The organism is Photobacterium sp. 2_MG-2023, assembly GCF_030547675.1.
In the GTDB taxonomy this organism is placed as follows: Bacteria; Pseudomonadota; Gammaproteobacteria; order Enterobacterales; family Vibrionaceae; genus Photobacterium; species Photobacterium arenosum.
Window position 1 is genome coordinate 56,657 of sequence record NZ_JAUOQQ010000012.1, and the last position, 91,978, is coordinate 148,634.

The following is a 91,978-nucleotide window of genomic DNA, read 5'->3' on the forward strand; positions in this document are numbered from 1 at the left end:
CGCACAGGATTCTCAACAACAACAAGAAATAACAGTGTTGGCAAAAGGGGCACGCAGCGCCCGTATGGAAGAAATTATTGCCGCACTGCAGGACTTATAACAATGATTTTTTGGTTAGCAGACTTATTAGAGTCGACTTTTCCTTTTTTCCGTCTGTTTGAATACTTGACGTTTCGCGCCATTATCAGCGTGTTGACAGCTTTGTTTATTTCATTATGGATGGGGCCTCGCCTGATTGCCCGTTTGCAGATGATGCAGATTGGCCAAGTGGTGCGCCATGACGGACCCGAGTCTCATTTCAGTAAGCGTGGCACGCCGACCATGGGCGGTGTCATGATTCTGGCGGCGATCACCATCACAGTACTGCTGTGGTCTGATATCAGCAACCCTTATGTCTGGGCTGTGCTGACCGTTATGCTCGGCTACGGTATCGTCGGCTTTATTGATGATTACCGCAAAGTGGTTCGTAAGAATACCGATGGTTTGATCGCCCGCTGGAAATATTTCTGGCAGTCGGTGATTGCCCTGGTTGTTGCCTTTGCCCTGTATGCCTATGGGAAAGACACGGCAGCGACCCAGCTGGTGGTGCCTTTCTTTAAAGATGTCATGCCCCAGCTTGGCGCGCTGTACATAGTGCTCACTTATTTTGTCATTGTCGGCACCAGTAACGCGGTGAACCTGACTGACGGCCTTGACGGTCTGGCCATTATGCCAACTGTGATGGTGGCGGCCGGTATGGCCTTTATTGCCTGGGCGACCGGTAATGTGAACTTTGCCAGCTACCTCAATATTCCGTATATCAGTAACGCCAGTGAACTGGTGGTGGTGTGTGCGGCCATAGTTGGTGCCGGTCTGGGCTTTTTGTGGTTTAACACCTATCCGGCACAGGTCTTCATGGGCGATGTCGGCTCGCTGGCGCTGGGTGGCGCTCTGGGGACGATTGCGGTATTGGTTCGTCAGGAGCTGTTGCTGGTGATCATGGGCGGTGTTTTTGTCATGGAAACTGTGTCTGTGATCCTGCAGGTGGGCTCTTACAAGCTGCGAGGCCAGCGAATCTTCCGTATGGCGCCGATTCATCATCACTATGAGCTGAAAGGTTGGCCCGAGCCACGTGTGATAGTGCGCTTTTGGATCATCACCCTGATGCTGGTGCTGTTTGCGCTGGCAACACTGAAGGTGCGCTAAATGAATCACTTGGCACAGGCAGGTAACGTTGTGGTCGTGGGTCTGGGTGTAACCGGACTGTCGGTGGTGAACTACCTGACAAGGCAGCCGTCACCGCCGGCAATTCAGGTGATTGATACCCGGGCCCATCCCCCGGGAGAGGATCAATTGCCAGACGGTGTCAGCCTGAGTGCCGGTCAGTGGCAGATGGACTGGCTGCTGGCGGCGGATCTGATCGTCGCTAATCCGGGGGTCGCCCTGAATACGCCTGAGTTGCAAACCGCCATCGCGGCCGGCATTCCTGTGATTGGTGATATTGAATTGTTTGCCCTGGCAGCCGATAAGCCGGTGCTGGCGATTACCGGTTCAAACGGTAAAAGCACAGTCACCAGCCTGGTCGGTACCATGGCCGCTGAAGCGGGTATCAAAGCGGGAGTAGGCGGCAACATCGGCCTGGCTGCCCTGGATATGTTAGAACAAGGTAATGAACTGTATGTGCTGGAGCTGTCGAGTTTTCAGCTCGAGACCACAGCTTCGCTCGAACTGGCTGCAGCGGCCTACCTGAACCTGTCTGAAGATCATATGGACAGGTACGACAGCCTTGCCGACTATGGTCAGGCCAAGCAACGTATTTACCGTCATGCCCGTCTGGCCATTAGCAATCGTGACGATGCGGCGACACTGCCGGATGGCTCATGGCAAGGTATGCGAACCAGTTTTGGCTTTGATGGTCAGGACTACGGACTGATTCAGCACCAGGGTGAAGAGTACCTGGCGGTGCATGGCATGCCTGTGATGCCAAGCCGGGACATTGCCCTGGTCGGCCGCCATAATGTGGCTAACAGCCTGGCAGCGCTGGCGCTGGCAGACGCGGCGGGTATTGACCGTGACGCTGCCTGCCGGACACTGCGCCGTTATACTGGTTTGCCGCACCGTTGTCAGCGTGTGGTACAGGCGCACGGTGTTGACTGGGTCAATGACTCGAAAGCCACCAATCTCGCCAGTACGCTGGCTGCGCTGAATGGTCTGTCCATTCCGGGCAAACTGCATTTACTGGTGGGCGGTGACAGCAAGGGGGCGGACTTTACGCCGCTCAAACCTGTGCTGGAGACCCTCAACGTTCAGCTGTACTGTTTTGGCCGTGACGGTCACCGGTTCCTGACCTTGTCAAATGCCCCGGTCGTGGTGGAAACCTTAGATCAGGCGATGGCACTGGCAGCGTCGGAAGCGAGATCCGGAGACATGATATTACTGTCTCCGGCCTGTGCCAGCCTGGACCAGTATTCTAATTTTATGGCACGTGGCGACGCTTTTGCTGAGCTGGCTCACAGCCTGAAAGATCAGGTGCAGGGAGTGCAGGCATGCTGAAAGGGGTAAAAGATACCCTGTTTGAAATCAGCCAGTGGTTTAGCCGGCCGGCCCCGCCTTGTCAGTATGACAGACAACTGGTGTGGATCAGTCTGTCCCTGATGGTGACCGGTCTGGTTGTGGTCAGCTCCGCCTCTGTGCCTGTGGCCACACGCCTGACAGACATGCCGTTTTATTTTGCGCTGCGCCATGCCTTTTTTCTGTTCTGTGCCCTGATTATTGCCGCTTTCATGGTCCAGGTGCCGCTGGAGCGCTGGCGTCAGCTGAGTGTGCCTATGTTGCTGGTATCGCTGGCCTTGCTGGTGATTGTGCTGGTCGTTGGCCGTTCGGTTAACGGTGCGGTTCGTTGGATTCCGCTGGGGATCTTTAACCTGCAGCCAGCGGAAGTGGCTAAACTCTCGCTCTTTGTGTTTCTGTCCGGGTATCTGGTGCGCCAGTATCATCAGGTCAGACAAAGTTTTTACGGCTTTATCAAACCGCTGGCCGTGCTGGCGCTCATGGCTATTTTACTGCTGCAACAGCCGGATCTGGGTTCCTTTGTCGTGATGTTTGTCACTACAGTCGGCATGCTGTTTATTGCCGGGGCTAAGTTGTGGCAGTTCCTGGCCATGCTCTCGATGGCGTTACTGGGCATAGTAATGCTGATTGTGTTCGAGCCTTACCGCATGCGCCGGATCACCGCTTTTTTGGATCCCTGGGAAGATCCCTTTGGCAGTGGTTACCAGCTGACACAATCTTTGATGGCATTCGGTCGGGGTGATTGGATGGGACAAGGCCTGGGCAATTCCATTCAGAAACTGGAATATTTACCCGAAGCTCATACTGATTTCGTGTTCGCTGTACTGGCCGAAGAGCTGGGGCTGCTGGGGGTGACTCTGGTGCTTTTGCTTATCTTTACCTTGGTGTTCAAGGCACTGTTCATCGGAAAGAAAAGTCTGGAGTCTGGCCAGTTGTTCGGCGGTTTTCTGGCATTCGGCATCGGGTTCTGGTTTGCTTTCCAGACCTTGGTCAATGTCGGGGCGGCGGCCGGTATAGTACCGACCAAAGGGTTAACTCTGCCTTTGATCAGTTACGGCGGATCGAGCTTGTTCATTATGTCGACGGCCGTGGCCATTTTGCTGCGCATTGATCATGAACAACGGCATCAGGCTCGTTTCGGATCAGCGCAATCAAGTGATGAAAATGACAATGAAGAAAAATAAGCGTTTGCTGGTGATGGCTGGCGGCACGGGCGGCCATGTATTTCCTGCGTTAGCCGTGGCCCGTAAGCTGCAGCAGCAAGGCTGGGAAATTCGCTGGCTGGGTACGGCAGATCGCATGGAAGCCGACCTGGTGCCTAAACACGGGATTGAAATAGACTTTATTAAAGTGAAAGGATTACGCGGCCAGGGGATCAAAAAACTGCTGGCGGCGCCTTTTCAGATTGTGGGCGCGATATTGCAGGCCCGCCGCTATATCCAAGCCTGGCAACCGGATGCGGTGCTTGGCATGGGCGGTTATGTCAGCGGTCCGGGTGGCGTAGCAGCCTGGTTCAGCGGTATTCCGGTAATTCTTCACGAGCAAAACGCGGTTGCGGGCCTGACAAACCGCTGGTTATCGCGCATTGCGGCCAGCGTGTTACAGGCTTTCCCCGGCGCGTTTCCAGGCAAACCTGTGGTTGGCAATCCGGTTCGCCGCGATGTGACTGAGCTGGCAGCGCCAGCGCAGCGACTGGCTGAGCGAGAAGGTCCGGTACGGATCCTGGTAATGGGTGGCAGCCAGGGCGCACGAATACTGAACCAGACTGTACCGGCCGCCGCTGCGCAGCTGGGCGGAGATGTCGACATCTGGCATCAGGCAGGTAAAGGAAATCAGGCCAGCACTGAGCAGCTATACAACAAGTGTGGTGTGCAGGGATATAACGTCACTGAATTTATTGATGATGTTGCGGCGGCTTATGACTGGGCCGACCTGGTGGTTTGCCGATCTGGGGCGCTGACCGTCTCTGAGTTGTCGGCGGCTGGCGTCGGAGCGATATTCGTGCCTTTCATGCATAAAGACCGCCAGCAGGCCCTGAATGCGGATCATCTGGTGGAGTGCGGCGCCGCACACATGATAGAGCAGCCGGATCTGACAGCCGATCGTCTGGCACAGCTAATTACAACCTTAGATCGCCCGGCTTTGCTGAGCATGGCCGAGGCGGCGAGACAGGCTGCGATCCTTGATGCGGATGTCCGAGTGGCTGATGTGATTAAGGCGCAGGCTAAGTAAAGAAGAGAACAGAGTGATGAGTAAACTGGATAACCAGCAAATAGCCAAAATCAGAACCATGGTGCCAGAGATGCGCCGCGTTGAGCGTATTCACTTTGTTGGTATCGGCGGGGCCGGAATGAGTGGCATCGCCGAAGTATTATTGAATGAAGGCTACCGTATCAGTGGTTCGGACATTACCCCAAACTCAGTCACTGAGCGTCTTGGCGAGCGTGGTGCAGAGCTGTTTTTTGGTCACGCGAGTACGAATGTTGAGGGGGCCAGCGTGGTGGTGGCCTCGACCGCAATATCGGCGGAAAACCCCGAGCTGAAAGCGGCTCGTGAGTTACGTATTCCCGTGGTCCGCCGTGCGGAAATGCTGGCCGAGCTGATGCGCTATCGCCATGGCATTGCGATTGCCGGTACGCACGGTAAGACAACCACAACAGCACTAACTACACAGATTTATTCCGAAGCCGGACTGGATCCGACCTTTGTTAATGGCGGCCTGGTGAAGAGTGCCGGTACCAATGCACGCCTGGGTTGCAGCCGCTATCTGATCGCTGAAGCCGATGAGAGTGATGCCTCTTTTATCCACCTGCAGCCCATGGTGTGTGTGGTTACTAACATTGAAGCTGACCATATGGAAACTTATGGCGGTAACTTTGAAAACCTGAAGCAAACCTTTATTGATTTCCTTCATAACCTGCCGTTTTACGGGCTGGCCGTGATGTGTATTGATGATCCTGTGGTACGGGAATTGCTGCCACGTGTGGGGCGTCAGGTCATTACCTACGGTTTTGCCGAGGATGCCGATGTCCGGTTGGTGAATTATCGTCAGCAGGGCCAGCAAGGACATTTCTCGATTCTGCGAAAAGGGAAACCGGAGCTGTCAGTCACACTCAATATTCCGGGACAGCACAATGCCCTCAATGCCGCCGCGGCCGTTGCTGTGGCGACGGAAGAAGGCGTAGAGGATGACGCTATCCAGCGCGCGCTGGTTGAATTTGAAGGAACCGGCCGCCGTTTTGATCATCTGGGTGAATTTGACAGCGGCAACGGCAACGTGATGCTGGTGGATGACTATGGTCATCACCCGAGTGAAGTGGATGTCACCATTAAAGCCGCTCGTGCTGGCTGGCCGGGTAAACGTCTGGTGATGGTATTCCAGCCTCACCGTTATACCCGCACCCGCGACCTGTATGATGATTTTGCCAATGTGCTGGAGCAAGTGGATGTACTGCTGATGCTGGATGTGTACAGCGCAGGTGAAGTCGCGATCCCCGGTGCTGACGGACGTTCACTGTGCCGTACCATTCGCGGACGGGGTAAGCTCGATCCGATTTTTGTGCCCAGCACAGCGGCATTACCGGGAGCTTTGGCCAATGTTATTCAAGAGAATGACCTTGTTCTGACGCAAGGTGCTGGTGACGTTGGTAAAATTGCCCGACAGCTGGCCGCGATGGCGCTCAGCGTGCATGAAATGAAGAAATAATATGCCGGTGTGGCATTTAAACGCTAAAATCTGGATTATTTTGTGTCACTTTCTTGCACTTCTTCGCTAAGCTTGAAGAGAAAGCCAGAATAATCCTGCTTTTGCATGCACTTTGATGTCTAAGCACAGGAAATTGCGAACAATGGTTGGAGAGCATCGAGTTGGTCGGTATAATCGGCCAGCTTTGTTGTTATATCCTGATTCTGGTGAAATTTTGTGGCTGATAAGTCATCACTTGTCTTGTCTGGTCCATAAAATAACGGCAGACTGACATGATTCAGGAAATAAAGTGTTAAACCATGACAGAAACAGCCTTGAAACAGAGTAACTTGATTGGCAGTACTTTGTCCCAGTGGCGGGGTTTAAGCTTTCTGGTGCTGGTCATAACCGCTATGGCTTGGTTGTTTGTCGCGGTAGTGCACTGGATGACAGATGCAAACCGATTGCCGTTATCCCAATTGATTATTCAGGGTGAGCTGCATCATCTGACCACAGATCAGGTCAGACAGGGCATTCTTGAAATGGGCTCACTGGGCAGTTTTATGCTTCAGGATGTGGACGAGCTTCAGCATGCCCTGGAGTCTTTACCCTGGGTTGCTCAGGCATCGGTACGAAAGCAATGGCCGGATACCGTAAAAGTGTATCTGGTTGAGCATCAACCAGCTGCTGTCTGGAATGACAAGTATCTGGTTAACCTGCAAGGGCAGGTGTTTCATGCCCCGTCTTCCGATGTGTCGGGCGAGCCTATGGTAACGCTGGAAGGACCGGATGGCAGCAGTGAGGAAATGCTCAAAACCTGGCGTGAAATGCAACCCGAGTTGCAGCGCGGCGGTTTAGAAATTGTCAGGCTGTCGTTAAATGAGCGGCGGTCATGGCGAATCTGGCTAAGCAATGGAATCCGGCTGGAGTTGGGTCGGGAAGCCAGAATTGAGCGTATCAAACGGTTTTTATGGTTATACCCGGATCTGGAACAGCAGGGTAAAGCCGTTGATTATGTTGACCTCCGCTACGACACAGGTGTTGCTGTTGGATGGCAACAGAATAATGAATAAGTGGTTCAGGAAAAGAGCGTGCGCTAATGACGAAGGCTACAGATAAAAAACTCATTGTTGGCCTTGATATCGGTACTTCCAAAGTATGCGCTTTGGTCGGCGAAGCATTACCTGACGGCCAGGTGAATGTCATTGGTGTGGGCAGCAGTCCGTCTAAAGGCATGGACAAAGGCGGCGTCAATGATCTGGAATCTGTCGTCAAATCTGTGCAAAGGGCGGTTGACCAGGCAGAATTAATGGCCGACTGCCAAATTGCCTCTGTTTATTTGTCGCTGTCTGGTAAACATATTCGTTGCCAGACCGAAAAAGGCATGGTGCCGATTTCTGATAAAGAAGTGACTCAGGATGACGTGGATAACGTCATTCATACTGCCAAATCGGTGAAAATCAGCGATGAGCATCGCACTCTGCATGTGATTCCGCAAGAGTTCGCCATTGACTACCAGGAAGGTATCAAGAACCCTGTGGGTTTGTCCGGCGTCCGGATGGAGGCCAGCGTTCATATGATCACTTGCCATAATGATATGGCACGTAACATAGTGAAAGCCGTAGAGCGTTGCGGCCTGAAAGTGGATCAACTGATCTTCTCCGGGCTGGCTGCCAGTTATGCTGTACTGACGGCAGATGAGCGTGAACTGGGTGTGTGCGTGATAGATATTGGTGGTGGCACCATGGACATGGCTGTCTGGACAGGTGGTGCATTGCGGCATGCGGAAGTGATTCCTTACGCAGGCAATGTGGTCACCAGCGATATCGCTTATGCCTTTGGCACACCGCCAGGTGATGCTGAGGAAATCAAAGTGAAGTACGGTTGTGCACTGAGCGAGCTGGTCAGTAAAGATGCCAAAGTCGACGTACCGAGTGTGGGAGGTCGGCCATCGCGCAGCCTGCAAAGCCAGACATTGGCCGAAGTCATTGAACCGAGATACAGCGAGTTGCTGGGTCTGGTTAATCAAAAGTTGGTGGAAATACAAGAACAATTGCGTAATACGGGTGTTAAACACCAGCTGGCCGCTGGGATAGTGTTAACCGGTGGAGCCTCACAGATGGAAGGGCTGGTCGAATGTGCTGAGCGGGTATTCCGTAATCAGGTACGTTTAGGCCGACCGCTGGCATTGAGTGGTTTAACGGACTATGTCCAGGCCCCGCATTACGCGACAGCAGTAGGCTTACTGCATTACGGAAAGGACAGTCAGACATTTGAAGATGGTGAACTTGAACCAAAACGGTCAGTTGCAGGTCTGTTCACTAAAATTAGTGGTTGGCTAAGAAAAGAATTTTAAACCTGATGCGAACAGGAAGAACGGAGAGAACACATGTTTGAACCGATGATGGAATTGTCTGATGAAGCGGTAATTAAGGTCATTGGCGTTGGCGGTGGTGGTGGTAACGCTGTCGATCACATGGTTCGTGAATCGATCGAAGGCGTACACTTTATCAGTGTTAACACTGATGCGCAGGCTTTGCGTAAGAGTAACGTCGGCACAGTGATCCAGATTGGTGGTGATATCACCAAAGGTTTGGGCGCAGGCGCTAACCCTCAGGTTGGTCGTGATTCAGCCCTGGAAGATCGTGAAGCGATCAGGGAAGCATTAGAAGGTTCTGATATGGTCTTCATCGCTGCAGGCATGGGGGGCGGCACAGGTACAGGTGCGGCGCCTATCATTGCTGAAGTAGCGAAAGAGCTGGGAATTCTAACGGTTGCTGTTGTCACTAAGCCATTCAGCTTTGAGGGCAAAAAACGTTTGGCGTTTGCGGAACAGGGCATTGAAGAGCTGTCCAAACACGTTGATTCGTTGATTACGATTCCAAACGAGAAGCTGCTGAAAGTGCTGGGGCGTGGTATCACGCTGTTAGACGCTTTTGCAAAAGCAAACGACGTACTGAAAAACGCCGTTCAGGGTATTGCTGAGCTGATTACCCGCCCGGGTATGATCAACGTCGACTTTGCAGACGTACGTACTGTGATGTCCGAAATGGGTCATGCCATGATGGGTAGTGGTGTTGCGACAGGTGAAGACCGAGCGGAAGAAGCAGCAGAAATGGCGATTTCCAGCCCGCTGCTGGAAGACATCGATCTGGCTGGTGCCCGTGGTGTTCTGGTGAACATTACTGCCGGTCTGGATATGCGTCTGGACGAGTTTGAAACTGTCGGCAATACAGTGAAAGCTTTTGCTTCTGATAACGCAACTGTGGTGATCGGTACGTCTCTGGATCCGGATATGACCGATGAGCTGCGTGTGACAGTTGTGGCAACCGGTATTGGTAAAGAGTCTCGTCCGGATATTACTCTGGTCACCAGCTCAGCCAAACCTGCAGCACAGGAAAAGCCTGTGATCCAGGAGAAGGAAGAGCCGATCGCAGCTAAAACGCCGGCACAACCTGCTGTTGCTGAGAAAAGTGTTCAGTCAGGGTCAGCCGCTACGGCCGCTAAGCCTAAGCAGCAAGCCGATCATGACTATCTGGATATCCCAGCATTTTTGCGCAAGCAGGCAGACTAAGTTTAAAAAATTTGGGTTAGGTCACGTTTGGTGGTAATATGAGCGCCTGGCCGCCCTCAAGTTTGCAGATTGGTGGCCGATAAATAGTCATCAGTCAGTTGAGACGAGTAAGCAGATGATCAGACAACGTACACTAAAAAGCATCGTTAAAACGATTGGAGTGGGTTTGCATTCCGGGCGTAAAGTGACGCTTATTCTGCGGCCTGCTGCCGCAAATACTGGTGTAATCTATCGTCGTACGGATCTAAATCCGCCGGTGGATTTCCCGGCTAATGCAGATTCTGTGCGAGATACTATGTTGTGCACCGCGCTGGTGAATGATCAGGGCGTACGCATCTCAACTGTCGAGCACCTGAATGCTGCCCTTGCTGGTATGGGTATTGATAACGTTATTGTGGAAGTGGACGCACCGGAAATTCCTATTATGGACGGTAGCGCCAGCCCCTTTATTTATCTGTTGCAATCTGCCGGCATTGAAACGCTGAATGCGCCTAAGCGTTTTCTGCGTTTGAAAAAAACTGTTCGCGTTGAAGATGGCGATAAATGGGCGGAGCTGCGACCGTATAACGGTTTCCGTCTGGATTTCGCGATTGAATTTAATCATCCGGCGATTGATTCCGAGCAGCAGCGTCTGGTACTGGATTTTTCCAGCCAGTCGTTTGTGAAAGATATCAGTCGTGCCCGTACTTTCGGTTTTATGCGTGATATTGAGTATCTGCAGTCTCAGAACCTGTGTCTGGGTGGCAGCTTCGATAATGCTATCGTGCTTGATGATTATCGCATTCTGAACGATGAAGGTCTGCGTTTCGACAATGAGTTGGTGACGCACAAAGTACTCGACGCTATCGGCGACCTGTATATGTGTGGTCACAACATTATTGGTGAAATGGTGGCTTATAAATCCGGTCATGCCCTGAACAACATGCTACTGCGCGCTGTACTTGCTGATCAGGAAGCCTTTGAATGGTCGACATTCCAGGACGAAGCCGAAGTACCGGTAACCTTTGCCCAGCCTGGCATGGTACTGGCGTAAAGCTAAGCAATTAAAGAAAAAACGTCAGACTCTGTCTGGCGTTTTTTTTCACCTGTAGTGTCGGTTACTGGTTGTTTTGTTTGGCGAGAGCAGCCAGTCGCTCCAGACGGGCTTTGACTTTGGCTGGGGCATCCTGAGCGGTTTCCATCAGAGACTGCGCAGCTTTTTGTGAAATGGGCTTACGTTTCAGCACAGAGGTGCTGTTGGTTTTCACTGTCGTTGCCGCCAGAGCCGGATTGACACTGACCCTGATATCCTGAAGCTGAGGCAGCATATGCTCACGGAGCCGTTGTATCAACTGGTTCCGTTCATAATTCAGCCGCATTGACCAGGCCGCCGATGCGACTTCAATCACTAATATTCCTTGCCGGTAGTTGCTGACACGGCAGAGTTGCGCGCAATTGAGATGCTGCTGTACCTGCACATTGAGCTTATGCAATGCCATGGCTCTTTGCTGGATATTGCCCAATGCCGTTTCATCATCCAGCAGGCTGGCTGTTGTTTGTGGGCGGTGATCTCTCATTTTGACGCCGTAAAAATGAATTTAATGAATGTAAAGAACGCACCGAACGGAGTGAGATCTAAATTTTACTATCTGATCACTAAGTTATCGCCTTAATGATAGGCGGACCAGAGAATATTTTTTATCATAACAAATTAAGGGAGCGGCCTGCGCTTTTTCTGGCGTTGAGGTGCATGGTTCCAATTCGTAAAGCATGATATTGTGCCTTGATTGCCCTTGAAATTTAGCAAGGGAAACACAATATCTCCATCACAGACATTTGTTTTCAACCCAGCTTGAAGTTAACGAATAGTATTGGGAAGGGCGGAGCATGGAAGGGCTTCGTTTTGATTGCAATTTATTGAGTACTCAGCCTGCGCTTGTGCTGGGATCTGACATCACAAAGAGTAAAACGGCATAGCCATGTTATCAAAACTACTGACTAAAGTTATCGGCAGCCGCAACGACCGTACCATTCGACGTTTGCGTAAAATTGTTGATGAGATCAACAAGCTAGAACCACAATTTGAAAGCCTGCAGGATGAAGAGCTGAAGGCTAAGACGGCAGAGTTCCGTCAGCGTCTGGAACAGGGAGAATCGCTGGATCAGCTGCTGCCTGAAGCCTTCGCAACCGTACGCGAAGCCTCTAAGCGTGTGTTCGGTATGCGTCATTTTGATGTGCAGCTTATCGGCGGCATGGTGCTCAATGACTGCCAAATTGCAGAAATGCGCACTGGTGAAGGTAAAACACTGACAGCCACCCTGCCGGCTTATCTCAACGCACTGACGGGCAAAGGCGTTCACATTGTGACAGTGAATGATTACCTGGCCAGCCGTGACGCAGAAACCAATCGGGCACTGTTTGAATTCCTGGGAATGACAGTGGGCGTGAACCTGTCTCAGATGCCGCCACCGGTGAAAAAAGAAGCCTATGCGTGCGATATATTGTACGGCACCAACAACGAGTTTGGCTTCGATTACTTGCGTGACAACATGGCTTTCCGACCGGAAGACCGAGTGCAGCGTGAACGTTTTTTTGCGGTTGTGGATGAAGTGGACTCCATCCTCATCGATGAAGCCCGTACCCCTCTGATTATTTCCGGCCCTGCTGAAGACAGCTCTGAGCTCTATACCCAGATCAACACACTGATCCCTGAGCTTGTCAAAGAGGACAAGGAAGACAGCGAAGAATATCGTGGTGAAGGCCACTACACGGTTGATGAGAAATCAAAGCAGGTTCACCTGACAGAAAATGGTCAGGAGTTTGTCGAAGAATTGCTGAAGCAACGCGAGTTGATGCAAGAAGACGACACCTTATACTCACCTGCCAATATTTCTCTGCTGCACCATGTGAATGCTGCACTGCGTGCGCATGTGTTGTTTGAGCGTGATGTTGACTATATCGTCAAAGATAACGAAGTCATCATTGTTGACGAACACACGGGTCGTACCATGCCGGGCCGTCGCTGGTCTGAAGGTCTGCATCAGGCGGTTGAAGCCAAAGAAGGCGTTAAAATCCAGAATGAAAACCAGACGCTGGCCTCTATCACTTTCCAGAACTATTTCCGCCTGTATGAAAAACTGTCTGGTATGACGGGGACAGCGGATACCGAAGCCTTCGAATTCCAAAGCATTTATGGCCTGGAAACTGTGGTTGTGCCAACTAATAAGCCTATGATCCGTGATGATATGGGTGATTTGGTTTACATGACCGAAAGAGAAAAATTCGTCGCTATCACCGAAGATATTCATGCCCGTGTTGCCAATGGTCAGCCAGTGCTGGTGGGTACGGTCTCGATTGAAAAGTCTGAGCTGCTTTCCAGCCAGCTGAAAAAAGCCGGTATAGCGCATCAGGTTCTGAATGCCAAATTCCACGAAAAAGAAGCGGATATCGTTGCTCAGGCAGGTAAACCTGGCTCGGTGACTATCGCGACCAATATGGCTGGTCGAGGTACCGATATCGTATTGGGTGGCAGTTGGCAGAGTGAAGTCGAAGCCCTGAAAGAGCCGACTGAGGAGCAAATTGCTGCTGTTAAGACGGCATGGAAAGAGCGTCATGCTGCGGTGCTTAACTCGGGTGGCCTGCATATCATAGGCACTGAACGCCATGAATCGCGCCGGATCGACAACCAGCTGCGTGGCCGTGCCGGTCGTCAGGGGGATGCCGGTTCTTCACGTTTCTACCTGTCGATGGAAGATGGCCTGATGCGTATTTTCGCCTCAGACCGGGTGTCCGCGATGATGAAAAAGCTGGGCATGGAAGAAGGTGAAGCTATCGAACACCCATGGGTGACGAAAGCCATCGAGAATGCGCAGCGCAAAGTTGAAGGCCGTAACTTCGATATCCGCAAACAGTTGCTGGAATTTGATGATGTGGCGAACGACCAGCGTAAAGTGGTGTACGAACTGCGTGATGAACTGATGCACGCCGATGATATCAGTGAAATGATTTCGCATAATCGCGAAGATGTGCTGAACAGCGTGATAGATACCTATATTCCACCGCAGTCACTGGATGAAATGTGGGATATCCCTGGCCTGCAAGAGCGCCTGAAAGCAGACTTTGACCTGGATTTACCGGTTCAGCAGTGGCTGGACAGCGATGATAAGTTGTATGAGGAAGCATTACGCGAGCGCATTGTTGCTGAAGCTGTCAGTGTGTACAGCAGCAAAGAAGAAGCTGTTGGCGCCCCAGTGCTGCGTAACTTTGAGAAAACCGTGATGCTGCAGAATCTGGATACACTCTGGAAAGAGCATCTGGCGGCTATGGATCATCTGCGTCAGGGGATTCATCTGCGCGGTTACGCTCAGAAGAACCCGAAACAGGAATATAAGCGTGAGTCTTTCGAACTGTTCCAGGGCATGCTTGAAAACCTGAAAACCGACGTCGTGGCTATCCTGAGCAAGGTACGGGTGCAGCAGCAGGATGAAGTGGAACGTGTCGAAGCGGAACGCCAGCGCATGGCCGAAGAAATGGCCCGTCGCCAGCAATTCAACCATCAGGAAGCAGCCAGTGCCGTGGCCGAAACCAGTCAGGGCGGGGAAGATTCCCCGGCCGGTGAGCGTAAGGTTGGCCGCAACGAGCCGTGTCCTTGCGGTTCTGGCAAGAAATACAAACAATGCCATGGCCGAATTAGCTGATTTGGCAAGGTAATTATTCAAAGGCCGCGAATGCGGCCTTTGTTTTTTTCTGTCAAAGGTTAAAATCAGTCAAGTGCTCTGCTGACAGAGCGAAATAGTATTTGAACAGGTAAGCAGCGTGAATAAAAAACGAGTCTGGATATCGGCGGGCATTATCCTGAACCGCCAGCAGGATAAAGTATTCATCACCCGTCGTGCCGAAACGGCCCATAAAGGCGGCTTCTGGGAATTTGCCGGCGGTAAGGTAGAGCTGGGAGAAACGGCAGAGCAAGCGGTTATTCGTGAACTGAACGAAGAAGTGGGGATTACAGCCACCGAGCTGGAGCACTTTATTGAGTTAGAGCATGACTATCCGGAAAAAGCCTTAAAGTTCGATTTTTTCCTGATCAAGGCCTTTGATGGCGAAGCGTACGGCCGTGAGGGACAACCCGGCCAATGGGTGACATTGGATGCGCTTCGGGAATTCACTTTCCCCGAAGCCAACTATCCGGTTATTGATAAGCTGCTGGCTCGATAAAACCAGCAGATTTGGTAGCGGGCTGTTGACCCGCTATGTTACGCGTTATCTTCTGACCAGCCGTCTGAGTCTGACATGTCAGGGGCACCGGGTATGGCTTTTTCTTCTGCTGCCCATTCCCCTAAATCGATGAGCTGGCAACGTTTGGAGCAAAAAGGCCGGTACGGACTGACTTCTCCCCATACAACGTCGGCCTGGCAGGTAGGGCATTGGACTATCGTGGGTGTTCTTTGTTGCGACACGGGAACCTCAGCAAATCGCTAGTGTGAATTCAATTCTTTCGCTAACCGGATTATTCGTCGTGCTCTGCCCCTCATCAAAGGGCATGAATCGGATGGCAAACCGGCTACGGTGACCGGATATCATAGGGTAAACCCCATAGCTGGGGCAAATTTGCAATCGTAACAGGCTGGCATTTTCCGCATCATGCTGGAAAAAACCGTTGCGGGCTATCTGGGGTTTAAAGTGGCCGGATTCCCTGGTGACTCTCAGCCATAGCTGAATCGCCTGCGCCATTGGCTTGAGTTGATCTAACCAGTACGCCATATCTGCCTGTTTGCCGTCCTGCGACAGGTGTAACCAGTGATGCAGGCTGGGCAAATCGAAACAGCAGCTGCCGCCGGGCAGTGAGAAGCGCTGTTTGATCCCGGCCAGGAAGCGATCTTCACGTAAGATCTGGCCCAGACGCGGCGCTGCGATCAGGTTGTGGTGGATGGACGCCATTTGATCCAACAGCGACAGCACGGCGCTTTGATCCACACCGTCGACATCCAGCCAGAGCTTGAGCTGAGACTGCTGCTTATCCAGATCTTTGGCCAGCTCACTTTTCACCTGGATCTGATCAAGAATATCCAGCACATCAAACAAAGCACGGAAAAAAAGCTGATATTGCCAGGGATCTTCCGATTCACTGGTGTGATTCATTTGGAGCAATAAATACTCCAGTCGCAGGTAAATACGGACTTTTTCGTTTAACGGGTGTTCAAAACGGGTTGTCTGCCGGTTAGTCTGCATAGTGCGGGCCTGTTATTCATCTCTTGATCAGCGCTGTATCAATTGCGATCAGCCTGCTCACTCAGGAGCAGATATTGCTGATGCAGCCGGGCAACTTCACCGCGTAACTGGTGGCTGTCACCATTGTTATCAATCACATCGTCAGCCGCCGCAAGCCGTTGCTCCCGGGTGGCCTGGGCCGCCAGAATTTTACGGACCTGATCGTCGTTGACCTTATCTCGAACCGTGGTACGGGCTATCTGTATGTCTTCCCGAACATCAATCACCAGCAGTCTGTCGGTCATGGCTTGCAGCTGATTCTCCACCATTAAGGGTACAACTAACAGGCAATAAGGCGAGGTGGCGTTATTGATATCCTGTTTCATTTGCTGGCGAATCATGGGATGCAGCAGGCTATCCAGCCAGGCTTTTAACGCTGGCTCATTAAAGATAGCCTCTCTGAGTTTACTGCGATTGAGCTGGCCATCTGTCAGCAGGATGTCATTCCCGAGGCGTTCAGCAATGGCTTTCAGGCCTACTGAGCCTGGTGCCACGACGTCTCTTGCAATCAGATCGGCATCAATAATATCAATGCCATAGTTGGCAAACAGGTTAGCCACTGTGGTTTTACCGCTGCCAATGCCGCCCGTCAGGCCGACTACCAAAGTCATAATGGATATCCTAAATATGTTCCTACATACCAGCTAAGAACGGGGGTTCCCCAAAGCAGGGCGATCCACCCGGCCAGAGCAAGATAAGGACCGAATGAAAACGGTGTCTGCATACCCGCTTGACTGTCACTGTGTTGCATACGCAGTAAAATGATGCCACAGATAGCGCCGAGCAAGGAAGAGAGCAGGACAATAAAAGGCAGCAACTGCCATCCGGCCCAGGCTCCCAGTGCGGCCAGGAGTTTGAAATCGCCGTAACCCATGCCTTCCTTGCCGGTGAGCAGCTTGAATATCCAGTACAGGCTCCAGAGCGACAGGTAACCGACCATGGCTCCAATCACGGCAGATTCCAGACTGACCGGGCTGACATCCAGCAGGGCCAGCAGCAAGCCTGCCCACATCAGGGGCAGAGTGAGCTGATCCGGCAGCAGCATTTTATCGATATCAATGAAAGTCAGAGCTATCAGGGCACAACCGGCGCCAATCACTGCCAGGCTCCAGGCCGAGAATGGCAACACCAGTGCGGCGGCCAGCGCCGTGAGTGCCGTCAGAAGCTCGATGGCCGGATACCGGGCACTGATTTTTGTTTTGCAGTGGCTGCACCGGCCACGGAGCAAGACCCAGCTAACGACAGGAATATTTTCCCAGGCGCGGATCTTATGCTGGCAGTGCGGACAGCTGGAAGCCGGTACACTGAGATTAAAAACGGGCTGAGGGCCAATTTCTGCATGTTCCGAAAAACACTCGGCGCAATCTGCGCGCCACTGTCTTTCCATCATGACAGGCAGGCGCAGGATGACCACATTCAGAAAGCTGCCGGCAATCAGGCCGAAAATAGCGGCTGCCAGAGGGTAAAGCCAGGGATAGTAGGTCAGTAACGCCATGAGATTACTCATTTTCCATCAAGATATCCGAAGAACCGTTATTTTAGCCTGATTTTGCCGTCAGTAGCGAGCCGCAGGCAAATAACTCAGCCAACGGCTTTCATCAGATCAAACACGGGCAAGTACATGGCCAGCAGCAAGGTACCGATAATTATCCCTATGACAAGTATCAGCACAGGCTCGAGCAGGGTTGTCAGCGTTTTCAACTGCTGTGACAGTGCATTGTCATAGTAAGCCGCCAGCTCGAACAGCAGAGTATCTATTTTCCCGGTTTCTTCACCGACCATGATGAGCTGTATCAGACGTTCAGGAACAAGGGCGCGCCGTTTGCCCATCCCTTGCCGGATTGCGGAGTGGAGCGGTTGCCCGCCGGCGACCAGCCGGGCAGCCTGACGGTAGGTGTGCTCCAGCACTCTGTTACCACAGGTGCTCGCGGCAAGATTCAGCCCGTCCAGCAAAGGGACTCCGGCCTGAAAAGTGGTGCCCAATGTGCGGGTGAATCGCGCTTGCGCTGCCAGATGCAGGCAGGTGCCTGCTAGTGGAAACAGCAGTGCTACGTGGTGAAAACGGTATTGCCAGCGCAGGCTGCGGCGATACTGCCAGCGGCAGAGTCCGGTTATCAGGGCCACGCTGGCCATAAGTTGCAGGCTGTACCGGCCGGCGTAGTCCGACAGCGTCAGCACTGCACGGGTCAACCAGGGGAGCTGGTGGCCCATGGTGGCAAACAATCCGGCAAATTGCGGAATGATCCACACCAACATCAGGGCAGTTACTGCCATGGCCACCACACAAACTGCAGCAGGGTAGAGCAGGGTATGGAACAGGGTACGCTGCAGCTGATGATACTGTTCGCGGTACGAGGCAATCTGTTCGAGAATTTGCGGCAGTTGCCCTGCGAACTCACCGGCTTTGAGCAGGCTGGTGACTATGGCATCGCAACAGGGTGTGTGGCGGGCAACGGCTTCAGAGAGCGGGGTGCCGGATGTGACCTGCTGCTGGATACGGTTCAGTATGGCGGCGGCTTCCATCCGGCTCTGCTCTTTGGTCAGAATGGCCAGCGCTGCGCTCAGCGGCAGAGAAGCACTCAGTAAGCTGGCTAGCTGCCGGAACATGTTGGTCAGATCCTGCTGCCGGAAACGATGACGGCGATAGATTAGCCAGCCGGGTCTGATGCGGCGGATGGACTGAGGTGTAATCGATTGAATGCGAAGGGAGTCTTCGATCTCTCCGGGCTGGAAAGCGACACGCACGCCGCTGACGCTGCGACCATTGCTCTGGCGTCCTCGCCACCGAAAGTAACCTAATCGTTCTGCCGGTACCATCAGGCGCTCCCGGCATCCGGCTGCAGACTGTCACATGCCAGCACCCGCTGCAGCTCGCTCAGGCTGGTGAGGCCCTGACAGAGCAAACGGATCCCGGCCTGCTCCAGTGACAAGCCGTCAGCCTGCTCAGTCATAAAATCGTAAAGCGCGGCTTCACTTAACGGGTTTGTCTGGCTGGCTTTGCAAGATACCAGTTCAAACAACCCGGTTCTGCCTAAGTAGCCCTGATTACAGTGCTCACACCCCTGAGGGTTGGCGGCGAACACTGGCGTTGATGCGTCTATGGCCAGTCTTTGGCGTTGGCTGATCGCTAGGTCAGTCTGTTGCTTACAGTGCGGGCACAGGCAGCGGACCAGCCGCTGGGCGATGATCAGACTGAGTGAGGCGCTGAGTTCATAAGGCGCGATCCCCAGATGCTGTAATCGGTTCAGGGTATCGGCCGCGGAGTTGGTGTGCAGGGTGGACAGAACCAGATGGCCGGTCTGCGCGGCGCGTACCGCCATGGTCGCGGTTTCCTGATCCCGGATCTCACCTATCATGATTACATCGGGATCCTGGCGCAGAAAGGTGCGCAGTGCTGTGGCAAAATCCAGCCCGATGGCGGGGTGAATGTGAAGCTGGTTGATGCCGGGTAATTGAATCTCAACCGGATCTTCCGCGGTACAAATGTTGCGGTGTTCCTTGTTCAGTAAGTTCAGGGCGGCATACAGCGACAGTGTTTTTCCGCTGCCGGTCGGGCCGGTCACCAGGATCAGGCCCTGTGGCTTAGTCAGTGCCTGCTCAAAGACATTACGCTGGCCGTCGGTATACCCCAGCCTGTGCAGCGCCAGCGGAATATGGTTGCTGTCGAGTAAGCGCAAGACGACTTTTTCTCCCCACTGCGCAGGCAGCGTCGAGACCCGCATATCTACGGTCAGATCTTGATTGAGCGGCAGCCTGAAGCGGCCGTCCTGAGGCAGGCGCCGCTCTGCTATGTTGAGTCTGGCCAGTATTTTGAGTCTGGCGGCCAGCCGGGCAGCCAAATCTGAAGGGGGAGTGGCATGAATCAGAAGCAGGCCATCGCAGCGAAACCGGATCCGGCACTGTTTTTCTAACGGCTCGATGTGAATATCAGAGGCCTGCCGCCGTACCGCATCCAGCAGCAGGTGGTTGAGATAACGGCTGACAGGGGCGTCGTCGTTGTCGGCTGCTTGTTCGCTCGGCGGAGCCTGGGCGGCTGAGAGCTGCGCTATCTCATTGTCGTTGAGGCTGGCAGTATGCAGCGTGCTGGTAATCGGGTCACCGTAAATCCGCCTGATGGCGTTTTCCAGCTGCCTGAGCGGTAAAATCACCGGTGAAATCTGATAGCCGGAGGCAAAGCGGCATTCGTCCTGACTGCGGGTATCAAAGGGGTTGGCGATTCCTAAGGTGAGCACATCCTTATCCAGTGCGAGGGGAAGCACGTTGTGTCTTTCTATCAGAGGTCTGAGGCTCAGCTTTTTACAGACCGACTGATAATCGTAATGGTGGACATCGTCCATAGGCAGTCCAGCAAGATGGGCCAGTTGTTTGGCCAGATCCCAGTCGCTGAACACCCCAGAGCTGACGATGGCCGCGATATCGTTCAGGTGATGATGGCGCATTTCGGCCAGGATTCGATCGGCTTCAGCCGGATTGATTAGGCTGGATTGCAGCAAAGTGTTGACCAGAGCGCTGCTCATATTATTGCCCCGGACAAAATTGCGACTGGTTATCACCGCTGCAAAGTGTGCGCCAGACAATGCCGTGGGCGTCGCTCTGTGGCTGTAACCGGATTTCCGCATTTGCCGGCAGGCTGCCTTTGCGCTGTCCTTCCGGAATACGCGCTACTATGGCTGCGCCGTCAGTGATGGTTGGTGTGGTCCCTGACAGGCTTGCCGTCACTGTTGAGAAAATTTCAAAACTGTCACCGTTGCTTTTGCTGAAAAGTTGTCTGGCAGGTACACCGTTACTGCCGCTTTGACAGTCGACCAGCTGGGCGGTACCTGATGTTTGCCCTGTCATCAGACATAAACTGACCGCGGTTTTCATCGCCGAGGAAGCATGCAGCATTTCAGTTGCATGGGCACGCTGGGTGTATCCCTGATAAGCCGGCATGGCAAAAGCCGCCAGTATGCTGATGATAGCCACCACTATCATCAATTCAATCAATGTAAATCCACTGTGTCTGGTCATCATGCTATCCGCCTGAAGAAACTGTGCGAATGAAAATAAGTCATGTTATTCATATGGATAGCAGTGAATCTTGGTTTCTCGGTGCTATTCAACCCCTTAGCTGTAACTGCCAGGGCTTACAACCGATCGCTGGAGGCTGCTCGAAGAAAACGGTGTCGGGCAGGCGGTATCAAGGGCCGGATTGACATTAGTCAGACTGACTTGCTCGAATGTGCTCATGGTGCGAAATGAGCATAAACACAGTGCAATTGCAGTAAATCACTTAAAAACCACTATTTTTGTTGGGTGTCTATCAAGACAATACTCAGATCACAGATAATAAATGAGCACAAACGAAAAGATTTACTTTCATCGGTTTGATGAATACGCTCACTCGCTCATTAAAAAACCATCGCAATAATCATAACAACGAGGTTCCCTCTGAATGTTTGGAATTTTCACTCCCAAAGCGCATCAGCCTCTGCTACCGGCAGACAAGGTTGACAGCACCTACAAACGGCTGCGGTGGCAGCTTTTTATTGGAATTTTTTTCGGGTATGCAGGTTATTACCTGGTACGTAAGAATTTCAGTTTGGCGATGCCATACCTGATTGAGCAGGGCTTTAGCCGTGGTGATCTGGGTGTCGCGCTGGCCGCTGTCTCTATTTCCTATGGCCTGTCGAAGTTTCTGATGGGCAGCGTGTCTGACCGCTCCGATCCGCGCTATTTCTTAAGTGCCGGCCTGCTGATGTCGTCGCTGGTGATGTTTTGCTTCGGTTTCATGCCCTGGGCAACGAGCAGCATTACCGCCATGTTTATCCTGCTGTTCCTGAACGGCTGGTTCCAGGGTATGGGCTGGCCAGCGTGCGGCCGGACTATGGTGCACTGGTGGTCCCGTAAAGAGCGGGGCGAAATTGTCTCGGTTTGGAATGTCGCTCATAACGTGGGCGGCGGCCTGATTGGCCCGCTGTTTTTGCTGGGGTTATGGGCTTTCCAGGATGACTGGCGCGCGGCCTTTTATGTACCTGCCTTTTTTGCTGCCCTGGTGGCTGTTTTCATCTGGCTGACGGTGCGTGATACGCCTCAGTCTTGCGGCCTGCCGGCGATTGAAGAATACAAAAACGATTACCCGGACGATTACGACAAGTCTCATGAAAATGAGATGTCGGCCAAAGAAATTTTCTTTAAGTACGTATTTTCTAACAAGCTGCTGTGGTCTATCGCGATTGCCAATGCCTTTGTGTACCTGATCCGTTACGGCGTACTCGACTGGGCACCTGTGTACCTGAAAGAAGCCAAGGAATTCACTGTGGATAAATCATCCTGGGCGTATTTCCTGTATGAGTGGGCCGGTATTCCGGGCACGCTGCTGTGCGGCTGGATTTCTGACAAACTGTTCAAAGGGCGCCGTGCGCCTGCCGGTATTCTGTTCATGGTGCTGGTTACTGTGGCAGTACTGGTTTACTGGTTTAACCCGGCAGGCAATCCAACTGTTGATATGCTGGCACTGATTGCGATCGGTTTCCTGATTTATGGTCCTGTGATGCTGATTGGTCTGTATGCGCTTGAACTGGCGCCGAAAAAAGCGGCGGGCACAGCGGCGGGTCTGACCGGCCTGTTTGGTTACCTGGGTGGCGCTGTCGCGGCGAATGCGGTACTGGGTTACACAGTGGATCACTTTGGCTGGGATGGCGGTTTCATCGTGCTGGTGGGCTCTTGTATCGCATCCATCATCTTCCTGATGTATGCCTTTGTCGGTGAGCGGGCGCACCATAAACAAAAAGCACGCGAACAAGCACTTGCTTAAATTCATGCTTTAATCTTTATATTATTCGGGCCGTTTCATAACTGTGACGGCCTGACTCTTTTCGGGTGTCTATGTACCAACATATGGATAATAAAATGAAACTGAACGTTATTGGCTTAACCCTGGCTGCACTGACTTACTCTTCCTTCTCTCTGGCGGATCCGCTGGTGATTGCACACCGTGGCGCGTCGGGCTACCTGCCTGAGCACACGCTGGAAGCCAAAGCAATGGCCTATGCCATGAAGCCGGACTATATCGAGCAAGACGTGGTGATGACCAAAGACGACCAACTGGTTGTTTTGCATGATCATTATCTTGATCGTGTGACAGACGTGGCGGAGCGTTATCCTGATCGTGCCCGTGCCGACGGCCGTTACTACGCGATCGATTTTACCCTGGCTGAAATTCAAGGTCTGCGTCTGACCGAAGGCTTTAATATAGATAAAGACGGCAACAAGGTGGCGGGTTTTCCTGACCGTTTCCCGTTGTGGAAGTCGTCCTTTACTGTGCCGACACTGGCGGAAGAAATTGAGCTGATCCAAGGCCTGAACAGCACGTTGGGTTACAACATAGGGATCTACCCTGAGATCAAAGCCCCCTGGTTCCACCGCCACGAAGGCAAGGATATCTCCAAGGCCTTACTGAAAGTGCTGAAAGCCTACGGCTACGACAGCAAAGACGACAAAGCTTTTGTGCAGTGTTTTGATCCGATTGAACTCAAACGCATCAATGATGAACTGATGCCGGCCATGAAGATGGATCTCAACCTGGTACAGCTGATGGCCTACACCGACTGGAACGAGACCATGGTGTATCAAGGCAAGGATGCAACGCCGTACAACTATGACTGGATGTTTGAAAAAGGCGGCATGGCAAAAGTGGCTCAGTATGCCGATGGTATCGGGCCATGGAAACCTATGCTGGTGGATGATAAATCAACCCTGGATAAGCTGATCATCCTGCCGCTGATGAAAGAAGCTAAGTCTGCCGGTCTGGTGGTTCACCCCTACACCTTCCGTGCCGATGAAGGCCGTATTGCCCCTTATGCGGATAACTTTGATGACATGCTGGACGTGTTTTATAACAAAGTGAAAGTGGATGGCGTATTCACTGACTTCCCGGACAAAGCAGTGTCTTTCCTGAACCGCGGCTAACAGGGACTCATCCTTAATAAGAAAAGGGAGCGCTCTGGCGCTCCCTTTCTGTTTCTGAATCATCTGAGCTTATTTAAAGCGCATTGACAAGTCCATGGCACGCACATGCTTGGTCAGCGCGCCGACCGAGATATAATCGACACCGGTTTCAGCAAAGTCGCGCAGTGTTTCATCGGTGACATTGCCCGACACTTCCAGAGCGACCTGTCCCTGATTTAACGCAACCGCTGCGCGCATCATATCCGTGGTGAAGTTGTCCAGCATCACGATGTCAGCACCGGCATCAATGGCCTGTTTCAGTTCATCCAGACTCTCGGTTTCCACTTCCACCGGCTTGCCCGGATTGAGCTGCCTGGCCGCCTCAACGGCTTGTCTGATCCCGCCACAGGCAATGATGTGGTTTTCTTTGATCAGATAGGCATCGAATACTCCGATACGGTGGTTGAAGCCGCCGCCACACGCAACAGCGTACTTCAGTGCGTTACGCAGGCCGGGTATGGTCTTACGGGTATCGAGCAGACGGGTTGGAGTGCCTTCCAGCAGATCGGCGTAATGTGCCACCTTAGTGGCGCAGCCGGATAAGGTCTGGATGAAGTTCATTGCATTGCGCTCGCCAGTCAGCAGAATACGCGACGGGCCCTGCAGCACGCACAGCACCTGATTGGGCTCAACCGGATCGCCGTCGCTGACCTGCCAGTCTATGGTTACTTGCTCACCCAGTTGACGGAACACTTCGTCGGCCCAGAGCTGGCCGCAGAACACCCCGGATTCACGGGTAATAATGGTGGCCGTTCCCTGGCTGTCCGCCGGGATCAGGCTGGCAGTAATGTCGCGGGCCGCATCAATCTCGCCGCCCAAATCTTCGCGCAGCGCATCGGCCACATTGCGGCGGATATCTTCGGGAAGCTGCTGGCGCAGGTAGGCCAGGCGAGACTGCGTATCATGTTTTTGTTCCGTAGGGCTCATAACTTATATACCGTGTTGGCTGAGGCTGTCGAAATGAAGCCGATCATACTGTGAGATGCTGGCAAGGGGAAGGCATTCTCGGGTTGAGTGAGAGCGTCTACAGGTTTTATCCTTAGTGTCAGGTAAATCAAGCAAACAGGCAGCAGGCATGAATTTCAGAATTAACGACCAACACTGGCTGGACAAAGTGAAACGGGTGCCTTCTCCGTTCTGTGACCGCCGGCAGGATGAAACCGATATCTCTTTGCTGGTGATACACAATATCAGCCTGCCGCCAGGGCAGTTTGGCGGTCCTTATATAGAGCAGCTTTTTACCGGACAACTGGATCCGGACGGGCACCCGTATTTTCGGGAAATTCATCAGTTACGGGTATCCGCCCATTGCCTGATCCGCCGCGATGGCGAAGTGATTCAGTTTGTGCCTTTCAATGCCAGAGCCTGGCATGCCGGTGTGTCTGAATTTGCCGGCAGAGAGAAATGCAATGATTTTTCTATCGGCATTGAACTGGAAGGCACAGATACCCTGCCATATACCCCGGAGCAGTATGACGCTCTGCGCCGACTCACCCGCATTTTGTTAGCCCGTTATCCGCAACTGTCCCGCGCCCGCATCACCGGGCATGAATTTATTGCTCCCGGCCGCAAGACCGACCCTGGACTGGCCTTTGACTGGCGGTGTTATAAAAGCGGGTTAAGTGATTAAAAAAAATTTGAGCTGTTTTACAAAAAGTGACATTTTTGTATGTGATGAAAATGTTAACAAATTGGTCTGACCATTAACTTTCTGTAGGAATCTTGTTCGCAACATGCGGGATTATGGTCTAAAGTTGCGATAATTTTTGGCTTTCATGGTCCGAATTGCGGGGATTTATTGCTCGAAGTACCATGACATGAATCAAGTTGTCGGTAGACATCCTCAATTATTTCTGTAAAATTTCTGTATATAGTTAAATTGGTATGACCAATTAACCGGTCGTAGGGTCGAACTGTAAGATAAAAAAATACAAGAAGCAGATACTAATAAATGACTTATAAGCGTATTCGCCAAGCCAAGCTCTCAGACGTCATAGAGCAAGAACTTGAGCGACTGATCCTGGAGGGGATATGGTCCCCCGGAGACCAACTGCCGCCTGAACGAGAGTTAGCGCGGCAGTTTGACGTTTCGCGTCCTTCGGTACGCGAAGCGATTCAACGCTTAGAAGCCAAACATCTGCTGACCCGTCGTCAGGGCGGGGGCACCTTTGTGTCGGATCAGTTATGGCAAAGCTTTTCTGATCCCCTGCTGGACTTACTGGCAGCCCATCCTGAAACACAGCTCGATTTACTCGAATCCCGCCATGCCCTTGAAGGGCTGGCTGCTTACTATGCCGCTCTTCGCGGCAATGAAGACGATTTCGACCGTATCCGCGCCTGTCACAGCCGGATACAGGAAGCCCAGCAACAGGGTGATCTCAAGTCTGAAGCTGCCGCTGTGATGCAGTATCTGATTGCGGTGACCGAATCCGCTCATAATCTGGTACTGCTGCATATCATCCGCAGTCTCGCCCCCTTGCTGGAACAAAACGTATTACAAAACTTTGAACTCCTGAACCGTCGCCCAGAGGTGGTGGAGAAGGTGAGCAAACACCGAGCCGATATTGTGCATGCGATCGTTTCCGGGCAGCCGGAAATGGCGCGTGAAGCATCGCATGCACATTTGGCTTATATCGAGGAAACATTGTTGGATTTAACGCTTGAAGATAGCAGACGTGAACGCTCTCTTCGCAGGATTCAACAACGCAAGGACGGGCTGGATTAATACTTCCCTCATATAAGCCGAGGTCGGTATCAAACAGTCGCGACATTGTTAGGGGCGATAAAACCCTGGTTTTGTAGAATATCAACGAAAGGATAGATCGCATGTCTGAAGTCATGAAGCATGACGTGGACGCACTGGAGACTCAAGAATGGCTAGCAGCCCTGGAGTCCGTCGTTCGTGAAGAAGGTGTAGAGCGCGCACAGTACCTGCTGGAGCAAGTGCTGGAAAAAGCGCGTCTGGGTGGAGTAGACATGCCAACGGGCATTACCACTAACTACATCAATACCATTCCTGCAGCACAAGAGCCTGCGTATCCTGGTGATACCACTCTGGAACGTCGTATCCGTGCAATTATCCGCTGGAACGCCGTAATGATCGTACTGCGTGCCTCTAAGAAAGATCTGGAACTGGGTGGCCACATGGCTTCGTTCCAATCTTCTGCGGCTTTCTACGAAGTGTGCTTTAACCACTTCTTCCGTGCAGCTAACGAAACAGACGGCGGCGACCTGGTGTACTATCAGGGCCACATCTCTCCGGGTATCTACTCTCGTGCCTTCGTTGAAGGTCGTCTGACTGAAGAGCAACTGGATAACTTCCGTCAGGAAGTCGACGGTAAAGGTATTTCTTCTTATCCGCACCCTAAACTGATGCCTGAATTCTGGCAATTCCCAACCGTGTCTATGGGTCTGGGTCCAATCGCCTCTATCTATCAGGCGCGTTTCCTGAAGTACCTGAATGGCCGCGGTATGAAAGATACCTCTGCTCAGCGTGTGTATGCATTCCTGGGTGATGGCGAGATGGATGAGCCAGAATCACGCGGTGCGATTTCTTTTGCAGCCCGTGAGAAACTGGACAACCTGTGCTTCCTGGTTAACTGTAACCTGCAGCGTCTTGACGGCCCGGTTATGGGTAACGGCAGCATCATCCAGGAACTGGAAGGTCTGTTCAAAGGTGCAGGCTGGAACGTAGTTAAAGTAATCTGGGGTAACAACTGGGATTCTCTGCTGGCAAAAGATACCACAGGTAAACTGCTGCAGCTGATGAACGAAACCATTGACGGTGACTACCAGACGTTCAAATCCAAAGACGGCGCTTACGTGCGTGAGCACTTCTTCGGTAAATACCCTGAAACAGCAGCCCTGGTTGCTGACATGACTGACGACGAAATCTTTGCGCTGAAGCGTGGCGGTCACGAGTCATCAAAACTGTACGCGGCATTCAAAAACGCGCAAGACACCAAAGGCAAGCCAACTGTTATCCTGGCTAAAACCGTTAAAGGTTACGGCATGGGTGAAGCGGCCGAAGGTAAGAACATTGCGCACCAGGTGAAGAAAATGGACATGACCCATGTTCTGCACCTGCGCGATCGCCTGGGTCTGCAAGATCTGGTGTCTGAAGATGACGTGAAGAACCTGCCTTACCTGAAACTGGAAGAAGGTTCGAAAGAGCACGAATACCTGCACGCTCGTCGTAAAGCACTGCACGGTTACACACCTAAGCGTCTGCCGAACTTCACCCAAGAGTTCATTGTGCCTGAGCTGGCAGAGTTCAAACCGCTGCTGGAAGAGCAGAAGCGTGATATCTCAACCACTATGGGCTTTGTGCGTGCACTGAACGTGCTGCTGAAGAACAAGAACATCGGTAAGAACATCGTTCCTATTATTGCTGACGAAGCGCGTACTTTCGGTATGGAAGGCCTGTTCCGTCAAATCGGTATCTACAACCCAAGCGGTCAGACTTATACCCCTGAAGACCGTGGCGTTGTGTCTTACTACAAAGAAGACACCGCAGGTCAGGTACTGCAGGAAGGTATTAACGAGCTGGGCGCTATGTCTTCGTGGGTAGCTGCGGCGACCTCGTACAGCACCAACGACCTGCCAATGGTTCCTTTCTACATCTACTACTCTATGTTCGGCTTCCAGCGTGTTGGCGACATGGCGTGGATGGCGGGTGACCAGCAAGCACGTGGCTTCCTGCTGGGTGCAACAGCCGGTCGTACAACCCTGAACGGTGAAGGTCTGCAGCACGAAGATGGTCACAGCCACATTCTGGCCAACACTATCCCGAACTGTATCTCTTACGACCCGACGTTCGCGTACGAAGTGGCCGTTATCATGCAAGACGGTATCCGTCGCATGTATGGCGATCAGGAAAATGTGTTCTACTACCTGACGCTGATGAACGAAAACTACGCAATGCCAGCTATGCCGGAAGGCGCTGAAGAAGGTATCCGTAAGGGTATCTACAAGCTGGAAACTTACGCGGGCGATAAAGCGAAAGTTCAGCTGATGAGCTCAGGCACCATCATGACTGAAGTACGTAAAGCCGCTCAAATCCTGAGCGACGATTACGGCATCGCGTCTGACGTCTTCTCTGTAACCTCATTCAACGAACTGGCCCGTGACGGTCAGGACGCAGAGCGTTACAACATGCTGCACCCGGAAGCTGAGCAGAAAGTCACTTACATCGCGGAAGTGATGGGTACTGAACCTGCCATTGCAGCAACTGACTACATGAAGAACTATGCGGATCAGGTGCGTGCCTTCATCCCGGCTGAATCTTATAAAGTGCTGGGTACTGATGGCTTTGGCCGTTCTGACAGCCGTGAGAACCTGCGTCGTCACTTCGAAGTGAACGCTGGCTACGTGGTTGTTGCAGCTCTGAACGAGCTGGCCAAGCGTGGTGATGTTGAGAAATCTGCTGTTGCGGAAGCAATCAAGAAATTCAACATCGATGCCGACAAGATCAACCCGCTATTCGCGTAAGAGGCAATAAATAATGGCAATCGAAATTAATGTACCTGACATCGGTGCTGATGAGGTTGAGGTTACTGAAATCCTGGTCAGCGTTGGCGACAAGGTGGAAGAAGAGCAATCTCTGATCACTGTTGAAGGCGACAAGGCTTCCATGGAAGTACCGGCTTCTCAGGCGGGTATCGTAAAAGAAATCAAAGTAGCGGAAGGCGACAAAGTGTCTACCGGTTCTTTGATCATGATCTTCGAAGCGGAGGGTGCGGCGCAAGCGGCACCTGCTCCAGCTGCAGAAGCCGCGCCTGCTGCAGCCCCTGCCGCTCCAGCCGCCGCTGAACTGAAAGAAGTTCACGTGCCGGATATCGGTGGCGACGAAGTTGAAGTCACTGAAATCATGGTGGCGGTTGGCGACAGTGTTGAAGAAGAGCAGTCTCTGATCACGGTTGAAGGCGACAAGGCTTCGATGGAAGTACCGGCGCCATTCGCGGGCACGGTAAAAGAAATCAAGATCGTATCCGGTGACAAAGTGTCGACGGGTTCTCTGATCATGGTCTTTGAAGTGGCAGGTTCTGGTGCAGCAGCACCGGCTCCAGCGGCTGAAGCAGCTCCTGCTCCGGCAGCAGCACCAGCCGCGGCGGCTGACAAAGAAGTGAACGTACCGGATATCGGTGGTGACGAAGTTGAAGTGACTGAAATCATGGTTGCCGTTGGCGACATGGTGGAAGAAGAGCAATCTCTGATCACAGTGGAAGGCGACAAAGCTTCAATGGAAGTGCCTGCACCATTCGCGGGTAAAGTGAAAGAAATCAAGATCGCGAGCGGCGACAAAGTCTCGACCGGCTCTCTGATCATGGTATTCGAAGTGGCTGGTGCCGCTCCGGCTGCAGCACCTGCTCCGGCAGCAGCAGCACCAGCTCCGGCGGCAGCGCCTGCAGCAGCCCCGGCTGCGAAAGCAGAAGCACCAGCAGCGACTGGCGATTTCGTTGAAAACAACGAGTACGCACACGCGTCTCCGGTTGTGCGTCGTCTGGCACGTGAATTTGGCGTGAACCTGGCGAAAGTCAAAGGGACTGGCCGTAAGAACCGCGTTCTGAAAGAAGACGTTCAGAGCTATGTGAAAGACGCGCTGAAACGCCTTGAGTCTGGTACAGCAGCTTCTGCATCCGGTAAAGGTGACGGTGCGGCACTGGGTCTGCTGCCTTGGCCGAAAGTAGATTTCAGCAAGTTCGGCGAAACGGAAGTGAAGCCGCTGTCTCGCATCAAGAAGATCTCTGGCGCCAACCTGCACCGTAACTGGGTGATGATCCCGCATGTTACTCAGTGGGATGACGCAGACATCACAGCGCTGGAAGCTTTCCGTAAAGAGCAGAATGCGATTGAAGCGAAGAAAGACACAGGCATGAAGATCACCCCGCTGGTGTTCATCATGAAAGCTGTTGCCAAGTCTCTGGAAGCCTTCCCGGCGTTCAACTCTTCTCTGTCTGACGACGGTGAGAGCCTGATCCTGAAGAAATACGTTAACATCGGTATCGCGGTAGATACACCAAACGGTCTGGTTGTGCCTGTGTTCAAAGACGTGAACAAGAAAGGCATCTACGAGCTGTCTGAAGAGCTGATGGTGGTCTCTAAGAAAGCCCGTGCCGGTAAACTGACGGCTGCTGACATGCAGGGCGGCTGCTTCACTATCTCAAGCCTGGGTGGCCTGGGTGGTACGGCATTCACTCCAATCGTGAATGCCCCTGAAGTGGGCATCCTGGGTGTGTCTAAGTCTGAGATGAAACCAGTATGGAACGGCAAGGACTTCGAACCTCGCCTGATGCTGCCGCTGTCACTGTCTTACGATCACCGTGTGATCGACGGTGCTGAAGGTGCACGCTTCATTACTTACCTGAACGGCATGCTGTCCGACATTCGTCGTCTGGTGCTGTAAAAGGTGTGACCCGAGATTCCTTGCCCGTATGAACGGGCAAGGAATTGTTGCCTGGCTCACAGGGAATGCCATTTTCCTTTTCAGGGTGATAACAGGTCTGTAAACTGTTGCGCGGTCTGAAAATAAAAAAATAACGCATTCTGCCTTACAGCCAGTTAGGGATAGATGACTTACAACGAGGTCAATAATGAGTAAAGAAATTAAAGCCCAGGTCGTAGTTCTAGGCTCAGGTCCTGCCGGTTACTCTGCCGCTTTCCGTTGCGCAGACTTAGGTCTGGAAACGGTTCTGATTGAAAAATACAGCACTCTTGGTGGCGTGTGTCTGAACGTGGGTTGTATCCCATCGAAAGCACTGCTGCACGTGGCGAAAGTCATCGAAGAAGCTAAAGCCATGGCCGATCACGGCGTGGTATTTGGTGAGCCACAAACCGATATCAACAAGATCCGCATCTGGAAAGATAAAGTCATCAACCAACTGACCGGTGGTCTGGGTGGTATGGCGAAAATGCGTAAAGTGACTGTCGTGAACGGCTACGGTAAATTTACCGATCCGAACACTATCGTTGTAGAAGGCGAAGAAGCCACTACGGTGAAATTTGACAACGCTATCATCGCAGCCGGTTCCCGTCCGATTGAACTGCCTTTCATCCCACATGAAGATCCGCGTATCTGGGACTCAACAGACGCGCTGGAACTGAAAGAAGTACCAGAAAAACTGCTGGTCATGGGCGGCGGTATCATTGGTCTGGAAATGGGTACTGTGTATGACGCACTGGGCTCTCAGATCGACGTCGTTGAAATGTTTGATCAGGTGATCCCTGCGGCAGACAAAGACATCATCAAAGTCTTCACCAAGCGTATCAGCAAGAAGTTCAACCTGATGCTGGAGACCAAAGTGACTGCGGTTGAAGCGAAGGAAGACGGCATTTACGTGTCAATGGAAGGCAAGAAAGCACCGGCTGAGCCTGTTCGTTACGACGCGGTTCTGGTGGCGATCGGCCGTACACCAAACGGTAAGCTGATCGACGCTGAGAAAGCGGGCGTGGCGGTTGATGAGCGTGGTTTCATCAACACCGACAAGCAAATGCGTACCAACGTGCCACACATCTTCGCGATTGGCGATGTGGTGGGTCAGCCAATGCTGGCACACAAAGGTGTGCACGAAGGTCACGTAGCGGCAGAAGTGATTGCCGGTAAGAAGCATTACTTCGACCCGAAAGTGATTCCTTCAATTGCTTATACTGAGCCTGAAGTTGCCTGGGTGGGTAAGACAGAGAAAGAAGCGAAAGCAGAAGGCATCAACTACGAAGTTGCTACTTTCCCATGGGCCGCTTCTGGCCGTGCGATCGCGTCTGACTGTGCTGACGGCATGACCAAGATGATCTTCGACAAAGACACTAACCGTGTTATCGGTGGTGCTATCGTAGGTACTAACGGCGGTGAACTGCTGGGCGAAATCGGTCTGGCAATCGAGATGGGCTGTGATGCCGAAGACATCGCACTGACTATCCATGCTCACCCGACTCTGCACGAGTCTGTGGGTCTGGCTGCGGAAGTGTTCGAAGGTTCGATCACTGACCTGCCAAACGCCAAAGCGAAGAAGAAAAAGTAATTTTTTACCTTTTCTGACTGCATGAAAAAAGCGCCCTTGAGGCGCTTTTTTACGTTTCGAACCAGAGTAATGGCATTCGGTTCCTCCCTCCTCGTAGAGGGAAACGCCAGGAAAAGGAATTCAGGCTCGCTGTTTTTGTTTCTCCCCCTCGTAGAGGGGGAGGTGAGAAGGGAGTGTTCTGGACACGGCGCTTGAAGGCATGCAGATCTGATTACTGTTTAAAGCTGCTGACCATACGCTCCAGACGGAGCGACAAAGCGTGCAGATTCTGACTGGACGTGACCATCTCATTCGCCGTGTCTGAGGTACGCTGGGTATTCTCGTTGATATCTTCGATATTGATGTTGATATCAGACACAACGGTGGACTGCTCCTCGGTTGCGGTGGCGACCTGGGTGTTTAGATCGGAAATCTGCAGGATCTGATCGTTGATGAGCAGCAGTGCTTTGGTGGCATCATCAGCGGCCTGGGTGCCGGCTTCGGTTAATTGCTGGCTGTTCTGCATCGCCTGGACGGCGTGTTGCGCTTCCTGCTGCAGGCGGTTAATCATGGTCTGGATTTCATCGGTTGAGGCCGCAGTGCGGCTGGCCAGGTTACGTACCTCGTCGGCGACCACGGCAAAGCCCCGTCCTTGTTCGCCGGCCCGCGCAGCTTCAATCGCGGCATTGAGTGCCAGCAGGTTGGTCTGCTCGGAGACGCCGCGAATCACTTCCAGAATACCGCCAATGGCGACGGTATTATCTGCCAGTGTCGTGACCACTTTTGCCATGTTGTGCATATCGCCGGCCAACTGTTCAATGCTGTCCTGGGCGCTCTGGACCACTTGCTGACCATTGCTGGTGGCCGAGGTGGCCTGCGAAGCGGATTCCGCCGCATAAGCCGCATTACCGGCAATTTCATTGACGGTGGCGCCCATCTGATTAATGGCTGTGACCACCTGCAGGGTACGATCACGCTGATTCTGGCTGTGATCCAGTGTGGCTTGTGCCTGAGCAGAGACTTGCTCGGCGGCCTCACGGAGCTCTGTGCCCGTGGCAGCGACGTCGACAACCAGTGCATGGATCTTGCTGGCAAAGGCATTGAAACCATTGGCCAGTTCAGCAATTTCGTCTTTACCTGACACAGGAATGCGTCGGCTCAGATCGCCATCACCTTCGCCCAGTTCGCGGAAGGTATCAGCGGCCTGGCGGATCGGCCGGGTGATGGTCTGGCTCAGGTATACCGCCAGGCCAATAAATGCCAGGGTGGTCAGGACAGCCAGAAGCATCACATAATTGCGGGTCTCATTTAACTGGGCAAACACTTCTTGTTCAGGCACCTGAGCAATCACAAACCAGTCCATCGCCGGAATATAGCTGGAAGCCAGCAGCAGCTTCTGACCCTGGTAATGGGCGGTAAACAGATTGAAAGGGCTCTTTTCCAGTAACACCCGGCTGTCGGAACCAAAGCGATCGGTAAAAGGCGTTTTTTCCGGGTTGCGGTTGTTCGGATCAAGCTGCACCACGCCGCGTGCATCCGTCAGTACCACAAAGCCGGTTTGCTCCAGTTTGAACTGCGAGAGCAGATTAGCCATATCATTGAATGAGCGGGAAAAGCCGGACATTCCTGTGCCGTTCAGCTGCTGGTAATTGACAAAAAGTTTCAGCTCACCGTTCGCTTCCCTGAACACCTGGGTCATTCTTGACTTGTTGCTATCACGGAAGTTGTAGAACCAGCTATCCTGAGTACGATTCAGGCGGCGCAGGAATCCGTTCTGGTTCCAGTAATCCCCGGTTTCCCGGTTGGCAATAGAGGCATCGTTCAGACCATACTGGCGCTTGAGGCTGTTGAGCTGGTCAATAAGCTGCTGTTCGTCGGCGGCGCTGACAGGCTGCGCCAGCAGGTTTAGCATGGCCGTATTGTTTGCCAGCTGTTCAGTGGCGTTTTGCAGCAGCCTGACTTCTGATTCCACTTGTCCGCTGAACTGGGCCAGCCGGGTAGGCAGTTCATTGCTGAGCAGTCGCGACTGAATAATGTCCTGCGAGGTGCTGAGACTGAGGTAACTGACTAATGCGCTTGAGGCAATGACGGCTATGCTCATTGCCAGTGTAAGTTTTTGCCTGATGGAAAGCTGCTTGAGGTTCATGCATCAATTCTCTGTTGCTACCGGGATTTCTGCGGTATAAGTGTGCGAATTAATTGTTTTTTTTAGCCGGTGTCACCCACATCGGCTCAGTGATCAACATGGTGTTTTTAAAGGGATGTTTCGTTTTTTTGCATTATTTATTGTGATATCGGCCGTATTTACTTCAGCTTTAGTGAAAGCGGAGCAAAAAAATGCTGATCGCCTGAAGGTCGGACTTGTCCTCGGCGGTGGCGGTGCCAAAGGGGCGGCCCATGTCGGGGTGCTGAAGGCGCTGGAAGAGCTGCAGATCCCGGTGGATTACATTGTGGGGACCAGCATGGGCGCTTATGTCGGGGGCTTGTATGCATCGGGAATGAGCGCCGATGAGGTTGAAGCCATCCTCAATACCGTGGACTGGGAGTCGGGTTATGAAGACAGGGTGCAGCGCAGTGAGCGGCGGGTTCGTGAAAAGCAGCAAGAGGACAGGTTCCAGATAGTCATGGATCTGGGGTTTAAATTCTGGGAGATCAAAGTGCCGAAAGGGTTTGTACAGGGACAAACCATGGGCGAGATACTGCGTACCACATCCGGCAATTTGCCCTGGATGGCCAGCTTTGATGCCTTGCCTGTACCATACCGTGCGGTTGCCACTGATATTGAAAATCTTAAACCCGTTGTGTTGTCCGGTGGCGATCTGGCTGAGGCGATGCAGGCGAGTATGTCTGTTCCCGGTTTGCTGCCGCCTGTGATGCTGGAAGGTAAATTGCTGGTGGATGGCGGCATCACTAATAATCTGCCCATCTCTGTGGTGAAGGAGATGGGCGCCGATCTGGTGATCGCGGTTGATATCAGTAACGATTTCAAAACTGCCGATGAGCTGAGCGACTACCTGGTGGTCATGGATCAGCTGACCGATTTTATGGTGCGGGATAATTCTGCCCGGCAGGAAGCACAGTTGTCCGATACCGACCTGTTGCTGCGTCCTGATGTCAGGGGCATCAGCACCACAGACTTTCACCGCATGCCGGAAGCCTTTGACAGCGGTTATCACAGTGTTCAGGCTGTGCGCTTCCAGCTGTCAGAACTCGGCAACGCCAGTATTTATCAGACATATATTGATTACAAACAGACTGCCCGGCGCGAGCTGGAATTTTTGGAAGAAGGCCGGATCGACGAAATTGAATTGCTCAACAACAGTCCTTATGCCGATGAAGTCTTGTTAGAGCGGCTGCAACTGAAACCCGGCATGAAGGTAAATACCGAGCAGCTGGAGCAAAGTGTGCGCGATCTGTATGCGCTGGACAGGTTTGAACGGGTAGATTACAGGTTTGAGCGTTTAGGCAATCGCCATATATTGATCTTTGAAGTGAAGGCCAAGAGCTGGGGGCCCAACTTTATCGACATGCGCTTCGCCTTAGAAGATGATTTTGCCAATAATACCGACTTCTCCATTGGGTTGGGGTTAACGGCGACCGGTCTGTCAGAGAAAGGGGCTGAATGGCGCAACGAGCTCGAATATGGCTCTGATAAGCGTATCGCCAGTGAACTGTATGTGCCTTTTACCAGCGATCAGGAATGGTTCGCCGTGATGGGTATCGACTACGATGTAACCAATACCCATGTCGCTGTTTCGGGGGAAGAACCGAGCCTGAAGAACATTGATGATTTTCTCGCTGCGCGCTTCATTGATGTGAGTATCGACAGCTCACTGGGGTGGCAGCCTGCCCTTTGGCAAGAGTTCAGGCTGGGTTATCTGTTTGGCAACGGAGAGACACAATTTCCCGGTATTCTGAATTTGGGCGATCAGGATCGCAGCAGCCGGCGTCTTTATCTGAGGTACAACCTTGATACCCTGGACGATTTCACCCTGCCGAACAACGGCCACTTTTTTCTCGCCGAGATTGCCTCTTCGGATGACAGTGTGCGTTTTCAGGGTGAGCACAGTGCAGACACATCTTTGCATTTCGATTTGGGCTGGAAGGGAGCGTACACTTTTGGCCGCCATACCTTGATGGGCAAGGCGGAATACGGCAACGTGCATTCCGATGAGGATTTACGGCTAGATCCCAAAGAGCTGGGTGGTTTCCTGAATCTATCCGGCATACCGAAAAACAGTTTGTCGGGTAACAATAAAGTATTTTCTGCCCTGGTGTACCGATACCATCTGCTGGATAACGACTTTGGCCTGTTTAACTCAGCGGTGTATCTGGGGGGCTCTGTCGAATGGGGCGGCGTGTTCAATAATCCCAATCTTTCTGTCTCAGAAATACCGGGATACTATGCAGGTAGCATATTCACTGGTATTACTACGCCATTTGGGCCATTCATTCTGGCTTATGGCAGGACGGAAGAAGATTTAAGTTCTTTCTATCTGTTTTTTGGAGGAGCCCTGTAATACTGGGATTTTTCCTGTTTTGTGAATGTTGTAAAAGTCCGCCTGATTTTAATGTTTAGTTAAAAATGGTATGCTCCGTAACCGGTTTTGGTCTCTCCTGCACGTCAAAAAGGTCTGAATCAAGTCAAGCATAATGCGTGCGTGATAACCGGAGAGGGCAATCACTTCCAAGGATGTTTAGCCGGTTGGCTAAACCGAAAAATGAGGAATATGTCGTGCTTGAAGCCTACCGTAAACACGTCGAAGAGCGTGCTGCTGAAGGGATTGTCCCTAAGCCTCTGGATGCCGAGCAAACTGCTGCTCTGGTTGAACTTCTGAAAAATCCACCTGCAGGCGAAGAAGCCTTCCTGGTCGACCTGCTGGAAAACCGCATCCCGCCAGGTGTTGATGAAGCTGCATACGTGAAAGCGGGCTTTCTGGCCGCGATTACCACAGGTGAAGCGACTTCTCCCATTGTCAGCAAAGAAAAAGCGGCTGAACTGCTGGGCACCATGCAAGGTGGTTATAACATTGAGCCCCTGATCAGCCTGTTAGACAATGCCGAACTGGCACAGATTGCGGTGAAAGCCCTGTCTCATACGCTGCTGATGTTCGATGCTTTCTATGATGTCGAAGAAAAAGCAAAAGCCGGCAATGAATTCGCCAAGCAAGTGCTGCAATCCTGGGCGGATGCCGAGTGGTTCCTGTCTAAGCCTGAACTGGCTGAAAAAATTACCCTGACTGTTTTTAAAGTCACCGGTGAAACCAATACCGATGACCTGTCGCCGGCGCCTGATGCCTGGTCTCGTCCGGATATTCCTCTGCACGCGCTGGCGATGCTGAAAAATGAACGTGACGGCATTGAACCGGATCAAGCCGGTTCAGTTGGCCCGGTGAAACAAATTGAAGCCCTGAAAGAGAAAGGGCATCAGCTGGTTTACGTCGGTGATGTGGTCGGTACGGGTTCATCCCGTAAATCGGCGACTAACTCCGTACTCTGGTTCATGGGCGATGATATTCCGAATGTCCCCAATAAGCGCGCTGGCGGTTATGTGCTGGGCGGTAAGATTGCGCCTATCTTCTTTAATACTATGGAAGATGCCGGTGCACTGCCGATTGAAGTGGATGTGACGGCGCTGAACATGGGTGATGTGATCGACGTTTACCCATTCAAAGGTGAAGTGCGTCGTCACGGCAGTGATGAAGTGGTCTCTACCTTCTCGCTGAAAACCGACGTGCTGATTGATGAAGTGCGTGCCGGCGGCCGTATTCCGCTGATCATCGGCCGTGGTCTGACTGACCGTGCCCGTGAGTGTCTGGGCCTGGAAGCGTCGACGGTATTCCGTCGCCCGCAGCCAGTGGCAGATTCTGGTAAAGGGTTTACCCTGGCTCAGAAAATGGTTGGTAAAGCCTGTGGCGTTGAAGGTATCCGTCCGGGCACCTACTGTGAGCCTAAGATGACCACAGTGGGCTCTCAGGACACCACAGGTCCTATGACCCGTGATGAGCTGAAAGACTTGGCCTGCCTGGGCTTCTCTGCTGAGCTGACCATGCAGTCATTCTGTCACACCTCGGCTTATCCTAAGCCAGTTGATGTCAACACCCACCATACGCTGCCTGACTTCATCATGAACCGTGGCGGTGTCTCGCTGCGTCCTGGCGACGGTGTGATCCACTCCTGGCTGAACCGCATGCTGCTGCCTGATACTGTCGGTACCGGCGGTGACTCGCACACCCGTTTCCCTCTGGGAATTTCGTTCCCGGCCGGTTCTGGTCTGGTGGCGTTCGCTGCGGCAACCGGTGTGATGCCGCTGGATATGCCAGAGTCTATCCTGGTGCGCTTTAAGGGCGAAATGCAAGAAGGTATCACGCTGCGTGATCTGGTGCATGCCATCCCTTACTACGGTATCAAACATGGTCTGCTGACCGTAGAGAAAGCCGGTAAGATCAACGAATTCTCCGGCCGCGTGCTGGAAATTGAAGGTGTTGAGCACCTGACGGTTGAGCAGGCTTTTGAGCTGTCTGATGCCTCGGCGGAGCGCAGTGCGGCGGGTTGTACAGTAAAACTGTCGCAGGAGTCTGTGGCTGAGTATCTGGAATCCAACATTGTGATGCTGAAGTGGATGATCGCCGAAGGTTATGGTGATCGTCGTACTATTGAACGCCGTATTACTGCGATGCAGGAATGGCTGGATAATCCGTCTCTGATGGAAGCAGACAAAGACGCCGAATATGCTCACGTGATCGAAATCGATCTGGCTGAGATCAAAGAGCCAATTCTGTGTGCGCCTAACGATCCGGACGATGCACGCCTGCTGTCTGATGTGCAGGGTACGGAAATCGACGAGGTCTTCATCGGTTCCTGTATGACTAACATCGGCCATTTCCGTGCCGCCGGTAAGCTGCTGGATAAATTTGGTGGCCAGCTGAACACGCGTTTGTGGGTGGCACCACCCACTAAGATGGACCGTGATCAACTGACTGAGGAAGGTTATTACGGTATCTTCGGTCGTGCCGGTGTTCGTATTGAAACGCCGGGATGTTCGCTGTGTATGGGTAACCAGGCGCGTGTGGCTGATAAAGCAACTGTGATGTCGACCTCTACCCGTAACTTCCCGAACCGTCTGGGGACAGGTGCCAATGTGTACCTTTCTTCAGCTGAGCTGGCAGCGGTGGGTGCTATCCTGGGTCGTATCCCGACTGTGGAAGAGTACATGGAGTACGCCAAGCAGATTAATGCAACGGCAGCAGATACTTACCGTTATCTGAACTTCCACCGTATGGGTCAGTACACTAAGCGTGCGGATGAAGTGATTATCCAGGCTGCGGTGTAATCATACCCGACCAGAATAGATACTCGTGAATAAGACAGGGAGCCAGTGGCTCCCTGTCTTTTTTTTATCTTTTTATCCTTATGTCTTTTGTGTTGCGCTACGTTTCGCCGTGTGCCTTCTAAGCCTGTGGCTCGGCAAGGTTGTGAGACTTCCCACACACGCCTTATAGGCAGTTCATAGCGGCTTCAGGTTGCATTTTTACCGGGTTCCTGACAAGGTGCGCGGCGGAATTATTCCGTCTTCCTTCACTGAATGCAGTATGCGGACAATAGTTAAGTAAGATGGCGCCTGACGGCAGACACCAATCACTAATCACAATAATAAAGGGCAGGTATGGACTACGAATTTAAGAAAAACATGCTGGATGGCAGCTATCATGTGGTTTTTTCTATGGGACATGAAGCGCTTGGCCGCTGGCTGGTGGAAGAAGTGCAGGCTGATGAGGCAAAGATAGCCTTGATCCTGAATCAACTTGGTGCATTAAAGGGTACGACGAGCGAGTGGCGGTTAAGCGGGGAAGAAATGACACTGATCCTGGAGGATAACGAAGCCATTGTTCAGGCTAATTATTTGTTTTTTCAAGATGAAGAGCAGCTTGATGAAGACATGAGCCATTATGACGATGAAGCGGTTTCCTTGTGTGGATTTGAGGATCTTGAGCAAGTCTTGCATGCTTGGCGTGCATTCACTCGCGGACGATAGGCGTCAGATTCAGTGTAAATTCCTGCTTTGCTTCTTTTCGGGGAATTAACCGCACCACTATGGTGCGGTTTTTTTGTGCAATTTTTATGTTTATTAATTAAGTTAATGTTTATTAAGGCTTTTTAAAGTTGGCACGAAGCTTGTTTATTAATCTGTGTATGTTAGGGATGCACAGGTTTAAGGAGCAAGGTTAATGAAACTCATCAATGCAATAATCAAACCTTTTAAGTTGGATGATGTGCGTGAAGCGCTGGCGGACGTTGGGGTTGAGGGGATGACCGTTTCTGAGGTCAAGGGATTTGGCCGTCAGAAAGGGCACACTGAACTGTACCGCGGTGCGGAATACCAGGTTGATTTTCTGCCTAAGGTCAAGCTGGAAATTGCCACTCAGGCGGAGAACCTGGAAATCATTCTTGAGGCGATTACCAAGGCAGCACACACCGGCAAAATCGGTGACGGTAAGATTTTTGTTTACGATCTGGACCATGCGGTACGTATCCGTACCGGTGAGACAGACGCAGAAGCATTATAACAACGAGATGTGATAAGAGGACGACAACCATGGAATTATCAACAACGGTGACAGAGCTGCGTTACGCGCTCGACACATTCTTTTTCCTGATCTCAGGCGCCCTGGTCATGTGGATGGCAGCGGGTTTTGCCATGCTGGAAGCCGGTCTGGTGCGCTCAAAAAACACCACAGAAATTTTAACTAAAAACTTTTGTCTGTACGCCATTGCCTGCACCATGTACCTGATTGTGGGTTATAACATCATGTATGTGGATAACGGCGAAGGTGGCTGGCTACCTTCATTTGGTACCTTATTCGGTACTCAGGCGGAAGGGGCTGACCACTCGCTGGAATCTGACTTCTTCTTCCAGGTGGTCTTTGTCGCGACAGCCATGTCTGTGGTCTCAGGGGCTGTGGCCGAACGCATGAAGTTGTGGGCATTCCTGGTATTCTCAGTCGTTCTGACAGCTGTTATCTACCCGGTTGAAGGCTACTGGACTTGGGGCGGCGGCTTCCTGTCAGCTGCTGGCTTTAGTGACTTTGCCGGCTCAGGAATTGTGCATATGGCGGGTGCGTCTGCGGCACTGGCTGGTGTGTTGCTGCTGGGAGCCCGTAAAGGCAAATACGGCAAAAATGGAGAAATCCTGCCAATTCCCGGTTCAAACATGCCGCTGGCGACCCTGGGTACTTTTATCCTGTGGTTTGGCTGGTTCGGTTTCAACGGCGGTTCGCAACTGATGATTTCCGACTTCGAGAATGCGACGGCTGTGGGTAAAATCTTCCTCAACACCAATGCAGCAGCGGCTGCAGGTGCTATCGCCGCACTGGCAGTGTGTAAAACCACCTGGGGTAAAGCTGATTTGACCATGATTCTCAATGGTGCACTGGCGGGCCTGGTGGCGATCACCGCTGATCCGCTGTCTCCATCACCTATGTCAGCGGTTATTATCGGTGTGATTGCCGGTGCACTGGTTGTCTTTAGTATCATCGGTCTGGACAAGCTGAAAATCGATGATCCTGTCGGTGCGATTTCAGTGCACGGCGTGTGCGGTTTCTTCGGCCTGATGGTGGTACCGTTCAGCAACACAGGTGCCAGCTTTGGTGCTCAGTTACTGGGTGCGGTTGTTATCTTCGCCTGGGTATTTGGTGCGAGTCTGGCCGTATGGGCCATCCTGAAAGCTACCATGGGGATCCGTGTCAGCGAAGAGGAAGAAATGGCCGGTATGGATTTACACGACTGTGGCATAGATGCTTACCCTGAGTTTGTCAGCGTGAAGTAATTGCTTTAAAGTTGAGCTAATTCACATAATTATCAAAAACGCTGCCAGCAGGCAGCGTTTTTTTGTGTTCATTTGTTTCAACACATTGTTGACTGAAGCAGCTACAGTATAATTGAGCGATACTGATAAACGTTATCATTCATTTTTGTATTAAGGGAATGCTCAATGAAAAAACTGTTAGCTTCTGCTGTATTACTGGGGTTGTCGGCACCTCAAATGGTTCTGGCTGCCGAAGAAGTCAACGTCTACTCTCTGCGCCAGTCGTTTTTAATTGAGCCGATGCTGAAAGAATTCACAGATGAAACTGGCATTAAGGTCAACGTAAAATTTGCCAAAGATGGCATTGCTGAAAAACTGGCTCAGGAAGGCGAATACAGCCCGGCCGATGTGATTCTGACCGTTGACATCAGCCGTCTGGCAGAATTGAGTGATAAAGGCCTGGTTCAGGCCGTTGACAGTGAAGTGATCGACAAGAATGTCCCGGCTCAGTACCGCGACTCTGACGATGAGTGGTTTGGCTTGACGTTACGTACCCGCAGTGTGTACTCGTCCAGGGAGCGTGTCGGCCGTCTGCCAGCGAGTTTTGATTATCTGGATCTGGCGAAACCTGAGTGGAAAGGCAAAATCTGCACCCGTTCAGGTAAGCACCCTTACAATATTTCTCTGGTTTCTTCGATGATTGCGCATTACGGGGAAGCAGAAACCAAAACCTGGCTTGAAGGGGTAAAAGCGAACCTGGCTCGCAAACCTCAGGGTAACGACCGAGGCCAGGTGAAAGCGGTTAAAGAAGGCCTGTGTGATCTGGCAATCGGCAATAGTTACTATCTGGGTAAAATGTTAAGCGATGAAAACCAGAAAGCGTGGGCAGAAGCGGTTTACATCAATTTCCCGGGTCAGCAGGCTAACGGTACCCATGTCAATATCAGTGGTATGGCGATGGCTAAGCATGCGCCTAATAAAGCCAATGCTCAGAAACTGATGGAATTCCTGACATCAGACAAAGCTCAGCACATGTACGCTGATGTGAACTTTGAATACCCGGTTAAAGCGGGTGTCGAGCGCTCTGAGCTGGTGGCGTCCTGGGGAGATTTCAGTGCTGATACTCTGCCTCTGGAAAAGATCGCCGATTATCACAATGCAGCAACCAAATTGCTCGATGAAGTACAGTTTGATCTGTAAGTAGAAGAAAAACAGGGGTCGGTAGGCCCCTTTTTATCGATTGTCTGGTATCTTTGGGGGCGTTTTTTTTCGCGAACCGCTTGGACGCATGTGTTGCCCCTTCGTTGGGCAAGGCTTCTCTCGTGTCAGCTCAAGGATACTAAGTTGTCGGCAATGAAAGACAGATACCCTATTTGGAAAACCAGCGGCTGGACGTTTGGTGTTTTACTGGTTTTACCCATTTTAGCCATTTTCTATACGGCACTGGGGGAATCGGATCAGGTGTTTGCGCACCTGATGAGCACAGTGATGGGGACCTATACCCTCAATACACTGGTGCTGGTCACCGGCACCGCGTTACTGGCGGCTTTGTTTGGCTTGCCCGCCGCCTGGTTTATGGCCATGTGCCGGCTGCCCGGTGAAAAGTGGCTGCAATGGGCCTTAGTACTGCCACTGGCGATGCCGGGTTACATCATAGGCTACATCTACACTGACTGGTTCGACTATGCCGGACCGGTACAAATTCTGCTGCGCGATTGGTTTGGCTGGCAGAGTTATCAGGATTACTGGTTTCCGGATATCCGAACCTTAGGCGGTGCGTGTCTGGTACTGGCTTTGGTGCTATATCCTTATATCTACCTGCTGGCCCGCACGGCTTTTATGGAGCAGAGTGCCAGTTTACTGCAATCTGCGCGTTTGCTGCGCTGTTCGCCGCTGGAAAGCTTCCGGCGCATTTCTTTGCCTCTGGCTCGGCCTTCCATTGCCGTCGGCCTGTCTTTGATTGCTATGGAAACCCTGGGCGATTTCGGCACTGTCAGTTACTTTGCCGTCCATTCGCTGACAACAGCGGTATACGACACCTGGCTGGGCTATTCCAATCTTAACGCGGCGGCAAAAATTTCAGCCATGATGCTGCTGGCTATTTTTTTGCTGATCAGCGCAGAGCGATTCAGTCGTCGCCGGCAAAAACTGTTTCAGCAGCACAGTGAGCCGAATGAAGATGTCCGTTACCGTTTGTCCGGCTGGAAGAAGGTGCTGGCACTGAGCTGGTGTTGGGGGCTGATTGGACTGGCTTTCATCCTGCCGCTGCTGCAGCTGCTCTATTATGCCTGGCAGTATTTTGCCCAGAGCTGGAACTCTGAGTTCAGACAGTTCAGCATGAACAGCCTGATGGTTGCTGTGAGTGCTGCTTTACTGGCTGTTGCTGTCGCACTGCTGGTTAATTTTTATCATCGTCTGGATGGCCGCCGTACCAGTATCGCGCCGATGCGTTTAAGTGTGATGGGCTATGCCGTGCCGGGTACTGTGCTGGCAATCGGCGTGATGATCCCACTGACCACAGCCGATCACTGGCTTAATGACTTCACTCAGTTCATGGGATGGGGACGGCCCGGACTCTTTTTCTCCGGCTCTGTGTTTGCGATGATTTTTGCCTTTGTGGTGCGTTTTGGTGCAGTAGCCGTTGGCAGTATTGAAAGCAGCCTGGCCAAAATACCTCCGTCACTGGACATGGCTGCCAAGACCATGGGGTGCGCGCCCATGTCTATGCTGAGGCGTGTACATTTGCCGCTCATCCGGCGGGGCTGCCTGATAGCGGGTCTGCTGGTCTTCATCGAGTCAATGAAGGAGCTGAACGCCGCGCTGTTACTGCGGCCATTTAACTTTGAAACTCTGGCAACCTATGTCTTCAACTATGCCTCTGATGAGCAGCTGGAGCTGGCCGCAATGCCAGCCATTCTGCTGGTGCTTGTCGGCTTGGTGCCTTTGGTTGTTGTAAACCGTTCATTGGAGCAATCACACTGATGAGTCATGCGTTATCTGTCCATAATCTGACCTGTCGTTATAACGGTCATGCTGTACTGGAAAATCTGTCTCTGGTGGTGGAAGACAATGAAATCATCTGTTTGTTAGGAGCTAGCGGCTGCGGGAAAACAACCCTGCTTAAAGCCATTGCCGGCTTATTACCGCAAGAGCAGGGTGAGTTGCGGATTAATGGCCGTACTGTGGTGGATAAAGTGAGCTGGGTGCCGCCGGAGAATCGCAATATAGGGATGATCTTCCAGGATTATGCGCTGTTCCCCCATCTGACTGTGGCGGAAAATATAGCCTTTGGCCTGCGAGACTGGGAAAAAAACAATGCGCAGACCAAAGTGGAAGAAATGCTGTCGCTGGTCAGGCTGGAAAACCTTGGCCAGCGTTATCCGCACCAGCTATCTGGCGGTCAGCAACAGCGTGTTGCGATTGCGCGGGCTCTGGCTTGCGAGCCTGATCTGATATTGCTGGATGAACCGTTTTCGAATATCGACACTCAGGTTCGCCATGGGCTGATTCGGGAAATACGACGAATCTTCAAGGCGCAGGGGGTAACGGCTATCTTTGTGACTCATAGCCGGGAGGAAGCCTTTGCTTTCGCGGACAAGCTGGCAGTGATGCACAATGGCGTGATAGAACAGTTTGGTACCGCAGCGGAGCTTTACTATCAACCTTGTAGCCGTTTTGTCGCTGATTTTCTGGGGGCGGGGTCTTATTTGCCGGCCACTATCGGGCAGGATGGCTTACTGACACCCTTTGGCTGTGTTGATCTGGCAAAAGCCGTCACATTTGGCGAAGGCAGGCATGTTGAGTGGCTTGTCAGGCCACAGAACCTAAAGCTGGCACCGACCGAAGACGGTGATGGGATTATTCTGGAACAGCAGTTCATGGGCGACAGCTGCCGCTATACGGTAGACTACGAGGGGCACCACTTGATAGTGAATACCCCCATGATCCTGCAAACTGGTCAACGCGTATCCGTAGAGTTGGACTTGTACCAGCCCAGAGTACTTGCTGCTGCCAGTTAACGGCAGCAGTTATACCTGCGGGAACATTAGGCTGATGTAAGCGTCGGCCTGTGTTTGCATGCTGTTTTTATCTGGCTCAATGTTGGCGCGTAAATACAGCACGTAACATAAACCATGAAGCAGCCAGGTCAGATCATAAGAGGTGATCTCCGTACTTAGCTGACCATCCTGTTTACCCTGCTCAAAGATATTGGTCAGTTGTTTCAGGTTCGGACGGTTTGCATCAAGAAACTGCGGCCAGGTTTCAGTCCTGACAGAAGTACTCCATTCAAACCATACCTTTAACCAGTCCTGCTGTTCGATAACCGCATCAATCATATAGCCTGTGATGCAGCTCAGGTGACTATGAAGGGTATCGTGCTCTTCTCCCAGGCACAGATTCAGCAGTTCATTAAAATTTCTTTCCACCTGTGACAGAACTTGCTCAACAAGTGCCTCACGGGTAGGAAAATAATTGAAAACCGTTGCCACTGAGACATTAGCCATATCAGCAATGTCGGCATGTCCTGCTCGTCCGATACCTCGGCGGGCAAACACTTCCAGCGCACACTTGAGAAGTTGTTGTTTTCGTTTCTCAGGTGAGAGACGCGTCCTCGTTTTTTTAACTATGGTGTCCATGCTACAAATTCCCTAGCCAATCGATTTATATGCACTTTGCTTAATAACTCTACCTCAGCAATGGATTTGGTTCAATCTGATTTATACCCGTTGTGTCATATGGCTCGAATAATTGAAGCAATAACTTTTCTTGTTCAAGGATGGTAGAATAGCTTTTTAGTAATCACTGAGACCCATGTGCATGCCAAATGCGCATATGGAGAGATAAATGAAGCATACCATTGAAGTCATGATTTCTGAGCAGGATGTTCAGGCAAGGATTAAAGAGCTCGGAGAGCAGATCACCGCCTATTATCAAGGCTCAGAAAACCTTGTCATGGTGGGATTGCTGCGAGGTTCCTTTGTCTTTATGGCTGACCTGGCCCGTGCGGTTGATCTGCCGCACGAAGTGGATTTTATGACGGCTTCCAGTTACGGAAACGCGATGGAAAGCAGCCGTGATGTCCGTATTCTGAAAGATCTGGATGATGAAATCGAAGGCAAAGACGTGCTGCTGGTTGAAGATATTATTGATACCGGCAACACGCTGAATAAAGTCCGGGAAATACTGGCCCTGCGTAATCCGAATTCCATCCGTATCTGTACTTTGCTGGACAAGCCTGAGCGCCGTGAAGTCGCCGTGGATGCCGAGTGGATTGGTTTTGAAATTCCCGATGAGTTTGTGGTCGGTGTCGGCATAGATTATGCGCAGAAATACCGCCATCTTCGATTCATCGGAAAAGTGATTCCGCTGGAAGACTGATAACTCTCGGTTTTTAGCTGCGTGATGCAAGTAAAAGCGACCAGATGGTCGCTTTTACTTTATGGGTTATTCTTTGGGCAAAATCGTTGCCATTGCACTTTGGTAGGAAACTTCCAGAGACTCCCGGCTGGTGGCGGTAACGCCCAAATCCGTCAGTTTGCCGTCACCAATACCGTACACCCAGCCATGAATTTTAACTTTCTGGCCGCGTTCCCAGGCTTGTTGCATGATGGTTGAGTTGCCCAGGTTGTATACTTGCGAAGCCACGTTGATTTCACATAGCTTATCGGCCCAGGCCTCACGGGGCAGAGTCCCCAGATCGCTGCGGTGCTTAAGGTACAGATCGCGAATATGAAGCAGCCAGTTATTGATGAGCCCTAAGGGCGGATTATCAATGGAGGCTGCCACACCGCCGCAACCATAGTGGCCGCAGATAATGATGTGTTTGACCTTGAGCACATCGACAGCATACTGCACCACTGACAGGCAGTTCAGATCAGTATGGATGACCTGGTTAGCCACGTTTCGGTGCACGAAAAGCTCGCCAGAGTCCAGGCCAGTCAGGCGTTCTGCCGGAACCCGGCTGTCGGAGCAGCCGATCCAGAGATATTCTGGGTGCTGTGCTTTCGCTAGATGTGAAAAGAATTCCGGGTTTTCTGCTTTAATCTTTTCCGACCAGGAAAAGTTATTTGCAAATAGCTGTTTAATTTCTGCCATGACAACACCTTAGTTTGCTACATTGGGTTGTTTATCTTTGGTCAGGCTATGGCTGCTATGATGCGCTTGCAAAGCCAAAGATAAACAGGTCATTACTATACACTTGCGAGGCGGCTTGCAAATCCGATTTGTTGATTTTTTTACTCTTTATACCAAATAAAAAAGCGTATTGTATGAATGCATTAGAAATTACTGATTTAAACAAGGCTTATCCAGGGGTGCAGGCCCTTAAGGATATGAGCCTGACAGTCGAAGAAGGGGACTTTTTCGCTCTGCTGGGGCCTAATGGGGCCGGTAAATCGACCACGATTGGTGTGATCAGCTCCCTGGTCAATAAAACCTCCGGTCAGGTGAAAGTGTTTGGCTATGACATCGACAAGCAGTTGGTTGAAGCGAAAAATCAGCTCGGTCTGGTGCCGCAGGAGTTTAACTTCAATCAGTTCGAGACTGTCGAGCAGATAGTGATTAATCAGGCCGGTTTTTATGGCGTCCCCAAGGCGCTGGCCAAAGAGCGGGCAAAGAAGTACCTGACACAACTGGATTTGTGGAACAAGCGCAATGAGCGTGCCCGTAGTTTATCTGGCGGTATGAAGCGGCGCCTGATGATTGCCCGTGCCCTGATGCACGAACCCAGGCTGTTAATTCTCGATGAACCGACTGCAGGGGTGGATATCGAGCTGCGCCGTTCGATGTGGGCTTTTTTACGAGAAATTAACCGCCAGGGCGTCACTATCATTCTGACTACGCATTACCTGGAAGAAGCCGAAATGCTGTGCCGTAATATCGGCATCATTAATCATGGTGAGCTGATTGAACACACCAGCATGAAATCTCTGCTGGCCAAGCTGGAGGTGGAAACCTTCATTCTTGATGTTGTCCTCAATGGCAGTAAACCTGAACTTGATGGTGTGGCATGGAAAATGCCGGATAACCACACGCTGGAAATCGACATTCACAAGGGAACAGGTCTGAACTCTGTATTCAGCCAGCTGAGTGCTCAGGGGATAGAGGTACTGTCTATGCGTAATAAAGCCAACCGTCTTGAGGAGTTGTTCGTGACGCTTGTAGCTCAGAGCCAAGGAGAGCAGTCTGCATGAGATACCAGTATTGGATTGCTTTTCAAAGTTTAATCAGTAAAGAAGTGAACCGTTTTGCCCGTATCTGGGTACAGACACTGGTGCCGCCAGCCATCACCATGACGTTATACTTCATCATTTTCGGTAGCCTGATCGGCAGTCGGATCGGTGAGATGGGCGGTTTTACCTATATGGAATACATAGTGCCCGGTTTGATCATGATGTCAGTGATCACTAACTCATATTCAAATGTGGCGTCTTCTTTCTTTAGTGCCAAGTTTCAGCACAATATTGAAGAATTGCTGGTTGCGCCTGTGCCCAACTTTGTCATTATCGCCGGCTATATTGGCGGTGGTGTACTGCGCGGACTGGGTGTCGGGGTGATAGTGACGGCTGTGTCACTGCTGTTTGTCGATTTGCAGATAGCGCACCTGGGGGTGATTATTGCCACTGTCATCATGACCTCCATCGTTTTCTCTCTGGGGGGGCTGATCAACGCGGTGTTTGCCAAAACCTTTGATGATATCAGCATTATTCCCACTTTCGTACTGACGCCTTTGACCTACTTAGGCGGGGTATTTTATTCCCTCAATCTGTTGCCTGAATTCTGGCAGTGGGTGTCCAAACTCAACCCTATCGTCTACATGGTCAATGCTTTTCGTTATGGCTTCCTCGGGGTATCCGATGTCGGTATAGGCACAGCGTTTAGCGTGCTTCTGGCCTTTGTGCTTGCTTTGTACGGCCTGGCCCACTATCTGATATCAAAAGGGATAGGCTTACGCTCCTGAGTCGATACAGCGGGTTTAATGCCCAATAAAAACGCCCGGTTACCGGTAAGTAACTGGGCGTTTTAGTCAGATGCTTATCGCAGATGTCTGTCTGGTTTTGTTAGTGAGTGGTGTCTGCTGAGACAGAGGCCAGCTCAATGACCTGATTATCAATCAGACGCGCTTTCCCCAGGAAAGCAGACATCAGGATCACCGCCTGTGTGGTCTCTTCGCCGACAACCTGCAGCGTACGGGCATCACGGATGTAAATTTCATCCGGTTCCAGACCGGCAGCACGCAATTGATCATTGGCATCCAGCACCACTTCATCAAAGTCACGGCGTCCGCCGCGGATCTGGCTGCTGATCCAGCGCATGGTTTTGGCCAGTACCGGTGCGCGCTGACGCTCATCTACGGTGAGGTATCCATTACGAGAGCTCATAGCCAGGCCATCCATTTCACGCACTGTCGGTACACCAATGATCTCAATCGGCATCGCGAGATCGTTGACCATTTGACGGATCAACGCCAGTTGCTGATAGTCTTTTTCACCAAAGCAGGCCACATCTGGCTGCACAATATTAAACAGCTTGGCCACTATGGTGGCGACGCCACGAAAATGACTTGGGCGCAACGCCCCTTCCAGCATGTGAGACAGGCCCGGCACTTCGACAAAGGTTTGTCGGTCCATGCCATTGGGGTAAATGGTATCCGGGGTCGGTGTGAAAACCAGTTCGACGCCTTCACCATTTAATTTGGCCAGATCCTCTTCCAGAGTACGAGGATAGCTATTCAGATCGTCAGCTTTATCGAACTGCATTGGGTTAACGAAAATACTGACAATAATGATATCGGCTTGTTCGCGTGCTTTGCGAACCAGAGTCAGGTGCCCCTGATGCAGATTTCCCATGGTCGGAACAAAGGCGATACGGCGGCCTTCACGGCGCCAGGCCCGAACCTGTTCACGAACAGGGGAAATGTCAGCAAAAGTCTGCATGGTGGGTTTTCCTTACTCAAAGGTATGCTCTGGACCCGGGAATGTTCCCGTTTCCACTTCTTTCAGATACTGTGAAACCGCTTTGCGGATATCGCCAGTCTGAGCAAGATAGTTTTTAGAAAAACGCGGCATATAGTTGGCAGAAATGCCTAACATGTCGTGCATGACTAAAATCTGGCCGTCAGTCACGTTACCGGCTCCGATGCCGATAACAGGAATATCTAAGGCTTCGGTGATGCGTTTGGCCAGTGAGGCAGGGACACACTCCAGCACGACAATTTGTGCGCCTGCCTTTTGCAGCGCAATGGCGTCGGCCAGCATCTGGTCAGCGCGTTCTTTATCGCGTCCCTGAACTTTGTAGCCACCAAAGATATTGACCGATTGAGGTGTCAGGCCCAGATGGGCGCACACAGGTATGGCACGTTCGGTCAATGTTCTGACTGTGTCGGCCAGCCAGCTGCCCCCTTCCAGTTTTACCATGTTAGCACCGGCGCGCATCAGCTTGGCGGCATTGTCACAGGCCTGCTCAGGGGTGCCGTAGGTCATGAAAGGCAAGTCCGCCAGAAGCAGGGCATTGGGGCTGCCGGCACGCACACAGCGGGTGTGGTAAGCCATTTCATCAATAGTCACAGGCAGGGTATCTGTCTGGCCTTGCAGTACCATACCCAGGGAGTCACCGACCAGAAGGACAGGCACTTCCTGTTGCTCAAACAACTGGGCAAAACTCGCATCATAAGAGGTGAGTGAGGCAAACTTACGACCTTCCTGCTTCCACTTCATCAGGTCGTTAATAGTGATTTTCTTCATTGTTATCTCCCTTCTCCCGGATGTGTCAGGATGACCACACACGCAGGCCGTTTCGGTCCACCTCGGGTAGCAGGTCAGTCAGCGCTGTACCGTCAGGCAGGACGAGTTCAGGGGCAATTTCAGCCAGTGGATAAAGCACAAACTCACGGGCTTTCATGCCATAGTGCGGAATAGTTAAACGTTCACAGTGATGCTGCAAATTGCCATAAAGCAGGATATCCAAATCCAGAGTGCGCGGCCCCCAGCGTTCTGCTTTGCGGACTCTTCCATGCAACTGTTCAATCTTCTGCGTCAGATCGAGCAGCGCCAGTGGTGTCAGTTCAGTATCAACGGCAACCACAGCATTGATGTAATCGGGCTGATCCTGCGGCCCCATAGGGGTACTGCAGTACAGCGAGGACTCAGCGACCACGCTTAGGTCACAGGCCTGACGTAACGCCGTCAGTGCCTGGTAAGCCTGGTTCACCGGATCATTCAAATTGCTGCCGATGGCAATATAGGCACGAATCATGAGGCCGATTTTGCCTGTGGTTTCTTTCGTCGTTGCGGACGACGGCGACGACGCTGATTACCGCCACCCAGTTCCTGAACCATTTTATTGCGTTCATCACGTTCAGCAAACTGGAACTTGTGCCACCAGGTTGCCAGTTCAGCCACATCTTTCCCTTCAAACTGGCCACGCATTTCGAGAAAATCGTAGGCTGCCCGGAATTTAGGGTGTTCCAGCATGGCAAAGGCGCGTTTACCGAAACGGCGGCTGAAGCGGTGCTGTTGCTGCCAGATATCACGCACAGTCGTGGTCAGGCGGCGAGGGATGGCAATGTTTTTCACCTGCTCATCCAAAATGTCATTGGCCGCTATCATGAAGGCATCGTAGTCGCTCAGACCACTGGTGCTGGCAATTTCTTCTGCCCGGACATTCATCGGATACCAGAGCATGGCCGCAAACATAAAGGCCGGATTGACGCGCTTACCTTCTGCGATTCTGACGTCAGTGGCAGCCAGGATGTGCTCAAGCATCTTCTCGGTCAGGCTGCTGTGATCTTCGGTAAAATGCTCGGCCAGAATCGGGAACAGCTGCTGGAACAGATTGTATTCGCGCAGCATTTTGTAAGTCTCAAGCCCTTCACCGGCCTGCAGCAGTTTGAGGCTCTCTTCAAACAGACGTGCGGCAGGAATGTCTTTCAGCAGGGTCGACAGTTCCAGAATCGGGGCTGCAGTGCGGGCTTCAATCTGCATATCCAGCTTGACGGCAAAGCGTACGGCACGCAGCATCCGCACCGGATCTTCACGATAGCGGGTTTCTGGATCGCCGATCAGGCGGACCAGGCGGTTTTGCAGATCAACCACACCGTTCGCGTAATCACTGACTGTGAAATCTTTGATGCTGTAATACAGGGCGTTAATCGAGAAGTCACGGCGTTCTGCGTCTTCATCAATGGTGCCATAGACATTGTCACGCAGCAGCATGCCTTCATGGTTGCGTGAGGCAATGGCCTGCTTGCCGGCTGGCAGCTTAACGGCGCCTGCATCATGGTGGCCGCGGAAAGTGGCCACTTCAATCACGTCACGGCCAAAAAGTATATGGGCGAGACGGAAGCGGCGGCCGATCAGGCGGCAATTGCGGAACAGCGCCTTAATTTCTTCCGGCGTTGCATTGGTCGCAATATCAAAATCTTTGGGTTCTTTGTCCAGCAGCAAATCCCGAACACCACCGCCGACCAAATAGGCGTCAAAACCGGCTTTATTGAGGCGGTAGAGTACCTTCAGCGCATTTTCGCTGATGTCTTTGCGGGAGATACTGTGCTCCTGGCGTTGATAAACTTGCAAGCTTGGCTCCTTGTTACCCAGAGCTTTTTGCTCTCGGGTCAATACTTTACGGCAAAAGCTGGCGACTCGACTAAAGATAACACACCTCGTAATTGTGATAAGGCCGGACTGAACAGCCGCATATCATATACCCAAGTCACCTCTAGATGCTAGGTTCAGCGTGATCGCTGTTGTTGGCGGCAGGTTCGCGACATCCCAATGCGCGATCCCCCAACGGAGAATGTCGTCGCGATCAGCGCACTGCAATTCTGCCGGCGGGCACATCCCCAGAAACCTCATAGCGTGCCACAGCTGCGGGCCTGGCCGACGCGTGTCGATAGCCGGCGCGTGATTTTGTTTGGACAGTTTATTGCCGTTTTCCGTTACGGCAAGCGGCAGATGTAAATAGCTTACCTCGGGTTGTCCTAATCGGTGATACAGGCCTATCTGGCGTCCTGTCGGTTCAATCAGATCGGCTCCTCTGACGACCTCTGTGACGCCTTGCGCTATATCATCCAGCACGACCGCCAGGTTGTAGGCATACAGGCCGTCACGGCGGCGGATGATGAAATCTTCGCTGGCCAGCGCTTCGGGTATTGCGATCCAGCCGTGCAGCTGGTCATGAAAACCTGTGATGGCCTGGTCGACTTTCAACCTTACCGCACTGTGAGCGGCATCCAGGCCGGCATTGCGGCAAGTGCCGGGATAAAAGCCACCGGCTTCTTTGATCGCTTTGCGGCTGCAACGACAATAATAGGCGTCGCCCTGAGCCAGCCAGTGTTCTATCTGAGCCTGGTATAGGGCGTGGCGCTGACTCTGGTAAATGACACTGCCATCCCAGGTCATGCCAAAGGCGTCCAAGGTGCGCAGTATGTCGTCTGCGGCACCGGGCATTTCACGCGGGGGATCCAGGTCTTCGATTCTGACCAGCCATTGACCTTGCCGGGAGCGCGCCTGCAAATAGCTGCCCAATGCCGCCACCAGTGAGCCGAAGTGCAGCGGACCGGAAGGTGAGGGGGCGAATCGTCCAGTATACGGAGATAATCTTGTCATGGTGTTGGATAGCAGACAGTCAATAACAATAAAAAAGGGAGCCTTGGCTCCCTTTTGTCAGATTATGGTTACAAAGGGCAGTTTAGCCAGCCATTTGCTTTTCTTTGATCTCTGCCAGTGTCTTACAGTCGATGCACAGGTCGGCTGTCGGACGGGCTTCCAGGCGGCGAATACCAATTTCCACGCCACATGAATCACAGAAACCAAAATCGTCATCTTCGATACGTTGCAGCGTTTTTTCGATTTTCTTGATCAGTTTACGCTCACGATCTCGGTTACGCAGTTCCAGGCTGAATTCTTCTTCCTGTGCTGCACGGTCAACCGGATCCGGAAAGTTAGCCGCTTCATCCTGCATATGGTTAACGGTACGGTCAACTTCTTCACGCAATTGGTTGCGCCAGGCTCCGAGAATTTTGCGGAAGTGCTCTAACTGCGCTTCACCCATATATTCTTCGCCGGCTTTTTCCTGATACGGGTCAACCCCAGCAATAGCCAGGATGCCTAACGATTTTTTAACCTTGCTCTCTGGCATATAGCATCTCCTAACATATACCGAATAACCGTCACTGGTTAATTTTGGCGGGTATCTATAGCAGAAAGGATATAACGTGGCAATTACTGCATATCTTCAATTTTATACCATTGTGAAGAAAGCATCATTTTTCCGCGTTACTGAGCAAATTCTATCCGCTGGCTCAAAGTCAGAGCCGTCGGGCTGATTTCTGCACGGTAACAGAGGACTTCCACCCCTGCTTTTTCTGCCTGTTCCAGTAACTCATCATAGACCGGGTCTATATGGCGTGCCGCGGCGACATTTTCAATCCCAGAGTGCAGGACTGCGAAAAATAACACAGCGCGCTGACCCGTGGCGGCGACCTCTGCCAGCTCCCTTAAATGTTTTTGTCCCCGGGTGGTAACAGCATCCGGGAAATACCCGCGGCCATCATCTTCCAGCAAAGTGACACTTTTTACTTCAATGAAACAAGATGGCAGCGAGGGATCATCCAGAACAATATCTACCCGGCTGTTTTCAGTACCATACTTCACTTCTGTGCGCAATGAAGCATAGCCGGATAATTCCGGAATGTGGTTATTTTTGAGTGCTTCGACCACAATTTGATTCGCTCTGGCAGTATTGATGCAAATCCAGTGTCCGTCCTGCGTTTGTGTTAATTCCCAGCTGTGGGCGTATTTCCGCTTAGGGTTGTCCGAGGTGGAATACCAGATGGTGGAGCCGGGATCGGCGCACCCTGTCATGGCACCCGTGTTGGCACAGTGAATGGTCGTGGTGGTGCCATCGGGCAACGCGATATCGGCCAGAAAGCGTTTATAGCGTTTAATGAGTGTGGCTGACTGCAGGGAAGGTGTGTAATTCATTCGCTGTCCTGTACGGCGATCTCCGGTTGAATAAGTGGCCACTGGTTCGCGAGCCGGTAACGGACGCCTGGCCCGTCGGGCTCAGAAATATACAGACCAAAGCGCTGAAAGTGAAAAAGAAAATCCGGTTGTTCGTCAGGAATAACAGGGCGCTGACGCAGGTTTTTCCTGAGCGTGATGTGCGGGGTATAGCGTCTGGCATCCTGTATCAGCCCAAGATCAAGGGCCAGCTGGTTCAGTTGCTCGGCGAGCCGGCCTAAAGGCTCGGGGCAGATATCGCCGCCCAGCCAGAGTACGCGACTGCGTTTCCAGTAACGCAGCAGGTTGAAATGCATCGAGAAAGCCGGGATGGTGAGCTGGTTGACAGCAGCGACGAGCTGGCGGGTTTGCTCATCGGTGATCTGCCCGAGGAAGGCCAGCGTCAGATGCAGGTTGGCATCCGGTATGGTACGCCCTTTGCCGGGTAAGGCGTCTTTCAGCTGACACAAGCCTTGGTACGGCGCCAGATTCGCCGCGGGGGGGTCCGTCAGCGGCAGCGCAAAAAACATCCGTTGGCTGCCTGGCTGCGGTGGAACATCAGGCTGCCTGAAGTAATGTGACCCAGAGTCATGCGACATAGTGACCTCCTGCCGGTTGGATAGCACCGTTATCCCTGTTTGAGTACAATAAGTCCGATTGTTTCTGAGCGTTCTGTATTATCTGCAACACAGGCGCCTTCATAGAAGATGACACAAGGTAAAGATATTGTCACAACTCCCCATTGATGCGGTGCTGCCTGATTTGCACCAGGCGCTTGAGCGCAGTGAACAGATCATCCTCAAGGCACCGCCAGGTGCGGGTAAATCTACCCGGTTGCCGCTGTCACTGCTGGCTGCGGGCGCAGTGGCCGGTAAAATTGTCCTGCTGGAGCCGCGCCGGTTGGCTGCCCGTAATATTGCCTCCTACCTGGCGGCTCAGCTGGGCGAGGAAGTCGGACAGACCATAGGGCTCAGGGTGCGGGGCGAAACTCGGGTCAGTGGCAGGACCCGGCTGGAGATAGTGACTGAAGGGGTAATGACCCGGATGTTGCAGCAAGATCCTGAGTTATCCGGCATAGAACTGCTGATTTTCGACGAGTTTCATGAACGAAGTCTGCATGCCGATACAGCGTTAGCACTGGCGCTGGAAGTGCAGGAAGCCTTACGTGACGATCTGAAATTACTGGTGATGTCGGCCACCCTGGATCATCAGGCTTTGCAATCTTTACTGCCTGATGCCGAATACCTGGTATCAGCCGGTCGCAGCTATCCGGTGGACTACAGATACCAGACTCAGGCTACCAGCGTCCAGCAGGGTAATGGTGTTTCGATTGAATGGACCGGGCGCGAGATCCTCCGGCTGATGACGGCTGAGCCAGGCTCTGTGCTGGTCTTTCTGCCCGGTGCCGGAGAAATTCGCCGGCTTGCCGAGTGGTTGCAAGCGGCTGTCAGCCCGGATGTTATTATTGCGCCACTGTATGGCCAAATGGACAGTAAAGCCCAGCAGCAGGCCATACAGCCTGCCATCAAGGGCAAACGGAAAATTGTACTGGCAACCAATATCGCAGAAACCAGCCTGACCATTGAAGGTATTCGTTTGGTGGTGGATTGCGGTTTAGAGCGGATTGCCCGCTGGGACGCCAGAACCGGTATCAGCCGTCTGGAGTTAGTGCGTATTGCCCGTTCCTCGGCGGAACAGCGAGCCGGACGTGCCGGGCGGCTTGAGCCAGGTATTTGCCTGCGGCTGTACAGCGAAGAATTACTGGCCCGTCAGCCCGCCGTGCCCGAGCCGGAAATCCTGCGTACCGATCTGAGCCATCTGGCGATGGAGCTGGCCCAGTGGGGATGTGCTTCCGCCGGTGAACTGCGTTGGCTGGATGTGCCGCCTGAGGGCGCGCTGCAGCAGGCTCAGGCATTACTGATCGCGCTGGGGGCGATGGACACACGCCATCAGCTCACCGGCAAAGGACAGGCCATCCAGCAACTGGGTACTGAGCCCAGGCTGGCGGCGATTCTGGCGCATGCCAGCTCGCTTGAGGTGAGTGCGCGCGTGACCGCCGCTATGCTGGTGGCGCTGTTAGAAGAGCCGGTCAGAGGGATGAACAATCCAGATCTGGCATTTCAGCTGCACCTGCTGGAGTCGGATCAGCTTCCCCGCAGTGCGTACTACAGGCAGCGAGCCAGACAGCATTTTTCAAAACTCGGGACGACGGATCAGGATAAGACGCTCGGATGGCGAACTGACAGTCGCTGGCTGCCTGTGCTGATGGCGGCGGGCTTTCCCGATCGTGTTGCCGTGTCCCGGGGGCAGGATGGCCGCTTTCAGCTGGCTAACGGTCAGGGCGTGGTTATCGATGATGACCATCCGCTGGCAGGGGAGTCTGCGCTGGTGGTGGCTGATGTGGTGAAAACCAGGCAGGGTGACAGCCGGGTATTTTCCGCTGTGGCGGCCGATATCGGGCAATTGCAGCAGGCGATGCCGCAATTGTTCCATGAGAAGGAATGGCTCGACTGGGATGACAAAAAAGGCCGTCTGGTCGCTGAGAAGCAATATTGCTGTGGCAAGCTGATTATCAAACGTACCGCGCTGGCAGAGCCGGATCCGGCCCGTGCCGGGGAAGCCTTGCTGAATGCCATTCGCCGTCAGGGGCTGAAGGTACTGCCCTGGAACGCGCGCAGCGAAGGCCTGCTGACTCGCGCCCGTTGCGCGGCCAGCTGGCTGCCGGAGATGGCACTGCCGGCCATGGATGAAGAAAGTTTGCTGCTGGCTCTGGAAGACTGGCTGCTGCCTTTCATGACAGGGATCCATAGCATGAAGGCGCTGGTGAAACTGGATCTGACCGCCGCTCTGGAAGCGTATCTGGGCTGGGAGCAGGCCAAAGCTCTGGATGCGGCACTGCCAACCCATTATCAGGTGCCGACCGGGTCACGTTACCCGATACGGTATCAGCCTGGGCAGGCCCCTGTACTGGCGGTACGTATGCAGGAAATGTTCGGTGAGCAGGTCTCACCCAGAATAGCCCAGGGAAAGGTTGCGCTGGTACTTGAGCTGCTTTCCCCGGCCCAGCGTCCGTTACAGGTCACTTCGGATCTGGCCGCATTCTGGCAAGGTGCCTACAAAGAAGTACAAAAAGAAATGAAGGGCCGTTACCCTAAGCATGTTTGGCCTGATGATCCCGCCAGTCATGCCCCGACACGAAAAACCAAGAAATATATGTAGTCGGCCAGCATGTGCTGCGCTGAAACTGACAGCCTGATAGCGAAGACATCACTAAGACATCATGATGATCAAAGAGTCCAAGCACCGCCTGGCCGCGCCCAAAAAGCCAACGGAAAAACAGCCAAGAGCCACCAGGAAAGCCGCTCCGGCCAGCAAAAAAGCCAAAACTCAGCCGCGCAAAAAAGCGGCTAAGACACCGCCTAAACGCACCCCACCGAAAAGCCGCCTCGCCCGCTTAGGGCGCTGGGTTCTGTTCTCCGGCCTTAAGCTGGGGCTGGCGGTTCTGGCCGTGGTGGTGGTAGTGGGTATCTATCTGGACACCCTGGTGCGGGACAAATTTGAAGGCCAGCTCTGGGACTTACCCGCCGTTGTGTACGGCCGGGTGCTGGATTTGCAACCCGGTCAGGCCATCACCCTGAGCGAAGTGAAACGTGAGCTGGACGCCTTGCAGTATCACAAAGTCCGTACCCCGCAGCGTGCCGGGGAGTATTCTGCCTCGTCGACCCGCATCGAGATGGTGCGCCGTCCGTTTGAATTCGATGACGGTTATGAAAGTCAGCGCCACGTAATGCTGACATTCGGTGACAGCGGGCTGAGCAAGATTGACGATCTCGGGCGGGAAAAGACGCTGGGGTATCTTCGTGTCGAACCCAAAATGCTGGGGATGCTGGGCACTAAAGAAGGGGAGCAGCGGATCTTCACGCCACGGGAAGAGTTTCCTGAAGTGCTGATTGATGCCCTGCTGGCGACTGAAGATCGGGATTTCTATCACCACGGCGGGGTGTCACCACTGGCTATCCTGCGTGCGGCGCTGGTGAACCTTAAAGCCGGACGTACCGTGCAGGGCGGCAGTACCTTAACTCAGCAGCTGGCAAAAAATATCTTCCTGACCCGCGAACGCTCGCTGTGGCGCAAGATCCAGGAAGCCTATATTGCGATCATTATCGATTATCGCTACAGCAAAGATCGTATCCTGGAAGCGTATCTGAATGAGGTGTATCTCGGCCAGAGCGGCAGCCGGGAAATTCATGGTTTTGGCCTGGGCGCACGCTTGTACTTTGGCCGGCCTTTGCAGGAACTGCGCATTGATCAGCTGGCGATGCTGGTGGGCATGGTCAAAGGCCCGTCGTACTACAACCCGTGGCGACATAACGATCGCGCCAGGGACAGGCGGGATCTGGTGCTCAGACTGATGCTGGATCAAAATATCCTGACCGGCGCTGAGTATGAGCAGGCCGCGTCAAGAAAGCTGGATGTGCAAAAGCAGCCGGTGATCGCCAGCCGCCAGCCTGCGTACTTCCAGCTTCTGCAACGGGAACTGAAAGAGAAAGTCGGTAACCGTTTCACTCCCGGGGTCGGTTTGCGGATCTTCAGCACTCTGGATCCTGTGTCGCAGCAAGAAGCAGAAAATGCGGTTGCTCAGTGGATCCCGTTACTGGAGAAAAAAGCCGGAAGTCCGATTGAAACGGCTATGGTGGCGGTGGACCGTCACAGTGGTGAGATCCGGGCCATGATAGGCGGCAGCCGTCCGGGTTATGCCGGATTCAACCGGGCACTCGACAGTCGCCGGCAGATTGGTTCGCTGGTGAAACCTGCCGTTTATCTGAGCGCCCTGCGCCAGCCTGATAAGTTCAGTCTGGCAACGACACTGGACGACAAGCCGATTTTGCTCAAAGGTAATCAGGGCAGTGAGTGGCGCCCGCAAAACTATGATCGTAAATATCGCGGCCAGGTGCCTTTGTATGACGCCTTATCGCGTTCGCTGAATGTCCCTACGGTGAATCTGGGCCTGCAGGTCGGGCTGGACAATGTGATAGCCACTCTGGCTGAACTTGGCGTCGCCAAAGAAGCCGTGCCACGCCTGCCTTCAATTTTGCTGGGCGCCTTTACCCTGTCGCCGTTTGACGTCAGTCAGATGTACCAGAGCCTGACCAGCGGGGGACGCCGCGCCGACCAGACGGCTTTGCGCGCTGTGGTCGAGCGTCAGGGCAAGGTGCTTTACCGTCATCTTCCTTCCGGCCGTCAGGTGGTGCCTGAGCAGGCGGCCTGGCTGACGACTTATGCGATGAAGCGGGTTGTCAGTCAGGGGACAGGGCGTTATCTGCAACCCAGATTTGGCTGGGCAGCACTGGCTGGCAAAACCGGTACCACAGATGATACCCGCGACAGCTGGTTTGTCGGGGCCGACGGCAGGGAAGTGGTCACTGTGTGGATTGGCAGGGATGACAATAAACCGGTGAAGCTGACCGGATCCAGCGGCGCATTACGCCTCTACAGTGGCTATCTGGAGCGGCGCCAGCCTGAGCGGCTGCAGCTTAGCTGGCCGCAGAAACTCAGTACGCTTAAGTATCACAGATTGCAGAACGGCACTCTGGGCCTGGATTGCCAGGGCGAGCAGTCACTGCCTGCCTGGGATCCGACCGGTTCGTTGTCTGCACATTGCCGGAAGGGTAAACCTGAAGGCTGGATCAAAGACATGTTCAGCTGGTAAAGCGCATCGGCGGAAGGGCTGTATTGTCAGCCCTTATCCGTTTTCCGGTTCGAAGTAGTAAGAAATACGGGCTCTGGGATTGAGGTACTGGCGTATAGGTTCGGGCAGTTTCTGCGGATGCAGCGCCCGTTCTATCGTCAGTTCACTTTGTTCCAGATCAAGCACTGGTGCTTCATTGGATGGCACGCTCGGATCGTAAATCAAAATGTTGGGGTAAAGCAGGCGTTTGGCATTCACGGAAATGACCATGCCGACCTGCTGATTGGAAAGCTGCACGACACTGCCCGGCGGATAGACGCCCATCATACGCACCATTAACGCGATGAATTCCTCACTGTATTGCCCCTTCTTGTGTTTAAACAGATAGGAAAGCGCACTGTAGGGGATTTTGGCTTTGCCGGGATCCATAGGATGGCACAAGTTGTCGTAGGCGTTAACGACAGCAACCAATTGTGCAAAGCGATTTATTTGATGGCCCTGTAAGCCCAGCGGATAGCCACTGCCGTCCATCAGCTCATGGTGCTGACTGAGAATAGGTTTGGCAGCATCCGGGAAGTTTTCACCCAGCTCTGCCAGTTCAAGGCTGTACTTCGGGTGCAGTTTGAGGAAATTCGTTTCTGGCTCTGTCAGAGCAGTTATTTTGCGCAGAATGTGCGTCGGTATTTTTTGTTTACCTATGTCGTGAAACAGGGCGCCAAGGGCAATGGTTTTGATATCGCTGGCTGGCATACCGTTTGACTTGGCCAGCAACATGGAAAGTACGGCCACATTCAGCGAATGGTAGTAAATATCTTCCGATTCTTTCGCATCGCTCATCAGGTGCAGTACCAGATTGTCGTTGTCCAGTAAGGCTTCTACCATATCGTTGACAAGTTCTTTTGCATCGGCAAACGCCGTCACAGGACGGTTTTTTATTTTTTGCGAAATAGCGCGTAACTTGGACAAAGAACGCTGAAAGCTTTTCTCGCAACGGTTGAGGTTGCGTTTGTAATTCTTCAGATACTCAATTCGCCGTTGCTTTTCTTTCCACAACTTATCGGCTTGTTTATGGATAAAGCGGGCTTCTTGCTCTGAGATGTCATCCTGTTCGGTATTGAGCGTATTTTTCGGAAGAGGGTGGGTATCACTTTTATCCGGATAGAGAATGACAAATTTAAGCCCGAGGTTTTTTATCAGACGGATCTGCTGGTTATCTTTAATCTTGAAGTGATTAAGCATGAACGGATGCTCCGTCCACTGTAACGGCAGTTTGATATACAGACCTGGAGTTAAACACTCGGTAGGAAGTTCTATGCTTGTCATTACCTTTTTCTATGCATTTACTATTTCAGGCAGGCAATGCACGGTGTGTCCTGTGCCTGTCATGTTTTGACAGTCGGGTAAGGGAGAGGTTATTCCGTGCTGTGTGAAATGTGTATCACAATAGCGTTCTGAAATCGATTATTAAGAATACCGTTAATAAAAAATGGGCTTAATGTCGTGAAAAATGTGCAAGAGGAATAGATAAAAAAAACCTCGCAATTGCGAGGTTTAAAAGATGGTGCCGACTACCGGAATCGAACTGGTGACCTACTGATTACAAGTCAGTTGCTCTACCTACTGAGCTAAGTCGGCTTTATTATTGTTAAGTTATTTTCAAATAACAAAACTGGCTCCCCCTGCTGGACTTAATGTGGCCGACTAGGTGCGGCCGGCCAGGCCAGCGACATTTAAGCACACAGTGCTTACCAGTTTGGAGGAGATACACTGCAATTAAACAATGTATTTAATTGGCTCCCCCTGCTGGACTTGAACCAGCGACATACGGATTAACAGTCCGCCGTTCTACCAACTGAACTAAGGGGGAATTGTTTCTTATCAAGATGTTGCCAAATGAACACCATAATATTTAATAATGGTGCCTCGAGGCGGAATCGAACCACCGACACGAGGATTTTCAATCCTCTGCTCTACCGACTGAGCTATCGAGGCAACGGGGCGCATTAAAAAGGTTTTGCGTTTTTCCGTCAATGGTTTTTTGAAAAAAAACGAACAAGATCCCTTTTTTTGTACGGATTGCGTGGATTTTAATCTTCCCTGCCCGCTGAATAATGAAAATCACCAGATTTATACATCGTCATGCTGGGACTCACCCGGCGATTACTATGGTTCAATTTTTATTATCCCGCGCTTTCTTCTGTTTGTTCTTCTTTATTCGGTATGTTTTTTGGTCAGCATCTTGTTGCCTAGATGATTTAGTGTGATCTGAATCACTCCCTGTCTGTTTTTATAAATACAAATGAAATTGATAATTGATCTCATTACTGTTTGTGTGCATGATGTGCGCCCTGTTTAATGGGCGGAAAATGACTTTCCCAGATGAAGTTGTAAGTAGGTTGTGGTGTCGAGATGAAAAGTTGCTTGGTGGGTATCACTTTGTGCGGTATAGCGAGCCTGCTTTCGGCTTGGCCGGTATTCGCTGTTGATGTGAAGGCGAGCTCCGAACCGGCCCCGTCTTACGGCTGGCTGCGGGATGATTCCCGTCAATCGGCACAGGTACTGGCTTTTCTGCGGGACCAAAATCAGCAGACAGAGCGGGCATTACAGCAACAGGCCTCGGTGGAACAGTCATTGCTGGATGAGTGGCAGGCCCGTCAGGCCAGCGTGGCCGATCGGCCATGGCAGCTTGCCGGGTCATACAATTATCGTCTCAGCACAGCGGATCAGTCCCGGTTGTTGCTGCGTCAGGATGCCCGGACAGGTGAAGTGAGCACAGCTGTTGATCTGACACCGCGCAGCCAACAGGCGGACTACTATCAGCTCGGCGGCTGGCAGGTGAGTCCGGATCACCGTTATGTGGCCGTCACTGAAGATCGCCGGGGCGATCGTAATTACCGGCTGAGCGTTATTGAGCAGTCCAGCGGGCAGACTGTTGCAACGCTTTCAGAGTACGCCGCGACGGATCTTGTGTGGAGTGCTGACAGCCAGAGCCTGTATTTCGTCGAAAATGAAGGTGGGACTTACCGTCCGTATCAAGTGGTGCGCTGGTCGCTGCCGCAGGCACACAAAGAGATGCTGTTTCGCGAGCACAATCCGGCGTGGCTGGTATCTGTCTATGCAGCGACAGATGATCAGTATGTGATCATTCAGTCGAATAACCATGACAGCAGTGAACAGATGCTGGTGGACAGTAACAGCGGCAAGCGTCTGGCTACACTGCGGCCTCGCGAATCTGGTATCGAATATTATGCCGATGTGCGCCACGCCTCCCTGTTTCTGGCCAGCAACCGTGACGGTGACCTTCGTCTTTTTCGCGCAGCATTGAACGAGGGTGATGCCACGAACTGGCAGCCATTCTGGCAGCCGGCAGCCAACCAGCACATCAAGAACTGGTTGCTGTTTCCCGAACACATAGTGCTGGAAGTAACCGAGAAGAGTACCAGTCGGGTGATCGTCCTTGATTATCAGGGCCAGAGCCTGTTTGACACCATCATCACTCCGGCTGGCGGTGTGGCCTGGCTGTCTGGTAACAGCAACCGCTATGGCCGCTCTGTGATGATCCGCAGCATGTCGCTGACCCAGCCACCGCGGTGGCTGGCGCTGGATCTTACCCGAATGCGCATTGCGACTCTGACGGAAGATCGTTATCGCGGTATAGATGCGGCCGCGTATCAGACTGAACAGATTCAGGTGCGTCACGGCGGCGTTTCCGTTCCTGTGACACTGGCTTACCGTACTGACCGGATCAATGAAAAATCCCCGGTTTTTCTTTATGGCTACGGTGCTTATGGCACTCCGGTGCGTCCTTATTTCATGCCACAAATCATCAGCCTGCTGGATCGCGGAGTGATATATGCGATCGCCCATGTCAGAGGCGGTGGGTATCTTGGCCCGCAATGGTATGCGCAGGGCAAAGGGCACAGTAAACCCCACAGCTTCGACGATTATCTGGCCGTGGCGCAAGTGATCAAAGCCTACCGCCAGGGTCGCGACAGGCCCATTCTGGCTTTGGGCGGCAGTGCAGGCGGTACCCTGATCGCCGGTGCGCTGAACCGGCAGCCGGAATTGTTTGCCGGTGCCGTACTGCAGGTTCCTTTTGTTGATGTGATAGCCACCATGTCGGATCCAAGCCTGCCGCTGACCCGGCAGGAGTATGCCGAATGGGGCGACCCCCGTGATCCGGCGCAGCTGGCGGTGATGAAAACATACAGCCCGAATGACAACATTTCGCCGCAGGCTTACCCGCCCATGCTGGTGACCGCCGGACTGTACGACACTCAGGTGCCTTACTGGGAACCTGCCCGCTGGGTGATGGCAATCCGCGACAACAGCCTCAGCCAGGGCCCTTATCTGCTGCAGACCGACCTGTCAGGCGGTCATCGCCAGGATGCCCGGCAGGCGATGCGGCAGCAGGCCAGAGAGTATGCCTTCCTGCTGCATCTGGCACCCACAGCAACACAGTCACCTTAAACCGTTTTGCTATTACAGCCTGTCTGGCTTCGCTGGAAGCCGGACAGGCTGCTATTACCTGATAAAAACTTAACCGTTCATTTTAATAACAAATTTTCATAACAATTTTTTATAACAACCGGAGTGTGCAACATGCAGTTGAAGCCTGTCCCCCTGGCTTTGTGTGCCCTGTCCAGTAGCGCAGGCCTGATGAGTTTTCACAGCCTGGCTGTCCAGCAGGCGGAAGCCGAAAAAATGACGACTGTGGTAGTCACGGCGACCCGCATCGAGCAGCCGCTGTCTGAAACCAATGGCTCAGTGGCGGTGATCACCAGCGAGGATATTGCACGTGAGGGATCGACCGAGCTGTATGACGTACTGTCTCATGAACCCGGTGTCAGTGTCAGCGGTGGTGCCGGACGTCCGCAAACCATCACGATCCGTGGTATGAGCGGCAACCGGATTGCGGTGATCAAAGACGGCGTCAAAGTTGCGGACGGCTATGGGGCCAGCGATCTGAACGATGTGGCCGGCCATAATAGTTTTGATCTGGGCGATGTTAAGCAGATTGAAGTGGTCAAAGGGGCGGACTCGTCGCTGTACGGCTCCGGTGCCATTGGCGGCGTGGTGGTGCTGACCTCGAAAACAGCGAGTGATTATCTGGGCAGCGAAGATCACTATGCCGGTCTGGAAGGCGGTTATTCGGGGATCAGTGATAAGTACACTTCGACACTGGCCACGGCGGCACGGCTGGGCGACACGGCGCATCTGGTGCGGGTCAGTTACTGGCAGGGCAGTGAGAGCAAAAACCATGATCAGTCGCTCTATCTCAGGAATATTGACGGCTTCAATGCGGCTCTGACCAGTGAATGGTTTTTGAATGACAGCTGGACGCTCAAGGGCAAGGCAGATTATTACCAGCAGCAGGTGAGGCGGGAGCAGGGAATACCCCCGACTCAGCCGGACGGCGGCGGCTGGCAAGCCAGCTCGTTTCTGGAAGAAGGGGAGACGAGCACCTTGTCTGTCCGCGCAGGGGCTGAATGGGAAGGGGAAGCCCTGCTGGCCGAGCAGGCCGATATCAATCTGTACTACCGCCAGACAGACACCTTGAGCGATAAAGATATTGCGATGCAGCGGACACAGGAAGGGCTGGTGTTCAAACGGCGTCAGTCTGAAAGCCGTGCATTTAATGATCATCTGATCGGCTTGTCAGCCGATTTGCAGCAGCGGGCTGTTCATGGCGAGGTTGAACACGCCATCGCCTGGGGGATGGAGCTGGAATCTATGTTGCATGAGCGTCCGGTCAGCAAGCGTATTGCCGACTGGAGCGGGGACACGCAGCAAGACTCTGCGCCTTTTGCCTCGGCCCGAACCCACAATCTGGGGGTGTATCTGCATGATGATATTCGCTGGGGTAAATGGAACCTGGCGCCGGGCCTGCGTTTTGATTATCAGCAAATGTCGTCTGAGGTGGAGGAAACCATTGGCGGTTATCCACTGCATGATCTGAGCAGCGGTGAGCTGTCACCCAGTCTGTCGCTGGCCTACCAATGGACGCCAGCCCTGAATTCCTACCTGAGTTACAGCCATGGTTTTCTCGCGCCCTCCTATGCCAAGGCCTACGGTTTTGTCCCGCACTTGTCGAGCGATCTGGGCAATTTTGTGATCCGGCCGAATGCCGATCTGGAGGCGGAAACCAGTGACAACCTGGAACTGGGAGCCAAATACGATGACGGCCAGCTCGCTGTGTACGGCGCGGTGTTCTATTCGGTGTTCGACAATTTTATCAGCGAAAAAACCATTGGCTGGAACGAAGCCGCTAAGTACGCCGAAGTGCAGTATCAGAATCTGGATGGCGTGAAAACCTACGGTGCCGAGATGAGCGTCAGCTACTGGTTCAGCGAGCGCCTGAACCTTGTCAGCAAGCTGGGCATCGTTGACGGCGAGGATGAGCACGGCGAGCCGATCCGCACCCTGACGCCGCTGGAAGGCAACAGCATGCTGCTGTATCTGCAGGACAACTGGCAGAGCTTCGTACGGGTCAATTATGCCGGTGCGATGGACAAAGTACCTAGCTGTCAGGATGAGCTGGGGATCAGCCAGCGCTGTGCCACCACGTCAGGCTGGATGACGCTTGATGCCGGCGCGGGATTTAATCTGACCCAGGATTTCCGGCTCAATGCCTCGGTGCATAACCTGTTCGATCATCAGTACACCCGGTATCAGGACGTGGCGGGTGTGAGCGAAGCCCAAACCACCTTTTCAACTGAGCCGGGCCGCTATTTCAGCGTCAACGCCAAGTACAGCTTTTAAGGAAAGCCGCAATGAGACGATATTTTCTGACGACGGCCGCGCTGCTCTGCAGCCAGGCTCAGGCTCAGCATCTGCTCTATCCGATTGATACTGTTGCGATTCATGACAGTGATGCGGCGCTGGCGTATGTGCAGTCTCGCTATCTGCACACAGAGTCGCTGGCGCTGCGTTACACCCGCCAGAGCCTGCTGGGCAGCCATTACAATTTTGTTCAGCAAGACGCTCTGGGCCGGCCCTGTGAAGGTGCGATTGTGGTGACTACAGATCAGCACGGCCAGTTGTACCGTGTTTTCAACACCCTGCTGGATGAAACGGCAAACTGCGCTCTGAATCAGCCGCTGCCACCCCGGCCGCACACCTTGCTGACGCCGCCGGAGGGCGAGAGGGTTCAGACGGCCATGACAGTGTTTGATCCGGATCCGCGCACCGCAACGGGGCGGGCGCTTGAAGCCGGCCATGCCAATGTCGATGAGGTTGTGATTCCGGCAGAAGCCTATCAAAGCGTCACAGGTGTCGAGGTGACCCGCAAGGATGGTCAGCTGTATCTGGCCAACGACAGGGTGATGGCGGTCGATATTACCGACATCACAGATCTGGCGCTCGGGCCGCAGCAGGGGCTGGTGTCGGTGGCTGATAGCGAAGGTTTTGCTTTTACTCGCCAGGACGCGGCGTTTCGGGATGTTAATGCGTTTTACCACCTGGATCATTCGCTGCAGTACCTCGAAAGCCTGGGTTTTCGCGGTGAGTTGGCCGTGTTTCACGCCCCGCTGAAAATCGATGCGCAGGGCCAGAGTACCAATAACTCCACTTACCTGACAGATGCCGGGATCCTGGCGATGGGAGTTGGTGGTGTCCCGGACAGTGAGGATGCTGACGTGGTGCTGCATGAATTCGGGCATGCCATTAACTATCAACTGGTTCCGGACTGGAAAGGCGGAGACAGCGAAGCCATAGGTGAAGGTTTTGGCGATTACTGGGCCGGAGCTTACAGCTTCTGGGGGCAGCGGGATCGCAGCGAACGCTTTGAGCTGGATGTGTTTGCCAACTGGGACGGCGCGGTCGGTGCGCTGAAATCGCGGCGCTCGCTCAATGATCAGGAAGCGCGCTATTACCCTGAAATGGAATACCGGGCGCATGTTTCTGTGTTCGGCACCCTGGGCGATCAGCTGTGGTCGACGCCTTTGTTTCAGACTCTGAAACAGGCCGAAGCCGTCTATGGCGAAGCGGCGTTTGATGAATTCAACCGCGTGGTGCTCGAAGGGATGGCCGGGATGGGCTTTGGCATGAAGATGAACGATCTGGCCCGTTCCACTGTTGACGCAGCGCAGCGCCTCTATCCGCAGAAAAACTATGCCAGCTGGCTGGCAGGCAGATTCAGGCATCATGGCATTTTGCGCGATGCCGTGGTGCTGGATCAGGCCGCTTCGGCGCTGGCGGTGACAGACAATAATCAGACTCAGCTGTCTGTTGCTCTGGTTAACGCCAGCGAGCAGACACTGGCGGCGTTTCGTGCCGAACTGGCGATACCTGCACTGAACTGGCATCAGGTAGTTGCTGCTGATCACCTGGCTGCCGGTGCGATCAGCCGGGTCAATGAGCCGATCCGTATCCCGCAGGCGCTGCAGTGCGGGGAAAGCATTGCGCTGACGGCGGACATCAGTGTCACCGCCGATCCGGCACAACAAACGCAAAGCAGCCAGCAGCAGCTGAGTTTCAGCTATGGCGTGCCTGTCTTGTCGCAACCCCTGCAGCAACTGAATCAGGCGCTGCCGGATGCCCGTCAGATCAACGGAGGCGGTAAGATCCTGCTGGGAGAAGCGCTGTTCGCGCTCAGCGTGCCTGAAGACGCCGCCAGTGTCTCTCATGATTTCGGTATTCAGCTGTCTGTTTCTCATACCCGTTTTTCCGATCTGAAGGTGGTGATCCGTACGCCTTCAGGCCGGAGTTTTTCTCTGCTGGACTACCAGGCTTATCCGCTGACGGACAAAAGCTACACCTTCACTCTCAGTAATACGCCGGCACTGGCGCAGTTGCAGGGCGAACCTATGGCGGGTAACTGGGTGCTGGAAGTGACTGACAGAGTCACGGGACAGAGCGGCCAGCTCAGATCCTGGGGAATCGGGGCAGTAACTGGGTTTGACTGCGGTGAAACCGACAGCGCAGCGAAACCGGAGGATAAACCAACCGCAGACAACACAACGCAGCCTGACAAGCCAAGTGCGTCCGGTGGTGGCTCGCTTGGGCTGTTTAGTCTGTTGTTTGGTGCTGTGATGGCGTTGCTGAGACGCCGTCAATCGAATGTCGAAAATAAGTGAGAGTCAGATGAAATCTTTACAACTAGCAGCATTGCCGGTTGCGCTGACCATGGCCCTGAGCGGATGTAATGGCTCAGGTTCTGGCAGCAGCAAGGCCGATGATCAGGGTTTGCCGCTTTATGACGTCAGCGGGCGCGCATCGTCGTCAAATCTTGGCCTGCCGATGACGGTGTGTGCCGATATCAACCGCGACTGGGCGTGCGGATCCGATGAACCTTCGGTCAGCTCCAATCAGTATAACTTCACCCTGACCAGCGCTGATATCCGGGTGAAAACTTCCCCTTTGCTGGTTCAGACCGGTCCGGCGGTCTCGGCCCGCTCCTCGGTATCGTCACCTCTGAGTCTGGCGGCACCGGCAGCCCGTGAGAATGCTTTCACCCTGATCAATGGAGTGACTACGCTGGTCATGGGTGAAATGCTGGCTGGCGCCAGTCTGGATGCCGCCGTTGCAGCGGTCAGCAATAAGCTCAAAGCTCTGGGGATAACCCCGCCGACGGATCTGCTGGCCAGCAGTGATGTTGTGGCTCTGGCTGAGCTGGACACTCAGCTGGTGGCGCTGTTCGGGCAACTGGGTGCCGGCAGTGACGACTATGCTGCCGCGGTTGCCGGGGCAGCCAAAGGCCTGGTGACTTACGGCCCGGATCTGCTGGCCGGCACGCTGAGTGCCAGCCAGATCCAGGAAATAGTGGCGCTGGGCCGGATGTCCGGCAAAGCGCTCAATGATACCGGCATGGTGCAGCACCTCAATCTGTCGAGCGGGCAAATGTCCGATCAGCCTGACAGCGGTACACCGGGTCAGGATGCCAGCTTCGGCCTGGATGTGACTGACGGCGGTTTTAAATTCACCAAGCTGGACGAGAAGGGGCAGCCGCTGCCGCCAGACAGTGCCCGCTGGCACTGTGTCAAAGATGAGCGAACCGGGCTGATCTGGGAAGTCAAAGCCGATGACAAAACCTCGTTCCGTGACAAGCATCGTGTGTTTGCACTGGAAACCGAGACGATTACTCCCCATGCCAATGAAATTGCACTGGCTTCGTGCAGCGCAGATCATCTGGCAGCCTGTACCACGCAGGCGTACAGCGAGAAACTGAATACCTCCGGCTACTGCGGCCAAACCAGCTGGCGGTTGCCGACCATGAATGAGCAGTATGATCTGCTGGATTTCGGTGAAACGGCGACGGATGCGGCAGGCAACACCTATGGTCTGAAGGTGCGGTTCTTCAACGATCAGACTATCGGCAGCGACGATCTGCCCTATGGTTTCTACTGGTCTTCGACTCTGCTGCGGACTGATCCGGGTTACACCGCCGGCAAAGCGATTACTTACCTGACTCAGATGAGCGGTGCTGACGGTGGAACAGGACTGGGTGAGTTAACGGCATATCAGGCACTCTGTGTGCCGGGTGAAGAGTGTCTGTCACCGAATGTGATGGCCGTTCGTATGGTCGCAGAATAAGGAATCAAACCATGTTGAAAAAAATTGTTGGTGCGCTGTTGTGTACTCTGTGCTCCGCCAATGCGATGGCAGCATTTCAGTCCTGCTATCAGGATATCCCGGGCAGTGCGCCGGATATCCGCTTTAAAGAGAATGGCACTGGCACAGTGACGGATTTGCAGACCAATCTGGTTTGGCGCCGCTGCCTGCTGGGGACCCGCTGGGATCAGCAAACGCAAACCTGTGAGGGCACACCGGAAGCCTACAGCTGGAAGAAAGCTTTGTTCCAGATTGATCTTAATGAGAAAGGCGCTGTGATTGATGGCGTGTCAGGCTGGCGGATGCCCAACATCAAAGAGCTGGCCAGTCTGCGCGAAGTGGCCTGTCTGGCTCCTGCGGTGAATCTGAAGGCGTTTCCGGGACTGATCCGTACTGAAGATGAGCTGTGGGCCATGACTGCGACTGTCTGGTCGTCGACACCCCATGCGCAAAGCCAGACCATACTGACCTTTGGTATCAGCGATGGCACTGTGGTGCATTACGGCTATCAGGATTTTGAGTTCGGGGTCTTGCTGGTGAGTGATAACGCGCAGTAATTCACTCTGTGATGTCGCAAAACATCCAAACCCCACTGTAGGTGGGGTTCGGTGTGTTCAGGGCTGGCGGGTCAGGATTTTAAACTAAACTTCTGTGTCCACTGCTCCAGTTCCTGATACAGACTGGTGAGCGAGCGGGTACTGCTATGGCTTTGATTAACCACGTCAGACAGCTGGTTGCCGTTTTCTTCAATCATATTGATGCGCGCTGAGATATCGTCACTAACCTGCGTCTGCTCGGCGGCTGCGGCGGCAATCTGGTGACTCATTTCGGTAATGCTTTCCAGGGCTGCGACTATCTGGTTCAGTGCATCTGAGGCTTCCTGGGATTGCAGCACCGTGGACTGGCTGGTCTCGGCACAGGTTTCCATGGTTTGAATGGCATTGCGCGAGCCGCTTTGCAGGCGGCTGATCATTTGCTGAATTTCCTTGGTGCTGTTTTGCGTGCGACCGGCCAGATTTCGAACTTCATCGGCCACGACCGCAAAACCGCGTCCCTGCTCTCCGGCTCTGGCCGCTTCGATGGCGGCATTCAAGGCCAGCAGGTTTGTCTGCTCAGCGATATCACCGATGACCTCCAGCACTCTGGCGATACTGTTCACTTCGGTATCCAGATGAGAAACGGCCTGGCTGGCGATGCCTAATTGATCGGCCAGTCCCTGAATATTATCGACAGTAGAGAGGATCAGGTTCTGAGTGACCTGGCTTTGCTGATCGGCACGCTCGGTATTGCTGGCTGTTTCGCTGGCCGACTCGGCGACATTATTCGCTGAAGAGGCCATTTCCGTCATCGCGGTGGCTATCATGACGGTAGACTGCTGCTGGCTGTCTGTCAGGCCGGTAATAATACCGGAACGCGACGAAACCTGATCTATTTCGCTGTGCAGTGCCGACATGGATTGCTTCAGATTATTGATTAATTCCGCCAGAGACAGGCTCATGGTCTGGACGGCATAGTAGATGCTGCCCGGCTCTGCCCGGTGTGCAAAATGCGTGGTGATCTTGCCATCGGCTACGGCCTGGACTGCGGCTTGCACATCGTCGGGTTCGCCGCCCAGCAGGTTAATAATGCGTTTACTGGCAAAAATCAAGACGCTGAGAATGGTTATCGTGATGAACAGACATAAGATGAGCTTCCAGCTAGCGGCTGACCAGAAACGCTGATTGACTTCGTTGAAGCCGATGCCGGTACCTACATACCAGCCCCAGTATGGCGTCTGGCGGGCGATAGATAATTTTTCTTCAATGCTGCCGTCGGGTTGTTTCTGGGTCCAGGTATAATGAGCGAGCTTGCCCCCGCTTGTTGCCACAGCCTGCTTGAGAATGTTACCGACACTGTTACCTTTGCCGTCTTTGAAGTCATGGAAGCTGGTGCCGTGCAGCTGAGGATCCAGCGGCGCAGCAATAAACATCAGCTTGCTGTCAGCCACGTAGACATATTCATTGTCTTTATAGATATTTTTTTGCAACAGGCGGGTCGCCAGTGCTTTGGCCTGAGGCTCATCGAGAATGCCTTCCTTAGACATCTTCTCAATTTCAGTCAGGATATTGTAAGTGCTGTTAAATAACTGCGTGACTCTGGATTCATTATCCTGATTGCTGGCCATTCGCAGCGTCCACAGGCCAGTTATCATAATAAATAACAATGCGAACAGTATGATGCCGGATAGCCAATATGTTTGTGTCCTGAGTTTCATTCCCTGGTCTCTTGGTAATGCATAAGAGGCCTCCTGACATGTGGTGAGGAGGAGTTATTTTTCATCGTGAAAAAATAGTAATTCAGGTTGCCAGGCGTTCAGAGAAGGAAAGTGGCAAAACATGATCTGGCTTAAGAGGAAAAGTTTTCGCTATTTACCTTTTGAATGAATTATGGTTACTGATTGATATAACAATAGCGGGAGAGCCTGTGCCGGCGGGTATCGCAGAGCAGGAAATGGGTGGTATTGTATAGTGCATACCACCCATACTCCGGTTAGTTTAGCTGCCAGACATCGGACTGACCGGGCTGGTCTCCTTTTGTCCACCATTTAGCCGTGTAGAGCAGGCCCTGATAGATGACTTTGTCGCCAGCTACATAGGCTTTGGTTGCGATCCAGTCAGGGGCGGCCGGTATCACTTTTATATCAAGCTGGTAGGTGTGTTCCTGATTGTTCAGGAAAACCTGGTTACCAAAGAGATCCTGAGTATCAAAAGTAATGGCACCGTTAGTGTCTTGTTTGCCAACCTGCACCGTTTGCGGATAAGCCTGATTGATTGTGGTAGCCAGAGTTTCTGCCCACACAGCCTGAGACTGGTTGGCGGTAGTAATGGCTAACTGCTCTGATACGGTTTCCTGGCCATTGTGGTCAAAAATACGGAACCAGGCTGACTCTCCGGGCTGTGCAGTGTCTGTTGCTTTGACATAAGCGCCCGCGCTTGTCCAGTTACCCGGTTGTCCGGTGCCTGTACCTGCAAAGCGGATATCACTACAGTTATAGAAACCTTCACCTGCCGGGTCTGCGCGCTGCCAGCGTGTGAACAGTACCGCATCTCCGGTACGATCAGTCGGCAGGGTGATCGTCATCTGGTAATACTTCAGGCCATTAATTGTAGTGGTCGGTATATTACCCACTTCTGCCACCAGATCCAGATCCGCCCAGGCGAGAGATTGCGCCGCGCTGTCAAAACCAGGCTTGCTCAGATAGAACTTCCAGAAGCTGGGGCTGTGCGGTGTTTCAGCACGGTAAAGCAGTGTCAGCTGGCCATTGTCAGTGAGATCCACCAGGGTTTTCTGCCAGTAAGGGGAAGGGAGATCGATGCCGGACTTTTTGTTATCGGCACCTGAACACAGTGAGCCATCTGGAATGGCTTGTTCGACAGCAGCCTGATTATTGTAATCTGACACCAGCCGGGCAAACTCAGGCTTTTGGATAAAAGGATACCAGCCTGATTGTAAAAAGGCGGCGCGGCAGGCGGCGTTTGGAATTGTTGAACCGTCTGTTGTATCCCAGTAGCCACCGTCACGATCGCAGATTTCCTGCCTGGCCGGTGGATAGTCCATGTATCCATGCGCGTGAGCTGTGGCTGACAGTGAGCTGATCACCGAAGTGATACCAAGGCACAGCAGCCCTTTCCTCCATGAAGCGTATTGAACTAACATTTTCTCTCCTTAAAACAAGTCGAAAAGTGCGTAATTGCATCTAAGGGTTTGGACGAAGAGTACTCAACAGGCAATTCATGGAATGTAAATAAGGGAAGTGACTCAAAAGCTTGTATAATAATTTGCATCGCGTATTAAATACTTGGGACTAAAAGCTGGTTTCTTACACGCTGCGGCTGCTTTGACTCATTGATAGAGACCATAACAGTCATTCAGTTGGGTAAATGAAAAGCGGGCAGGGAGGTTATACAGCGCGTCCGGGCGGCTTAGTGATAGATGTATCTGCTGGTGTTAACGTGGCCGACCAGATGCGCATGGACAGGCCAGCGACAATGAATGCGCAGCATTCAGTATGTCAGTTCACAGAAGGCTAAAGGAGGAATGATTTTGTCTGTAGTGTTCACAGTGACAGATAAAGAAAAACCCCGGTCTTTCGACCAGGGCTTCTAAAGTGACTCCCCTGCTGGACTTAACGTGGCCGGCCAGGCCAGCGACATTGAGCACAAAGTGCTTACCAGTTTGGAGGACATACACTGCCGTTAGCAATGTATTTAATTGGCTCCCCCTGCTGGACTTGAACCAGCGACATACGGATTAACAGTCCGCCGTTCTACCGACTGAACTAAGGGGGAATTGTATGGTGCCTCGAGGCGGAATCTACCGCGCCCGGCCAGGGACCGACACATTTTCGCAAAGCGAAAACATAATCTTACAGGCATTACCCAAGCACTTTTTAATATGGTGCCTCGAGGCGGAATCGAACCACCGACACGAGGATTTTCAATCCTCTGCTCTACCGACTGAGCTATCGAGGCAGAACAAAGATGATTAATCTTCGCTTTGCTGTTTGGCTCCCCCTGCTGGACTTAACGTGGCCGGCCAGGCCAGCGACATTGAGCACAAAGTGCTTACCAGTTTGGAGGACATACACTGCCGTTAGCAATGTATTTAATTGGCTCCCCCTGCTGGACTTGAACCAGCGACATACGGATTAACAGTCCGCCGTTCTACCGACTGAACTAAGGGGGAATTGTCTTGTTTTATAGTGTCAACAAAACACCATAATAAAATATGGTGCCTCGAGGCGGAATCTACCGCGCCCGGCCAGGGACCGACACGTTGCCGCATCGCGACAAACAGATATCGTTACTGCTTAGTAGCACCATAATTTTTAAAAATGGTGCCTCGAGGCGGAATCGAACCACCGACACGAGGATTTTCAATCCTCTGCTCTACCGACTGAGCTATCGAGGCAGGGTAAAGCATTACTGCTTTACTCTAAATAAATGGTGCCGACTACCGGAATCGAACTGGTGACCTACTGATTACAAGTCAGTTGCTCTACCTACTGAGCTAAGTCGGCACACGAATTTGGCTCCCCCTGCTGGACTTGAACCAGCGACATACGGATTAACAGTCCGCCGTTCTACCGACTGAACTAAGGGGGAATTGTCCTGCATTATGACGTTACCAGAACACCATAAAGAATAATGGTGCCTCGAGGCGGAATCTACCGCGCCCGGCCAGGGACCGACACGTTGTCGCATCGCGACAAACAGATATCGTTGCTGCTTAGTAGCACCATAATTTTTAATAATGGTGCCTCGAGGCGGAATCGAACCACCGACACGAGGATTTTCAATCCTCTGCTCTACCGACTGAGCTATCGAGGCAACGGAGCGCTATTAAACGGGTTTTGGCCCTCATCGTCAATACCTTTTTCCATAAAAAAGTGCGAATGTCGATTGCTTGCTCGCTTTTTGTTCGCTGAGGTTCAGGAGTCGGCGTTATTCCGGTCATTGAGCGGAAAGTTATTACTCTGTATCAGATTTTTCCGTTATGAAACTCTTTCTGGTAGCGAGTCACTTTCTCTAAATAACGACGAGCTTCTGCTTTGGGATGCTTGTTTGTTAATGCCCAATAAACCTGGTTCGGCTGCAGTTGGTTTAAATCCTGCATCGCCCGTTTACGGTTACGGTTGAACGCGCTCAACACGCCACCGGTTCCGCCATTATAGGCTGAGATCATGCTGTAGTGCAGCGACAGCGGGTTGCGGACCTCTTTCAGATAGCGGTTTTGCAACAGGTAAAAATAGGCGGTGCCGGTATCGATATTTTTCGCCGGATCAAACAGATATTGCGGGGAAGGCTGTCCGGCTTGCTTTTTTACCAGCTTAAAGACATCTGCCCCGGCGGTTTTTGGCACAACCTGCATCAGACCATAGGCATTAGCCGGGCTGACGGCATAAGGATTGAAGCTGCTTTCTGTTTTAATGATGGCGTAAATGAGATCTTCTTTAATGCCATAACGGCGAGAGGCATCGCGCACTATGTTGGCGTACTTGTAGCTTCGCTTACTGACGTGGTCAGCCACCATGGGAATATCGACGTAGTACGCCTGCTGAAAGCGAACCTGCTTCTTCTTGAGCTTGTTGTTGACTAAATATTCGGCATAACGTTTAGCCCGCCAGGACCATTCAATGGACTTTCCATCCTGATCCAGAACCTGACCGAGTAAGAACGGGCTGCCGCTCAGGGCGAAATCCTGAGCAGAATACAGATCAACCTCAGCGGGATCAGAGGGGGTGAGCAGTGTGGTTGCGATCGCATTGATCAGATGCTGCTTGGGATTGGTGGTCGCTACCGTTTCAATGGTCACTACCCCTTTATCGAAGTCGACATGGGCCCGGCTCTGGTAGCCATCGGTATATTTGACGTAGTGGCGCTTACTGGCAATCAGGACGTTGTCATCCCCCCAGCGCTGCTTCACCTGGCCGCTGAAACTGTGGATCAGACGGTCAAGGGCCGCGGTATCTTTGGTAAATTGTCCGGGTAATGGCGCCAGATTTTTCGCAAACCGGTTGGTCGGTGCGTAATTAACACCGTAGATATTTTCAACCACTTCACGGCTGCAACCACTCAGGCTTAGTGCCACTGTGGCAATAAGGAGTGTTTTTATCATGTTATTCATATAAAAAATGACATCATTTGCTTTTGGCAAATGATGTCATTTTATTGTTGTTCACGGTACGTTTTTCAGGCATTGGCGCCTGAGAACGTGACATTCGTGCACATGAAACTTGCGTTCAGTGTTACTCGCTCGGTGGCGTATAGCCGTCGATGACAACATCCTGACCTTCGAACAGGAATTTCACCATTTCTGCTTCCAGAAGCTTGCGGTGCTCCGGATCCATCATGTTGAGTTTCTTTTCGTTGATCAGCATGGTCTGTTTGCTTTGCCATTCAGCCCAGGCTTCTTTAGAGATGTTATCGAAAATACGTTTACCCAGTTCACCTGGATACAGTTGGAAATCCAGACCTTCAGCGTCTTTCTTCAGTCGGGCACAAAATACAGTACGGCTCATGGGATCCTCAGTTATCTTATTTGCCAGCTATCAAAACTGGTCACTGGTTTCTTACCACTAGTTTCTCGGTTATACCGTCACGATTCAAGCTCGTAACGCAGGCTTTCCAGAATTTGTACCACGGGGGCGGCTAATCCTACCTGTGGTGGATTGAGCAGGTTATACCATTGCCCGTGGTGACTTTCGTTGATCATGGATGGTAATTGAGTGAGCTGGTATCGCAGCGGCACTATGTCGAGGTGATAGTGACTGAAGGTATGGCGGAAAGCGTTGAGGTGCTCAGCCTTCAGTTCGTCAGATGCCGATGCGCCAAGGCGCTGGGTGAGCAGTGGCTGGATATTTTCGCTGTCGTGTTGCGGGAAGCACCATAATCCGCCCCAGATGCCGACAGGAGGCCGCTGTTCCAGCCAGACTTCACTGCCATGCTGAAAAATGGCAAACCAAGTCTGCTTTTCCGGCAGGGTTTTTCTGGGCTTCTTACCCGGAAAATCGGCTTGACGGCTTTGTGCTTTCGCCTGGCATATCTCGGTCACCGGGCAGAGTTCGCACTTGGGTTTGCTGCGGGTACATATCATGGCCCCCATATCCATCATGGCTTGGTTGTAGCGCTCTACGCCCTCAGCCGGGGTGTTCTTCTCGGCGATTGCCCATAAGGCGTTTTCCACCGGCTTTTTCCCCGGCCAGCCTTCTATGGCATAACAACGGGCCAGCGTCCGCTTAACGTTGCCGTCTAAAATCGGGTGATGCTGTTTGAGTGACAAAGAAAGCACGGCCCCTGCTGTGGAACGGCCCACGCCTGGCAAGGCCATTACCTGTTCAATATTTTCCGGGAATTTACCATTGTGTTCAGACACAATCTGCTTTGCGGCTTTGTGCAGGTTTCGGGCGCGGGCGTAATAACCCAGACCCGTCCACAGGTGCAGAACTTCGTCCTGATCAGCTTCAGCGAGATCATTGACGGTAGGGAAGCGCGCCATGAAACGTTCAAAGTAGGGAATGACAGTGGCGACTTGGGTCTGTTGCAGCATGATTTCAGACAACCAGACTTTATAGGGCGTTTTATCGTGCTGCCAGGGCAGGGTTTTGCGGCCATATTTGTCGTACCAGACCAGAATGGCGTCAGAAAAACTAGTGCTCACAGGGGATTGCTCACTTTATTATAGAGTTGGTGCAGGCAAGTTTGCGTCTGCGGTGCTGATTGCAACACAAAGCGCTGTCGGCTTCAATCTGTCAGGGCACTTGCACTCAGCCGTGAACTTTGGATAATGCCGGATCCATTAGTGCCAAACACTCCAAATTTTAGGTAAGGACCCATGAGCCAAGAATCCAGAACAAACGCTGACGTCACCCTGACTGAATACACAGAAGACGGTAAGCTGGTACGCAAGATCCGCAGCTTTGTGCGTCGTGAAGGTCGTTTAACCAAGGGCCAGCAACTGGCGCTGGAAAATAACTGGGCGAACATGGGGATCGATTTCGACAAGCAACCACTGAACTGGACTGAGGTTTATGGCCGAGAAGGCCATGTGGTGCTGGAAATTGGCTTTGGTATGGGGGCCTCTCTGGTTGAGATGGCAAAAAATGCGCCGGAGAAAAACTTCATCGGTATTGAAGTGCACAGCCCTGGCGTCGGCGCCTGTCTGATGGCCGCGGAAGCGGAAAGCCTGACGAATCTGCGTGTGATGTGTCATGACGCCGTTGAAGTGTTTGAGCATATGATCCCGGATGGCAGCCTGGATACAGTACAGTTGTTCTTCCCTGATCCGTGGCACAAAGCCCGTCACCATAAGCGCCGTATTGTGCAGCCTGCTTTTGTGGAAATGGTGCGTAAAAAGCTGAAAATCGGTGGTATTTTCCATATGGCAACAGACTGGGAAAATTACGCCGAACATATGGTGGATGTAATGAAAGCGGCGCCTGGCTATGAGAATACCGCGCAGGATGGCGATTATATCCCCCGACCTGAGGAGCGTCCGCTGACTAAGTTTGAGGCCCGCGGGCATCGACTGGGTCACGGTGTGTGGGATATGAAGTTCGCGCGAACAGAATAATGTGCTATGGTTCAAAGCCATTCAGGGGCAACATAGAGTAAGATGTTGACCTGAAAACATTATTAGCCTGAAAAGCCAGCCTCTGAGTTGGCTTTTTTGTCCTCTGGAGACAGTGAATGAAGCCAAATAAGCAGTTGCTGAATGACATTCTGGATGAAGTCAGACCCTTAATCGGCCAGGGCAAAGTCGCCGACTATATCCCTGCGCTGGCACAGGTTCCTGCCAACAGGCTTGGCATCGCAGTTTGCTATAACGACGGTGAAATTATTCAGGCCGGCGACAGCGAAGAAGGCTTCTCAATCCAGTCGATCTCCAAAGTGCTGAGCCTGACTCTGGCCATGACACTGTATGAGGCGGATGAAATCTGGTCCCGGGTCGGGAAAGAGCCGTCGGGACATGCGTTTAATTCGATGATCCAGCTGGAACTGGAGCAGGGGATTCCGCGTAATCCTTTCATTAATGCCGGTGCGCTGGTGGTGTCGGATCTGCTGCACAGCCGTCTGTCGGCGCCGCAGTACCGGATGCTGGAGCTGGTGCGCAGTCTGGCGTGTAACCCGGATGTTGCCTACGACAAAGACGTGGCCGCATCGGAAATGCAGCACAGTGATCGCAATGCGGCAATTGCCTATCTGATGCGGGCATTCGGTAATTTCAACAACGACGTTGTGCCTGTACTGGGCAATTATTTCGGCTACTGTGCGCTCAAAATGAGCTGTGTTGATCTGGCCCGGACCTTCAGCTATCTGGCTAACAAAGGCATGCCTCTGGGCACAGACACCCCGCTGATTTCGCCCACGCAAAGCAAACAAATCAATGCGCTGCTGGCAACCTGCGGTCTGTATGATGGTGCCGGTGAGTTTGCCTATCGTGTCGGCATGCCGGGTAAATCTGGAGTCGGAGGCGGTATTGTCGCTATTGTACCGGGGGAAATGTCAATTGCGGTCTGGTCGCCCGAGTTGGATGTATCGGGCAATTCAGTGGCTGGCACCGCCGCACTGGAGCTGCTGGCAGAGCGGATTGGCCGCTCTATTTTCTGACCTTACCCTATCTTCTGTGTCTGCAAGTGACAATCGCTGGCAGCAGGCTGCCAGCGAACAATAAGCCTGTTACTTGTCTTCCTCGACAAAAGCGGCCAGTAAATCATTCAAAAAGAGTTTTCCCTGTTCGGTGATTTGCCAGCTGTCGCCTTGATCCAGCAGGTATTGCTTGTCCAGCGCCCAGCTGATCGGCTGGCGAATACTGTCCAGCGACAGGCCGGTCCGCTCAACATAGTCCTGCTTCGGACAGGCTTCCAGCAACCGGAAGCGGTTCATGAAAAACTCAAACGGACGCTCTTCATCACTCACCTGGGTTTCCTGATCCAAATAGGCTTTCTGACGATTAAGGTAACCGCGCGGGTGTTTGACTTTCACGGTACGGGTGATGCGGCCGTCAGCAAAGCTCACCTTGCCGTGGGCACCGCAGCCAATGCCAAGGTAATCACCAAAACGCCAGTAATTGAGGTTGTGCTGGCACTGCATGCCGGGCTTGCTGTAACCGGAAATCTCATACTGCTGATAACCGGCCTCGGCCAGCAGTACATGGCCCTGTTCGAAAATATCCCACAGATCATCGTCATCCGGCAGGGTTGGTGGCTTGGAATAAAACAGTGTATTGGGCTCAATAGTCAGCTGATACCAGGACAGATGCGGCGGGTTCAAGGCGATTGCTTGCCTGAGGTCCGACATGGCATCTTCAACGGATTGATCCGGCAGGCCATGCATCAGATCCAGATTGAAGCTGTTCAGCCCGGCTTCTTCGGCCAGTGCGGCAGCGCGCACAGCTTCACCTTTGCCGTGAATCCGGCCTAAGCGTTTGAGTTTGTCATCCTGAAAACTCTGCACACCGATGGAAATCCGGTTGACGCCCACCTCGCGGTAGGCCTGAAACCGGCCGGCTTCCACTGTGCCGGGATTGGCTTCCATGGTGATTTCAATCTTGTCACTGAACGGGATTTTGGCTTCAATGCCTGCCAGTAGCCGTCCGATCTCCGGCGCGGAAATCAGGCTCGGGGTGCCGCCACCGATAAAAATGGAGTGCAGAGCCCGGCTGCCATCGGCCAGCTGATAGCGATCAAGATCGATAGCCAGATCCTCAAGCAGAGCGTCGATGTAATCCAGCTCGGGGATATCGTGCTTCAGTGCATGGGAGTTGAAATCGCAGTAGGGACATTTCTGGACACACCAGGGAATGTGTACATACAGGCTCAGTGGTGGCGGTACTAACATCAGGCGTCCTTCAGGGCAGCAAAGAGGTGTTGCAAGGCTTTGCCGCGGTGTGACAATTGCTTTTTACGTTCAGGGGACAGCTCGGCTGAGGCGCAGTCGGCTTCCGGTACCCAGAAAACAGGATCATAGCCAAAGCCATTATCGCCTCTGGCCTGGCGGAGAATACGTCCTTCCCATTTTCCGTGGCAAACCAGAGGTGTCGGGTCATCGGCATGGCGCATCATGACAAGTACACAGTGGAAGCGGGCTGTGCGCTCTGCCTCCGGCACTTCTTGCATGGCATCCAGCAACTTTTCCAGATTCGCCTGATCGCTGGCGCCTGCTCCGGCATAACGGGCAGAGTAAATACCGGGTGCGCCTTTGAGGGCATCCACTTCCAGACCGGAATCATCAGCAATCGCGGGCAGGCCGGTTTCTCTGGCGGCGTGACGCGCTTTGATAATGGCATTTTCTATAAATGTCGTGCCGGTTTCGGCGACATCAGAGACGTCAAGATCCGTCTGGGCGATGACCTCGAAACCGAAATCGGCAAGCAGGTTGGCCATTTCACCGACTTTACCCTGGTTGCCGGTCGCAAGTACTAATTTGCTCATGAAGACTCCTGGTCTGTAAGGCTGGGGGCGCTATGATACCCACAGCCAGAGCAAATGCCAAAGACAGAAAAGAAGAGTGTTGCCCTCTTTTTCTCTGGAGTGGCTTATTCCGCGAAATAGGTCTGTTCGAACTGAATATTACCGCTGGTGGACTGGCGGGAGACATCAATATTAAAACGGAAGCGTTCTTCATTGGCATGGCTCAGCTCGGCAATGTAGTAAATAGCATCGCCTTCGCGCACTTCACGGAAAGTGAGGTTTTTCTCATTGCCGACCAGATTGCGCGCCGTCCCTTTCACCTGTGCTGCCACCGCGGGTTTACCTTCGGTGCTGGTATCCAGCACTGTGACATTGATCAGGGCCGAATAACGACTGCGCTGAATGCGGTAGTTTTTAGCGATATCCGCCGTCAGGAAGGTAGACGGAAACGTTGAATAGTGAACTTCCAGCTCGCCGATGTTTTTAAGTTGTTCTGCCTGTGCTGGCAGGGCAAAACCTATGGTTGCAATAATAGCAATCAGTAACTGTTTCATGGTGTCGTCCTTCTGTCCTGTCGAAGTATGTCACACGGAGTAAGACCTTACATTCAAAAGGGATATACAGTAATTGTTTAAAGTATAGAGTGGTCCGCGGACGGCGTCTTTGCGGGTATCAGAATTACAGCAAGGCGCTGACGAGCGGGGGTATGACTTGTGGCGCTTGTATCCGGACGAGTTTATGCCGGCCCGTTTCTCCTTTTTCTATGATGATTTGTCCTTTGGCTACTCTGAATTGCTTGGCCAGAAACTTGACCAGGTGGCCGTTCGCTTTGCCGTCAACCGGCGGAGCCGTGATGGCGATTTTGATCTCGTTACCATGAAGGCCGACAAACTGATCCCGGCTGGCCTTGGGTTGTACATAAAAGCGGATCATCAGATCCGCTTTATCGATACAGACAGGTGTCAGGCTCACAGCTGGAACCAGATAGGGCCAATCAGATCGCCCATCAGGATATTGGCGAAGTGCAGGCCAACAAAAAGCACCAGCACGCTCAGATCCAGGCCGCCAATGGCCGGAATGATGCGGCGGATTGGCGCTGTCATCGGCTCGGTCAGCTGATGCATCACGTATTCGATCGGGCTGCGTCCCTGGCTGACCCAGCTCAGGATGGCGCGGATCAGCAGCACCCAGAACAGCAGGCCACCGGCCGCTTTAAGCAAGGATAATCCGGCTATCCAGAACAGATCCGGGCTGAATGCCATTCCGCCATTGGTCAGCACTAATTGCAGCGCGATAAACTTTCCTACCGTGAGCAGGTAGGCAAACAGCACTGTGGCCAGATCAAGCGAGCCGATTGAAGGGATAACACGACGCAGCGGGCCGAGGACAGGCTGGGTGACTTTCACCACAAACTGGGAGAAGGGATTATAGAAATCCGCTTTGGCCCATTGCAGCCACAGTCGCAGCAGCACCACCATGATATAGAGGTCAAAGAGGGTGCTGACTAAAAAAGCAATAGCATTCATATTGTTACCTTAAAATAATTTTTCCATTTCCTGTGCGCGGCTGACAGCGGCCTGCATGGCTTTGGCTACGATATCACTAAGTTGCGCTTCATTAAATGTGCGGATTGCCTCTGCTGTGGTTCCGCCTTTTGAAGTGACCTGTTCACGCAGGGTTGACAGCTCTGTGTCCGGGCTGGCGATCACCATGCCGGCTGCGCCCAGTGCGGCCTGCTGAACCAGTTCACGCGCGGTCTCTTTGTCAAAGCCCTGACGAATCGCTTCGTTCTGCATGGCTTCCATGAACAGAAAGAAATAAGCAGGGGCACTGCCGGCAGCGGCAATCACACCATTGATCCCTGACTCTTCTGATACCCAGCAGGTTTTGCCTACCGCCGCCATCAGGCTGTCAGAGAAATTACGATCCTGGTTGCTGACACTGGCATTGGCGTACATACCGCTCATCCCTTTACCAATCAGCGAAGGGGTATTGGGCATTACCCGCACCAGGCTGACTTTGGCTGCCAGCATGGCCTGCAGGCGCGCTACTGAGATCCCTGCCGCGATGGAGATCACCAGTTTGCCGTCAAAATCGATGGCTTGCAGCGGCTCACACACACTGGCCATTAACTGAGGTTTGACCGCCAGTACGATGACCTCGGCTTGCTGGGCGGCGCGCAGGTTATCGCTGTCGGTATGAATACCGTACTCACGAGCCAATGGTTCACGGCGTTCGGCACTGGGCGCAGTGGCGGTGATTTTATCTGCCGGATAACCGCTGGCAACCAGGCCGGCGATGATGGAGCGGGCCATGTTGCCAGCGCCGATAAAAGCGATTGAACGTTGTTCCATGAGAAATCCTTCTAAACGTAATGAGCGCCTGATGCTTCAAGCGAATTTAACTGTAATCCCTGGCGCCAAAGATAGCGGTCCCGATGCGCACCATAGTGCTGCCTGCGGCCACGGCTGCTTCCATGTCGCCGCTCATGCCCATCGACAGGGTATCCAATCTGGTGTGGGGCAGGCGTTGCTGCAAAGTGTCTCTGGCCTTTGCCAGTGCGGAAAAGGCGCAGAGCTGACTGGTATAATCGTCAGCTTTTTCCGGAATAGACATCAGCCCGCGCAGCTCTATATTGGGCAAGGCGGCCACTTCAGCCGCCAGCTCTGCCAGCTCATCAAAGTCGACCCCCGATTTGGACGCCTCGCCACTGGTGTTGACCTGAAGCAGTATTTTCAGCGGCGGCAGTGTTGCCGGGCGCTGTTCGCTGAGGCGGCGGGCGATTTTGAGCCTGTCGACCGAATGCACCCAGTCGAAATGTTCGGCTATCGGGCGCGTTTTGTTGGACTGGACAGGACCGATAAAATGCCAGATTAATTGTTGGTCAGACTGAGAAAAATACTGAATTTTCTCAACACCTTCCTGGACATAGTTTTCGCCAAAGGCCTGTTGTCCCGCGGCAATGGCTTCAGCAATAGCGCTGACCGGTTTGGTTTTACTGACCGCCAGCAGTTGCACTGAATCTGTATCGCGGCCGCATTTTTCGCAGGCCTGCCGGATCTCGCGGGTGACCTGTGTAATATTTTGTTTGATACTACTCATAATTGATTCTTTAGGGAAAATGTATGGATATCACCGAACTACTGGACTTTAGTGTAAAGCATAACGCCTCCGATCTGCACCTTTCCGCTGGGGTATCGCCAATGATTCGGGTAGACGGTGATGTCAGGCCGCTCAGCATCCCGCCTCTGAGCCATGAAGAGGCGAACCGGCTGATCACCGACATTATGAATGACGGTCAGCGGCGTGAATATGAAGAAAGGCTGGAAGTGGATTTTTCTTTTGTCTTGCCCGATGTCGGCCGGTTTCGTGTCAATGCGTTCCAGCAGTCCCGGGGTTGTGCCGCGGTGTTCCGTACCATTCCCCAGTCTGTGCCCTCGCTGGAAACCTTGCAGGTGCCTGAGGTGTTTTATCAGGTTGCCCAGAGCCAGCGTGGCCTGGTGCTGGTAACAGGGGCAACAGGTTCAGGCAAGTCGACCACCATTGCCGCTATGGTTGATCATATTAACACCCACACCCATCGCCATATTCTGACCATTGAGGATCCGGTGGAGTTTGTTCATCAAAGTAAACGCTGCCTGATCAATCAGCGCGAAGTGCACCGTGATACCCACAGCTTTCAGAATGCGCTGCGCTCAGCGTTGCGTGAAGATCCCGATGTGATCATGGTCGGTGAATTGCGCGATCAGGAAACCATACGTTTAGCGCTGACGGCGGCCGAAACCGGCCATCTGGTACTGGGAACTCTGCACACCAGCTCGGCGGCCAAGGCGATTGACAGGATTATTGATGTCTTCCCCGGTAACGATAAAGCCATGGTGCGTTCCATGCTGTCGGAATCACTGCGGGCGGTGATCGCACAGACTCTGCTGAAATGCCCTGGCGGTGGCAGGATGGCGGCCCATGAAATCATGCTGGCAACCCCGGCGATCCGAAACCTGATCCGGGAAGATAAAGTGGCCCAGATGTATTCGATGATCCAGACCGGGGCCGGTTTGGGGATGCAAACGATGGAGCAGGCTGTTAACCGCTTAATGGCCCAAGGGTTGATTGAACCAGAGGAAGCCGCCCGGGTGGTTGAGCGAAATCAGGGATTATGAGGCAGGAAAACTAGCCATGAATTTGGATTTTATTCTCAGCCAGATGACCGACAAGCAGGCGTCTGACGTGTATCTCACTGTGGCGGCGCCCTGCCAGCTGAAAGTGAACGGGCGGCTGTGTTCACTCGGTGAATCCTTGTCGGCAGAACAGCTGACTGCTTTGTGCCAGCAGGCAATGTCTGCAGAACAATGGCAGAGCTTTGCCGGACTGAAAGAGGCGAATTTTGCGCTGGTGCGCGGTGAGCGCCGTTTTCGTATCAGTGCCTTCTGGCAGCGTGAGCAGCCGGGCATGGTGATTCGCCGTATTGAAACCGTTATTCCCGACATGGATTCCCTCAGCCTGCCTGAACCCATGAAAGCCATGGCACTGGCGAAACGGGGTTTGATTCTGGTGGTCGGGGCGACCGGCTCAGGTAAGTCAACTTCCATGGCCGCGCTGACAGGGCACAGAAACCGCCATAGCAGCGGTCATATCCTGACGGTTGAAGACCCGATAGAATTTATTCATCAGCACCAGCAATGCATAGTGACTCAGCGTGAGGTTGGCTTAGATACCGCAAGCTATGAAGTGGCATTGAAAAATTCTTTGCGTCAGGCACCGGATATGATTCTGATTGGTGAAATACGCAATCAGGAAACCATGGAGCATGCGCTCAATTTTGCCGAAACCGGTCATCTGTGCATGGCGACCCTGCATGCCAATAATGCCAATCAGGCGCTGGAACGGATACTGCATTTAGTGCCGAAAGATCGCCGGGAGTCGTTTTTGTTTGATTTGTCGCTGAACCTGAAAGGGATACTGGCGCAACAGCTGATTCCCGATCCTTCCGGTGAGGGACGTCATGCGGTGTTTGAGTTACTGATCAACACGCCCAGAGTGTCGGATCTTATCCGGCGCGGAGAATTGCATGAACTGAAAGCCACCATGGGCAAAGGCCGTGAGCATGGCATGATCACTTTTGATCAGTCGTTGTATGCACTGTTCAGGCAAGGCAAAATCCGTGAGAACGATGCCCTCAGTTATGCCGATTCGGCTAATGACTTGCGCCTGATGATCAAAACCGGCCAGTCAGGCCAGAGCTCAGGTGGCGGGCTGGACGGGGTCACGATCCGGTTTGAGTGACAACAGTTACAGCCCGGGGAGCTTTTGCCCACCCATGATCCCAGAGCGGATCATGCTGTACGGTCTGGGATGTTGTTACTCTTGAGTTAAATCTTTGTGATCCCCTTAGTGGTTTCAAAATAACCACCTTGCGCTCTGTTTGCTCGCTCTCTATATGTATATACAAATAACGTGTAGAGGGAGTGAATAACATGGAACAATCTCAGTCTCGTGTCAGTGCATCGGATGCACTGGCACGTTTCCGCTTACTGTTTCTCAGTGCTGTCGGGATATTTTTCTTTTTCGTTCCAATTTCTGTGAATGGAAAATCGACGATCCCGCTGGATCATTTGGTTAGTCAAATCAAAGTCTGGCTGGGGAGCGGTGTTGCCTGGTATGCCTTTGCCATGATAGTGATAGGTGCGGTCTATCCTTTTGTCACCGGTCAATGGTCAAAGAGCCTGACAGATAAAGTTTTTTCTGTACTCAAAGTCATGGGCGCTGGCGCGGCACTGATGGCGGTAACAGGTGCAGGACCAGAGTTCCTGCACAGCAAAGACATGCTGTCGTTTCTGTTCGAGAAGCTGGTGATCTCGGTCGGGCTTATCGTTCCCGTAGGGGCTGTTTTCCTGTCGTTTCTGGTGAGCTATGGTTTGCTGGAACTGATTGGTATCCTGGTGCAGCCTGTGATGCGACCGATCTGGCGTACGCCGGGGCGCTCTGCGATTGATGCGGTTGCCTCATTCGTCGGCAGTTATTCTCTGGGGTTATTGATCACCAATAGAGTATACAAATCAGGGCAATATTCAGCGAAAGAGGCGGCGATCATCGCCACCGGCTTCTCGACCGTGTCGGCCACTTTTATGATCATAGTGGCGAAAACCCTGGATCTGATGTCGGTATGGAACCTGTATTTCTGGGGCACTCTGGTGATCACTTTCATTGTCACCGCGATTACTGTCCGTCTGCCGCCGTTACGTCAGATGGATGAATCCGTGGCGGATCCTGAACCTGATGCCGGCAGCGAAGGACGGTTGCAGACGGCTTATCAGACCGGCATGAGTGTGGCCCGTCAGGCGCCGGCTTTGGGCGGCAATATCTTATCTACCATTAAAGATGGCCTGGTGATGACCATCTCCATCCTGCCCTCCATCATGTCTGTGGGCCTGATTGGTTTGCTGGTGGCGAAATACACCCCTGTGTTTGAGTGGCTGGGTTATCTGTTCTACCCGTTTACCGCGGTGTGGGGCATTGATGGCGCGAAAGAACTGGCCCAGGCCTCGGCATCAGGTCTGGCGGAAATGTTCCTGCCTGCTCTGCTGCTGCGCGAGGCGGAGTTTGTGGTGCGTATGGCGGCGGGCGTGATTTGTGTGTCCAGCGTGCTGTTCTTTTCCGCCTCCATTCCCTGCATTCTGTCGACCTCCATTCCGCTCAGTGTCGGGCGGCTGGTGGTGATCTGGTTTATCCGTACCGCGCTGAGTTTGCTGCTGGCGATTCCGTTTGCGATGTTTGTGGCCGGGCACATGTAAGCTTGCCATCACTGTGGCCTGATAACTCTGAGTGACAAAAAAGCCCTGAAGCGTTTGCTTTCAGGGCTTTTTTTGGGTTCATCTCGGATCTCCGGGGAAGACTGATCGTATTTTCAGAAAGAAATAACCAGTATCTCGATAGCCATAAGCCA

General features: G+C 52.8%; 75 protein-coding genes and 10 tRNA genes (1 of these 85 only partly in view). 42 read left to right on the forward strand and 43 right to left on the reverse strand.

The genetic code is table 11. The features are described from left to right. From murF to lpxC, 10 genes are all read left to right on the forward strand, one after another. Positions 1-100: the 3' portion of a UDP-N-acetylmuramoyl-tripeptide--D-alanyl-D-alanine ligase gene (gene murF / locus Q4491_RS11515; protein ID WP_303457632.1), read on the forward strand. It extends 1,331 nt beyond the left edge of the window; the window shows 100 of its 1,431 coding nt (coding positions 1,332-1,431); its start codon lies beyond the left edge, outside the window; it ends in the stop codon at positions 98-100. A 2-nt stretch (positions 101-102) separates the two neighbouring features. Then, on the forward strand, positions 103-1,185 hold the full coding sequence (gene mraY, locus Q4491_RS11520; protein ID WP_027253679.1) for a phospho-N-acetylmuramoyl-pentapeptide-transferase: 1,083 nt from the start codon (positions 103-105) through the stop codon (positions 1,183-1,185). Then, on the forward strand, positions 1,186-2,532 hold the full coding sequence (gene murD / locus Q4491_RS11525) for a UDP-N-acetylmuramoyl-L-alanine--D-glutamate ligase (RefSeq protein ID WP_303457634.1): 1,347 nt from the start codon (positions 1,186-1,188) through the stop codon (positions 2,530-2,532). It abuts the gene before it with no gap. Then, complete coding sequence (gene ftsW / locus Q4491_RS11530) at positions 2,526-3,734, forward strand: cell division protein FtsW (protein ID WP_192015820.1); 1,209 nt, start codon at positions 2,526-2,528, stop codon at positions 3,732-3,734. Before murD ends, ftsW begins: the two co-directional genes overlap by 7 nt. Then, complete coding sequence (gene murG, locus Q4491_RS11535; RefSeq protein ID WP_192015819.1) at positions 3,721-4,782, forward strand: undecaprenyldiphospho-muramoylpentapeptide beta-N-acetylglucosaminyltransferase; 1,062 nt, start codon at positions 3,721-3,723, stop codon at positions 4,780-4,782. Before ftsW ends, murG begins: the two co-directional genes overlap by 14 nt. Positions 4,783-4,798: 16 nt before the next feature. After that, positions 4,799-6,256: a UDP-N-acetylmuramate--L-alanine ligase gene (gene murC, locus Q4491_RS11540; protein WP_192015818.1), complete on the forward strand. Its 1,458-nt coding sequence runs from the start codon at positions 4,799-4,801 to the stop codon at positions 6,254-6,256. A 299-nt stretch (positions 6,257-6,555) separates the two neighbouring features. Further along, entirely contained in the window at positions 6,556-7,308 is a 753-nt protein-coding gene (locus Q4491_RS11545; protein WP_218384327.1) for a cell division protein FtsQ/DivIB, read from the forward strand. Between the two features lie 26 nt (positions 7,309-7,334). Beyond that, entirely contained in the window at positions 7,335-8,591 is a 1,257-nt protein-coding gene (gene ftsA / locus Q4491_RS11550; protein ID WP_027253673.1) for a cell division protein FtsA, read from the forward strand. A gap of 33 nt (positions 8,592-8,624) precedes the next feature. Beyond that, a complete protein-coding gene (gene ftsZ / locus Q4491_RS11555) occupies positions 8,625-9,809 on the forward strand; it encodes a cell division protein FtsZ (protein ID WP_027253672.1) in 1,185 nt (394 codons plus the stop codon). Positions 9,810-9,924: 115 nt separating this feature from the next. Beyond that, the gene (gene lpxC / locus Q4491_RS11560) at positions 9,925-10,842 is read left to right on the forward strand and encodes a UDP-3-O-acyl-N-acetylglucosamine deacetylase (protein WP_192015816.1); all 918 of its coding nucleotides are present in this window, start codon (positions 9,925-9,927) and stop codon (positions 10,840-10,842) included. Positions 10,843-10,906: 64 nt separating this feature from the next. On the opposite strand, the gene Q4491_RS11565 is transcribed toward lpxC, so the two are convergent. Further along, positions 10,907-11,365, reverse strand: a complete 459-nt coding sequence (locus Q4491_RS11565) for a DUF721 domain-containing protein (protein WP_237794638.1) — start codon at positions 11,363-11,365, stop codon at positions 10,907-10,909. A gap of 402 nt (positions 11,366-11,767) precedes the next feature. Between Q4491_RS11565 and secA the strand changes: the two genes are divergently transcribed. After that, positions 11,768-14,485, forward strand: a complete 2,718-nt coding sequence (gene secA, locus Q4491_RS11570) for a preprotein translocase subunit SecA (protein WP_192015814.1) — start codon at positions 11,768-11,770, stop codon at positions 14,483-14,485. Between the two features lie 118 nt (positions 14,486-14,603). Next, positions 14,604-15,002 (forward strand): 8-oxo-dGTP diphosphatase MutT, encoded by a 399-nt coding sequence (gene mutT / locus Q4491_RS11575; RefSeq protein WP_192015813.1) that lies wholly within the window; start codon positions 14,604-14,606, stop codon positions 15,000-15,002. Positions 15,003-15,040: 38 nt separating this feature from the next. On the opposite strand, the gene yacG is transcribed toward mutT, so the two are convergent. The 7 genes from yacG to Q4491_RS11610 all read right to left on the reverse strand — a co-directional run bounded on the left by yacG (position 15,041) and on the right by Q4491_RS11610 (position 21,068). After that, complete coding sequence (gene yacG, locus Q4491_RS11580) at positions 15,041-15,244, reverse strand: DNA gyrase inhibitor YacG (RefSeq protein ID WP_192015812.1); 204 nt, start codon at positions 15,242-15,244, stop codon at positions 15,041-15,043. A 7-nt stretch (positions 15,245-15,251) separates the two neighbouring features. Then, positions 15,252-16,016, reverse strand: a complete 765-nt coding sequence (gene zapD, locus Q4491_RS11585) for a cell division protein ZapD (protein ID WP_303457642.1) — start codon at positions 16,014-16,016, stop codon at positions 15,252-15,254. A gap of 38 nt (positions 16,017-16,054) precedes the next feature. Next, the gene (coaE, locus tag Q4491_RS11590) at positions 16,055-16,666 is read right to left on the reverse strand and encodes a dephospho-CoA kinase (RefSeq protein WP_303457645.1); all 612 of its coding nucleotides are present in this window, start codon (positions 16,664-16,666) and stop codon (positions 16,055-16,057) included. Next, positions 16,663-17,550, reverse strand: coding sequence for an A24 family peptidase (locus Q4491_RS11595; RefSeq protein ID WP_303457647.1), 888 nt, complete (start codon positions 17,548-17,550; stop codon positions 16,663-16,665). The genes coaE and Q4491_RS11595 overlap by 4 nt, the downstream gene beginning before the upstream one ends. Positions 17,551-17,636: 86 nt before the next feature. Beyond that, positions 17,637-18,872 (reverse strand): type II secretion system F family protein, encoded by a 1,236-nt coding sequence (locus Q4491_RS11600; protein WP_303457649.1) that lies wholly within the window; start codon positions 18,870-18,872, stop codon positions 17,637-17,639. Continuing rightward, positions 18,872-20,572, reverse strand: a complete 1,701-nt coding sequence (locus Q4491_RS11605; RefSeq protein WP_303457651.1) for a GspE/PulE family protein — start codon at positions 20,570-20,572, stop codon at positions 18,872-18,874. The genes Q4491_RS11600 and Q4491_RS11605 overlap by 1 nt, the downstream gene beginning before the upstream one ends. Before the next feature lies 1 nt (position 20,573). Beyond that, positions 20,574-21,068, reverse strand: a complete 495-nt coding sequence (locus Q4491_RS11610; protein WP_272872727.1) for a prepilin-type N-terminal cleavage/methylation domain-containing protein — start codon at positions 21,066-21,068, stop codon at positions 20,574-20,576. Between the two features lie 421 nt (positions 21,069-21,489). Between Q4491_RS11610 and glpT the strand changes: the two genes are divergently transcribed. Next, a complete protein-coding gene (glpT, locus tag Q4491_RS11615) occupies positions 21,490-22,851 on the forward strand; it encodes a glycerol-3-phosphate transporter (RefSeq protein ID WP_192015806.1) in 1,362 nt (453 codons plus the stop codon). A 95-nt stretch (positions 22,852-22,946) separates the two neighbouring features. After that, positions 22,947-24,005: a glycerophosphodiester phosphodiesterase gene (glpQ, locus tag Q4491_RS11620; RefSeq protein WP_303457654.1), complete on the forward strand. Its 1,059-nt coding sequence runs from the start codon at positions 22,947-22,949 to the stop codon at positions 24,003-24,005. Between the two features lie 69 nt (positions 24,006-24,074). Here glpQ and nadC read toward each other — a convergent pair whose 3' ends face one another. Then, entirely contained in the window at positions 24,075-24,971 is an 897-nt protein-coding gene (gene nadC, locus Q4491_RS11625) for a carboxylating nicotinate-nucleotide diphosphorylase (RefSeq protein WP_218384320.1), read from the reverse strand. Positions 24,972-25,119: 148 nt separating this feature from the next. Between nadC and ampD the strand changes: the two genes are divergently transcribed. The 5 genes from ampD (at position 25,120) to lpdA (ending at position 33,061) form a co-directional block, all read left to right on the forward strand. Next, the gene (ampD, locus tag Q4491_RS11630; RefSeq protein ID WP_192015803.1) at positions 25,120-25,674 is read left to right on the forward strand and encodes a 1,6-anhydro-N-acetylmuramyl-L-alanine amidase AmpD; all 555 of its coding nucleotides are present in this window, start codon (positions 25,120-25,122) and stop codon (positions 25,672-25,674) included. A 321-nt stretch (positions 25,675-25,995) separates the two neighbouring features. Continuing rightward, the gene (pdhR, locus tag Q4491_RS11635) at positions 25,996-26,769 is read left to right on the forward strand and encodes a pyruvate dehydrogenase complex transcriptional repressor PdhR (RefSeq protein WP_027253657.1); all 774 of its coding nucleotides are present in this window, start codon (positions 25,996-25,998) and stop codon (positions 26,767-26,769) included. A 101-nt stretch (positions 26,770-26,870) separates the two neighbouring features. Next, the gene (gene aceE / locus Q4491_RS11640; RefSeq protein WP_192015802.1) at positions 26,871-29,534 is read left to right on the forward strand and encodes a pyruvate dehydrogenase (acetyl-transferring), homodimeric type; all 2,664 of its coding nucleotides are present in this window, start codon (positions 26,871-26,873) and stop codon (positions 29,532-29,534) included. A 13-nt stretch (positions 29,535-29,547) separates the two neighbouring features. Next, complete coding sequence (aceF, locus tag Q4491_RS11645; protein ID WP_303457660.1) at positions 29,548-31,449, forward strand: pyruvate dehydrogenase complex dihydrolipoyllysine-residue acetyltransferase; 1,902 nt, start codon at positions 29,548-29,550, stop codon at positions 31,447-31,449. Between the two features lie 187 nt (positions 31,450-31,636). Further along, positions 31,637-33,061 carry a dihydrolipoyl dehydrogenase gene (gene lpdA, locus Q4491_RS11650; RefSeq protein ID WP_192015800.1) on the forward strand — a complete coding sequence of 475 codons (1,425 nt, stop codon included), beginning with the start codon at positions 31,637-31,639 and terminating at the stop codon, positions 33,059-33,061. A gap of 211 nt (positions 33,062-33,272) precedes the next feature. Here the strand turns inward: lpdA and Q4491_RS11655 are convergent, their stop codons facing one another. Continuing rightward, a complete protein-coding gene (locus tag Q4491_RS11655) occupies positions 33,273-35,186 on the reverse strand; it encodes a methyl-accepting chemotaxis protein (protein ID WP_303457663.1) in 1,914 nt (637 codons plus the stop codon). A 115-nt stretch (positions 35,187-35,301) separates the two neighbouring features. On the opposite strand from Q4491_RS11655, the gene Q4491_RS11660 reads away from it, so the two are divergent. The 8 genes from Q4491_RS11660 (at position 35,302) to Q4491_RS11695 (ending at position 46,864) form a co-directional block, all read left to right on the forward strand. Then, entirely contained in the window at positions 35,302-37,560 is a 2,259-nt protein-coding gene (locus Q4491_RS11660; RefSeq protein ID WP_303457665.1) for a patatin-like phospholipase family protein, read from the forward strand. 215 nt (positions 37,561-37,775) lie between these two features. Then, positions 37,776-40,373, forward strand: a complete 2,598-nt coding sequence (gene acnB / locus Q4491_RS11665; protein WP_192015905.1) for a bifunctional aconitate hydratase 2/2-methylisocitrate dehydratase — start codon at positions 37,776-37,778, stop codon at positions 40,371-40,373. Positions 40,374-40,706: 333 nt separating this feature from the next. After that, complete coding sequence (locus Q4491_RS11670) at positions 40,707-41,075, forward strand: YacL family protein (RefSeq protein WP_192015797.1); 369 nt, start codon at positions 40,707-40,709, stop codon at positions 41,073-41,075. A gap of 193 nt (positions 41,076-41,268) precedes the next feature. Beyond that, a complete protein-coding gene (locus Q4491_RS11675) occupies positions 41,269-41,607 on the forward strand; it encodes a P-II family nitrogen regulator (RefSeq protein ID WP_120513354.1) in 339 nt (112 codons plus the stop codon). Positions 41,608-41,636: 29 nt separating this feature from the next. Further along, on the forward strand, positions 41,637-42,866 hold the full coding sequence (locus Q4491_RS11680) for an ammonium transporter (RefSeq protein ID WP_192015796.1): 1,230 nt from the start codon (positions 41,637-41,639) through the stop codon (positions 42,864-42,866). 165 nt (positions 42,867-43,031) lie between these two features. Next, positions 43,032-44,045, forward strand: a complete 1,014-nt coding sequence (locus tag Q4491_RS11685) for a Fe(3+) ABC transporter substrate-binding protein (protein WP_192015795.1) — start codon at positions 43,032-43,034, stop codon at positions 44,043-44,045. Positions 44,046-44,198: 153 nt separating this feature from the next. Continuing rightward, entirely contained in the window at positions 44,199-45,827 is a 1,629-nt protein-coding gene (locus Q4491_RS11690) for an iron ABC transporter permease (RefSeq protein WP_192015794.1), read from the forward strand. Then, the gene (locus tag Q4491_RS11695) at positions 45,827-46,864 is read left to right on the forward strand and encodes an ABC transporter ATP-binding protein (RefSeq protein WP_303457667.1); all 1,038 of its coding nucleotides are present in this window, start codon (positions 45,827-45,829) and stop codon (positions 46,862-46,864) included. Before Q4491_RS11690 ends, Q4491_RS11695 begins: the two co-directional genes overlap by 1 nt. A gap of 9 nt (positions 46,865-46,873) precedes the next feature. On the opposite strand, the gene Q4491_RS11700 is transcribed toward Q4491_RS11695, so the two are convergent. Then, the gene (locus tag Q4491_RS11700; protein ID WP_192015792.1) at positions 46,874-47,482 is read right to left on the reverse strand and encodes a TetR/AcrR family transcriptional regulator; all 609 of its coding nucleotides are present in this window, start codon (positions 47,480-47,482) and stop codon (positions 46,874-46,876) included. Between the two features lie 208 nt (positions 47,483-47,690). Between Q4491_RS11700 and hpt the strand changes: the two genes are divergently transcribed. Continuing rightward, on the forward strand, positions 47,691-48,224 hold the full coding sequence (gene hpt / locus Q4491_RS11705) for a hypoxanthine phosphoribosyltransferase (RefSeq protein WP_192015791.1): 534 nt from the start codon (positions 47,691-47,693) through the stop codon (positions 48,222-48,224). A 66-nt stretch (positions 48,225-48,290) separates the two neighbouring features. On the opposite strand, the gene can is transcribed toward hpt, so the two are convergent. Next, positions 48,291-48,941: a carbonate dehydratase gene (gene can, locus Q4491_RS11710; protein ID WP_192015790.1), complete on the reverse strand. Its 651-nt coding sequence runs from the start codon at positions 48,939-48,941 to the stop codon at positions 48,291-48,293. 173 nt (positions 48,942-49,114) lie between these two features. Between can and Q4491_RS11715 the strand changes: the two genes are divergently transcribed. Beyond that, positions 49,115-50,038 (forward strand): ABC transporter ATP-binding protein, encoded by a 924-nt coding sequence (locus tag Q4491_RS11715; protein ID WP_303457670.1) that lies wholly within the window; start codon positions 49,115-49,117, stop codon positions 50,036-50,038. Continuing rightward, positions 50,035-50,805: an ABC transporter permease gene (locus Q4491_RS11720; RefSeq protein WP_192015788.1), complete on the forward strand. Its 771-nt coding sequence runs from the start codon at positions 50,035-50,037 to the stop codon at positions 50,803-50,805. The genes Q4491_RS11715 and Q4491_RS11720 overlap by 4 nt, the downstream gene beginning before the upstream one ends. A 100-nt stretch (positions 50,806-50,905) precedes the next feature. On the opposite strand, the gene panC is transcribed toward Q4491_RS11720, so the two are convergent. The 8 genes from panC to thpR all read right to left on the reverse strand — a co-directional run bounded on the left by panC (position 50,906) and on the right by thpR (position 57,444). Beyond that, positions 50,906-51,781, reverse strand: a complete 876-nt coding sequence (gene panC / locus Q4491_RS11725) for a pantoate--beta-alanine ligase (protein ID WP_303457672.1) — start codon at positions 51,779-51,781, stop codon at positions 50,906-50,908. A 12-nt stretch (positions 51,782-51,793) separates the two neighbouring features. After that, positions 51,794-52,588, reverse strand: coding sequence for a 3-methyl-2-oxobutanoate hydroxymethyltransferase (gene panB / locus Q4491_RS11730; protein ID WP_303457674.1), 795 nt, complete (start codon positions 52,586-52,588; stop codon positions 51,794-51,796). A 25-nt stretch (positions 52,589-52,613) separates the two neighbouring features. Then, complete coding sequence (folK, locus tag Q4491_RS11735) at positions 52,614-53,099, reverse strand: 2-amino-4-hydroxy-6-hydroxymethyldihydropteridine diphosphokinase (protein ID WP_192015785.1); 486 nt, start codon at positions 53,097-53,099, stop codon at positions 52,614-52,616. Then, entirely contained in the window at positions 53,096-54,460 is a 1,365-nt protein-coding gene (pcnB, locus tag Q4491_RS11740) for a polynucleotide adenylyltransferase PcnB (RefSeq protein WP_303457676.1), read from the reverse strand. The genes folK and pcnB overlap by 4 nt, the downstream gene beginning before the upstream one ends. A gap of 81 nt (positions 54,461-54,541) precedes the next feature. Beyond that, positions 54,542-55,450, reverse strand: a complete 909-nt coding sequence (gluQRS, locus tag Q4491_RS11745) for a tRNA glutamyl-Q(34) synthetase GluQRS (protein ID WP_192015784.1) — start codon at positions 55,448-55,450, stop codon at positions 54,542-54,544. A gap of 82 nt (positions 55,451-55,532) precedes the next feature. Then, positions 55,533-55,982 (reverse strand): RNA polymerase-binding protein DksA, encoded by a 450-nt coding sequence (gene dksA / locus Q4491_RS11750; protein WP_027253634.1) that lies wholly within the window; start codon positions 55,980-55,982, stop codon positions 55,533-55,535. A gap of 137 nt (positions 55,983-56,119) precedes the next feature. Further along, positions 56,120-56,827: a DNA/RNA nuclease SfsA gene (sfsA, locus tag Q4491_RS11755; RefSeq protein ID WP_192015783.1), complete on the reverse strand. Its 708-nt coding sequence runs from the start codon at positions 56,825-56,827 to the stop codon at positions 56,120-56,122. Further along, positions 56,824-57,444, reverse strand: a complete 621-nt coding sequence (gene thpR, locus Q4491_RS11760; protein WP_303457680.1) for an RNA 2',3'-cyclic phosphodiesterase — start codon at positions 57,442-57,444, stop codon at positions 56,824-56,826. The genes sfsA and thpR overlap by 4 nt, the downstream gene beginning before the upstream one ends. A 127-nt stretch (positions 57,445-57,571) precedes the next feature. On the opposite strand from thpR, the gene hrpB reads away from it, so the two are divergent. Both hrpB and mrcB read left to right on the forward strand, forming a co-directional pair. Continuing rightward, entirely contained in the window at positions 57,572-60,064 is a 2,493-nt protein-coding gene (gene hrpB / locus Q4491_RS11765) for an ATP-dependent helicase HrpB (RefSeq protein ID WP_303457682.1), read from the forward strand. Positions 60,065-60,125: 61 nt separating this feature from the next. Continuing rightward, positions 60,126-62,555, forward strand: coding sequence for a penicillin-binding protein 1B (mrcB, locus tag Q4491_RS11770; RefSeq protein WP_303457684.1), 2,430 nt, complete (start codon positions 60,126-60,128; stop codon positions 62,553-62,555). A 33-nt stretch (positions 62,556-62,588) separates the two neighbouring features. Here mrcB and Q4491_RS11775 read toward each other — a convergent pair whose 3' ends face one another. From Q4491_RS11775 to Q4491_RS11790, 4 genes are all read right to left on the reverse strand, one after another. Next, entirely contained in the window at positions 62,589-63,857 is a 1,269-nt protein-coding gene (locus Q4491_RS11775) for an HD-GYP domain-containing protein (protein WP_192015779.1), read from the reverse strand. 236 nt (positions 63,858-64,093) lie between these two features. Then, positions 64,094-64,169: transfer RNA gene (locus Q4491_RS11780), tRNA-Thr, on the reverse strand. Between the two features lie 156 nt (positions 64,170-64,325). Then, a tRNA-Asn gene (locus Q4491_RS11785) sits at positions 64,326-64,401 on the reverse strand. A gap of 49 nt (positions 64,402-64,450) precedes the next feature. Further along, positions 64,451-64,526: transfer RNA gene (locus tag Q4491_RS11790), tRNA-Phe, on the reverse strand. 417 nt (positions 64,527-64,943) lie between these two features. Between Q4491_RS11790 and Q4491_RS11795 the strand changes: the two genes are divergently transcribed. The 5 genes from Q4491_RS11795 (at position 64,944) to Q4491_RS11815 (ending at position 73,642) form a co-directional block, all read left to right on the forward strand. Continuing rightward, on the forward strand, positions 64,944-67,004 hold the full coding sequence (locus Q4491_RS11795) for a prolyl oligopeptidase family serine peptidase (protein ID WP_303457686.1): 2,061 nt from the start codon (positions 64,944-64,946) through the stop codon (positions 67,002-67,004). Between the two features lie 132 nt (positions 67,005-67,136). Further along, positions 67,137-69,296 carry a TonB-dependent hemoglobin/transferrin/lactoferrin family receptor gene (locus Q4491_RS11800; RefSeq protein ID WP_303457689.1) on the forward strand — a complete coding sequence of 720 codons (2,160 nt, stop codon included), beginning with the start codon at positions 67,137-67,139 and terminating at the stop codon, positions 69,294-69,296. Positions 69,297-69,307: 11 nt separating this feature from the next. Next, entirely contained in the window at positions 69,308-71,611 is a 2,304-nt protein-coding gene (locus Q4491_RS11805; RefSeq protein ID WP_218384293.1) for a proprotein convertase P-domain-containing protein, read from the forward strand. Between the two features lie 7 nt (positions 71,612-71,618). Further along, complete coding sequence (locus tag Q4491_RS11810) at positions 71,619-73,067, forward strand: DUF1566 domain-containing protein (protein ID WP_303457691.1); 1,449 nt, start codon at positions 71,619-71,621, stop codon at positions 73,065-73,067. 11 nt (positions 73,068-73,078) lie between these two features. Beyond that, entirely contained in the window at positions 73,079-73,642 is a 564-nt protein-coding gene (locus Q4491_RS11815; RefSeq protein ID WP_303457693.1) for a DUF1566 domain-containing protein, read from the forward strand. Positions 73,643-73,713: 71 nt separating this feature from the next. Here the strand turns inward: Q4491_RS11815 and Q4491_RS11820 are convergent, their stop codons facing one another. From Q4491_RS11820 to mutY, 12 genes are all read right to left on the reverse strand, one after another. After that, on the reverse strand, positions 73,714-75,339 hold the full coding sequence (locus tag Q4491_RS11820; protein WP_303457695.1) for a methyl-accepting chemotaxis protein: 1,626 nt from the start codon (positions 75,337-75,339) through the stop codon (positions 73,714-73,716). Positions 75,340-75,614: 275 nt separating this feature from the next. After that, positions 75,615-76,781, reverse strand: coding sequence for a lytic polysaccharide monooxygenase (locus tag Q4491_RS11825; RefSeq protein WP_303457697.1), 1,167 nt, complete (start codon positions 76,779-76,781; stop codon positions 75,615-75,617). Between the two features lie 556 nt (positions 76,782-77,337). Further along, positions 77,338-77,413: transfer RNA gene (locus Q4491_RS11830), tRNA-Asn, on the reverse strand. Positions 77,414-77,520: 107 nt separating this feature from the next. Continuing rightward, positions 77,521-77,596, reverse strand: a tRNA-Phe gene (locus Q4491_RS11835). 138 nt (positions 77,597-77,734) lie between these two features. Then, positions 77,735-77,810 (reverse strand) — tRNA-Asn (locus tag Q4491_RS11840). A gap of 149 nt (positions 77,811-77,959) precedes the next feature. After that, positions 77,960-78,035: transfer RNA gene (locus tag Q4491_RS11845), tRNA-Phe, on the reverse strand. Between the two features lie 33 nt (positions 78,036-78,068). After that, a tRNA-Thr gene (locus tag Q4491_RS11850) sits at positions 78,069-78,144 on the reverse strand. 9 nt (positions 78,145-78,153) lie between these two features. After that, positions 78,154-78,229: transfer RNA gene (locus tag Q4491_RS11855), tRNA-Asn, on the reverse strand. Between the two features lie 149 nt (positions 78,230-78,378). Further along, positions 78,379-78,454: transfer RNA gene (locus Q4491_RS11860), tRNA-Phe, on the reverse strand. Between the two features lie 151 nt (positions 78,455-78,605). After that, positions 78,606-79,742: a membrane-bound lytic murein transglycosylase MltC gene (gene mltC, locus Q4491_RS11865; RefSeq protein ID WP_303457699.1), complete on the reverse strand. Its 1,137-nt coding sequence runs from the start codon at positions 79,740-79,742 to the stop codon at positions 78,606-78,608. 130 nt (positions 79,743-79,872) lie between these two features. Then, complete coding sequence (locus tag Q4491_RS11870) at positions 79,873-80,145, reverse strand: oxidative damage protection protein (protein WP_027253620.1); 273 nt, start codon at positions 80,143-80,145, stop codon at positions 79,873-79,875. A gap of 77 nt (positions 80,146-80,222) precedes the next feature. Continuing rightward, positions 80,223-81,284: an A/G-specific adenine glycosylase gene (mutY, locus tag Q4491_RS11875; protein ID WP_303457702.1), complete on the reverse strand. Its 1,062-nt coding sequence runs from the start codon at positions 81,282-81,284 to the stop codon at positions 80,223-80,225. A 174-nt stretch (positions 81,285-81,458) separates the two neighbouring features. Here mutY and trmB point away from each other — a divergent pair, with 174 nt between their 5' ends. Continuing rightward, positions 81,459-82,196 (forward strand): tRNA (guanosine(46)-N7)-methyltransferase TrmB, encoded by a 738-nt coding sequence (trmB, locus tag Q4491_RS11880; RefSeq protein ID WP_192015769.1) that lies wholly within the window; start codon positions 81,459-81,461, stop codon positions 82,194-82,196. Positions 82,197-82,312: 116 nt separating this feature from the next. Continuing rightward, entirely contained in the window at positions 82,313-83,233 is a 921-nt protein-coding gene (glsB, locus tag Q4491_RS11885) for a glutaminase B (RefSeq protein WP_192015768.1), read from the forward strand. A 69-nt stretch (positions 83,234-83,302) separates the two neighbouring features. Here glsB and hemW read toward each other — a convergent pair whose 3' ends face one another. The 7 genes from hemW to Q4491_RS11920 form a co-directional block, all read right to left on the reverse strand. After that, positions 83,303-84,463, reverse strand: coding sequence for a radical SAM family heme chaperone HemW (gene hemW / locus Q4491_RS11890; protein WP_192015767.1), 1,161 nt, complete (start codon positions 84,461-84,463; stop codon positions 83,303-83,305). Continuing rightward, positions 84,463-85,056: an XTP/dITP diphosphatase gene (locus tag Q4491_RS11895; protein WP_192015766.1), complete on the reverse strand. Its 594-nt coding sequence runs from the start codon at positions 85,054-85,056 to the stop codon at positions 84,463-84,465. The genes hemW and Q4491_RS11895 overlap by 1 nt, the downstream gene beginning before the upstream one ends. Before the next feature lie 104 nt (positions 85,057-85,160). Continuing rightward, positions 85,161-85,589: a DUF4426 domain-containing protein gene (locus Q4491_RS11900; protein ID WP_192015765.1), complete on the reverse strand. Its 429-nt coding sequence runs from the start codon at positions 85,587-85,589 to the stop codon at positions 85,161-85,163. Between the two features lie 124 nt (positions 85,590-85,713). Continuing rightward, a complete protein-coding gene (gene yggU / locus Q4491_RS11905; protein WP_218384392.1) occupies positions 85,714-85,968 on the reverse strand; it encodes a DUF167 family protein YggU in 255 nt (84 codons plus the stop codon). 35 nt (positions 85,969-86,003) lie between these two features. Then, the gene (locus tag Q4491_RS11910; RefSeq protein ID WP_192015764.1) at positions 86,004-86,561 is read right to left on the reverse strand and encodes a YggT family protein; all 558 of its coding nucleotides are present in this window, start codon (positions 86,559-86,561) and stop codon (positions 86,004-86,006) included. Positions 86,562-86,570: 9 nt separating this feature from the next. Continuing rightward, positions 86,571-87,389: a pyrroline-5-carboxylate reductase gene (proC, locus tag Q4491_RS11915; RefSeq protein ID WP_303457708.1), complete on the reverse strand. Its 819-nt coding sequence runs from the start codon at positions 87,387-87,389 to the stop codon at positions 86,571-86,573. A 46-nt stretch (positions 87,390-87,435) separates the two neighbouring features. After that, complete coding sequence (locus Q4491_RS11920; protein WP_237794670.1) at positions 87,436-88,137, reverse strand: YggS family pyridoxal phosphate-dependent enzyme; 702 nt, start codon at positions 88,135-88,137, stop codon at positions 87,436-87,438. A 23-nt stretch (positions 88,138-88,160) separates the two neighbouring features. Here Q4491_RS11920 and Q4491_RS11925 point away from each other — a divergent pair, with 23 nt between their 5' ends. The 3 genes from Q4491_RS11925 to Q4491_RS11935 all read left to right on the forward strand — a co-directional run bounded on the left by Q4491_RS11925 (position 88,161) and on the right by Q4491_RS11935 (position 91,826). Next, a complete protein-coding gene (locus tag Q4491_RS11925; RefSeq protein ID WP_192015761.1) occupies positions 88,161-89,195 on the forward strand; it encodes a type IV pilus twitching motility protein PilT in 1,035 nt (344 codons plus the stop codon). A 16-nt stretch (positions 89,196-89,211) separates the two neighbouring features. Beyond that, positions 89,212-90,318 (forward strand): PilT/PilU family type 4a pilus ATPase, encoded by a 1,107-nt coding sequence (locus Q4491_RS11930; protein ID WP_192015760.1) that lies wholly within the window; start codon positions 89,212-89,214, stop codon positions 90,316-90,318. A gap of 191 nt (positions 90,319-90,509) precedes the next feature. Next, complete coding sequence (locus Q4491_RS11935) at positions 90,510-91,826, forward strand: YjiH family protein (RefSeq protein ID WP_303457713.1); 1,317 nt, start codon at positions 90,510-90,512, stop codon at positions 91,824-91,826. Positions 91,827-91,978 lie beyond the last annotated feature (152 nt).

Coding starts and splice junctions, on each gene's coding strand:
- mraY (WP_027253679.1), top strand. CDS start 103: ATGATTTTTTGGTTAGCAGACTTATTAGAGTCGACTTTTCCTTTTTTC.
- murD (WP_303457634.1), top strand. CDS start 1,186: ATGAATCACTTGGCACAGGCAGGTAACGTTGTGGTCGTGGGTCTGGGT.
- ftsW (WP_192015820.1), top strand. CDS start 2,526: ATGCTGAAAGGGGTAAAAGATACCCTGTTTGAAATCAGCCAGTGGTTT.
- murG (WP_192015819.1), top strand. CDS start 3,721: ATGAAGAAAAATAAGCGTTTGCTGGTGATGGCTGGCGGCACGGGCGGC.
- murC (WP_192015818.1), top strand. CDS start 4,799: ATGAGTAAACTGGATAACCAGCAAATAGCCAAAATCAGAACCATGGTG.
- Q4491_RS11545 (WP_218384327.1), top strand. CDS start 6,556: ATGACAGAAACAGCCTTGAAACAGAGTAACTTGATTGGCAGTACTTTG.
- ftsA (WP_027253673.1), top strand. CDS start 7,335: ATGACGAAGGCTACAGATAAAAAACTCATTGTTGGCCTTGATATCGGT.
- ftsZ (WP_027253672.1), top strand. CDS start 8,625: ATGTTTGAACCGATGATGGAATTGTCTGATGAAGCGGTAATTAAGGTC.
- lpxC (WP_192015816.1), top strand. CDS start 9,925: ATGATCAGACAACGTACACTAAAAAGCATCGTTAAAACGATTGGAGTG.
- Q4491_RS11565 (WP_237794638.1), bottom strand. CDS start 11,365: ATGAGAGATCACCGCCCACAAACAACAGCCAGCCTGCTGGATGATGAA.
- secA (WP_192015814.1), top strand. CDS start 11,768: ATGTTATCAAAACTACTGACTAAAGTTATCGGCAGCCGCAACGACCGT.
- zapD (WP_303457642.1), bottom strand. CDS start 16,016: ATGCAGACTAACCGGCAGACAACCCGTTTTGAACACCCGTTAAACGAA.
- coaE (WP_303457645.1), bottom strand. CDS start 16,666: ATGACTTTGGTAGTCGGCCTGACGGGCGGCATTGGCAGCGGTAAAACC.
- Q4491_RS11595 (WP_303457647.1), bottom strand. CDS start 17,550: ATGGCGTTACTGACCTACTATCCCTGGCTTTACCCTCTGGCAGCCGCT.
- Q4491_RS11600 (WP_303457649.1), bottom strand. CDS start 18,872: ATGGTACCGGCAGAACGATTAGGTTACTTTCGGTGGCGAGGACGCCAG.
- Q4491_RS11605 (WP_303457651.1), bottom strand. CDS start 20,572: ATGAGCAGCGCTCTGGTCAACACTTTGCTGCAATCCAGCCTAATCAAT.
- Q4491_RS11610 (WP_272872727.1), bottom strand. CDS start 21,068: ATGATGACCAGACACAGTGGATTTACATTGATTGAATTGATGATAGTG.
- glpT (WP_192015806.1), top strand. CDS start 21,490: ATGTTTGGAATTTTCACTCCCAAAGCGCATCAGCCTCTGCTACCGGCA.
- glpQ (WP_303457654.1), top strand. CDS start 22,947: ATGAAACTGAACGTTATTGGCTTAACCCTGGCTGCACTGACTTACTCT.
- nadC (WP_218384320.1), bottom strand. CDS start 24,971: ATGAGCCCTACGGAACAAAAACATGATACGCAGTCTCGCCTGGCCTAC.
- ampD (WP_192015803.1), top strand. CDS start 25,120: ATGAATTTCAGAATTAACGACCAACACTGGCTGGACAAAGTGAAACGG.
- pdhR (WP_027253657.1), top strand. CDS start 25,996: ATGACTTATAAGCGTATTCGCCAAGCCAAGCTCTCAGACGTCATAGAG.
- aceE (WP_192015802.1), top strand. CDS start 26,871: ATGTCTGAAGTCATGAAGCATGACGTGGACGCACTGGAGACTCAAGAA.
- aceF (WP_303457660.1), top strand. CDS start 29,548: ATGGCAATCGAAATTAATGTACCTGACATCGGTGCTGATGAGGTTGAG.
- lpdA (WP_192015800.1), top strand. CDS start 31,637: ATGAGTAAAGAAATTAAAGCCCAGGTCGTAGTTCTAGGCTCAGGTCCT.
- Q4491_RS11655 (WP_303457663.1), bottom strand. CDS start 35,186: ATGAACCTCAAGCAGCTTTCCATCAGGCAAAAACTTACACTGGCAATG.
- Q4491_RS11660 (WP_303457665.1), top strand. CDS start 35,302: ATGTTTCGTTTTTTTGCATTATTTATTGTGATATCGGCCGTATTTACT.
- Q4491_RS11670 (WP_192015797.1), top strand. CDS start 40,707: ATGGACTACGAATTTAAGAAAAACATGCTGGATGGCAGCTATCATGTG.
- Q4491_RS11675 (WP_120513354.1), top strand. CDS start 41,269: ATGAAACTCATCAATGCAATAATCAAACCTTTTAAGTTGGATGATGTG.
- Q4491_RS11680 (WP_192015796.1), top strand. CDS start 41,637: ATGGAATTATCAACAACGGTGACAGAGCTGCGTTACGCGCTCGACACA.
- Q4491_RS11685 (WP_192015795.1), top strand. CDS start 43,032: ATGAAAAAACTGTTAGCTTCTGCTGTATTACTGGGGTTGTCGGCACCT.
- Q4491_RS11690 (WP_192015794.1), top strand. CDS start 44,199: ATGAAAGACAGATACCCTATTTGGAAAACCAGCGGCTGGACGTTTGGT.
- Q4491_RS11695 (WP_303457667.1), top strand. CDS start 45,827: ATGAGTCATGCGTTATCTGTCCATAATCTGACCTGTCGTTATAACGGT.
- Q4491_RS11700 (WP_192015792.1), bottom strand. CDS start 47,482: ATGGACACCATAGTTAAAAAAACGAGGACGCGTCTCTCACCTGAGAAA.
- hpt (WP_192015791.1), top strand. CDS start 47,691: ATGAAGCATACCATTGAAGTCATGATTTCTGAGCAGGATGTTCAGGCA.
- can (WP_192015790.1), bottom strand. CDS start 48,941: ATGGCAGAAATTAAACAGCTATTTGCAAATAACTTTTCCTGGTCGGAA.
- Q4491_RS11715 (WP_303457670.1), top strand. CDS start 49,115: ATGAATGCATTAGAAATTACTGATTTAAACAAGGCTTATCCAGGGGTG.
- Q4491_RS11720 (WP_192015788.1), top strand. CDS start 50,035: ATGAGATACCAGTATTGGATTGCTTTTCAAAGTTTAATCAGTAAAGAA.
- panC (WP_303457672.1), bottom strand. CDS start 51,781: ATGCAGACTTTTGCTGACATTTCCCCTGTTCGTGAACAGGTTCGGGCC.
- panB (WP_303457674.1), bottom strand. CDS start 52,588: ATGAAGAAAATCACTATTAACGACCTGATGAAGTGGAAGCAGGAAGGT.
- folK (WP_192015785.1), bottom strand. CDS start 53,099: ATGATTCGTGCCTATATTGCCATCGGCAGCAATTTGAATGATCCGGTG.
- gluQRS (WP_192015784.1), bottom strand. CDS start 55,450: ATGACAAGATTATCTCCGTATACTGGACGATTCGCCCCCTCACCTTCC.
- dksA (WP_027253634.1), bottom strand. CDS start 55,982: ATGCCAGAGAGCAAGGTTAAAAAATCGTTAGGCATCCTGGCTATTGCT.
- sfsA (WP_192015783.1), bottom strand. CDS start 56,827: ATGAATTACACACCTTCCCTGCAGTCAGCCACACTCATTAAACGCTAT.
- thpR (WP_303457680.1), bottom strand. CDS start 57,444: ATGTCGCATGACTCTGGGTCACATTACTTCAGGCAGCCTGATGTTCCA.
- mrcB (WP_303457684.1), top strand. CDS start 60,126: ATGATGATCAAAGAGTCCAAGCACCGCCTGGCCGCGCCCAAAAAGCCA.
- Q4491_RS11775 (WP_192015779.1), bottom strand. CDS start 63,857: ATGACAAGCATAGAACTTCCTACCGAGTGTTTAACTCCAGGTCTGTAT.
- Q4491_RS11795 (WP_303457686.1), top strand. CDS start 64,944: ATGAAAAGTTGCTTGGTGGGTATCACTTTGTGCGGTATAGCGAGCCTG.
- Q4491_RS11800 (WP_303457689.1), top strand. CDS start 67,137: ATGCAGTTGAAGCCTGTCCCCCTGGCTTTGTGTGCCCTGTCCAGTAGC.
- Q4491_RS11805 (WP_218384293.1), top strand. CDS start 69,308: ATGAGACGATATTTTCTGACGACGGCCGCGCTGCTCTGCAGCCAGGCT.
- Q4491_RS11810 (WP_303457691.1), top strand. CDS start 71,619: ATGAAATCTTTACAACTAGCAGCATTGCCGGTTGCGCTGACCATGGCC.
- Q4491_RS11815 (WP_303457693.1), top strand. CDS start 73,079: ATGTTGAAAAAAATTGTTGGTGCGCTGTTGTGTACTCTGTGCTCCGCC.
- Q4491_RS11820 (WP_303457695.1), bottom strand. CDS start 75,339: ATGAAACTCAGGACACAAACATATTGGCTATCCGGCATCATACTGTTC.
- Q4491_RS11825 (WP_303457697.1), bottom strand. CDS start 76,781: ATGTTAGTTCAATACGCTTCATGGAGGAAAGGGCTGCTGTGCCTTGGT.
- mltC (WP_303457699.1), bottom strand. CDS start 79,742: ATGATAAAAACACTCCTTATTGCCACAGTGGCACTAAGCCTGAGTGGT.
- Q4491_RS11870 (WP_027253620.1), bottom strand. CDS start 80,145: ATGAGCCGTACTGTATTTTGTGCCCGACTGAAGAAAGACGCTGAAGGT.
- trmB (WP_192015769.1), top strand. CDS start 81,459: ATGAGCCAAGAATCCAGAACAAACGCTGACGTCACCCTGACTGAATAC.
- glsB (WP_192015768.1), top strand. CDS start 82,313: ATGAAGCCAAATAAGCAGTTGCTGAATGACATTCTGGATGAAGTCAGA.
- hemW (WP_192015767.1), bottom strand. CDS start 84,463: ATGTTAGTACCGCCACCACTGAGCCTGTATGTACACATTCCCTGGTGT.
- Q4491_RS11895 (WP_192015766.1), bottom strand. CDS start 85,056: ATGAGCAAATTAGTACTTGCGACCGGCAACCAGGGTAAAGTCGGTGAA.
- Q4491_RS11900 (WP_192015765.1), bottom strand. CDS start 85,589: ATGAAACAGTTACTGATTGCTATTATTGCAACCATAGGTTTTGCCCTG.
- yggU (WP_218384392.1), bottom strand. CDS start 85,968: ATGATCCGCTTTTATGTACAACCCAAGGCCAGCCGGGATCAGTTTGTC.
- Q4491_RS11910 (WP_192015764.1), bottom strand. CDS start 86,561: ATGAATGCTATTGCTTTTTTAGTCAGCACCCTCTTTGACCTCTATATC.
- proC (WP_303457708.1), bottom strand. CDS start 87,389: ATGGAACAACGTTCAATCGCTTTTATCGGCGCTGGCAACATGGCCCGC.
- Q4491_RS11920 (WP_237794670.1), bottom strand. CDS start 88,137: ATGAGTAGTATCAAACAAAATATTACACAGGTCACCCGCGAGATCCGG.
- Q4491_RS11925 (WP_192015761.1), top strand. CDS start 88,161: ATGGATATCACCGAACTACTGGACTTTAGTGTAAAGCATAACGCCTCC.
- Q4491_RS11930 (WP_192015760.1), top strand. CDS start 89,212: ATGAATTTGGATTTTATTCTCAGCCAGATGACCGACAAGCAGGCGTCT.
- Q4491_RS11935 (WP_303457713.1), top strand. CDS start 90,510: ATGGAACAATCTCAGTCTCGTGTCAGTGCATCGGATGCACTGGCACGT.